The organism is Streptomyces xantholiticus (assembly GCF_014651015.1).
Taxonomy (GTDB): Bacteria; Actinomycetota; Actinomycetes; order Streptomycetales; family Streptomycetaceae; genus Streptomyces; species Streptomyces xantholiticus.
This window is the reverse complement of the sequence record NZ_BMWB01000009.1, coordinates 1-115,343: the sequence shown is the minus strand read 5'-3', so window position 1 is coordinate 115,343 and position 115,343 is coordinate 1. Positions and strand designations below refer to the sequence as shown.

General features: G+C 68.6%; 101 protein-coding genes, 2 tRNA genes and 2 pseudogenes (1 of these 105 running past the window's edge). 64 read left to right on the top strand and 41 right to left on the bottom strand.

Annotation, left to right across the window (positions count from 1 at the left end; genetic code table 11):
- Both IE198_RS16370 and IE198_RS16365 read left to right on the top strand, forming a co-directional pair.
- Positions 1-395, top strand: the 3' portion of a protein-coding gene (locus IE198_RS16370; protein WP_189887134.1) for an ATP-binding protein. Its footprint begins 205 nt before the window's first position; the window shows 395 of its 600 coding nt (coding positions 206-600); its start codon lies beyond the left edge, outside the window; its stop codon occupies positions 393-395.
- Positions 396-652: 257 nt separating this feature from the next.
- Positions 653-1,645 carry a DUF5926 family protein gene (locus IE198_RS16365; RefSeq protein ID WP_189887132.1) on the top strand — a complete coding sequence of 331 codons (993 nt, stop codon included), beginning with the start codon at positions 653-655 and terminating at the stop codon, positions 1,643-1,645.
- Positions 1,646-2,665: 1,020 nt separating this feature from the next.
- Here IE198_RS16365 and IE198_RS16360 read toward each other — a convergent pair.
- Entirely contained in the window at positions 2,666-3,442 is a 777-nt protein-coding gene (locus tag IE198_RS16360) for a bifunctional DNA primase/polymerase (protein ID WP_189887130.1), read from the bottom strand.
- 512 nt (positions 3,443-3,954) lie between these two features.
- Here IE198_RS16360 and IE198_RS16355 point away from each other — a divergent pair.
- Complete coding sequence (locus tag IE198_RS16355) at positions 3,955-5,493, top strand: PP2C family protein-serine/threonine phosphatase (protein ID WP_189887128.1); 1,539 nt, start codon at positions 3,955-3,957, stop codon at positions 5,491-5,493.
- A gap of 121 nt (positions 5,494-5,614) precedes the next feature.
- On the top strand, positions 5,615-7,105 hold the full coding sequence (locus IE198_RS16350) for an aminopeptidase P family protein (RefSeq protein WP_189887126.1): 1,491 nt from the start codon (positions 5,615-5,617) through the stop codon (positions 7,103-7,105).
- A 26-nt stretch (positions 7,106-7,131) separates the two neighbouring features.
- Here IE198_RS16350 and IE198_RS16345 read toward each other — a convergent pair whose 3' ends face one another.
- Positions 7,132-7,593, bottom strand: a complete 462-nt coding sequence (locus tag IE198_RS16345; protein WP_189887124.1) for an ATP-binding protein — start codon at positions 7,591-7,593, stop codon at positions 7,132-7,134.
- Between the two features lie 192 nt (positions 7,594-7,785).
- On the opposite strand from IE198_RS16345, the gene IE198_RS16340 reads away from it, so the two are divergent.
- The 9 genes from IE198_RS16340 to IE198_RS16300 all read left to right on the top strand — a co-directional run bounded on the left by IE198_RS16340 (position 7,786) and on the right by IE198_RS16300 (position 17,412).
- Positions 7,786-8,568 (top strand): hypothetical protein, encoded by a 783-nt coding sequence (locus tag IE198_RS16340; protein ID WP_189887122.1) that lies wholly within the window; start codon positions 7,786-7,788, stop codon positions 8,566-8,568.
- A 94-nt stretch (positions 8,569-8,662) separates the two neighbouring features.
- Positions 8,663-9,397 (top strand): YcnI family copper-binding membrane protein, encoded by a 735-nt coding sequence (locus tag IE198_RS16335; protein WP_189887120.1) that lies wholly within the window; start codon positions 8,663-8,665, stop codon positions 9,395-9,397.
- Between the two features lie 37 nt (positions 9,398-9,434).
- Positions 9,435-10,133 (top strand): SCO family protein, encoded by a 699-nt coding sequence (locus tag IE198_RS16330; protein ID WP_189887118.1) that lies wholly within the window; start codon positions 9,435-9,437, stop codon positions 10,131-10,133.
- A complete protein-coding gene (locus IE198_RS16325; protein WP_189887116.1) occupies positions 10,130-10,582 on the top strand; it encodes a copper chaperone PCu(A)C in 453 nt (150 codons plus the stop codon). The genes IE198_RS16330 and IE198_RS16325 overlap by 4 nt, the downstream gene beginning before the upstream one ends.
- 22 nt (positions 10,583-10,604) lie before the next feature.
- Complete coding sequence (locus IE198_RS16320; protein ID WP_189887114.1) at positions 10,605-12,509, top strand: copper resistance CopC/CopD family protein; 1,905 nt, start codon at positions 10,605-10,607, stop codon at positions 12,507-12,509.
- A 6-nt stretch (positions 12,510-12,515) separates the two neighbouring features.
- Positions 12,516-13,784, top strand: a complete 1,269-nt coding sequence (efeB, locus tag IE198_RS16315) for an iron uptake transporter deferrochelatase/peroxidase subunit (protein ID WP_189887113.1) — start codon at positions 12,516-12,518, stop codon at positions 13,782-13,784.
- 32 nt (positions 13,785-13,816) lie between these two features.
- On the top strand, positions 13,817-14,752 hold the full coding sequence (pheA, locus tag IE198_RS16310) for a prephenate dehydratase (protein ID WP_189887111.1): 936 nt from the start codon (positions 13,817-13,819) through the stop codon (positions 14,750-14,752).
- 573 nt (positions 14,753-15,325) lie between these two features.
- Entirely contained in the window at positions 15,326-16,603 is a 1,278-nt protein-coding gene (gene serS / locus IE198_RS16305; RefSeq protein WP_189887109.1) for a serine--tRNA ligase, read from the top strand.
- Positions 16,600-17,412 carry an HAD family hydrolase gene (locus IE198_RS16300; RefSeq protein WP_189887107.1) on the top strand — a complete coding sequence of 271 codons (813 nt, stop codon included), beginning with the start codon at positions 16,600-16,602 and terminating at the stop codon, positions 17,410-17,412. The genes serS and IE198_RS16300 overlap by 4 nt, the downstream gene beginning before the upstream one ends.
- Before the next feature lie 255 nt (positions 17,413-17,667).
- Here IE198_RS16300 and IE198_RS16295 read toward each other — a convergent pair whose 3' ends face one another.
- From IE198_RS16295 to IE198_RS16275, 5 genes are all read right to left on the bottom strand, one after another.
- Positions 17,668-18,357 carry a hypothetical protein gene (locus tag IE198_RS16295; protein WP_189887105.1) on the bottom strand — a complete coding sequence of 230 codons (690 nt, stop codon included), beginning with the start codon at positions 18,355-18,357 and terminating at the stop codon, positions 17,668-17,670.
- A gap of 271 nt (positions 18,358-18,628) precedes the next feature.
- Positions 18,629-19,348 (bottom strand): ABC transporter permease, encoded by a 720-nt coding sequence (locus IE198_RS16290; RefSeq protein WP_189887103.1) that lies wholly within the window; start codon positions 19,346-19,348, stop codon positions 18,629-18,631.
- 17 nt (positions 19,349-19,365) lie between these two features.
- Complete coding sequence (locus tag IE198_RS16285; RefSeq protein ID WP_189887101.1) at positions 19,366-20,277, bottom strand: ABC transporter ATP-binding protein; 912 nt, start codon at positions 20,275-20,277, stop codon at positions 19,366-19,368.
- Entirely contained in the window at positions 20,274-21,182 is a 909-nt protein-coding gene (locus IE198_RS16280) for an ABC transporter permease (protein WP_189887099.1), read from the bottom strand. The genes IE198_RS16285 and IE198_RS16280 overlap by 4 nt, the downstream gene beginning before the upstream one ends.
- Positions 21,179-22,141 carry an ABC transporter ATP-binding protein gene (locus tag IE198_RS16275; RefSeq protein WP_189887280.1) on the bottom strand — a complete coding sequence of 321 codons (963 nt, stop codon included), beginning with the start codon at positions 22,139-22,141 and terminating at the stop codon, positions 21,179-21,181. Before IE198_RS16275 ends, IE198_RS16280 begins: the two co-directional genes overlap by 4 nt.
- A 257-nt stretch (positions 22,142-22,398) precedes the next feature.
- Between IE198_RS16275 and IE198_RS16270 the strand changes: the two genes are divergently transcribed.
- The 3 genes from IE198_RS16270 to IE198_RS16260 all read left to right on the top strand — a co-directional run bounded on the left by IE198_RS16270 (position 22,399) and on the right by IE198_RS16260 (position 25,856).
- Positions 22,399-24,174, top strand: coding sequence for an SDR family oxidoreductase (locus IE198_RS16270; protein ID WP_268246482.1), 1,776 nt, complete (start codon positions 22,399-22,401; stop codon positions 24,172-24,174).
- Between the two features lie 34 nt (positions 24,175-24,208).
- On the top strand, positions 24,209-25,150 hold the full coding sequence (locus IE198_RS16265) for a MerR family transcriptional regulator (protein ID WP_189887095.1): 942 nt from the start codon (positions 24,209-24,211) through the stop codon (positions 25,148-25,150).
- 127 nt (positions 25,151-25,277) lie between these two features.
- Entirely contained in the window at positions 25,278-25,856 is a 579-nt protein-coding gene (locus IE198_RS16260) for an RNA 2'-phosphotransferase (RefSeq protein WP_189887093.1), read from the top strand.
- 23 nt (positions 25,857-25,879) lie between these two features.
- On the opposite strand, the gene IE198_RS16255 is transcribed toward IE198_RS16260, so the two are convergent.
- On the bottom strand, positions 25,880-26,779 hold the full coding sequence (locus IE198_RS16255; protein ID WP_189887091.1) for an LLM class flavin-dependent oxidoreductase: 900 nt from the start codon (positions 26,777-26,779) through the stop codon (positions 25,880-25,882).
- A gap of 122 nt (positions 26,780-26,901) precedes the next feature.
- On the opposite strand from IE198_RS16255, the gene IE198_RS16250 reads away from it, so the two are divergent.
- On the top strand, positions 26,902-27,744 hold the full coding sequence (locus tag IE198_RS16250; RefSeq protein WP_229833988.1) for a Cof-type HAD-IIB family hydrolase: 843 nt from the start codon (positions 26,902-26,904) through the stop codon (positions 27,742-27,744).
- A gap of 30 nt (positions 27,745-27,774) precedes the next feature.
- Here the strand turns inward: IE198_RS16250 and IE198_RS16245 are convergent, their stop codons facing one another.
- The 5 genes from IE198_RS16245 to hisC all read right to left on the bottom strand — a co-directional run bounded on the left by IE198_RS16245 (position 27,775) and on the right by hisC (position 36,888).
- Positions 27,775-28,821 carry a M23 family metallopeptidase gene (locus tag IE198_RS16245; protein ID WP_189887087.1) on the bottom strand — a complete coding sequence of 349 codons (1,047 nt, stop codon included), beginning with the start codon at positions 28,819-28,821 and terminating at the stop codon, positions 27,775-27,777.
- A 489-nt stretch (positions 28,822-29,310) separates the two neighbouring features.
- Positions 29,311-32,931, bottom strand: coding sequence for a thiol reductant ABC exporter subunit CydD (gene cydD, locus IE198_RS16240; protein ID WP_189887085.1), 3,621 nt, complete (start codon positions 32,929-32,931; stop codon positions 29,311-29,313).
- Between the two features lie 15 nt (positions 32,932-32,946).
- On the bottom strand, positions 32,947-33,948 hold the full coding sequence (gene cydB / locus IE198_RS16235) for a cytochrome d ubiquinol oxidase subunit II (RefSeq protein WP_189887084.1): 1,002 nt from the start codon (positions 33,946-33,948) through the stop codon (positions 32,947-32,949).
- Positions 33,949-33,971: 23 nt separating this feature from the next.
- Entirely contained in the window at positions 33,972-35,480 is a 1,509-nt protein-coding gene (locus tag IE198_RS16230) for a cytochrome ubiquinol oxidase subunit I (protein WP_189887082.1), read from the bottom strand.
- A 328-nt stretch (positions 35,481-35,808) separates the two neighbouring features.
- On the bottom strand, positions 35,809-36,888 hold the full coding sequence (gene hisC, locus IE198_RS16225; RefSeq protein WP_189887080.1) for a histidinol-phosphate transaminase: 1,080 nt from the start codon (positions 36,886-36,888) through the stop codon (positions 35,809-35,811).
- 431 nt (positions 36,889-37,319) lie between these two features.
- Between hisC and IE198_RS16220 the strand changes: the two genes are divergently transcribed.
- The 3 genes from IE198_RS16220 to IE198_RS16210 all read left to right on the top strand — a co-directional run bounded on the left by IE198_RS16220 (position 37,320) and on the right by IE198_RS16210 (position 40,724).
- Complete coding sequence (locus IE198_RS16220; protein WP_189887078.1) at positions 37,320-38,432, top strand: LacI family DNA-binding transcriptional regulator; 1,113 nt, start codon at positions 37,320-37,322, stop codon at positions 38,430-38,432.
- Between the two features lie 217 nt (positions 38,433-38,649).
- Complete coding sequence (locus IE198_RS16215) at positions 38,650-39,747, top strand: metallophosphoesterase (protein WP_268246481.1); 1,098 nt, start codon at positions 38,650-38,652, stop codon at positions 39,745-39,747.
- A gap of 146 nt (positions 39,748-39,893) precedes the next feature.
- Positions 39,894-40,724 carry a hypothetical protein gene (locus IE198_RS16210; RefSeq protein ID WP_189887075.1) on the top strand — a complete coding sequence of 277 codons (831 nt, stop codon included), beginning with the start codon at positions 39,894-39,896 and terminating at the stop codon, positions 40,722-40,724.
- Positions 40,725-40,973: 249 nt separating this feature from the next.
- Here the strand turns inward: IE198_RS16210 and IE198_RS16205 are convergent, their stop codons facing one another.
- Both IE198_RS16205 and thiC read right to left on the bottom strand, forming a co-directional pair.
- Complete coding sequence (locus IE198_RS16205) at positions 40,974-41,672, bottom strand: DUF2637 domain-containing protein (protein ID WP_229833987.1); 699 nt, start codon at positions 41,670-41,672, stop codon at positions 40,974-40,976.
- Between the two features lie 631 nt (positions 41,673-42,303).
- Entirely contained in the window at positions 42,304-44,097 is a 1,794-nt protein-coding gene (gene thiC, locus IE198_RS16200; RefSeq protein ID WP_189887071.1) for a phosphomethylpyrimidine synthase ThiC, read from the bottom strand.
- Positions 44,098-44,294: 197 nt separating this feature from the next.
- Between thiC and IE198_RS16195 the strand changes: the two genes are divergently transcribed.
- Entirely contained in the window at positions 44,295-45,623 is a 1,329-nt protein-coding gene (locus tag IE198_RS16195) for a YibE/F family protein (RefSeq protein WP_189887069.1), read from the top strand.
- Between the two features lie 22 nt (positions 45,624-45,645).
- Here IE198_RS16195 and IE198_RS36340 read toward each other — a convergent pair.
- The 3 genes and pseudogenes from IE198_RS36340 to IE198_RS16175 form a co-directional block, all read right to left on the bottom strand.
- Positions 45,646-45,806: pseudogene (locus tag IE198_RS36340) on the bottom strand (SsgA family sporulation/cell division regulator); the annotation flags it as partial.
- A gap of 552 nt (positions 45,807-46,358) precedes the next feature.
- The gene (locus tag IE198_RS16180) at positions 46,359-46,571 is read right to left on the bottom strand and encodes a DUF5326 family protein (protein ID WP_189887278.1); all 213 of its coding nucleotides are present in this window, start codon (positions 46,569-46,571) and stop codon (positions 46,359-46,361) included.
- 128 nt (positions 46,572-46,699) lie between these two features.
- Positions 46,700-47,017: a cupin domain-containing protein gene (locus tag IE198_RS16175; RefSeq protein ID WP_189887067.1), complete on the bottom strand. Its 318-nt coding sequence runs from the start codon at positions 47,015-47,017 to the stop codon at positions 46,700-46,702.
- A gap of 50 nt (positions 47,018-47,067) precedes the next feature.
- On the opposite strand from IE198_RS16175, the gene IE198_RS16170 reads away from it, so the two are divergent.
- From IE198_RS16170 to IE198_RS16155, 4 genes are all read left to right on the top strand, one after another.
- Positions 47,068-47,445 (top strand): phage holin family protein, encoded by a 378-nt coding sequence (locus tag IE198_RS16170; protein WP_189887064.1) that lies wholly within the window; start codon positions 47,068-47,070, stop codon positions 47,443-47,445.
- Between the two features lie 17 nt (positions 47,446-47,462).
- A complete protein-coding gene (locus IE198_RS16165; protein WP_189887063.1) occupies positions 47,463-48,599 on the top strand; it encodes a cystathionine gamma-lyase in 1,137 nt (378 codons plus the stop codon).
- Between the two features lie 237 nt (positions 48,600-48,836).
- Complete coding sequence (locus IE198_RS16160) at positions 48,837-49,727, top strand: LysR family transcriptional regulator (RefSeq protein ID WP_189887061.1); 891 nt, start codon at positions 48,837-48,839, stop codon at positions 49,725-49,727.
- A gap of 62 nt (positions 49,728-49,789) precedes the next feature.
- Complete coding sequence (locus IE198_RS16155; protein ID WP_189887059.1) at positions 49,790-50,269, top strand: NUDIX domain-containing protein; 480 nt, start codon at positions 49,790-49,792, stop codon at positions 50,267-50,269.
- Between the two features lie 15 nt (positions 50,270-50,284).
- On the opposite strand, the gene IE198_RS16150 is transcribed toward IE198_RS16155, so the two are convergent.
- Positions 50,285-50,926, bottom strand: coding sequence for an HAD family hydrolase (locus IE198_RS16150; RefSeq protein WP_189887057.1), 642 nt, complete (start codon positions 50,924-50,926; stop codon positions 50,285-50,287).
- A gap of 77 nt (positions 50,927-51,003) precedes the next feature.
- Between IE198_RS16150 and IE198_RS16145 the strand changes: the two genes are divergently transcribed.
- From IE198_RS16145 to IE198_RS16135, 3 genes are all read left to right on the top strand, one after another.
- Entirely contained in the window at positions 51,004-51,549 is a 546-nt protein-coding gene (locus IE198_RS16145) for a DUF2269 domain-containing protein (protein ID WP_189887055.1), read from the top strand.
- Between the two features lie 4 nt (positions 51,550-51,553).
- Entirely contained in the window at positions 51,554-52,408 is an 855-nt protein-coding gene (locus tag IE198_RS16140) for a GNAT family N-acetyltransferase (RefSeq protein WP_189887053.1), read from the top strand.
- A gap of 123 nt (positions 52,409-52,531) precedes the next feature.
- Positions 52,532-52,999, top strand: coding sequence for a MarR family winged helix-turn-helix transcriptional regulator (locus tag IE198_RS16135; RefSeq protein ID WP_189887050.1), 468 nt, complete (start codon positions 52,532-52,534; stop codon positions 52,997-52,999).
- Positions 53,000-53,091: 92 nt separating this feature from the next.
- Here the strand turns inward: IE198_RS16135 and IE198_RS16130 are convergent, their stop codons facing one another.
- Positions 53,092-54,474 carry a serine hydrolase domain-containing protein gene (locus IE198_RS16130; RefSeq protein WP_189887048.1) on the bottom strand — a complete coding sequence of 461 codons (1,383 nt, stop codon included), beginning with the start codon at positions 54,472-54,474 and terminating at the stop codon, positions 53,092-53,094.
- A gap of 71 nt (positions 54,475-54,545) precedes the next feature.
- Positions 54,546-56,024 (bottom strand): replicative DNA helicase, encoded by a 1,479-nt coding sequence (gene dnaB / locus IE198_RS16125; RefSeq protein ID WP_189887046.1) that lies wholly within the window; start codon positions 56,022-56,024, stop codon positions 54,546-54,548.
- A 437-nt stretch (positions 56,025-56,461) separates the two neighbouring features.
- On the opposite strand from dnaB, the gene IE198_RS16120 reads away from it, so the two are divergent.
- A complete protein-coding gene (locus IE198_RS16120) occupies positions 56,462-57,799 on the top strand; it encodes an MATE family efflux transporter (RefSeq protein WP_189887045.1) in 1,338 nt (445 codons plus the stop codon).
- A gap of 94 nt (positions 57,800-57,893) precedes the next feature.
- Here the strand turns inward: IE198_RS16120 and rplI are convergent, their stop codons facing one another.
- The 4 genes from rplI to rpsF all read right to left on the bottom strand — a co-directional run bounded on the left by rplI (position 57,894) and on the right by rpsF (position 59,585).
- A complete protein-coding gene (gene rplI, locus IE198_RS16115) occupies positions 57,894-58,340 on the bottom strand; it encodes a 50S ribosomal protein L9 (protein ID WP_005315027.1) in 447 nt (148 codons plus the stop codon).
- 18 nt (positions 58,341-58,358) lie between these two features.
- On the bottom strand, positions 58,359-58,595 hold the full coding sequence (gene rpsR / locus IE198_RS16110) for a 30S ribosomal protein S18 (RefSeq protein ID WP_005315025.1): 237 nt from the start codon (positions 58,593-58,595) through the stop codon (positions 58,359-58,361).
- A gap of 43 nt (positions 58,596-58,638) precedes the next feature.
- Positions 58,639-59,220, bottom strand: a complete 582-nt coding sequence (locus tag IE198_RS16105) for a single-stranded DNA-binding protein (protein WP_189887043.1) — start codon at positions 59,218-59,220, stop codon at positions 58,639-58,641.
- Between the two features lie 74 nt (positions 59,221-59,294).
- Positions 59,295-59,585 carry a 30S ribosomal protein S6 gene (gene rpsF, locus IE198_RS16100; protein ID WP_004950685.1) on the bottom strand — a complete coding sequence of 97 codons (291 nt, stop codon included), beginning with the start codon at positions 59,583-59,585 and terminating at the stop codon, positions 59,295-59,297.
- A gap of 270 nt (positions 59,586-59,855) precedes the next feature.
- On the opposite strand from rpsF, the gene IE198_RS16095 reads away from it, so the two are divergent.
- The 3 genes from IE198_RS16095 (at position 59,856) to IE198_RS16085 (ending at position 62,571) form a co-directional block, all read left to right on the top strand.
- On the top strand, positions 59,856-60,170 hold the full coding sequence (locus tag IE198_RS16095) for a hypothetical protein (protein WP_189887041.1): 315 nt from the start codon (positions 59,856-59,858) through the stop codon (positions 60,168-60,170).
- A 161-nt stretch (positions 60,171-60,331) separates the two neighbouring features.
- Positions 60,332-61,450, top strand: a complete 1,119-nt coding sequence (locus IE198_RS16090; protein WP_189887039.1) for a lipid II:glycine glycyltransferase FemX — start codon at positions 60,332-60,334, stop codon at positions 61,448-61,450.
- An 89-nt stretch (positions 61,451-61,539) separates the two neighbouring features.
- The gene (locus IE198_RS16085; RefSeq protein ID WP_189887276.1) at positions 61,540-62,571 is read left to right on the top strand and encodes an alanine racemase; all 1,032 of its coding nucleotides are present in this window, start codon (positions 61,540-61,542) and stop codon (positions 62,569-62,571) included.
- Positions 62,572-62,677: 106 nt separating this feature from the next.
- Here the strand turns inward: IE198_RS16085 and IE198_RS16080 are convergent, their stop codons facing one another.
- Both IE198_RS16080 and IE198_RS16075 read right to left on the bottom strand, forming a co-directional pair.
- Complete coding sequence (locus tag IE198_RS16080; protein WP_189887036.1) at positions 62,678-64,219, bottom strand: glycosyltransferase family 87 protein; 1,542 nt, start codon at positions 64,217-64,219, stop codon at positions 62,678-62,680.
- Positions 64,220-64,377: 158 nt separating this feature from the next.
- Positions 64,378-67,041: a transglycosylase domain-containing protein gene (locus IE198_RS16075; protein ID WP_189887034.1), complete on the bottom strand. Its 2,664-nt coding sequence runs from the start codon at positions 67,039-67,041 to the stop codon at positions 64,378-64,380.
- 359 nt (positions 67,042-67,400) lie between these two features.
- Here IE198_RS16075 and IE198_RS16070 point away from each other — a divergent pair, with 359 nt between their 5' ends.
- The 4 genes from IE198_RS16070 (at position 67,401) to IE198_RS16055 (ending at position 71,228) form a co-directional block, all read left to right on the top strand.
- Positions 67,401-68,117 carry a PadR family transcriptional regulator gene (locus tag IE198_RS16070; RefSeq protein ID WP_189887032.1) on the top strand — a complete coding sequence of 239 codons (717 nt, stop codon included), beginning with the start codon at positions 67,401-67,403 and terminating at the stop codon, positions 68,115-68,117.
- Between the two features lie 59 nt (positions 68,118-68,176).
- Entirely contained in the window at positions 68,177-69,259 is a 1,083-nt protein-coding gene (locus IE198_RS16065) for an inositol-3-phosphate synthase (RefSeq protein WP_189887030.1), read from the top strand.
- A gap of 76 nt (positions 69,260-69,335) precedes the next feature.
- Complete coding sequence (locus tag IE198_RS16060) at positions 69,336-70,604, top strand: MFS transporter (protein ID WP_189887028.1); 1,269 nt, start codon at positions 69,336-69,338, stop codon at positions 70,602-70,604.
- Positions 70,605-70,652: 48 nt separating this feature from the next.
- A complete protein-coding gene (locus IE198_RS16055; RefSeq protein ID WP_189887026.1) occupies positions 70,653-71,228 on the top strand; it encodes an LppU/SCO3897 family protein in 576 nt (191 codons plus the stop codon).
- Between the two features lie 81 nt (positions 71,229-71,309).
- Here IE198_RS16055 and IE198_RS16050 read toward each other — a convergent pair whose 3' ends face one another.
- Positions 71,310-72,776 (bottom strand): CCA tRNA nucleotidyltransferase, encoded by a 1,467-nt coding sequence (locus tag IE198_RS16050; protein ID WP_189887024.1) that lies wholly within the window; start codon positions 72,774-72,776, stop codon positions 71,310-71,312.
- A 186-nt stretch (positions 72,777-72,962) separates the two neighbouring features.
- Between IE198_RS16050 and IE198_RS16045 the strand changes: the two genes are divergently transcribed.
- The 7 genes from IE198_RS16045 to trxA all read left to right on the top strand — a co-directional run bounded on the left by IE198_RS16045 (position 72,963) and on the right by trxA (position 82,527).
- Positions 72,963-75,293, top strand: coding sequence for a DUF6049 family protein (locus IE198_RS16045; protein WP_189887022.1), 2,331 nt, complete (start codon positions 72,963-72,965; stop codon positions 75,291-75,293).
- Between the two features lie 45 nt (positions 75,294-75,338).
- Positions 75,339-77,483, top strand: coding sequence for a murein biosynthesis integral membrane protein MurJ (murJ, locus tag IE198_RS16040; protein ID WP_189887021.1), 2,145 nt, complete (start codon positions 75,339-75,341; stop codon positions 77,481-77,483).
- Between the two features lie 148 nt (positions 77,484-77,631).
- On the top strand, positions 77,632-79,389 hold the full coding sequence (locus IE198_RS16035) for a protein kinase family protein (RefSeq protein WP_189887019.1): 1,758 nt from the start codon (positions 77,632-77,634) through the stop codon (positions 79,387-79,389).
- A 36-nt stretch (positions 79,390-79,425) separates the two neighbouring features.
- Complete coding sequence (gene sigM, locus IE198_RS16030; RefSeq protein ID WP_189887017.1) at positions 79,426-80,130, top strand: RNA polymerase sigma factor SigM; 705 nt, start codon at positions 79,426-79,428, stop codon at positions 80,128-80,130.
- On the top strand, positions 80,127-81,035 hold the full coding sequence (locus IE198_RS16025) for an RsmA family anti-sigma factor (RefSeq protein ID WP_189887015.1): 909 nt from the start codon (positions 80,127-80,129) through the stop codon (positions 81,033-81,035). The genes sigM and IE198_RS16025 overlap by 4 nt, the downstream gene beginning before the upstream one ends.
- Before the next feature lie 134 nt (positions 81,036-81,169).
- Positions 81,170-82,144 (top strand): thioredoxin-disulfide reductase, encoded by a 975-nt coding sequence (gene trxB, locus IE198_RS16020; protein ID WP_189887013.1) that lies wholly within the window; start codon positions 81,170-81,172, stop codon positions 82,142-82,144.
- A gap of 50 nt (positions 82,145-82,194) precedes the next feature.
- The gene (gene trxA, locus IE198_RS16015; protein WP_100108089.1) at positions 82,195-82,527 is read left to right on the top strand and encodes a thioredoxin; all 333 of its coding nucleotides are present in this window, start codon (positions 82,195-82,197) and stop codon (positions 82,525-82,527) included.
- A 74-nt stretch (positions 82,528-82,601) separates the two neighbouring features.
- On the opposite strand, the gene IE198_RS16010 is transcribed toward trxA, so the two are convergent.
- The 9 genes from IE198_RS16010 to rpmH form a co-directional block, all read right to left on the bottom strand.
- Positions 82,602-83,219: a GNAT family N-acetyltransferase gene (locus IE198_RS16010; protein ID WP_189887011.1), complete on the bottom strand. Its 618-nt coding sequence runs from the start codon at positions 83,217-83,219 to the stop codon at positions 82,602-82,604.
- A gap of 307 nt (positions 83,220-83,526) precedes the next feature.
- Positions 83,527-84,615, bottom strand: coding sequence for a ParB/RepB/Spo0J family partition protein (locus IE198_RS16005; RefSeq protein WP_189887010.1), 1,089 nt, complete (start codon positions 84,613-84,615; stop codon positions 83,527-83,529).
- On the bottom strand, positions 84,612-85,685 hold the full coding sequence (locus IE198_RS16000; protein ID WP_189887274.1) for a ParA family protein: 1,074 nt from the start codon (positions 85,683-85,685) through the stop codon (positions 84,612-84,614). Before IE198_RS16000 ends, IE198_RS16005 begins: the two co-directional genes overlap by 4 nt.
- Positions 85,686-85,918: 233 nt before the next feature.
- Complete coding sequence (rsmG, locus tag IE198_RS15995; RefSeq protein ID WP_100108093.1) at positions 85,919-86,635, bottom strand: 16S rRNA (guanine(527)-N(7))-methyltransferase RsmG; 717 nt, start codon at positions 86,633-86,635, stop codon at positions 85,919-85,921.
- 112 nt (positions 86,636-86,747) lie between these two features.
- A complete protein-coding gene (locus IE198_RS15990; RefSeq protein WP_189887008.1) occupies positions 86,748-87,260 on the bottom strand; it encodes a Jag family protein in 513 nt (170 codons plus the stop codon).
- Positions 87,261-87,274: 14 nt separating this feature from the next.
- Positions 87,275-88,570, bottom strand: coding sequence for a membrane protein insertase YidC (yidC, locus tag IE198_RS15985; RefSeq protein WP_189887006.1), 1,296 nt, complete (start codon positions 88,568-88,570; stop codon positions 87,275-87,277).
- A 3-nt stretch (positions 88,571-88,573) separates the two neighbouring features.
- Positions 88,574-88,936 (bottom strand): membrane protein insertion efficiency factor YidD, encoded by a 363-nt coding sequence (gene yidD, locus IE198_RS15980; RefSeq protein WP_189887004.1) that lies wholly within the window; start codon positions 88,934-88,936, stop codon positions 88,574-88,576.
- Positions 88,933-89,304, bottom strand: a complete 372-nt coding sequence (gene rnpA / locus IE198_RS15975) for a ribonuclease P protein component (protein WP_100108097.1) — start codon at positions 89,302-89,304, stop codon at positions 88,933-88,935. The genes yidD and rnpA overlap by 4 nt, the downstream gene beginning before the upstream one ends.
- An 18-nt stretch (positions 89,305-89,322) precedes the next feature.
- Complete coding sequence (rpmH, locus tag IE198_RS15970; RefSeq protein WP_100108098.1) at positions 89,323-89,460, bottom strand: 50S ribosomal protein L34; 138 nt, start codon at positions 89,458-89,460, stop codon at positions 89,323-89,325.
- A gap of 360 nt (positions 89,461-89,820) precedes the next feature.
- Here rpmH and dnaA point away from each other — a divergent pair, with 360 nt between their 5' ends.
- From dnaA to IE198_RS15915, 11 genes are all read left to right on the top strand, one after another.
- Complete coding sequence (gene dnaA / locus IE198_RS15965; RefSeq protein ID WP_189887002.1) at positions 89,821-91,575, top strand: chromosomal replication initiator protein DnaA; 1,755 nt, start codon at positions 89,821-89,823, stop codon at positions 91,573-91,575.
- An 825-nt stretch (positions 91,576-92,400) separates the two neighbouring features.
- On the top strand, positions 92,401-93,531 hold the full coding sequence (gene dnaN / locus IE198_RS15960) for a DNA polymerase III subunit beta (protein WP_189887000.1): 1,131 nt from the start codon (positions 92,401-92,403) through the stop codon (positions 93,529-93,531).
- 101 nt (positions 93,532-93,632) lie between these two features.
- On the top strand, positions 93,633-94,511 hold the full coding sequence (gnd, locus tag IE198_RS15955; RefSeq protein WP_189886998.1) for a phosphogluconate dehydrogenase (NAD(+)-dependent, decarboxylating): 879 nt from the start codon (positions 93,633-93,635) through the stop codon (positions 94,509-94,511).
- 56 nt (positions 94,512-94,567) lie between these two features.
- Positions 94,568-95,695, top strand: coding sequence for a DNA replication/repair protein RecF (gene recF, locus IE198_RS15950; protein WP_189886996.1), 1,128 nt, complete (start codon positions 94,568-94,570; stop codon positions 95,693-95,695).
- Positions 95,692-96,252, top strand: a complete 561-nt coding sequence (locus tag IE198_RS15945; RefSeq protein WP_189886994.1) for a DciA family protein — start codon at positions 95,692-95,694, stop codon at positions 96,250-96,252. The genes recF and IE198_RS15945 overlap by 4 nt, the downstream gene beginning before the upstream one ends.
- 287 nt (positions 96,253-96,539) lie before the next feature.
- Entirely contained in the window at positions 96,540-98,609 is a 2,070-nt protein-coding gene (gene gyrB, locus IE198_RS15940; protein ID WP_308426813.1) for a DNA topoisomerase (ATP-hydrolyzing) subunit B, read from the top strand.
- Positions 98,610-98,650: 41 nt separating this feature from the next.
- Positions 98,651-101,269, top strand: coding sequence for a DNA gyrase subunit A (gene gyrA / locus IE198_RS15935; RefSeq protein ID WP_189886990.1), 2,619 nt, complete (start codon positions 98,651-98,653; stop codon positions 101,267-101,269).
- 87 nt (positions 101,270-101,356) lie between these two features.
- Positions 101,357-101,926 carry a DUF3566 domain-containing protein gene (locus IE198_RS15930; protein WP_189887272.1) on the top strand — a complete coding sequence of 190 codons (570 nt, stop codon included), beginning with the start codon at positions 101,357-101,359 and terminating at the stop codon, positions 101,924-101,926.
- 82 nt (positions 101,927-102,008) lie between these two features.
- A tRNA-Ile gene (locus IE198_RS15925) sits at positions 102,009-102,082 on the top strand.
- A gap of 178 nt (positions 102,083-102,260) precedes the next feature.
- Positions 102,261-102,395, top strand: a complete 135-nt coding sequence (locus IE198_RS35225; RefSeq protein ID WP_003958712.1) for a DLW-39 family protein — start codon at positions 102,261-102,263, stop codon at positions 102,393-102,395.
- Positions 102,396-102,664: 269 nt separating this feature from the next.
- On the top strand, positions 102,665-104,086 hold the full coding sequence (locus IE198_RS15915; RefSeq protein ID WP_189886988.1) for a hypothetical protein: 1,422 nt from the start codon (positions 102,665-102,667) through the stop codon (positions 104,084-104,086).
- A 27-nt stretch (positions 104,087-104,113) separates the two neighbouring features.
- On the opposite strand, the gene IE198_RS15910 is transcribed toward IE198_RS15915, so the two are convergent.
- Positions 104,114-105,424, bottom strand: coding sequence for a serine/threonine-protein kinase (locus IE198_RS15910; protein ID WP_189886986.1), 1,311 nt, complete (start codon positions 105,422-105,424; stop codon positions 104,114-104,116).
- A 49-nt stretch (positions 105,425-105,473) separates the two neighbouring features.
- Positions 105,474-106,022 (bottom strand): helix-turn-helix domain-containing protein, encoded by a 549-nt coding sequence (locus IE198_RS15905; protein ID WP_189886984.1) that lies wholly within the window; start codon positions 106,020-106,022, stop codon positions 105,474-105,476.
- A 190-nt stretch (positions 106,023-106,212) separates the two neighbouring features.
- On the opposite strand from IE198_RS15905, the gene IE198_RS15900 reads away from it, so the two are divergent.
- A tRNA-Ala gene (locus tag IE198_RS15900) sits at positions 106,213-106,285 on the top strand.
- A gap of 444 nt (positions 106,286-106,729) precedes the next feature.
- Positions 106,730-107,134, top strand: a pseudogene (locus IE198_RS15895) (DUF6344 domain-containing protein); the annotation flags it as partial.
- A 625-nt stretch (positions 107,135-107,759) separates the two neighbouring features.
- Here IE198_RS15895 and IE198_RS15890 read toward each other — a convergent pair.
- Positions 107,760-108,440, bottom strand: a complete 681-nt coding sequence (locus IE198_RS15890; RefSeq protein ID WP_189886982.1) for a DUF5324 family protein — start codon at positions 108,438-108,440, stop codon at positions 107,760-107,762.
- Positions 108,441-108,716: 276 nt separating this feature from the next.
- Between IE198_RS15890 and IE198_RS15885 the strand changes: the two genes are divergently transcribed.
- Both IE198_RS15885 and IE198_RS15880 read left to right on the top strand, forming a co-directional pair.
- The gene (locus tag IE198_RS15885; protein ID WP_189886980.1) at positions 108,717-109,244 is read left to right on the top strand and encodes a peptidylprolyl isomerase; all 528 of its coding nucleotides are present in this window, start codon (positions 108,717-108,719) and stop codon (positions 109,242-109,244) included.
- A gap of 124 nt (positions 109,245-109,368) precedes the next feature.
- Complete coding sequence (locus IE198_RS15880) at positions 109,369-110,268, top strand: rhomboid family intramembrane serine protease (RefSeq protein ID WP_189886978.1); 900 nt, start codon at positions 109,369-109,371, stop codon at positions 110,266-110,268.
- Between the two features lie 274 nt (positions 110,269-110,542).
- Here the strand turns inward: IE198_RS15880 and crgA are convergent, their stop codons facing one another.
- A complete protein-coding gene (gene crgA, locus IE198_RS15875) occupies positions 110,543-110,797 on the bottom strand; it encodes a cell division protein CrgA (protein WP_189886977.1) in 255 nt (84 codons plus the stop codon).
- A 140-nt stretch (positions 110,798-110,937) separates the two neighbouring features.
- On the opposite strand from crgA, the gene IE198_RS15870 reads away from it, so the two are divergent.
- The 6 genes from IE198_RS15870 to IE198_RS15845 are packed head-to-tail and all read left to right on the top strand — an operon-like array spanning position 110,938 to position 115,281.
- Positions 110,938-111,705 (top strand): DUF881 domain-containing protein, encoded by a 768-nt coding sequence (locus IE198_RS15870; protein ID WP_189886975.1) that lies wholly within the window; start codon positions 110,938-110,940, stop codon positions 111,703-111,705.
- Positions 111,706-111,735: 30 nt separating this feature from the next.
- On the top strand, positions 111,736-112,446 hold the full coding sequence (locus IE198_RS15865) for a class E sortase (protein WP_189887270.1): 711 nt from the start codon (positions 111,736-111,738) through the stop codon (positions 112,444-112,446).
- Positions 112,447-112,502: 56 nt separating this feature from the next.
- Positions 112,503-112,679, top strand: a complete 177-nt coding sequence (locus IE198_RS15860; protein WP_189886973.1) for a hypothetical protein — start codon at positions 112,503-112,505, stop codon at positions 112,677-112,679.
- Positions 112,676-113,314, top strand: a complete 639-nt coding sequence (locus tag IE198_RS15855; RefSeq protein WP_189886971.1) for an aminodeoxychorismate/anthranilate synthase component II — start codon at positions 112,676-112,678, stop codon at positions 113,312-113,314. Before IE198_RS15860 ends, IE198_RS15855 begins: the two co-directional genes overlap by 4 nt.
- Positions 113,311-114,537 (top strand): class E sortase, encoded by a 1,227-nt coding sequence (locus IE198_RS15850; RefSeq protein WP_373299877.1) that lies wholly within the window; start codon positions 113,311-113,313, stop codon positions 114,535-114,537. The genes IE198_RS15855 and IE198_RS15850 overlap by 4 nt, the downstream gene beginning before the upstream one ends.
- Positions 114,538-114,588: 51 nt before the next feature.
- Positions 114,589-115,281 carry a class E sortase gene (locus IE198_RS15845; RefSeq protein WP_189886969.1) on the top strand — a complete coding sequence of 231 codons (693 nt, stop codon included), beginning with the start codon at positions 114,589-114,591 and terminating at the stop codon, positions 115,279-115,281.
- The last annotated feature ends 62 nt before the right edge of the window (positions 115,282-115,343 follow it).

The window sequence follows — 115,343 nt, the reverse complement described above, 5'->3', positions numbered from 1 at the left end:
TGTCGGAGTCGGTCGTCGACGATGCAGTACTGATCCTTTCCGAGCTGCTCAGCAACGCGTGCAGGCATGGCAGACCGCTGGGACACGGGGACGCGGGCGACGGTGACGTAAGGGCCGCGTGGCATGTCGACAAGGCCGGGCGGCTCACGGTCGAGGTGACGGATGGAGGTGGTCCGACCCGCCCTGTTCCGGCCACGCCCTCGGTCACCGCACGAGGCGGCCGCGGGCTCAACATCATCACAGCGCTGGCGCAGGAGTGGGGCGTACGCGACAGCGCAACCGGTGAGGTCACGGTGTGGGTGATCGTCACGGAAGGACATCGACGCGAGGATTTCGTCACGCGTGTGGCGGGCCCGTCGTTCGATTTCGCGAACGCTTTCGACGATCTCGACTGAGGCGGACGTCAGGGCAGACCGCCCCCGCCCCGGATACGGGCTGCGCCCCGTGGACGGACCGCGATGACGGAAGCGAGCCGCACGGAACGCGACCTGCGGACGAAACAGGGGACCCCGCGCGGACTGCGACGCGCGTACGGATCCGCCGGTCGCGCCGACTCGAAAGGCGCCTTGGGCCCACTGCTCCCCCACGGCGCCGACGGACGGCTAGGCTCGCGCCCGACACAGCACCGCCGCAACCGGGAGAAAGCCACACCATGGCCAAGAAGCGCCCCCAGACGAAGGCGACGAAGCCTCAGCACAAGACCGGGGCCCGCGCCGCAGGCGTCAATGAGCCGGTTCCGGTCGTGGGAGCCCGCGAGCCCTGCCCCTGCGGCTCCGGGCGCCGCTACAAGGCCTGTCACGGCCGGGCCGCCTCGCACGCGGTGACCGTGCTGGTCCAGCGCCCCTTCGAGGGGCTCCCGGGCGAGTGCGACTGGGTGGCCCTGCGCGAGCTGGTACCCGCCGCGACCGTCGAACTCACCCTGAAGGACGGTCTTCCCGAGGGCGTGCCCTCCGTGACGCTCGCGACCGTGCTGCCGATGGCATGGCCCGCACTGCGCCGCGAAGACGGTTCGGTCCTGCTCGGGCTGCAGAACGACACCCCCTCCGGTGACCTCAGCCGTGATCTCGCGGGCACCCTGCAGCGGGCCCTGACCGCCGCTCCGGGCTCCCCGGTCACCACCGGTTCCGCCGCGGCCGACGGCGTACGGCTCCAGGACCTGCTCGATACGGACGCCGCTTTCGAGCCGACCGTCCACTCCGGATTCGAGTTCTGGATTCCGGGTTCCGCAGAGCAGGCGGCCCCCGATGTGGCCGCGTCGCTCGAGCGTGCCAACGCGGCAGCCATCCCGACCGTGAAGCTCGAGAGCGTCGACGCCGCCTACTGGTGCGAAACCCCGGAGAAGAACCACCTGCGCTGGGTCATGCCGCACCCGGAGGAGCGGCTGCTCGACGCTCTGGCCAGGCTGCACGCCGCGGGCAGCTCGTCGCTCGGCGAGGGGACGCGGCTGGTCGGCTCCTTCCGCGCGCACGGGCTGATGGTCCCGGTGTGGGACCTGCCGACCACGATGGGTGCGGAGGACTGCGAGAAGCCCGCCGCCGAGTTCGCCGAGCGACTGGCCGCCGCACTGGAGAACGACGCTCCGCTGACCGCGGAGGAGCGCCGGGCCCGCGGCGGTCTCACCAACCGCCAGGTGACTCTCAGCTGAGAGTGGCGCTTACCGCCGGGCGTCGGGTGACACCAGTCACAACTCGCTCAATCGGAAGGTAAATCCCTGTCCGAATACGAGAGATCGAATTTGCGAACCGCAGATCTCTTGTTACCGTTCTAGAAGCCCGGTCGCTGGTGCATCCCCCGTCGCCAGCGATCGGGCGTTTCCATTTTTCCGGCGGCCCATCCGTCGCCCAACAACCCCCGCGCTCCTACGAGTTCCTGCTGGGCGCGGCAACAGTGGCCTGTCACCCGTCCCGGCGTGGGCGGCGAACTCGACCACTGCCCAGTAGGCGGAAGCGGCGCCGCGCGAGGGCTCATGAGGAGTTTCACAAGTACGCCGCTCATCGCCCGCATCGACGTTGCAGTTGATCTGCACAGTACGTCCGCCGGGGGCCATCAGAGTGAGTACGGCCGTCAATTTCTCGCCGGTCGCATTGCGGTAATAGGTACGCGCCCAGGTCAGGCCGCCCCGTGTGAGTACACAGGTCTGCGCATCGATGCCGCCGGAGAGGCGAGTTCCGGCCTGCAGCGGGAGGTTTTCCGCGCGGCGGGGTCGGCAACCCCTTCGCCGTCTCGTCCGCCGACCCGTACGGCACTGTTGGCCGCGGCTCGCTCGTCCTGAGCACCGGGTGTATCCGCCGGGTCCGCTTCGCCGTCTTTGGCGGCGGCGTCGTATCCCGGCAGCGGACCGGCCCCGTGTTCTCCACCCAGGCCTTCGCCTGGTCGGCAAGGGCCGTCTTCGACCGGTCACCGGCTTCGGCGCTCGGGCATGTCCCGCCGACGCGACGAGCGGCACCAGGGTGGCGGTGACCACCACGGCAGCGGCCCGATCACGCGGAGATTCATCGGCCACCTGCCGGCTTCTGGGAATTCCTCACGACGGCCCGAGATATCGGCGGAGTGCGGGACGCACGGCGGGCCGCACGCCCATTTCCGCGACAACTCGGCACCGCTGCTACCCGTACGAGTGACGGGCCCGATGACGAAGCCGGACCGGCTGCAACAAGACGGCCGTTCAGTAGGTGAGCCGGCTGCCGTCCCCCGACTCCGGCGGGTGCAGCCCGCTCCCGGATGCGCCGCTCGCGCTCGCCTCGACGAGAGCGTCGACGACCGCCTCCACGTCCGGCAGCCAGGGCGCCGCGGAACCGGGCAGTGGCGCCCGCTCCCACCACACCTGTCCCCAGCCGGTCTGCGAGGGCGGCAGCACCAGATAGCCGCCGCTGCCGTGGAAGCGCAGGGAGCTCGGCACGCAGTCCTTGACGAAGAGCAGTTCGCCGAGTTGTTCCAGGGTGTACGGGGCCACCAGCAGCGACCACCGGGTGGGGGTGGCGACGACCGGTCCCAGTCGCATGTCCATCCGGTCCAGTACCGACAGCGCACGGGCGGCGGCCACCGCGGGCAGGCTCACGGCGCACGGCGCACGGCCTGCGTCGGATCCTTCAGCCGCCCTGGTGGGGCCTCCGGTGGCCAGCACGATGGGGGCGGTGGGCCGGTTGGTCCACCACCAGCGGATCATGCGCTCATCGGTGGTCGCTGCGAGGATGCCTGGATCGAAGGGGTGCGCGCCGGGGACGACGCACTCGGGATCGGGGCAGGCGCACCCGCGGGGCCCGCGGGCCCCGCGGTCTCTGCCGTGGTCCGCCGGCCGGTCACCGCCTGCCGCTTTCAGTCCCACACCGGGAAGCACGGGCCATTGCCACTCGACTGCGCATGTCAGCGCCGCTTCGAGCTGAACAGGCCCCTTCTTGCGCCGGTACCGGAGCCTGCGTCGCCTTCCGAGGATCTCGCGCATGAGCGCTCGTTCCTTTCCGTTGAACGCCGGGGTCCACATCACATCAGGTGTGTCGCTCTTCACTGTGCGTACAAGTGCGCGTACTGATCGGCGCTTCATCGCCCCTTGCCTGTGGCATGGGCGCCCCCTGTTCCGCCGACGACAGCATCGTCGCCCGGGGGCCGAAACGTGGGCCGTGGTCCATTAAACGCGTGGCGAGGGGTGGCGCGCGCCTGGCGCTTGCTGTCCCGCTGTAGTTCTTCCCCGCCACTCGGGGATGAGGCGTGGCCTGCGTCTGTTAGGACGCCCGGGCCCACCGCCAGGTTCCGGGGCGCTTTCAACTGCCCCTGATCCATCACCGTTTACGTACCCGGCACGCTTGCAATGACGCTTCCCCCGAGGGCCTTCGCCCTTGGGAGACCCCCTGCCGAACGCCTTCAGTCGACACCGATCCACTGCCATCACATGCATTTTTCAGCCAAGTTAACCGGCGCTCGCACCACCTCCCAGACACCATCAATCCCACCGGGACAGTGCTGGACATCACCTTATGTGTGCGTGTAGATGTGGATGCATTGATAGCGGCGCAGAATGACATGGGGGTTTGCGATGCTATTGAGCAAAACGCACCTGCCGGAAAGCCGGCTGCCATGAGCGCCCCTCACCTGCCGAAAGTGGCTGGAATCGACTCAACAGTTCCTGCACCCGCGCACAATTCCGCACCCATGCCCGCTGCCTCCCCCGCGCTCCCCGCGGCCGGTGCGGTGCTTCAGGACCGGCTGGCCGGCTGGGTATCCGATCTCACCACGCTCCATGAACTCACTGAACGTCTGATCAGGACCGGCACGCTGGACGACGCCCTCGACGAACTGCTCGGCGCGGGCGCCGCACTCGTCGGCGCCCGTCGCGGTCTCGTCGTTCTCGAACCGGCCCACGACACCGCGCGCGACAGCCCACTCGAGGACGACCGCGGCCCGGGCCTCGCCAAAGGGCTGGGCCTGAGCCGCTCGGACCTCGGCCACATCGAGACGGTGCCGCGCGGCGCGACGGCGTACGGCCGCATCCTGGACGGCCACCACAGCGGCCGGTCCGGCGTCCCCGGGCCCGTCGCCCACCCCGACCTTTTCGCCGACGACTCGCTCGACCCCCTCCACCGCGAAGTCGCACTCCGCCTCGGCTACGCGGCCAGTTACACGGTGCCGCTGGCGACCCAGGAGTCGGGCACCCTCGGCGCGGCCGTGTGGCTCTACGACGAACCGGCCACGCCCGTCGAGCGCCAGTGCCATCTGGTCGGCCTCTACATGCGCTACGCGGCAGAGCATCTGACCCGTCTGCTCGAGCTGGAGCAGGCCCGCACCACCGTCGCGACCGTCGCGGAGGAACTGCTGCCCAGCCGGCTGCCGCGGGTGCCCGGCGTCCAATTCGCGGCCCGGCACCACACGGGCCGGCAGGGCGGCGGCGACTGGTACGACGCGCTGCCGCTGCCGGAGGGAGCTCTGGGCCTCGCGGTCGGCTCGGTCAGCGGCTGCGGCCCGAGCGCGCTCGCCGCAATGGGCCGCCTCCGGGCGTCCCTGCGGGCGTACGCGGTGATGGAGGGCGAGGACCCGGTGGCCGTCCTGTCCGATCTGGAGCTGCTGCTGCGCCTCACCGAGCCCGCACGCACCGCGACCGCGCTCTTCGCGTACGCCGAACCCGCCGAACGGAAGATCGTGCTGGCCGGTGCCGGCCACGCGCCGCCGCTGGTGATCGGCGAGCAGCGGACCGAGTTCGTCGAGACCTCCCTGTCCGCTCCGCTCGGGATGCTCGCCTGCTGGGAGGCGCCGAGCGTCGAGCTGTGCCCCCGGCCTGGAGAAACGGTGCTGCTGTACACGGACGGGCTCCTGCGGCGCAGCGGCGATCCCATGGACCGCGCCTTCGCCAGGCTCCATTCGGCGGCGGCGAGCGTTCCGCATGCCCTGCGCTCCAGCCCTGCCGCGATCGCCGACCATGTGCTGCGCACGATGCTTCCCGAGGGCCCGGAGACCGCCGGCGGCGGGGAGGACATCGTCCTGCTCGCTGCCCGTTTCGACTGATTCCTCACCACCCCTGCGGGCCGTCAGCCGGTCACACATACGATGGAGAGGTCCCTTGCGCCGAACCCGGCAGAGGGGCCCGAGTCGTAACGGTCAAGGCCGACAGGCCCAGGAGGCAGATGTGGCTGAGGAGCTCACCCCGGCGGAATCCGAACTTGCTGCGGACGCGGCAGGCACGGAGGGCGAGGAGCGGCCGATCAAGCAGCGCAAGAACGGCCTGTACCCGGGCGTGTCCGACGAGCTGGCCGAGAACATGAGCTCCGGCTGGGCCGACACCGAGCTGCACGGTCTCGAGCCGATCCCGCAGGCGGATCGGACCGCCGCCAGGCGGGCCGCGCTCTCGGCACGCTTCCCCGGCGAGCGCCTGGTGATTCCCGCGGGCAATCTGAAGACCCGCTCGAACGACACCGAGTACAGCTTCCGCGCCGCCACCGAGTACGTGTACCTGACCGGCGACCAGACCGAGGACGGCGTCCTGGTGCTGGAGCCCCACGGCGAGGGCCACACCGCCACCATCCACCTGCTGCCGCGCTCCAACCGGGAGAACGGCGAGTTCTGGCTCTCGGGCCAGGGCGAGCTGTGGGTGGGCCGCCGCCACTCCCTCGCGGAGGCCGAGCAACTGCTGGGCCTTCCCGCGGAGGACGTGCGCGAGCTGACCGGCAAGCTGACCGAGGCCACCGGCCCAGTGCGGGTGGTCCGCGGTCACGACGCCGCCATCGAGGCCGCGCTGACCGACAAGGTCACCGCCGAGCGCGACGAGGAGCTGCGCGTCTTCCTCTCCGAGGCCCGTGCAGTGAAGGACGACTTCGAGATCGGCGAGCTGCAGAAGGCGTGCGACTCCACGGCGCGCGGCTTCGAGGACATCGTCAAGGTCCTCGACAAGGCCGAGGCCACCAGCGAGCGCTATATCGAGGGCACGTTCTTCCTGCGCGCCCGCGTCGAGGGCAACGACATCGGCTACGGCTCCATCTGCGCCGCAGGCCCGCACGCCACCACCCTCCACTGGGTGCGCAACGACGGCCCGGTCCGCTCCGGCGACCTGCTGCTGCTGGACGCCGGCGTGGAGACCCACACCCTCTACACCGCGGACATCACCCGCACCCTGCCCATCAGCGGCCGCTACACCGAGCTCCAGCGCAAGATCTACGACGCCGTGTACGAGGCCCAGGAGGCGGGCATCGCGGCCGTGAAGCCGGGTGCCAAGTACCGCGACTTCCACGACGCCGCGCAGCGCGTGCTCACCGAGAAGCTCGTGGAGTGGGGCCTGGTCGAGGGCCCGGTGGAGCGGGTGATCGAGCTCGGTCTGCAGCGCCGCTGGACGCTGCACGGGACCGGCCACATGCTCGGCATGGACGTCCACGACTGCGCCGCCGCGCGCACCGAGGCGTACGTCGACGGCACGCTGGAGCCCGGCATGTGCCTCACCGTCGAGCCCGGTCTGTACTTCCAGGCCGACGATCTCACCGTGCCCGAGGAGTACCGCGGCATCGGCGTCCGCATCGAGGACGACATCCTCGTCACCGAGGACGGCAACCGGAACCTCTCGTCGGCGCTACCGCGCCAGGCCGACGAGGTCGAGGCGTGGATGGCCTCGCTCAAGCAGGGCGAGTAGTCGACTTCCGGGGGAGGGGCCGCGGCTCACGACACGTCGAGCAGCGTGCCCTCCCGCCATTTGAGGACCTTGTCGAAGCTGACCACGGCGCCGCGTCCGGGCCTGTTGCGTACGTGGACGTGGTCGGCGAACTGCTCGATCAGGCACAGCCCCCGGCCACTCTCCGCGGTGACGGGTGAAGGAGCGGCGGCGTGGCCCCGCAGGACGCCGCGGCTCGCCGGGAAGCCCGGGCCGGAATCCGCCACCTCGATACGGCACTTCTCGCCGTCCAGGTAGGCCGTCACGCAATACGCCCTGGACGCTTCGTCGGTGTCGCGGTCGCCGCCGTGCTCGACCGCGTTCGCACACGCCTCGGTCAGTGCGACCGACAGGTCGTAGGAGATGTCCGGATCGACGCCCGCGGTCTCCATCGTGCCCAGCAGCAGACGCCGGGCGAGCGGCACGCTCGCAGCCTCACGCCGCAAATGGAGGGACCACCAGATGCTCATGCTCCAGCCTCCTGGCCGCGGCTCGACATACCGATACGTATTGCCCCACGGCACGCTCCGTAAGCACACCGTCGCCGCGACGGCCCTCGTTCGGCGGATGCGCGGTCCACGCCCGCCGATGTATGTCGGAAAAGGGGATCTTCCGGACCTGCCGTACAGGCGCCGGCACCGCAGTGCGATGATGAGCCGGCCATGTCGTCCATACGCCACGCACGCGCCGGAGCCGGTCTACGGCTGCTGAGGGCCGCGGTGTTCACCGCGGTCTGCGTCGCGCTGTCCGGGACGGGACATGTGCTGGCCGCCTGTCGGGCCGTCCCCCTGTGGACCCTGGCGCTCGGCTTCGCCGGGGTCTTCGTCCTGGTCACGCCGTTTGCGGGCAGGGAGCGTTCACTGCCGGCCATCGCCGGAATGCTCACCGTCGGTCAGCTGGGTCTGCACATGCTCTTCGCCGCCGGCCAGGCGCAGCTGCGCCTGGCACCGACGGCGGACGACACTCTGATCAGAATGGCCGCGAAGCTCGTGTGCGGCGCGGGCGCCTCCTCGCTGAGTCCCGCCGACGCCCGCCGCATCGTCACCCTGGCCGGCATCGACCCCGACGCGCACGCGGCGCATGCGCACACCGCGGACGCCCTGGCCGCTCCGGAGCTGCTGCCGTCCCTGCCCATGATGCTCGGGCACCTGCTGGCCGCGATCGCGACCGGGCTGCTGCTGCGACGCGGCGACGCGGCGCTGCTGCGACTGATCCGGCTCTCCGCCGAGTCGGCCCACGAGGCCGCCCGGAGCGCGTGGCTGCACCCGCTGCGCGCCGCGCTCGTCCTCGTACGTGCCCTGCGTGCCGGGCTTCCCGGGGCGTCGGGTGCCGGCGCGCATCCCGTACCGGCTGCGGACGGGCCTCCTCCGCCCTGCGCGGGCCGGGAACTTCAGCACACGGTGATCAGGCGCGGGCCGCCGCCCGTATTCGTCCTCAGCGCCTGACGCGGCCCACTCGACGGGAGTGGTGCCGCGATGCCCGCGCGCACCCGTGCGCCGACGGCACACCACACCACTTCCCACCGTGGAGCTTTCTGTCATGAACGTTTCCCGTATCGCCGCCGCGTCCGCCGTCGCTGCCGCTTCCATGCTGTTGTTCTGCGGCGCCGCATCGGCACACGTCGGCGTCCAGCCGCAGGGCGAGGCGGCCAAGGGCGGCTACGCGGTCGTCAACGTCAAGGTGCCCAACGAGCGCGACAATGCCTCCACCGTCAGGGTCGAGATCAACATGCCGGCCGAGCACCCGCTGTCGTCCGTGATGCCGCAGGCGGTACCGGGCTGGAAGGTCAAGGTCGACAAGTCCGAGCTGGACAAGCCGCTCGAGGTGCACGGCAAGCAGATCACCGAAGCGGTCACCAAGGTCACCTGGACCGCTGACGGCACCAAGATCGGGCCGGGCGAGTTCCAGCAGTTCCCGCTCTCGCTGGGCCGGCTGCCCGAGGATGCCGACCAGCTGGTCTTCAAGGCCATCCAGACGTACGACAACAAGGAGGTCGTGCGCTGGATCGAGGAGCCCAAGGAGGGCGGCGAGGAACCCGAGTCGCCTGCCCCGGTCCTCAAGCTGTCGGCCGCGGCCGACGACCACCACGGCGCGACCGCGACCGGTGCCAAGGACGACGCCAACGCCGCCGGCCACGAGGATGAGGCGGCGTCCCGGGCGGCCTCCGGTGACGGCAGCGACTCCACAGCCCGCATCCTGGGTGCGGTCGGCATCCTCGTCGGTGCCGCGGGCGTGGTCTTCGGCGTACTCGCCGGCCGCCGTCGCTCGGCCTGACCCGGCCCGTTCCGAACCCGTTGTGAAAGAGAAACCGATGCAGAACCCCAAGAGCGACGGGGAGCCCCGCCGCAGCCGACGGACGCCGCTGATCGCGGCGCTCGCCGTCACGGCCGCGTTCGCGGTCGCGGCGGGTGTCGCCGTCACCCAGAACGACGGCGCCACCGGCAGCCCCGTCGGTCAGGTCTCCGCGGAGCCGAAGACCAAGGCCGCGACCGTGCTCACCCAGCCGTACACGAAGCCCGACCTCGTGCTGACCGACACCAGCGGCAAGAAGTACGACCTGAGGGAGGAGACCAGGGGCAGGCCCACGCTGATCTACTTCGGCTACACGCACTGCCCCGACGTCTGCCCCCTGACGATGAGCAACCTCGCCGTCGCCAAGAAGCAGCTGCCCAAGGCCGACCAGGAGAAGCTCCAGGTCGTCTTCGTCACCACCGACCCCGAGCGGGACACCCCCGCCGAGCTCGGCAAGTGGCTGCCCAGCGCGGGCGACCCGTCCTTCGTCGGGCTGAGCGGCGACTTCCCGACCATCCAGGCGGGAGCGCGCCAGATCGGCATCGGCATCGACGCTCCGAAGAAGGAGAAGGACGGCACCGTCGTGTCCATGCACGGCGCTCAGGTAGTCGCCTTCTCCCCGAAGACGGACCAGGGCTACGTCATCTACGGCGAGGACACCACGGCCGACGAATGGGCCGCGGACCTGCCGAAACTGATCAACGGCGAGAAGCCGTGACCCGCCGCACCCCGCTCGCCGTCGTCACCGCGCTCGCGCTCGGCGCCGGCCTGGCGTCGGCGGGCTGCTCGGCCGACAGCGGGCCCGAGTTGAAGGTCAGCGGCGCGTTCATGCCCCAGCCGGTCGGCGACATGGCCGCCGGCTTCCTGACCGTCGAGAACGACGGCGACGGCGCGGACAGGCTCACCTCGGTCACCAGCACGATCGCCGACGACGTCACGATCCACGAGACGAAGAACCAGAAGATGCAGGAGGTGACGTCCTTCGACATCCCGGCCGGCGGCGAGCTCGACCTCGAACGCGGTGGCAACCACATCATGTTCATGACACTCAAACGCCGGCCGAAGCAGGGCGACACGGTCTCCATCGAGCTGCACTTCGAGAAGTCGGACCCGATCAAGGTGGAGCTTCCCGTGAGGGAGACCACCCACAACCCGCAGAAGCACTGAGCACCCAGGGACTGATCACCTGATGACAGCCACCGCCCCGCGCTTCGGCCCGTCCTGCCCGGTCCGGGTGCTGCTCTCCGTGACCGTGCTCGTGGGCACGCTCCTCGGCGCGCTGCTGGCCGGCGCGAGCCCCGCGTCGGCGCACGCCGCGCTCACCGGAAGCAATCCGAAGGACGGGGCGGTGGTGGCCACCGCGCCCAAGGAGGTCACCCTCACCTTCTCCGAACAGATCGCCATGGGCGACGACTCGATCCGGGTTCTCGAGCCCAGCGGCAAACGGGCCGACACCGCCGAGGTCCGCGACCTCGGCACCGGGGGCACCGTCGTCTACGGCGTGGCACTTCACTCCGGTCTGCCCGACGGCACGTACACCGTCGCCTGGCAGGCCGTCTCCGCGGACAGCCACCCCGTCTCCGGAGCGTTCACCTTCTCCATCGGCGCGCCCTCGAAGACAGAGGTCGCGCTGCCCGAGGAGGAGGCCGGCGGCGGAGTCGTCGGCTTCCTGTACGACGTCGCGCGCTACGCCGCGTACGGCGGCTTCGTGCTCCTCGCCGGCGGCGCGGCCTTCGTGCTGCTGTGCTGGCAGCGGGGCGCCACCGTCCGTCCCGTGCAGCGCCTGGTCGTCCAGGGCTGGGTGGCCATGACCGCGTCCACCCTCGCGATGCTTCTGCTGCGCGGCCCGTACACCGGCTCCGGCAAGCTCGCGGACGTGCTCGACCTCGGGGCGCTGCCGGCCGTCCTCGAATCCAAGACGGGCGCGGCGCTGGTGTCGCGGCTGCTGCTGCTCGGTGCGGCCGCGCTCTTCGTGGCGGTCCTCTTCGGCGCGTATGCGAAGCGGGAGGACGAGACCGAGAAGAAGGACCTGACCTTCGGACTGGCCATCGGCGGAACGGTCGTCGCGGCCGGTATCGCCGCGACGTGGGCGCTGTCGGAGCACGCCTCGACCGGTGTCCAGTCGGCCGTCGCGATGCCCGTCGACGTACTGCACCTGCTGGCCGTCGCGGTCTGGCTCGGCGGACTCGCCACCCTGCTGAGCGTCCTCCACCGGTCGGCGCCGATCGACCGCCGGGCGGTACAGCGGTTCTCCACCGCCGCCTTCGCCAGCGTCGTGGTGCTGGCCGCGACGGGGCTGTACCAGTCGTGGCGGCAGGTCGGCTCGTGGTCGGCGCTGACCGGCACCCGGTACGGGCAACTGCTGCTGATCAAGGTGGCGCTGGTCGCCGTCATGGTCGGCGTGGCATGGGTCTCGCGACGCTGGACCGGACAGCTCTCCGAGGTCACGGAGATCGCCCCGGAGAGGGAGAAGGAGACGACCGCCGGCTCCGGCGAAAGTGCCGATGCCTCCACCGACCCGAAGCGGGCGGCGCAACTCGCCCGGCAGAGGGCCGCCGTGGCGACGGCGGAGCGGAAGCGGAACCGGGACGCGGACAACGAGCGTTCCGGACTGCGGCGTTCCGTAGTGGCGGAGACGGCTGTCGCCGTGATCCTGCTGGCCGTGACCACGATGCTCACCTCCACCGAGCCGGGCCGCACGGAGGAGGCGGCCGCCGAGGCGGGCAACTCCCAGGCCGCCGCCCGCCCGGCCGGCCCGACGGAGATCGAGCTGCCCTTCGACACCGGCGGCGAGAAGGGAAAGGGAACGGTACGGCTCAGCCTGGACCCGGCGCTCTCCGGCGGCAACGACATGCACCTGTGGACCGAGTCACCGGACGGCAAGCCGCTGGACGCCCCGGAGGTGAAGGTCTCGTTCACCCTGAAGGCGAAGCAGATCGGCCCGCTCCCCATCACCCCCGACCGCCTCACCGCGGGACACTGGACCGCGAGCGCCGTCCAGATCCCGATGCCGGGCGACTGGACGGTCAAGGTGACCGTGCGGACTTCGGACATCGACCAGACCACCATCGACAAGAACATCAAGATCGGCTGATCCGGCGTGACACCTGTAACACCCGAGACCTCCGCGGAAGGCGCACCCGAGGACGGCATCTCCAGGCGACGGCTGCTCGGCACCGCGGGCGCCGTCGGCGCGACGAGTCTGGTGCTGGGCGCCGCGGGCGGTGCAGCGTCCTATGCGGCGGCCGAGGAGAAGCCGACGGCGCTGGCCACCGTCGGGTCCACCGGCATCGCGTTCCACGACCGTCCGCACCAGGCCGGCATCACGGAACCGCAGCAGGCTCACGGCCATCTCGTCGCCTTCGACCTCGCCCCGGGCGCCGGACGCAAGGAGGCGGCGGCGCTGATGCGGCGCTGGTCGGTGCTGGCGGGCGAGCTCATGGCGGGCAGGCCGGCGGGCGACGGCGACACGGGCGTGGCGCTCGATGCCGGGCCCTCCTCGCTGACCGTCACCTTCGGGTTCGGCCGTTCCTTCTTCGACCGCACGTCCCTGGTGGCGCAGCGCCCGCCCGGCCTCGACCCGCTGCCGTCGTTCTCCTCCGACCGACTGGACGTCAAGCGGTCGGGCGGTGACCTGTGGGTGCAGATCGGCGCGAACGACGCGCTGGTCGCCTTCCACGCCTTGCGGGCGATCCAGAAGGCGGCGGGCGCAGCGGCCGGGGTGCGCTGGCAGATGAACGGTTTCAACCGCTCACCCGGCGCGACCGCCCGGCCGATGACCGCGCGGAACCTGATGGGTCAGGTCGACGGCACCGGCAATCCGAAGCCGTCGGAACCGGACTTCGACCAGCGTGTCTTCGTACCGTCGGGCGGCGACCACCCATGGCTCGCGGGCGGGTCCTACGCGGTCGTGCGCCGCATCCGGATGCTGCTCGACGACTGGGAGAAGCTCCCCCTGCACACGCAGGAGAAGGTCATCGGACGGCGGAAGTCCGACGGCGCCCCCCTGACCGGTGGCACAGAGACGACCGAGCTCGCGCTCGACGCGACCGGGCCGGACGGAAAGCTCGTCGTCCCCGACAACGCGCACGCCCGTATCTCCGCACCGGAGCAGAACGGCGGCGCCGCGATGCTGCGGCGGCCCTTCTCCTTCCACGACGGGATCGGCCCGGACGGGACCCCCGACGCAGGTCTGCTGTTCATCTGCTGGCAGGCCGATCCGCTGCGCGGCTTCGTGCCGGTGCAGCGCAAGCTGGACCGGGGGGACGCCCTGTCCCCTTTCATCCGGCACGAGGCGAGCGGGCTCTTCGCGGTACCGGGCGGACCGGGGAAGGGCGAGTACGTGGGGCAGCGTCTGCTGGAAGCATGATGGACGGCTCCCGAGCGCATTAGGGTGACGGTATGTCGGCCACGCGCTTCACCTATCTCGGTCCTGAGGGCACCTTCACCGAAGCCGCCCTGCGCAGTCTCCCGGAAGCCGCGACCCGGGAGCTCGTCCCGATGGTCTCCGTGCCGGCGGCGCTCGACGCCGTACGGGGCGGGGAGGCCGCGGCCGCTCTCGTACCGATCGAGAACTCGGTGGAGGGCGGCGTCACCGCCACGCTCGACGAGCTGGCCTCCGGCGAGCCGCTGATGATATACCGCGAGGTGCTGCTCCCGATCGCCTTCGCGCTGCTGGTGCGCCCGGGGACCACGCTCTCCGAGGTGAAGACGGTGACCGGCCATCCGGTCGCGCAGCCGCAGGTGCGGAACTGGCTGCGCAAGAACCTGCCGGACGCCGTGTGGGAGTCGGCCGCCTCGAACGCCGACGGGGCCAGGCTCGTACAGGAAGGGCGCTACGACGCGGCCTTCGCGGGAGAGTTCGCGGCGACCACCTACGGGCTGACTCCCCTGGTCACCGAGATCCACGACGCGGAGAACGCGGAGACCCGCTTCGTCCTGGTGGGCAGGCCCGCCAGGCCCTCGGCGCCGACGGGGGCGGACAAGACCTCCGTCGTCATCTGGCTGGGCGACGACCATCCGGGCGCCCTGCTGGAGCTGCTGCAGGAGTTCGCGGTGCGCGGGGTCAACCTGATGCTGATCCAGTCCCGGCCGACGGGCGCCGGTATCGGCAACTACTGCTTCGCCGTCGACGCGGAAGGACACATCGCGGACCGGCGCGTGGGCGAAGCTCTGATGGGCCTGAAGCGGATCTGTCCAAGGGTGCGCTTCCTCGGTTCGTACCCGCGGGCCGGTGTCGCGGTGAAGGAGGTCCGGCCACTGCGGGCGGGGACCTCGGACGCAGAGTTCACGGCGGCTTCGGACTGGCTGGCGCGCTGCCAGGACGGGCGCGCCTGACGTCCGGTCGTCGCGGGACGGTTGCCCGGCCGGTCCTACCTGCAGATTTTCGTTGTCCACAGAACTTGTCCACAGGATCGCTTCTCGACCTGGGGACAAGTCGACAACAGAACGGCACAGGGTCGACAAATCACCTCGGCCATCCCACTTCCGTCCACAGAACGGAAGGTGGACGCCGTCACCCACATTCCATTGATCAACTCCTTGGAGCGAGGAATTCCCACTCGAATGAGTGCGTGTGACCGGTTTGACGGGGGAATTCCAGAGCCTGGGAACGACTTCGGGAATGATCACTTCCGGAATCCACAGATCACCCACACAGCCTGTGGATAACTTTCCGGCACGGCGCATCCCTGTGGACAAGCCGGCGCCAGCCCCCGCCGCGGACGGGCGCCGCCATCGATCAGGAGGTAGCCGCCCCGCTCCTCCGGAGAAAGCGATCATGACAGTTCGACGGTGGCGGATTCGGGTTTTCTGTCACGACTGCCGGCGCTGCCATCATTTGACAAACACCGCAATTGGGACAAAGTGATACGCCAGCGGAATTCGAAGCAGCACCGGTAGCCTGGTGGGGTGATTGACCTTCGCCTGCTTCGTGAGGACCCAGACCGTGTTCGCGCCTCCCAGCGCGCCCGTGGAGAGGACGTCGACCTCGTCGACGCCCTGCTCTCCGCCGACGAGCGGCGAAGGTCCTCGGGCCTGCGCTTCGACGAGCTGCGCTCCGAACAGAAGTCGCTCGGCAAACTGATCCCCAAGGCCACACCGGAAGAGCGGGCCGAGCTGCTGGGGAAGGCCGAGCAGCTGAAGACCGACGTCAAGGCGGCGGAGGCCGAGCAGAACGACGCCGAAGAAGAAACCCGCCGACTGCTGCTGCAGCTCGGCAACCTCGTCCACGAGGACGTCCCGGTCGGCGGCGAGGAGGACTTCGTCGTCCTCGAGACGCACGGCACGATCCGCGACTTCGGCGCGGAGGGCTTCACCCCCAAGGACCACCTCGAGCTCGGCGAGGCGCTGGGCGCCATCGACGTCGAGCGCGGCGCCAAGGTGTCGGGCTCGCGCTTCTACTACCTCACCGGCGTCGGCGCGCTCCTCGAGCTCGCCCTGGTCAACGCGGCCATCGCGCAGGCCACCGAGGCCGGCTTCGTCCCGATGCTGACCCCGGCGCTGGTCCGCCCGCGTGCCATGGAGGGCACCGGCTTTCTCGGCCAGGCCGCGGAGAACGTGTACCACTTGGAGAAGGACGACTACTACCTGGTCGGCACCTCCGAGGTCCCGCTCGCCGCGTACCACATGGACGAGATCATCGACGCCGACAAGCTGCCGCTGCGGTACGCGGGCTTCTCGCCCTGCTTCCGCCGCGAGGCCGGCACGTACGGCAAGGACACCCGCGGCATCTTCCGCGTCCACCAGTTCGACAAGGTCGAGATGTTCTCGTACGTCGCGCCGGAGGACGCGCAGGCCGAGCACAAGCGGCTGCTGGAGTGGGAGAAGCAGTGGCTGACCGGCCTGGAGCTGCCGTTCCAGGTGATCGATGTGGCGACCGGAGACCTGGGCGCGTCGGCATCGCGGAAGTTCGACTGCGAGGCGTGGATCCCGACCCAGGGCAAGTACCGCGAGCTGACCTCCGCCTCGAACTGCGACGGTTTCCAGGCCCGCCGCCTGGCCGTGCGCATGCGCGACGGCAAGAAGGTGCAGCCGCTGGCGACGCTGAACGGCACCCTGTGCGCCGTGCCGCGCACCATCGTGGCCATCCTGGAGAACCACCAGCTGGCGGACGGTTCCGTACGGGTTCCCGAGGTGCTCCGTCCCTACCTGGGCGGCCGGGAGCTGCTGGAGCCGATCTCCAAGTGAGCACCGCCCCCTTTCCGTACAAGCTCGTCGCCACAGATCTCGACGGAACGCTGCTCCGTGACGACGACACGGTCTCGGAGCGCACGCGCGAAGCGCTCGCGGCGGTCACCGCGGCGGGCGCCGCGCACATCATCGTCACCGGGCGGGCCGTGCCGTGGACCCGGCACATCCTGGACGACCTGGGGTACGACGGTCTCGCGGTCTGCGGGCAGGGGGCGCAGGTCTACCACGCGGGTGAGCACCGGCTGCTGACGTCCGTGACGCTCGACCGGCAGCTGGCGGGGCTCGCCCTGTCCAAGATCGAGGCGGAGGTCGGCCCGCTGCTGCTCGCCGCGAGCCGCGACGGCCTCGAGGGCGATGTGCTCGTCGGTTCCGGCTACCGGGTGCAGGAAGGTCCGCTGCCGTACGTGCCGATGCACGACCCGGCCGACCTGTGGGCCGCCCCGCTCAACAAGGTCTACATCCAGCACCCGACGCTCGGCGACGACGAACTGGCGAAGGCGGCCAGGGCGACGGTCGGCAGTCTGGTGGACGTGGTCATGGCCGGCGCGGGCGTCGTGGAGATCCTGCCGCTGGGCCTGAGCAAGGCCACCGGCCTGTCGCTGGCCGCCCGGCGGCTGGGTCTGCGGGCGTCGGACACGATCGCCTTCGGCGACATGCCCAACGACATCCCGATGTTCGGATGGGCCGCGCACGGTGTGGCGATGGCGAACGCGCACGACGAGCTGAAGGCCGTGGCCCACGAGATCACCGCGTCGAACGACAACGACGGCATCGCGGTGGTGCTGGAGCATCTGCTCGCCGGCTGAAGTGCCGGGAGGGGGCGGCCCGCGCGGATGCGCGCTCGAAGCGGCCGCCCCCTGGGCGGCCGCCCGGCGGCCGTGCGGAGTGTGATGACTACTCCGCTGCCTGCCGGGTGCCGCCTCGACGGAAGCACGACGGGACGGGACTCGAACTCCTGGTCATCGCCGCGCTCCTCTCCCGGTCGGTGGCGCCGATCGCACTGATGTGCTGTCCCGGCTCCACAACTGTGCCGGGCCGGTCGGTCCTGCGCCACCGATTAATCAGCGGTGCCTGCGACGACGAAGATCCCGCAACTGACGGGCGAGGTCGTCCATCCGGGCGTCCATCCGGGCCATGTCGTCGGACAGCTCGCACAGCCGGTTGCTCATCGCGGCGACGACCCGGTTGGTGGCGTCGAGCCGGTGGTCGAGGCGGTCGAGCCGCTCCGACATCCGGTTGAGCACCGGACCCAGTTCCTGCAGGGCCGTGCCGACACCGGCCAGGCAGTGCTCGACGGCGGTGACCCGCCGGTCGAGCGAGGCGTAGCCCTCACGCAAGGACTCCTCGGCGTCGAGGAGGTGGGTGCGGACGCGGCGCGCGACGTCACTGTCGCGCAGCAGCATCGCGATGTTGAGCACCGTCCGGCGGGTGAAGAGAGTGAGGCTGGAGCGGCGCTGTGGATAACCTGTCTCACCCTCGTATGAGAGTGACATGTTGTCACTCTGATATTCGCGCAGTTCAGAGCCGCGCAGCACCTGCATCCCGTTCTCGGTGAGCTCCTCGCGGTGCCGCGAGGTCACCTGCCTGATCACCGCTGTGGATACTTCGAAGTACCGCGCGACGCCCTCTGTGGACACATGAATGCTGTCGGGCAGCAGCGCGAGAGCCTTCACCTTGTCGAGCGCCTCGACCCGGCCCGCGTGCTCGACGCGCATCGCGCGCGACTCGAGCAGGACCATTTCCGTCGGCATGGGAATGTCTTCCGTTCGTGAAACCGTCAGGGACAGCCCTCTCCCCGGGCACAGGGGCGGAGGTCGGCTCACGGTGCAACCCACTCAATGACCGGCCCGGGCGAGAACCTCGCCTCGGCACCGGCAATCCCCGACTTCACGAACCCTCGACGTCACGAACTCCAGTTGCCTCCACGCACGGTGCCCAACGAGCCGATAACCGTACAGTTACGCGATATGCCTCGGCCCCTGCCGGTCGGGGGCAGGGGCCGAGGCGGGAGGAGACTTCCGGTCACTCCTCGCCGGCGAGCTTGAGGACGCGCAGTTTCTGACCCGCGTACCAGGTCGCGGCCACCGTGACGCCCGCCAGCAGCGCGACCGCGGTCGGCAGGCCCACGTCGGAGCCGATCAGCCCTTCGCCGCCGATCTTCTCTGCGAGCGACAGCGACCACTGCTGGACGCTGAGGGTGCGGGCGCCGGGCACGAGGCTGCCGAACAGCGTCTCCCACACCAGGGCGTAGACGAGTCCGATGACCACGGCGTGCCGACTGACCGTGCCGAGCAGCAGGAAGAGCGCGCTGTAGGCGATCGAGGCTACGAGTGCGGCGACGGTGAACGCGACGGCGATCTGCTGGCCGTTGCCGTTCAGGATGAAACCGGCGATGAAGGTGGGCACTGCGGAGAAGGCCATCGTCACGGCGATCGCGACGATCAGCTTGGTGAAGATGATCGTCGGCCGTTTCACCGGCTTGGCCAGCAGATAGACGATCGAGCCGTCGTCGATCTCCGGACCGATCGAGCCGGTGCCCGCGATGACTCCGATCAGCGGCACCATCGTGGCGACGGCGAACCCGCCGAGGACATCGGCCGCGACCTGGTCGTCGGCGCCGTTGAAGCCCCGCACGGCGGCCGCGATCAGCAGCAGCAGCCCGGGGAGCACGAACAGGATCGCGGCGCGGCGCCTGCCGAGGACGGCCCTATAGGTGAGCCTGGCGACTGTGGGGTCGTACATGTGCGTCACAGCTCCTTTCAGGCCGCTACGAGGTAGGAGAAGACCGACTCGAGGGACTCGTCGGAGGGAGAGACCGTGAGCAGCCGGATGGAGTGCTCGCGGGCGACCTTCGGCAGCAGTTCGGTGAACCGGCCGAAGTCGACGGCCTGGATGCGCAGCGCCCCCTCGGCCCGGTCGACCTCGATCCCGGCGGTCGACGGATCGGCGATCAGGGCCGCGGCGAGCGCCCGGTCGTCGCTGGACCGTACGAGATACCGGTGCGGCCGGTCGGTCATCAGCCGGCGGATACGGCGGAAGTCACCGCTGGCCGCGTGGCGTCCGGCGACGATCACCTCGATGTGGGAGGCGAGTTGCTCGACCTCCTCCAGGATGTGGGAGGAGAACAGCACGGTGCGGCCTTCGGCGCCCATCCGCCGCAGCAGGTCCATCAACTGCATCCGCTGGCGCGGGTCCATGCCGTTGAACGGTTCGTCCAGCAACAGCACGGACGGCTCGTGCACCAGGGCGGAGGCCATCTTCACGCGCTGGCGCATGCCCTTGCTGTACGTGGAGATCTTGCGGTCCTGCGCGTACTCCATCTCGACCGTCGCGAGCGCCTTCTGTGCCTCCTTGGCGCCCAGACCATGGAGTTCGGCGTTGGCGACGACGAACTCACGGCCGGTGAGGAAGTCGTACATCGCCTCCCGCTCGGGGACGACGCCGATCTGCCGGTACACCGACTCGTTGCGCCAGATCGTCGCCCCGTCGAGGGTGACGGTGCCGCCCGAGGGAGCGAGGAAGCCACCCATCATGTTGATGAGGGTCGACTTTCCCGCGCCGTTGGGGCCCAGCAGCCCCGTGACGCCCGGGCCGATGGTCATCGTCACGTCATTGACGGCGACGACGTTGCCGAACCACCGCGAGGTGTTGTCAATGCTGATCGTGGTCACAGCCCGACCTTTCGGTAGCGGCGCATGAGGACGCCGTACGAACCGGCGACCAGCGCGAGGACGACGAGCAGATAGACCACCCCGGCACCGGTGCCGGGGCCCTCGCCGCCGGGGAAGGCGGAGGTGGCGCCGAGGAAGGCGGTCTGCACCCCGTCGATGACCGTCACCGGTGAGAACAGGCCCAGCCACTGGATGGCACCGGACGATCCGGTCTCCCAGGCGATGGCCTGGACGGTGGAGACCGCGCCGTAGGTGATGGTCATGGTCGCGATGACCGCGGCGACGCCGAAGCCGCGGCGCGGGGTGAACGCGGCGAGCACGAGCCCGATTCCGCCGAAGAGGACGGACAGCAGCGCCACGGAGACCATGCCCTGTGCGAAGCCCTTCGTCTGGTCGGCGAAGTCGAACTTCGCCAGCAGTGCGCCGAGATAGAGGATCACCAGCGGCGTCGCCGTGAGCAGGAAGACGGCCGACGCCATGGCCGCGAACTTGGCGAGGACGTAGTCGACGCGTTCGATGGGCCGTGAGAAGTACAGCGGCACGGACTTGAACCGCAGGTCGCGGGAGACCGACTGCGGCGCCTGCGCCGCCAGGAAGAGGGTGATCAGCGCCTGCATGACGATCGCGTACCGCGTGTATTCGAGTGGAAGGTCGGTCATGTTGGGCGTGGCGACGGCCACCGCCACGATGATCGCCGCGACCAGACACATGACGCCGAGCAGGATCATCGGCAGCACCTTGGACTTGGCCGAGCGGCCGAGACCGAAGGCGCCGCGCAGGGACTGCGAGTAGAGGGAGCGGCGCGCGTACGCGCGGCCGAGGCGCGGGCCGTCGTAGTGGCGGTATCCGATGTTGTGGATCCGCGTCGCCTCGGGCGTCCGACCGCCGTGTGTGTGGGTGCTCATCGGGCCTGCACCTCCATGGCCTGGACGGCCTCAGGGCGGAAGACCTCCGCGATGTGGTGGCGTCGCTGTTCCATCCGTACGAGGCCGATGCCGAGGTCGGCGACGGCGTCGCGGACGACGTCGTACGTCTCCTCGCCGGTAGCCTCCAGCAGCAGGATGTGGCCGGCGCCCGGCAGACCGTCCTCCGTGCGCTCGTGCACCTGCAGCCCGGCGGCGACAAGGGCCGCCCGGAGTGCGGCCGTGCCGTCGGGATGGGTGTCGGAGTCGGTGACCTCGACCGCGAGTGTGGTGGTGGTCTGGGTGAAGTCCTTGGTGGAGCTGGAGCGCAGAAGCGTTCCGCCGTCGATGACGACGACGTGGTCGCAGGTGCGCTCGAGTTCGCCGAGGAGGTGCGAGGTGACCAGGACCGAGATGCCGAAGTCGGTGTGGACGCGCCGGATCAGGCCCAGCATCTCGTCGCGGCCGACCGGGTCGAGACCGTTGGTCGGCTCGTCGAGGAGGACCAGCTGCGGGTCGTGGACCAGGGCCTGGGCGAGCTTGACGCGCTGCTTCATGCCGGTCGAGTAGCCGCCGATGGGGCGGTAGCGCTCCTCGTAGAGGCCGACGTGGCGCAGGGTGTCGGCGGTGCGTTCCCTTGCGGCGGTCGGTGGCAGGCCGGACATGCGCGCCATATGGACGACGAACTCGGTGGCCGAGACGTCGGGCGGCAGGCAGTCGTGCTCGGGCATGTAGCCGACCCGCTCACGGATCTCGCCGCCTTTGGTGGCGACGTCGAGGCCGAGCACGGCGGCGCGGCCCTCCGTGGCGGGGGACAGTCCCAGCAGAATCTTGATCAACGTGGACTTGCCGGCTCCGTTGGCGCCCACCAGGCCGGTCACACCGGGGCCGATGTCCAACGAGAGCCGGTCAAGCGCGGTCACCCGGGGGAACCGCTTGCTCAGGCTTTCGGTCGCGATCACAGTCACGTTTCGAAGGTAGTGGCGCGCGACACAGCTGACGTCAGCCTCGCGGCTGGACCCGTCTCCGACTCAAGAGGTACGCGCCCGTAGGGGCTGTGCGACCGAAGTGGAGTGCGGCACTCAGGGAGACGGGTCCAGGTCCTGCGGTGATGCGTCGTGCACACCCCTTGACCCGGCCGCCGGTCATTGTCACATTCATCGATGTGAGGTTACGACTCGTGTCGCACAGGGGACGGACGGTGGATGGACCGGTGAGCGTGCGAGGACTGTCGGGGGCGCGGGAGCGCCGGCTCCGCACGGGCAGGATCGAGTTGTGCGTCGCGGAACTGGGCGACGCCGAACGGCCGACCGTGATCCTGGTCCACGGCTATCCGGACAGCAAGGAGGTCTGGTCCGAGGTCGCGGCCCGCCTGGCCGAGCGCTTCCACGTGGTGCTGTACGACGTCCGGGGCCACGGCCGCTCCACCGCGCCGAAGCCGCTGCGCGGGGGTTTCACGCTGGAGAAGCTGACGGACGACTTCCTGGCCGTTGCCGACGCGGTGAGCCCGGACCGGCCCGTGCACCTGGTGGGGCACGACTGGGGGTCCGTGCAGTCCTGGGAGTTCGTCACCGTCGGCCGCACCGAGGGCCGCATCGCCTCCTTCACGTCCGTGTCGGGCCCGTCCCTTGACCACTTCGGGCACTGGATCAAGCGCCGGATGAGCCGCCCCACCCCGCGCAGGGTGGGACAGCTGCTCGACCAGGGCGCCAAGTCCTGGTACGTGTACATGCTCCACACGCCGGTGCTGCCCGAGCTGGCCTGGCGCGGCCCGCTGGGCAAGCTCTGGCCGAAGATGCTGGAGCGGCTCGAGAAGGTACCGACCGGTGACTACCCGACGGCCTCCCTGCCGCAGGACGCGACCCACGGCGCCTGGCTCTACCGGGACAACGTCCGGGCGCGGCTGCATCACCCGCGTACCGATGCGCATGCCCACGCGCCGGTCCAGCTGATCACCCCGACCGGGGACGCGTTCCTGTCGGAACGGCTCCATGACGACCTCGGCGAGTGGGTGCCGCGGCTGACCCGGCGCACGCTGGACGCCAAGCACTGGGTGCCCCGTACACGTCCCGACCAACTCGCCTGGTGGATCACCGACTTCGTCGAAGCCCAGGAGAACGGGTCACACCGTCCGGCCGGGACGGCGGCGAAGGCCGCCACCGGCCCGTACGCGGAACGGTTCGGCGGCCGGCTCGTCCTGGTGACCGGTGCGGCGAGCGGCATCGGACGCGCCACGGCACTCGCCTTCGCAGAGGCGGGAGCGCGGGTCGTGGCCGTGGACCGCGACGCGCAGGGCGCGGCGAGGACGGCGGAGGCCGCCCGGCACGCCGGCGCCTCGGCCGCCTGGGCCGAAGTGGTGGACGTCAGCGACGAGCAGGCCATGGAGAAGCTGGCGGAGAAGGTCACCGCCGGGTACGGGACCGTCGACGTGCTGGTCAACAATGCCGGTATCGGTCTCTCCGGCCCCTTCCTGGACACCGCCTCCGACGACTGGAAGCAGGTGCTGGACGTCAACCTGTGGGGCGTGATCCACGGCTGCCGGATCTTCGGCGGTCTGATGGCCGAGCGCCGCCAGGGCGGTCACATCGTCAACGTCGCCTCTGCCGCCGCCTACTTGCCGACCAGGAGCCTGCCCGCGTACAGCACCTCGAAGGCCGCGGTGCTGATGCTCAGCGAATGCCTGCGCGCCGAGCTGGCCGGCCGGGACATCGGCGTCACCGCGATCTGCCCGGGCATCGTCAAAACCAACATCACCGCCACCGCACGCTTCGCCGGGGTGGACGAGATGGAGGAGAAGCGGCGCCGGAAGAAGTCCGCCCGGCTGTACGGGCTGCGCAACTACCCTCCGGAGAAGGTCGCGGAGGCGATCCTGCGGGCAGTGGCGCGCAACCAGGCGGTCGTGCCGGTCACTCCCGAGGCCCGTGGTGCTCGTGTCCTGTCGCGCCTCGCTCCCGGTGTGCTGCGTGCCCTCGCCAGAATCGGGCCGAGGCTGTGAGCCCTGCGGCAGAGGGTTGTTGAGGGAGCGGAACGTGCCGGAGCAGCCTGCAGCCGAATACCGGATCGAGGACCTGGCCCACCGCAGCGGCGCCACGGTCCGGACGATCCGCGCCTATCAGGACCGCGGACTGCTCCCGAGACCAGAGCGACGGGGACGTTCCAACGTCTACGGCTCCGCCCACCTCACCCGGCTTCACCGGATCGCGGACCTGCTCGACCGTGGCTACACCCTGGCGTCCATCAAGGAGCTTCTGGAGGCCTGGGACACGGGTCGCGGCCTCGGCGGGGTGCTCGGGCTGGTGGCGGAGGTGCAGGGACCGTGGACCGACGAGGAGGCCGACAGGATCTCCCGTCGGGAACTGGAGCGCAGATTCGGCGGTACGCCCGACGAGGACGCTCTCGCCGAGGCGGTGGAGCTCGGCGTACTGGAACCTGTCCCCGGCAAGCAGGACGAGTTCGTCGTACCGAGTCCCCAAGCGCTGGCGGTGGCCGCCGAGTTGCACGCGGCCGGTGTTCCACTGGCCGAAATCATCAGGCATCTCAGGGAGGTTAGGCAGCAGGTCGAGCACATCGCCTCCCGTTTCCTCGAGTTCACGGCGGAGCACGTCTTCGCCCGCTTTCTGGAGAACGGGCCGCCGACCGACGCCGATGCGGCCGAGGCGGCGACACTCGTACGGCGTCTGCGCCCTCTCGCGCAGCAGACGATCGACGCGGAACTGGCGCGTGCCATGCGGGCGTTCGCCACGCTGCAGCTTCAGCGCCACCTCATTCCGGAGGGTAGGGCGCAAGTGGTCGAGGGCCGCGCCACGGTGTCCCTGCCGCATGAGACAAGGCAGGCCGTGGCCCGTCTGGTTGGCATGGACAACGTCGCTGCATTCGTCCACGCCGCCACACAACGCGAGCTGTACAGCAGAACATTGGAGTCCTTGACGGCAAACCACAGGAAACAGGGCATACTTGACCAAAGCGACTGATTCGCAAGGCCCTTGTCCACAGAAACGCCAATTCCTCTGTGGATAAGTCAAGTTGACTGTGGATCAAACATCCGGACCGAAATTTTATAAGTGGCGTCGCCGACATCCGGCCAGGCACGCTGGCCGCATGAACGCAGGATCCGACAGCAGGGCCCCCGACGAGAGACGCACAGTCAGGGTGTCGAAGTACCTCTCCAAACATCTGCGCCACCAACCGGACCGGATCGGCATCACCCTCGACGAGAACGGCTGGGTGGAGATCGACGAGCTGATGCGCGCGGCGGCCGAGCACGGCTTCCGCTTCACCCGCGCCGAACTCGACCACGTCGTGGCGGTCAACGACAAGCGGCGCTTCACGATCGACGGCGGACGCATCCGTGCCAACCAGGGCCACACCGTCGACGTCGATCTCGGCCTGCCCCCGGCGGAACCGCCCGATTACCTGTACCACGGGACCGTCGCAGACAGCCTCGACGCCATCCGGGCCGAAGGCCTGCGGCCGATGGCCCGCCACGACGTCCATCTGTCGCCCGACCGGGAGACGGCGACTCGCGTCGGCGCCCGCCGTGGCCGCCCCGTCGTCCTTCCCGTGCACGCGGGCGCGATGCACCGGGCCGGCCTCGTCTTCCGGGTCAGCGCCAACGGCGTCTGGCTCACCGCTTCCGTACCGCCGGAGTTCATCCGCTTCCCGGACCGGCACGCCTGAAGGGCGGGCCGCCTTCGGACCCGTCAGCCGCCCAGTTGTGCCAGGGCCTCGGTCGCGATCCGCTCGAAGACCGCCTGATCGGCGGCGAAGTCGGAGTCCGGGATCGGTGCATGGATGGCGATCTCGGTGAATCCGAGCTCGAAGTGCCGGCCGGCGAAGTCCACGAACGCGTCCAGCGACTCGAGGGGACGGCCCCGGTCGGGGGTGAAGCCGGTGAGCAGCACCTTGTCCAGCTCGGACACCTCACGGCCAGTGTCGGCACAAACCTTCGCCAGCTTGTCGATCTGGCCTCGGATGGCCTCGAGGGACTGCTCCGGGCTGCCCGTCTCGAACAGCTTCGGGTCCCCTGTGGTCACCCAGGCCTGCCCGTACCGCGCCGCCAGCTTCAGTCCCCGCGGGCCGGTCGCCGCGACGGCGAACGGCAACCGGGGCCGCTGCACACACCCCGGGATGTTCCGCGCCTGATCCGCCGAGTAGAAGTCCCCCTCGTGGGTCACGGAGTCCTCGGTCAGCAGCCGGTCGAGCAGCGGCACGAACTCGGCGAAGCGGTCGGCCCGTTCCCGCGGTGTCCACGCCTCCTGACCCAGCGCGGTGGCGTCGAAGCCCGTGCCGCCGGCGCCGATGCCCAGAGTGAAGCGACCGCCGGAGATGTCGTCCAGCGAGATCAGGTCCTTGGCCAGCGTCACCGGATGCCGGAAGTTCGGCGAGGTGACCAGCGTGCCGAGCCGCAGCCGCTCGGTCGCCGCGGCAGCGGCGGTCAGCGTCGGAACGGCGCCGTACCAGGGGCCGTCGCGAAAGGTCCGCCACGACAAGTGGTCGTACGTGTACGCGGTGTGGAAACCGAGCTGCTCGGCGCGCAGCCACTCGTCGCGGCCACCGCTGCGCCAGGGGCGGACGGGGAGTATCACAGTGCTCAGACGCATGCCCTCGAGAGTACGTGGCGGGACCTCGCCGAGTCGCCCACTCAGATGTGCGCCCTCTCGCACGCCCGTGCACCCCAGTACGGGAGAATGGATCTGTGACCTCAGCTACCGATCCCCGCCGCATGCCCACCACCACACCCCGGCTGATCGCCACCGACCTCGACGGCACTCTGCTGCGGGACGACAAATCGGTCTCCGACCGGACGATCGCCGCACTCGCCGCAGCAGAGGCGGTCGGGATCGAGGTCTTCTTCGTCACCGGCAGGCCGGCCCGCTGGATGGACGTCGTCAGCGACCACGTCCACGGCCACGGCCTCGCGATCTGCGCGAACGGCGCCGCAGTGGTCGACCTGCACGCCGGCGGCAAGCTGCTGGAGGTCCGCGACCTGTCGCGATCGACCGCCATGGACGTCGTACGGACGCTGCGCGCCACCGCCCCCGGCACCTCGTTCGCGGTCGAGCTCACCACAGGCATCCACTACGAACCCGCCTATCCGCCCTTCCACCTCGACCCCGGGGCCACCGTCGCCTCGGCCGAGAAGCTGCTCCACGAGGAACAGCCGGGCGAGGGCGCCCCGGTGATCAAGCTGCTGGCTCACCACCCCGAGCTGACGCCCGACGGCTTCCTCACCCTCGCCCGTACGGCGGCGGGCGAGCTCGCTTCCTTCACCCGTTCCAGTCCGACGTCCCTACTGGAGGTCAGCGGTCTGGGGGTGAGCAAGGCCAGCACCCTCGCACTGTGCTGTGCGCAGCGCGGGATCTCCGCCGACGAGGTGGTGGCCTTCGGCGACATGCCGAACGACGTGGAGATGCTGACCTGGGCCGGCACGTCCTACGCCATGGGCAACGCGCACCCCGATGTGATCGCCGCCGCTTCCGGACGGACGGTCGCCAACAACGAGGACGGTGTCGCGGTGGTCATCGAGCAGATCGTCGCCCGGCGCGCGGAGCAGCAGAAGGCCTGACGCAGGGCAGCGGGCTCCAGGGCCCCGGGGTCAGAGGTACACGCCGCGCTCGCGCAGCCAGGACACCGGGTCCACCCCCGAGCCCAGATACGGCGTGAGCCGCACCTCGAAGTGCAGGTGCGGTCCCGTCGAGTTGCCCGTCGTGCCCGCCTGGCCGATCCACTGGCCGGTGGCCACCTGCTCGCCCTGGTCGACGGTGACGCCTGCCAGGTGGGCGTACTGCGAGTAGTAGCCGTTGGGGTGCTGCACCAGGACCTGCATGCCGAAGCCTCCGCCGCAGGAGACCGAGGTGACCCGGCCCGCCCCGACGGACCGCACGGGAGCACCGATGCCCACGGCGAAGTCCTGGCCCGTGTGGCGGTGCGCCCACATCTCCCCCGCACTGTCGAATCCGGCGGACAGGCTGTAGTCCTTCACGGGCGCCACCCACTCGAGGCCCTTCGGCGGGCCGCCCGGCTGCTTCAGACGCACGGCCCCCGCGCACTTGCCCGCTGCCGCGCTGCTGTCCGCCTCGGCCTGCAGTTTCCACTGCGCCGTCTCCAGCTTGGTCTCGATGCCCCGCTTGACGGCCGCCAGTCGCGTGCTGCGTGCGGCGAGGTCCTGCCAGGCGGCGTCGGCGTCCGCCTCTGCCGCGGCGAGCTCCCGCTCGGCCGCCCGCTCCTGGTCCAGCAGCCGGCTCACGGCCTTCTCGGCCCGTTCGGCGACACGGTAGCCGCGCAGCAGCGCGTCCGGGTCGTCCGCGAGCAGCAGCCGACCGGTGAGGGCGAGCGAACCGCCGGTGCGGTACTGCTCGCGCGCGACGCCGCCGAGGGTGTCGTGGACGGCGTCGAGGCGTTCCCGTTGCTGCGTCAGTCTGTCCTGGAGCCGACCGGCCGTGACCCGTTGCCGGTCGGCGGCGCGCCGGCCCTTCTCGTACTGCTCCGTCGCCTTGGCCGCCTCCGCGTAGAGCCGCGCCACCTCGACACCGGTCGGAGGCGCCGGGCCGTCGTTCGCCACGGCGGTGGGGGCCGGTGTGCCGAGGAGCGCGCACAGCATCACCGGGACGATCAGCATCCGGTCGCGGTGTTTCAAGCACATTCACGGATCGTCACCCAGGAACCGCCGGATCGCAGGGACCGATGCGGTGTCGTACGGCCGACTGGCCCAGTCACAGCCGCAACTCGGGCGACCACGAGCGAGGCCTCCCGTCCGGATCAGGCCGTACGAGGTGCCGGCCGGCGCGGGCCGGGTAGTACGGGGCGGGATCAGTCGTACCGTACGAGGATCGGGGGCGGCCCTCGGCGGGCCCCTCCCGCGTCACCATGGTGCGGTCGCTGACGGCAGCGTCGGACTGCCTGCCGGCGGGCTGCGCAGCGGGCCTGCGGAACCTCATCCGGCGGGCCGAACCGCTCGGCGGGCGTGCGGCGGATGCGGTCGAGGGTCGCGTGCAGTTCGAGCCCGTGCCGCCCCGGGTGCATGGCCTCCAGCAGCTGCGGTGACCTCGGCGGACAGGCCAGGAAGTGTGCGGGCCGCCCGAGCCGCGGCGTCGAGCAGGCCCTCCGATTCCCGCGAGGTCACGCCCCGGGGCTAGCGGGTCCCATGTGACAGGGACGGTCGGGTGCCGATCCCGTCCGTGGCCCGTTCACGCTCCAGCATCGTCCGGAACGGGCCCTCGACAACGGCGAGATCGTCGTACGGTCCGCGCTGCACGACCTGCCCCGCCGACAGGACGACGACCTCGTCGACCGCCTCCAGGCCGCGCAACCGGTGGGTGATGAGGACGGTCGCGGGAGCCTCGCCGGCTGCTGTGCCGGTGCCCGTTGCCGCCTGCCGCCCGGTCGCCGCCAGCAGGTCGGCGGTGAGCGCGTCAGCCGTCGCCAGGTCGAGGTGCTCGGCGGGCTCGTCCAGCACGAGCACCGGGAACCCGGCCAGCAGCGCGCGTGCCAGAGCCAGCCTCTGCCGCTGACCGCCGGACAACTGGGCGCCGTGCTCGCCGACGAGGGTGTCGAGCCCGTCGGGCAGGGCGTCGACCCATTCCAGCAGCCGTGCGTCGTCCAGCGCCCGCCTCAGCTCCTCCTCGGTCGCGTCCGTGCGCGCCAGCCGTAGGTTCTCCCGTACCGAACTGTCGAAGAGGTGGGCGTCCTGGGCGCACAGTCCCACGTACCGCCGCACCGCGTCGCTCTCCATGGAGGCCGCGTCGACACCGCCGATGGTGTACGTCCCCGCGCCGGCGTCCAGGAAGCGGAGCAGCACCTGCGCGAGTGTCGTCTTGCCCGAGCCGGAGACACCGACGACGGCGAACCGCTTGCCTGCGGTCAGGTTCAGGTCGAAACCGCTCAGCGCGTCCCGCTCCTGATCCACGTAGCGGGCGCCGACCCCGCGCAGCACCAGCGGGAAGGCGGTGTGGGGCGGGGTGGCCGGCCGTTCCGGCTCCCGGACGGGGACAGGCGCGTCGAGGACCTCGTGCACCCGCTCGGCGCTGCGCGACACACGTCGCCGGTACTGCACGGCGACGGGCAGGGCGGTCACGGCCTCGAAGGCGGCGAGGGGCGTGAGCACGACGACCGCCAGGCAGACGCCGTCGAGACGTCCCCCCGACACCGCCCGAACGCCGACCACCGCGGCACACACCACGGTCAGCCCGCAGACGAGGGCCGAGAAGCCGGCGCCGAGCGCCGTGGCGGCGGCTTGCCGTGCGGCGATGCGGGTCAGCGTCCGGTCCGCGTCACGTATCGAGTCGAGGCGCCGGGGGAGCGCACCGGCGACGGTCAGTTCGGCCTTTCCGCGCAGCAGGTCGACGACCCTGGTGGCCAAGGAGCCGCGCGCCGGGGCCAGTTGCTCTTCCGCACGCCGGGCGAACATACCGCTGATCAGCGGTACGCCGACTCCCGCCAGAAGCAGGCCGACGGCCAGGACCGCACCGGCCTCGGGCAGCAGCCAGGCCGTGAAGCCGACGGATCCGGCGCCGACGAGAACAGCCGTGGCGGCGGGCAGCATCCAGCGCAGCCAGTAGTCCTGAAGGGCGTCCACATCGGCGACGAGCCGGGACAGCAGGTCACCGCGCCGGGTCCTGCCGAGTCCGGCCGGGGCGATGCGTTCGAGCCTGGCGTACACCGCGACCCGCAGCTCGGCGAGCATCCGCAGGACGGCGTCGTGGGAGACGAGGCGCTCCGCGTACCGGAACACCGCCCGTCCGATGCCGAAGGCCCTGGTCGCCGTCACGGCCACCATCAGATGGAGTACCGGCGGCTGTTCGGACGCACGGGAAATGAGCCAACCGGAGACGGCCATGAGCCCGACGGCGGAGCCGAGGGCCAGACTGCTCAGCAGAAGGGCCAGAGCGAGCCGTCCGCGCAGATGACGGGCGGCCCCACGCACCCGCACCAGCGGTGACCGGCCCTTCCGGATCCGGACCGGCGCCTGTGGTGCGGCAGCCCAGGGTGCCTCCGTACCGGCCTCCGTACCTGTCCGTGCCGCCGCCGGGGCCCGCGTCCCGGCCGTGCCTGCCGGTGCCACGGGGTCTGCGGTTGACGCGGCTGCCTCTGCCGTACGGGAGAGGGTGACCACCCGGTCCGCCACCGCCAGGAGTGCCGGGCGGTGCACGACCAGCAGCACCGTCCGTCCCCGTGCCAGCCTGCCCACCGCCTCGACGATGCCCTCTTCCGTGGCCCCGTCCAGCGCGGCCGTCGGCTCGTCGAGCAGCAGCAGCGGCCGGTCCGCCAGGAACGCCCGTGCCAGCGCGAGCCGTTGCCGCTGACCTGCCGAGAGACCGGCGCCGTCCTCCCCGATCGGAGTTTCCGGCCCCAGGGGGAGCTCGGAGACGAACTCGTACGCCCCCGCCTCCCGAAGCGCTGCCAGGACCGCCGCGTCGTCAGCGTCCGGCCGCGCGAGCCGCACGTTCTCGGCGATCGTCCCGGAGAAGAGATACGGCCGCTGGGGGACCCAGGCGATCTGCTCCCGCCACCGTTCCATGTCCAGGTCGGCGAGATCCGTCCCGCCGATTCGCACCCGCCCCTCCACCGGGTCCACGAAGCCGAGCAGGACGTCGAGCAACGTGGACTTGCCGACGCCGCTCTCCCCCACGAGTGCGACGGTCTCGCCGGGCTCCACCACCAGCGAGGCGGCGTCCAGCGACGCTTCACTGCGCCGCTTGTGGCGGACGGTGACCGCGTCGACCTCCAGCCGGAGCGTGCCCGGGACGGGGGACCCGCCCGAGCGTCGGGGTGCGGTCTCGAGTACCTCGAAGATCTCCTCCGCCGCGGAGAGCCCCTCGGCGGCGGCGTGGAACTGGGCACCCACCTGCCGGATCGGCAGATAGGCCTCGGGGGCGAGGATCAGGATGACGAGCCCCGTGTACAGATCCAGATCGCCGTGGACCAGACGCATACCGATACCGACGGCGACCAGGGCCACCGACAGCGTGGACAGCAGCTCCAGCGCGAACGACGAAAGGAACGCGATCCGCAGCGTGCGCAGGGTCGCCTGCCGGTACTGGGTGGTGATGGTGCGGATCGACTCGGCCTGCGCCTTCGCCCGGCCGAACACCTTCAGCGTCGGCAGCCCGGCGACCACGTCGAGGAAGTGACCGGAGAGCCGGGACAGCAGCCGCCACTGGCGGTCCATGGTCGTCCGCGTGGCCCAGCCGATCAGCACCATGAAGAGCGGAATCAAGGGCAGGGTCACCACGATGACCGCGGCCGAGACCCAGTCCTCGGTGACGATCCGCGCCAGCACCGCGACGGGCACCACGACCGCGAGGCCGAGCTGGGGCAGATAGCGCGAGAAGTAGTCGTCCAGCGCGTCGACGCCGCGGGTGGCCAGGGCGACGAGCGAACCGGTGCCTTCCCCAGCGCTTTGAGCAGGGGAGGGCCCATGCGCGCTCAGCCGGCCCGGACCGAGCTCGGCGGCCCGGTTCAGCAACCTGCGCCGAAGCTCGGACTTCACCGCGGCGCTGGCCCGGTGCGCGGCCAGCTCGGTCAGCCAGGAGACGGCCGCCCTGCCGACCGCCACCGCGGCCAGCAGGGTCAGGGGGGCAGCGAGGTCGGCGACCGGCAGCCCCCGCTGGAACGCCCCCACCACCACCTCGGCGATGAGCATCGCCTGCGCGATGACCAAGGCCGCTCCGACGACCCCGAGCACCACCACCGCTGCCAGGAAACCGCGGGTGGCGCGTGCGTACCGCAGCAGGCGCGGATCGATCGGTTTCACGTGAAACATCCCCCGCTAGTGGGCGTCGGCTATGTGCTGGGTGCCGATCCGCTTGCGGAAGACCCAGTACGTCCACCCCTGGTAGAGCATGACCAGCGGTGCCGCGATCGCCGCGCACCAGGTCATGATCTTCAGCGTGTACGGGCTCGACGAGGCATTGGTGACCGTCAGGCTCCAGTCCCCGTCGAGCGTGGACGGCATGACGTTCGGGAAGAGCGCCAGGAAGAGCATTGCCACCGCGGTGGCGATGGTGACTCCCGAGAGGCCGAACGACCAGCCTTCCCGGCCCGCCTTGACGGCCCCGACGGCACCGGTCAGCGCCAGCACCGCGACGACCAGCGCCACCAGGCTCTTGCCGTCACCGCGCGACGCCTGGGTCCACAGCAGGAACCCGAGCGCCGGGACGAGGGCGAACAGCCCCAGCTTCACCGCCATCGCCCTGGCCCGGGTCCTGATGTCTCCCAGCGTCTTGAGTGCCGCGAAGACCGCCCCGTGGAAGGTGAACAGCGCGAGCGTGACCAGTCCGCCGAGCAGTGCGTACGGGTTGAGCAGATCGACCAGGCCGCCGACGTACTCCTTGTTCTCGTCGATCTTCACGCCGCGCACGATGTTGCCGAAGGCCACGCCCCACAGGAAGGCCGGCAGCAGCGAGGTCCAGAAGATCGCGTGCTCCCAGTTGGTCTGCCAGCGCTCCTCCTCCCGCTTGTGCCGGTACTCGAACGCGACTCCGCGGATGATCAGACAGACCAGGATGAGCAGCAGCGGGAGGTAGAAGCCCGAGAAGAGCGTGGCGTACCACTCGGGGAAGGCGGCGAACGTCGCCCCGCCCGCGGTGAGCAGCCACACCTCATTGCCGTCCCAGACCGGCCCGATGGTGTTGATCAGCACGCGGCGCTCGGTGCGGTCCCTCGCCAGCAGCTTGGTGAGGACGCCGATTCCGAAGTCGAAGCCCTCGAGAAAGAAGTAGCCGATCCACAGGACGGCGATGAGTACGAACCAGACGTTGTGGAGTTCCATGCCTCAGCAGCTCCTCAGCGGCCTCAGTAGGAGAAGGCCATCGGCCGGTCGGCGTCACGGTCGTCGCCGCCGATCTTGGTGGGCGGGTTGAGGTCGGCCTCGGTCAGTTCGGGCGGCCCTGCCTTGACGTACTTCAGGAGCAGCCTGACCTCGATCACGGCGAGCACCGCGTAGAGCAGGGTGAAGACGCCCATCGATATGAGGACCTCGCCCTGCGAGACTCCGGGGGAGACGGCGTCGCGGGTGCGGAGCACGCCGTAGACGACCCACGGCTGCCTGCCCATCTCGGTGAAGATCCAGCCCCAGGAGTTGGCGATCAGCGGGAAGGCCATCGTCCACAGGGCGATCAGCCAGTACCACCTGCCCAGCCGGGGACTGAGCGCCTTGCTCCTGAAGAGCACCAGATTCGGCACCTCGTCCTCGCCCGTCCGCAGTGCGCGGGGCAGCAGGAACTTTCTCCTGGTCAGCCAGAGTCCGATCATCCCGATGGTCAGCGACGCCATGCCGAAGCCGATCATCCAGCGGAAGCCCCAGTAGGCGACGGGGATGTTCGGGCGATAGTCGCCGGGACCGTGTTCCTCCTGGAGCTGCTCGTTCACGTCGTTGATGCCGGGCACGTACGAGTCGAAGTCGCTGTGTGCCAGGAAGGAGAGCAGGCCGGGAATCTCGACGGCGACCTTGTTGTGTCCCTTGTCCACGTCTCCGTAGGCGAAGACGGAGAACGGTGCGGGCGCCTCGCCGTCCCACAGCGCCTCGGCGGCCGCCATCTTCATGGGCTGCTGCTCGTACATCACCTTGCCGAGCAGATCGCCACTGACGGCGGTCATCAGCCCGGCGACGGCGACGGTGACCAGGCCCACTCGCAGCGAACTGCGCATCACCGGCACATGCTTCCGGCGTGCCAGATGGAAGGCCGAGATGCCCGCCATGAAGGCGCCGCCGACCAGGAAGGCTGCCGTCATGGTGTGGAAGAACTGGGTGAGCGCCGTGTTCTGGGTCAGCACGAGCCAGAAGTCGGTGAGCTCCGCCCGGCCCCGCTCCTCGTTGATCCGGTAGCCGACCGGGTGCTGCATCCAGGAGTTGGCCGCCAGGATGAAGTACGCCGACAGGATGGTGCCGATCGAGACCATCCAGATGCAGGCCAGGTGGATTTTCTGCGGCAGCTTGTCCCAGCCGAAGATCCACAGCCCGATGAAGGTGGACTCGAAGAAGAAGGCGATCAGCGCCTCGAAGGCGAGCGGTGCACCGAAGATGTCACCGACGAAGCGGGAGTAGTCGGACCAGTTCATGCCGAACTGGAACTCCTGCACGATGCCCGTGACCACACCCATGGCGATGTTGATCAGAAAGAGCTTGCCCCAGAACTTCGTTGCCTTGAGGTACTTCTCCTTGCCCGTCCGCACCCAGGCGGTCTGCAGGCCGGCGGTGAGCGCGGCGAGCGAGATCGTGAGGGGCACGAAGAGGAAGTGGTAGACGGTGGTGATGCCGAACTGCCATCGCGCCAAGGTCTCGGGCGCCAGAGCGAGGTCCACGTCGTCTCTCCTTACGTCGCCGCCGTCGAGCGGCAGCCGGCCCCTCCTTTTCCACTGATTGCTGGAGGAACCGGAGCGTGCTTGTGAACGCGTTCACATTCACAAGCATTATGGCGCATACAGAATCCGCACCTTCTATCGGGGGGTCACTCTTGGGTGGACCCTCGGGCAGGGATCGACGGTGCCCACCGCCGTTCGGTGAGCATCCGCGCCGGGCGACCCAGCTCAGGGGCGAGCGGATCGAACCGGCCGGAGGCCAAACGGCCCAAGGCCTCTCGTTCGGATCAAGCCTGATCCGAACGAGAGGCCCCAGGACTCGCCGGCCCTGTCAGAAGCTCTTGCGGAACGTCTCCGAGGTGTGCAGAAACACATCGTTCGCCTCGCACTCGCCGATGGTCACCCGCACCCCCTCGCCCGCGAACGGCCGGACGACGACACCGGCCTTCTCGCACGCCGCAGCGAAGTCGAGCGTGCGCTCACCGAGCCGCAGCCAGACGAAGTTCGCCTGCGTCTCGGGCACCGTCCAGCCCTGCTCGACGAGAGCGTGGTGCACCCGGGCGCGCTCGGTGACCAGGGAGCCGACCCGGCCGAGCAGTTCGTCCTCGGCGCGCAGCGACGCCACCGCCGCGTCCTGCGCGAGCTGCGTCACCCCGAAGGGCACCGCCGTCTTGCGGAGTGCAGCGGCCACCGGCTCGTGGGCGACCGCGAAGCCGACCCGCAGACCCGCCAGACCGTACGCCTTGGAGAAAGTGCGCAGCACCGCCACGTTCGGCCGGTCCCGGTAGATCTCGAGACCGTCGGGGACGTCGGCGTCACGGATGAACTCCCGGTACGCCTCGTCCAGCACCACCAGCACGTCGGAGGGCACTCGGTCCAGGAACCTCTCCAGCTCCCCGCGGCGCACCACGGTGCCGGTCGGATTGTTGGGGTTGCAGACGAAGATCAGCCGCGTCCGTTCCGTGATCGCGTCCGCCATGGCGTCGAGGTCGTGCACCTCACCGTCGGTCAGCGGAACCTGCACGGGCTTCGCGCCGCTGATCTGCGTGATGATCGGGTACGCCTCGAAGGAGCGCCAGGCGTAGATCACCTCGTCGCCGGGGCCGGAGGTCGACTGCAGCAGCGACTGCGCCACACCCACGGAACCGGTGCCGGTTGCCAGATGGGTCACCGGCACCCCGAACCGGTTCGCCAGCTCGTTCATCAGTCCGGTGCAGGCCATGTCGGGGTAGCGGTTGAAGTTCTGCGCCGCCGCCATGGCGCTCTCCATCACGCCGGGCAGCGGCGGATAGGGGTTCTCGTTGGAGGACAGCTTGTAGGCGACCGGGCCGCCGGCCGCCGCGGGCTTGCCCGGCTTGTATGTGGGGATGCCGTCCAGCTCGGCGCGCAGCTTGGGGCTCGTCTCGCTCACCGCAGGTCCTCCTCGAGGGTCCGTGCACATCGTTGTCGCTCAACCAATACTGCTCACCTTATGAGGATTCGCCGCTGCTGCGAATGGCCGGATCAGAGGAACGCCTGCCGGCCCTGAGAGGAAGCCTGCCGAGGACGCGACCCGAAGGGATCCGTGGGGAATCCTGGGTGGGGGGGCGCTGGGGGCCATGGCGCGCGCCGGTGGCTCGCGCCGTGGCGCGCATCCCCCGTAGTGATGAGTTGAGACCTCTTCGAGACATGGGGCCTTCGCCAGGCCTTAGCAGCCCAGCACCCGACTCTCCATGGCTGCATACGTCAACTCCCTTATTTTACAAGGCAATTGACTGTAAATGATCATGCAGAAACGTGACTGTCAACGCATGCATATGCGACCGGCCGGATCACCGGCGCGAGCCCTACTATCGGCTCGCCATGACAGCAGCAGGGAAGCACCAGGTGAGCCGGACGGACACATCCCGCCGGGGCGGTAGGCAGGGTCGGGCAGGCATCAGAGACGTGGCTGCCGCGGCCGGGGTCTCCATCACAACCGTCTCCGACGCCCTCAACGGCAAGGGCCGGCTTCCGGACGCCACCCGCCGACACGTCCGCGAGGTCGCAGACCGGCTGGGCTACCGCCCGTCCGCCGCGGCCCGCACCCTCCGTACCGGAAAGTCGGGCTTGATCGGCCTGACGGTGACGACATACGGGGATGAACCTTTCACCTTCACGGAGTTCGCGTACTTCGCCGAGATGGCCAGAGCCGCCACCTCGGCCGCGCTCGCGCGCGGCTACGCGCTGGTCATCCTGCCCGCGACCTCCAGACACGACGTCTGGTCGAACGTCGCGCTCGACGGCACCGTCGTCATCGACCCATCCGACCACGACCCGGTCGTCACCGAACTCGTGCGCCAGGGGCTGCCTGTCGTTTCCGACGGGCGCCCCGCCGGCACCCTGCCGGTCACCGCCTGGGTGGACAACGACCACGAAGCCGCCGTACTCGATCTGCTCGACCATCTCGCCGCCGCCGGCGCCCGCAGGATCGGTCTGCTCACCGGCACCACCACCGACACCTACACCCGGCTCTCGACCACCGCCTACCTCAACTGGTGCGAGCGCGTCGGCCAGGACCCCGTCTACGAGTCCTACCCCGCGCACGACCCGTGCGCCGGCGCCGTCGCCGCCGACCGGCTACTGGCCCGGCCCGACCGGCCGGACGCGGTGTACGGGCTCTTCGACCCCAACGGCACCGACCTGCTCGCCGCCGCCCGCCGGTACGGCCTGCGGGTCCCCGACGATCTGCTGCTGGTGTGCTGCAGCGAGTCGACCGTCTACGCCACGACCGAGCCCCCCATCACCACGCTCTCGCTGAAGCCGCGCAGGATCGGTACTGCCGTGGTCCAGTTACTGATCGACGCGATCGAGGGAATCGACGAGGACCGGCCGATCGAGCAGGTGATACCCACGGAACTGATCGTCAGGACGTCGTCCCAGCGTCGCCCCCCGCGGACGACTGTGAGCGCGCCACGGTCTCCCTCGCAGCACTAGGGGCATGTCCGACGGATCAGGGCCGGACACGCCCGGGCCGTTCCACCCGAAGGTCCGTACCTTCCCAATTGGGGCGAAACGGCCGGCGAAGCAGGGATGCTCGAGGATTCATCACCCCTGGTGCGTCACACACCGCCTGGCTCATTCCTATGATGGGCGAACGACACCGCGGACCACCCCGACCAGGCTGGGCCGAGAGGTGAACGGCGGCGCGACGGTGGTGGAGGGGTCGATGACTCAGGGGGCCGGTCAAGGACCCGTGGTGCGGACGGCAACGTTGCGCGATTTCCGTGTCCCGCCGTACGCGCAGGTTCCCGTGCAGTCCCACGCGGCGGACCCGATCCATTCGGGCCATCCCGGGAACGCCTTCCCCGAGGGTGAACCCCCGGAGGGCTACACGCCCACCGCACGCGACCTCCCCGTCATCCGCCGAGACGGCCCCGGCGACACGGTCCAGGTCCATGTCGACCCCGACGAGGCTCCCGCTCCGGACGGGCTCGGCCCGCTGTACGTCGTCGGCGACGTCCACGGCTATCTCGACGAACTCGTCGCGGCACTGGCCGAACAAGGCCTCATCGACGCCGAAGGACACTGGGCGGCGGACAACGCCCGGCTGTGGTTCCTTGGGGACTTCACCGACCGCGGTCCGGACGGCATCGGCGTGATCGACCTCGTCATGCGCCTCTCGGCCGAGGCCGCCGCGGCCGGCGGCTACTGCAAGGCCCTGATGGGCAACCACGAACTGCTGCTGCTCGGTGCCAAACGGTTCGGGGACAAGCCCGTCAACTCCGGTGCCGGCACAGCCACCTTTCAGGCGGCCTGGCTTCTCAACGGCGGCCAGAAGGCCGACATGGACCGGCTGCAGGAGGTTCATCTGCAGTGGATGGCCAGGCTCGACGCGATCGTCGAGGAGGACAGCCATCTGCTGCTGCACTCCGACACGACCGCCTATCTCGAGTACGGATCCACCATCGCGGACGTCAACGACACCGTGCACGCGATCCTCACGCGCAATGACGCGGACGAGTGCTGGGACCTCTTCCGAAAGTTCACCAAGCGCTTCGCCTTCCGCGACGACGGCGGCCCGCAGGCGGTGCGCGAGCTGCTCGGGGCCTATGGCGGCCGGCGCATCGTGCACGGCCACAGTCCCATTCCGTATCTGCTGGGCGAGGTGGGCACCGAGGACGGCGAGGACGGCGAGCGCCCCGTGGTCGAATGTCCGCACGTGTACGCGGACGGGCTCGCGATCGCCATGGACGGCGGCGTGACCATGGCCGGAAAGCTTCTTGTCCAGCAACTCCCGTTGCCGCGCTGAGCCGACTTGCGGCAGGTGATTTACGGAAACCCCCTGTCACGCTGTGCCGTAACCGCTCTACCATCGGCTTATCCGTAGCAGACTCTCCTCCGTCTTCGCTCAACTGCCCAGCTTGTAAGGGCAGTCGGCGGGCGGAGCATCGGGGGATGCACATGAACAGCGCTCCGAACCTGCTGAACGAGGACCGCGCCGAGTACCAGCGAGTCCTCGACGAAGCACTGCGCAACGCCCGTGAACGGCCTGACCTCGCCACCGTGGGACTACGTCTCAACGCCGAGCAGCTGCGCACCATGGCACTGAACGCGACGGCACTGATAACCGCCTCGGCCGCCGCCGAGTACGAGCACTATGTGAAAGTGCGCCGGGAAATGCGCACCCCCACGACAGCCGCCTCGGTGCGCGGCTCCGTGTCGGCCCCCGCGGTCGGCGACACCTCGCAGGGCGGCGGCGCCGGCTTCGCCGCCGTCATCGCCGTGCTCGCCCCCGTCCTCGCCGGGACGGCCGCGGCGATCTTCCTTCTCGTCGGCTACATCCTCAAAATGCTCAGCGCCACCCCGTCCTTCGCCGACGCCCTGCTGACGGCCGGGTGGTTCTTCGGTGCGCTCACGGCAGCCGCCACCCTGGTCGCGGCGGTGGGGCTGCTGCTGACGGCTCTGCGCAACGGGGCCGCCCAGGTGGCCGAAGAAGCGCCCGCCGGAGAGCTGCCGGACGAGGTGGCACGGGCGAAGGAAGCGTGGCGGCACGCACTGCTGGAGCGCGGAATTCTGCCCTTCCTGCGGGCAGCACTGGCCGACCCCAGCGCCGACCCGGCGTCCCCGGGGCCACCGCGACCGGTGAGCCGTATGCCGAAGATCGGATACAGCGGACCGGAGTTCTCCAGTCCTGCGGACGGGGCAGCCTCGGGGCAGCGCCCCACCTTCACCAGCCCGGACTTCACGAGCCCGGACTTCGGCGGCCCCGAGCACCGGCCGGACTGATCACCGGTCGGTGGCCACGGTCATGTGGCTGTCTCATGCCGGAGGCGCCGATGTGGACATGGGGCGGGTGATCTGCTCGATGCGGCGTGGGAACGGCTGAGCCGACCGCTGCCCGCCTGCCACAACGACAGCGTCCCCCGGAGCTTGTCCGGGGGACGCTGTGACGACAGAAGATCAGCCCGCTGACGGTCGTCCGGTGGGACTGCCCTGTGAACCGGCCGGGCGGGCGCAGGTTGTCCAGCGGGCTCGTCAGCCGGGCGTCGAGGGCACGAACGGTGTGGACGGAACACGGACACGATGGCGCGCGGAGGGGCGGCGGGGTGGCCGGGCCAGGGTGACGAGCCGGACGAGCTGCTGAAAGCAGGCAAGAGCCGCGAGGGCAGGTAGCGCGGCCGCAGCGGCGTCGGTGAGAGACCCGGCTGATTCAATGACGCACAGCCAGGTCGCGATGGCCGAGAAGAAGAGTACGACGACCCAGGATTGCACCGCCCGGCGATGATGGAGCGAGGCGCGCAGGATGCAGAGAGACGCAACCATCCAGGGTCCATAGACCAGAACCGGCCACCAGCTCATCAGGCCCTGGGACGTTCGTGACGCGGCAATGTGCCGTAGTGGGTCCAGGGCGACCATGCCTCCGAAGATGCTCACTCCGGAGACGATGATGGCGGCCAGCACGGCAATGGAGACGCTGACTGTCTGCAGCAGGGTGAACCTGGTCCTCCGCGACGGTACCCGTCGGCGATGCCCCGGCGCGGGGCGTACACGGGGAAGTTCGGCGGTGACGCTGTTCCGGTCCGCGAGTGCGTTGCCGTCCCCCGACTCAAGGGCGCTGCCGTAGCCGGAGAAGGCCGTGGCCATTTCCGGCCCGGCCGAGGGCTGCAGCAATTGCTGCAGTTCCGCTGTCGGGTCCCACGTCCCGTCAAGGATCTCCAGGCCGAGAGGAGCCATCGGCTCATGGGTACTCAGCAAGTTCTTCGGGGAGGCGGCATACGGGTCCTCCCACCTGCCATAGCCGCCCATTTCCGGGTGGGAAACCGCTGCACCGAATGAGCCGTACTCGTCATACATGAAGGCTTCGCCCCGTCCGTTCGTCGCCGCGTACAGTCGGCGACACGTGCGCTGTGCTCGACAGTCGGTGGTAATCGGCCTGGATCCGGCCGATCAACGCCAGAAAGTCGTTCAGCAGGGAGGAAGCCTGCGTCAGGTCGATTCGATCCTCTTCATGGTGGAGCGTCGCGTTACCCTCCGCCACGCCCTCCGCAGAGCGGGGATCCAACGCCCACGCGCCCATTGGGACCGCCCCCGTGCCGGCCGTACGTCGGGCCCCGGCCTCGGGAGGAAGCTGTGCTCTCGTCATATTCCTAACAACGAGCGATCCAATAGCCCTGATGCGTGACATTCGAGTGAAACGTTTACGCTACATGGGTGAGGACCGGTCATCCCATCCACTATTGCGAAAAGATGCCAAGAGCCCCGGCCGCTGTCGCGAAACCGCCCATCGGGGCAGGCACAGCACCCTTGACCAAGGCGGTGCCCCCTGGCCGATCGAACCACGGGGGCACTGCCAAAAACGTCACAGTCAGTCCGCAAGCGGCAAATACACCCGGTTGCCACCCGCCGCGAACTCCCGCGACTTCTCCAGCATCCCCGCCTCGACCTCCTCGGCCGAGGCCGAGGGAAGCAGGTCCGGGGCGAACTGCTCCGTGATGCTCCTACTGATCTTCATCGAACAGAACTTCGGCCCGCACATCGAGCAGAAGTGCGCGGTCTTGGCCGGCTCGGCCGGCAGCGTCTCGTCATGGAACTCCCTTGCCGTATCGGGGTCGAGGGCCAAATTGAACTGGTCCTCCCACCGGAACTCGAAGCGCGCGTCGGACAGCGCGTCGTCCCATTCCTGCGCGCCCGGATGCCCCTTGGCGAGGTCCGCCGCATGCGCGGCGATCTTGTAAGTGATGACGCCCGTCTTCACGTCGTCACGATCCGGAAGGCCCAGGTGCTCCTTGGGAGTCACGTAGCAGAGCATGGCCGTGCCCCACCACGCGATCATGGCCGCCCCGATACCGGAGGTGATGTGGTCGTAGGCCGGGGCCACATCGGTGGTCAGCGGGCCGAGCGTGTAGAACGGGGCCTCCTCGCAGATCTCCTGCTGGAGGTCGATGTTCTCCTTGATCTTGTGCATGGGGACGTGACCGGGGCCTTCGATCATCGTCTGCACATTGAAACGCTTGGCTGTCGAGTTGAGTTCCCCGAGCGTCTTCAACTCGGCGAACTGCGCCTCGTCGTTGGCGTCCGCGATCGAACCGGGCCGCAGGCCGTCGCCCAGGGAGTACGTCACGTCGTACGCGGCGAGAATCTCGCAGAGCTCCTCGAAGTTCTCGTAGAGGAACGACTCCTTGTGGTGCGCGAGGCACCACGCCGCCATGATCGAGCCGCCGCGCGAGACGATGCCGGTCTTGCGGCGAGCCGTCAACGGCACATAGCGCAGCAGCACTCCGGCGTGGACGGTCATGTAGTCAACGCCCTGCTCGGCCTGCTCGATGACCGTGTCCTTGTAGATCTCCCACGTCAGCTCCTCGGCCTTGCCGTCGACCTTCTCCAGCGCCTGGTAGAGCGGCACGGTGCCGATCGGCACGGGGGAATTGCGCAGCACCCACTCGCGCGTGGTGTGGATGTTGCGGCCCGTGGACAGGTCCATGACCGTGTCGGCGCCCCAGCGGGTCGCCCAGGTCATCTTCTCGACCTCCTCCTCGATGGAGGAGGTGACCGCGGAGTTCCCGATGTTGGCGTTGACCTTCACCAGGAACCGCTTGCCGATGATCATCGGCTCGATCTCCGGGTGGTTGACGTTGGCCGGCAGGACCGCGCGCCCCGCCGCGATCTCCTCCCGCACCACCTCGGGCGAGACGTTCTCACGGAGGGCGACGTACTCCATCTCCGGCGTGATCTCGCCCCGGCGGGCGTACGCGAGCTGCGTCACCGCCTGCCCGTCCCGGCCCCGCCGCGGCTGCCGCGAACGGCCCGGGAAGACGGCATCGAGATTGCGCAGCCCCCCGCGCGGCGACGTGTGCTTGATCCCGTCGTCCTCCGGGCGGACCGGCCTTCCCGCGTACTCCTCGGTGTCGCCGCGGCCGATGATCCAGTTCTCCCGCAGCGGCGGCAGACCCCGGCGTACGTCCGTCTCGACGTTCGGATCCGTGTACGGCCCCGACGTGTCGTAGAGCGTCACGTCCTTGCCGTTGGTGAGGTGCACCTTGCGGACCGGCACGCGGAGGTCGGGGCGCGAGCCCGCGAGGTATCCCTTGTGCCAGCCGATGGACTTCCCTGCCTCGTCGTTCTGGCTCGAGGCAGGCGTGCGTGCGTCCGATACGGTCATGAGACCTACTCCCTACGCCGGCATTACCCGGTAACAGGTTCGGCGGTCGGCGCAGCTGTCCCGTACGGAGGTACGAAGGTCAGCGCCCTCTCAGCCCGGTGCTCCGAGCTCCCGCGTGTGCAAAGGTGCCACCACGCTAGCGTCATGTCTGGCGTGCTGAACAGAGGCCCCCCTGCGACTCTTGCGATGATCGGTCCGTGACCTCATCGCCGCAGCCCCCAGAACCGCACGGCCAGGCCCACAGTCATGTGCACAGTCATGGGCCCGCCGCGCCAGTCTCCCAGCACCTTCGCAGGGTCATCGCCGCCGTCCTCATCCCCTTCGCGACGGCCGTCCTCGTCGGGCTCGTCGTGCTGTGGCCCGGGGGCGCACCCGGCCATGAGCGCACCGGCGTCGGCTTCGACCGGCAGACCGAGCAGGGCAAGGTGGTGGCTCTGGAGAAGGTCGACTGCAAGGACGTCAACGCCGCTCAGGTCCCTCCGACCGGCGACACCACCACCCCTGAGGGGCGCGAGGCGGTCAACTCGCAGCAGGGCGAGTGCGGCAGGGCGACCGTGGAAGTGACCACCGGCAAGGACAAGGGCCGTACCTTCGTAGAGATCGTGCAGCCGGACGCGCCACGGCAGTTGAAGGAGGGCCAGGGCGTCGTGGTCGCCTACGCCCCCGACGCCCCCCGCGACCTCCAGTACTCGGTAACGGATGTCGACCGGGGAGTCCCGATGGCGCTGCTGGCCGGGCTCTTCGCGCTCGTCGTGGTTCTCGTCGGCCGGATGCGCGGTGTGATGGCCCTGATCTCTCTCGCCATCTCGTTCGCCATCCTGACGCTCTTCATCCTGCCCGCCATCCTTCAGGGGTCGAATCCGCTGGTCGTTGCGGTGGTCGGGGCGAGCGCCATCATGCTGATCGCGCTCTACATGTGCCACGGGGTGACCGCGCGGACCTCCGTCGCGGTGCTCGGAACCCTGATCTCACTGCTGCTGATCGGGCTGCTCGGCTCGCTGTTCATCGACTGGGCCAGCCTCAGCGGGAACACCGACGACAACACCGGTCTGATCCACGGCCTGTATCCGGAGATCGATATGAGCGGTCTGCTGCTCGCCGGTATCATCATCGGCTCGCTCGGCGTGCTCGACGACGTGACGGTGACGCAGACATCCGCCGTGTGGGAACTGCACCAGGCGGATCCGGACATGGGCCCGCGCGCCCTCTACCGCTCCGCCATCCGCATCGGCCGCGACCACATCGCGTCCGTCGTCAACACGCTCGTACTCGCCTATGCGGGCGCCGCGTTGCCTCTGCTGCTGCTCTTCTCCATCGCGCAGTCCAGTGTGGGAACCGTCGCCAACAGCGAGCTGGTCGCGGAGGAGATCGTACGGACGCTCGTCGGCTCGATCGGCCTGGTCGCCTCGGTGCCGGTGACGACGGCGCTCGCCACCCTGGTGGTCTCCGCCGACCGCTCTGGTCCCTCGGCCGAGCAGAACGGCTCGCCGGCCCGCACAGGCAGGGGACGACGGCGCAAGCGGTGAGGCGTCACGACGCTCGGACGCGTCAGCCGGCGTTCTCCTCGGCGAGAATGCGCCCGAGCGCCTCCTCCGGCTCGAAGTCACCGAGCGCGAGCTCCTGCCCCACGGGCACCGGTTTGTCCGTTCGGTCGAGGAAGGCGACAAGCGGTGCCGCCCTGCCCGGAAGAGTGCCGGTCGCGTCGCGCCAGTGGTCGAGGGACTCCTCGAGGGTGCTGCGACGATTCTGCGACGTCCTACCGGCAATCAGCCGCTCCACCGCGTCCCCGAGCAGGTACAGGCCGTCCCGGCGCCTCAGGTAGTCGTCGTGGGTCAGGGTGCGCAGCCGATGGTAGGCGGGTCGGCAGGGGAACTCCGGCCTGTCGGCGCGAGCACCTTGCCGGAGCCCCGTCGGGATGCGCGCCTGCGGCTTCGAGCAGCCGCAGTGCCCGCTGGACGGAGCCGATCAGGGTCGGTGCAGGAGCGGCTTTCATTGCCCCGGCCACCGGTCACCCCCAGGCGTGGTGACGGGCAGCGCGCCCGCCCGCGGGGGCCGCCCCAGCAGACGCCGCAGCCCCGAGCCCTGGAACGGCAATTCAGCACCGGGTCGCGCGAAAGGCCTGGTGAGAGCAGTCCCGCTCCGGACATTTCCCGACGGGCGGCAGCGGTGAACCACACCAATGGCAGCACCGGTCGGAACGTGGGAGAGCCCGGCCGGTCCCCCGACCGGGCTGACGAACGGCTCTGCGGCCGCCCGTACCGCTACCAGTCACTGCGCGAACCGGAAGAGGCCATGAACTTCCTGACCACGAAAACCAGTCCGCCGACGAGGGCGACGAAGATCAGCAGCTTGAAGAGCAGGCCGATCACGAACGCGGCGACGCTCGCGATGAGTCCGCCGAAAACGACCAGCGCGATCAGCGGAACCGCGACCCACTTCACCCACCACGGCATCCCTGCGAATATCTCCCGCACAGCCATCGTCCCTACCTCGTCTCTCCGGATTGCCTGCCTTTGATGCTAGGCGGCGGAAAGCGCCGAAAGCGTGCCGCGAGCCCCTGAACTCCCCTGACCGACCCCCTAGGGACAGCCGGGGCCGGCCATCAGCTCTCAGGCGGAGAGAAGACCACCATGACCCGCAGGTCCTCGCTGATGTGATGGAACTTGTGCGGCACCCCCGCCGGCACGTACACCACGCTGCCCCGCGCGACCTGCGTGGTCTCCATGCCCACAGTGATCGCCGCCCGGCCGCTCACCACGAAGTAGACCTCGTCCTGTTTGTGGGGGAGCTGGGGGTCGACATCACCGGCATCCAGCGCGTACAGACCGACCGACATGTTCCGTTCGCGCAGGAACTGCAGATACGCCCCGTCGTTGGCGGCACGCTCCGCCTCCAGCTCGTCCAGTCGGAATGCCTTCATCGCGGTCCCGCCCCTGCATTGGTCCGATCACGTCTGCCACGATCAGACACATGATGAATTTCCTAGTCAAGACGATCGCCAACGCAGGTGCCCTGTGGGTGGCCGTGTGGTTGCTGCAGGACATAACCCTGACCGGTGACAGCACTGGTAAGAAGGCATGGACGCTGGTCCTGGTCGCGCTGCTCTTCGGTCTGGTGAACTTTGTCGTCAAGCCCGTGGTCAAGCTGCTCACCCTGCCGCTGTTCATCCTCACCCTGGGCCTGATCACCCTGGTGGTCAACGCTCTGATGCTGCTGCTCACCTCGTGGCTCGCCGACAAGCTCGACCTGAGCTTCCACGTCGAGGGCTTCTGGACAGCGGTTCTCGGCGGTCTGATCATCTCCGTCGTCTCCTGGGCGCTGAACCTCGTCCTGCCCGACAAGGACTGAGCCGAGGAGCGAGTGACATGACCGCTACCCCCCAAGGGGACGGCACCACGGCGGTACGGGCCGGTCTGCCGGAACCGGTGAAGTACGAGCCGACCCTGCCCGGCCCCGTCTTCGCCGCCCACTTCCACCTGCCTGGTGAGCCGACAGGCCCATACACCTACGGCCGCGACGAGAACCCGACCTGGACGCATCTGGAGCGTGCCATCGGTGAACTCGAGGCACCAGGGGAGACGGTGGAGACCGTCACCTTCGCCTCGGGCATGGCCGCGATCTCCGCCGTACTGATGTCCCAGCTGAAGGCGGGAGACGCCGTCGTCATGCCCGACGACGGGTACCAGGCCCTACCGCTGGTGCATGAGCAGCTGCGGGCCTTCGGCATCGAGGTCCGCACGGCGCCCACCGCCGGCGACGCACAGGCGGCTCTGCTCGACGGAGCCCGGCTGCTGTGGATCGAGACTCCCTCGAACCCCGGGCTCGACGTGTGCGACGTGCGGCGGCTGGCCGACGCGGCCCGTGCGGCAGGCGCCCTCGTGGCTGTCGACAACACCCTGGCCACCCCGCTCGGACAGCGGCCCCTCGAGCTGGGCGCCGACTTCTCCGTGGCCAGTGACACCAAGGGCATGACCGGGCACGGTGACATCCTGCTCGGACACGTGACCTGCCGTGACCCGCGGCTCGCGGCCGGAGTGCGGCGCTGGCGAAAGATCGTCGGGGCCATTCCCGGTCCGATGGAGGCCTGGCTCGCACACCGGTCGCTCGCCACGCTGCAGTTGCGCGCCGACCGGCAGAGCGCGAACGCCTTGGCCGTCGCCCAGGCGCTGAGCGGCCGCGCCGAGGTCAGCGGCCTGCGGCATCCAGGGTTGCCGACCGATCCTTCACACAGGATCGCGGCGGGGCAGATGCGGCGCTTCGGCTGCGTGGTGTCCTTCTGTCTGCCCGACCGTGCCCACGCGGAGCGCTTCCTGGAAGGGCTTCGGCTGGTCGAGGGCGCGACCAGCTTCGGCGGGGTGCGCTCCACGGCCGAACGCCGCGGCCGCTGGGGCGGCGACGCGGTCCCGGAGGGCTTCATCCGCTTCTCGGCCGGTGCCGAGGACGGCGAGGACCTGGTGGCCGACGTGCTGCGGGCGCTGGACGAGGCCGTACCTCCCGGGTGAAACGCACAGCCGCCCGGCACAGCAGCTCATGTACGACCACCGGCTCCGTCGCGTATGAGGGCGGTCCGAGCCTCCCCCCTCATGGCTCGGACCGCCCTGGTTCCTGCGCGCCAAGAACCATGCCGACAAGGCTAATTGACTCAGCGTCAGTGTCCAATCACGCTAGCGACAGAGACCTATCGACATATTTATAGTTGGCGGGGTTCGGGGGGCAACGTCGGATCAGGAAGGCATGGCATGGATCTGGCCCTTCTACGCACATTCGTCACAGTGCACCGGGCCGGGTCCTTCACGCGCGCAGCCGCGCTGCTCGGCCTCTCCCAACCCGCGGTCACCGGTCAGATCCGCACACTGGAGCGTCAGCTGGGCAAGCCGCTCTTCCTGCGCCAGGCGCGCGGCGTCACCCCCACCACCATCGGCGACGAACTCGCCCACCGGGCGGCGCCCCATCTGGACGCCCTCCTCGAGATAGCCGAAGCCCGGCTCGACAGCGACGCGGGAACCCGCACACTCCACCTCGCCGGCCCGCCCGAATTCACCTCGGCCCGCGCCCTTCCCGCGCTCACTCCTCTGATCGACCAGGGGCTCGCCTTACGCGCCTCGTTCGGGAACGCGGAGAAAACCCTGGACGGGCTCGCGGCAGGCCACCACGACCTCGCCATCGCCACCGCCCGGCCACGGGGCCGACTGCTCACCGCCACGGCGCTCTGCGACGAGGAGCACGTCCTCGTCGCAGCTCCCAGGTGGGCGGCACACCTGGGGCCCGCCGTGCTGCGCAGGAGCCATGTCGTCCTCGAGCAACTCCCGGTGGTGGAGGTCCATGAAAGCCTGCCGTTCGTCTCGCGTTACTGGCACGCCGTCTTCGACTCGCGGCCGGCCGCGGCAGGCACCGTCATCGCGCCCGACCTGAGAGCCGTCCTGGAGACCACGGCCTCCGGTGCCGGGCTCGCTGTACTGCCGCGCTACCTGTGCGAGGAGGCACTGGAACAGGGTCGGATCGTCGCTCTCCTCGACCCTCCCGTGCCCCCTCTGCGCACCTACTTCCTCGTCATACGCACAGGTACGCTCGCTCACCCGCACATCGCCCGGGCCCATGAAGGGCTTTTGCGCGCCGCAGCCGACTGGTGACGGACACGGCACAGAACACCGGCATGCGTTTCAGAAGCCCGGACATGGGCCACTCTCTTGCCATGACCGAACGACCAGTGGTCAAGCGCACCGCCCGCGCCATCCTGCTCGACGGCGACGACCTCGTGCTGATCAAGCGCACCAAGCCCGGGATGGACCCTTACTGGCTCACCCCCGGCGGCGGGGTCGAGCCGGAGGACGCCACCGTCGTCGACGCCCTCCACCGGGAGGTGGACGAGGAACTCGGAGCCAAGATCACCGATGTGGTGCCGTGCTTCGTCGACACCGTCGAGCACATCGCGGACGGCGGCGTGACGGGGGTGAAGGTGCAGCACTTCTTCGTATGCCGGCTGGAGTCCATGGACACCGCTCTACGCCACGGCCCCGAGATCGACGAGCCCTGCGGCGAGTACGAGATCGTCCGCGTACCGTTCAGCCGCGTCGGGATCGCCGCCGTACACCTGGTGCCGCTGTCGCTGCGCCACTACCTGGACGGCAACATCGAAGGCGTAAGGGCCATGCACGCTCCTGACCTGGGCTGAATAAACGGGGCCGAACTACCCGAGGGGGCGAACCAGTTCATAGGCCTCACGGAGATCACTTCCCGCATAGGTGTGCGTCGCCAGGTCGGCGAGATGGTGATCGGCGTTCACGGCGACGGCGGTGGGCACCGCCGCGAAGATCGCGGCGTCCGACAGGGAATCGCCGTAGGCGATGCAGGCGTCCAGGGCCACGCCGAACTCCGTGCAGAGCCGGCCGGCGATCTCCACCTTGGCGGCCGCGCTGAGGATGCCCGTCGGATCAACCGGCCGGGTGAAGGGAATCTCCGGAAAGCGCGATCCGTGGGCGGCGTGGGCGCCCCAGTCCAGCAATCGCTCCACGAAGAACGACGGCGAGAGGGAGATGACTGCGCAGTAGTCGCCGCCTGCGCGGATCTCGCTCCACACCTCCTGGATGCCCAGCAGCCAGGGAGCGGTCTCGAACGCCGCCGTGACATGGGCGTCGGTGAGGTCCGTCCACAGGGCGTGCACCCGCACCGCGTACTCCGGCGGACCGATCCGGCCCGCAACCAGATCTCGCTCCACCTCACCGATCTCGTCCAGCAGCCCGAGCTGACGGGAGATCTCCACCGTCGCCGCCGAGCCATGGATCAGGGTGCCGTCCAGGTCGAAAATGTGAAGCCGAGGGCGTCTGCTCATGTACGCCGAGGTTAGTACCCGCGATTACTCCCGTCGTCAGACGCAGCGGGACCCCGTCCGCAGGCACCGTGTTTCACGTGAAACCACTCAAGCGTCCCGTTCGCAGGGCCACCCTCGTTGTCCATGTCACCGCGTCGGCCGCCTGGCTGGGTCTCACTCTCGGCCTGCTCGCGCTGGCGCTCACCGCGTACGCCACGGAATCGGCTTCCGCGATCGAGGCCTCGTATCGGTCGATGAAGGTCTTCACGGACTGGCTGGTGCTGCCGCTGGCACTGCTCACCCTGACCAGCGGCCTCGTGCTGTCGCTGGGTACGAAATGGGCTCTCGCTCTGCACCGTTGGGTCTTCGTCAAGTTCTGGGTGACCCTTGCCACCACCACGGCGTCCGTCCTGATACTCCGGCCGGGAGTCAGCAGGGCCGCCGACATCGTCGCCTCCGGCGGGATGGTGGCCGAGCCTCGCGACCTGCTGATGGGGCCCGCGGTGTCCTTGACCGCCTATGTGTTCATGACCGCCATCTCCGTCCTGAAGCCATGGGGGCTCACACGACGCGGTCGGCGGATACGTGGATCGGCTGGTTCACCAAAAGCGGTGGACGACCGATCATTGCGTCAGACAGCCTGACCCCATGCAGACACCCCTCTCCGAACTCCCCATCAGGCGTCTGACCATGGACGACCTGGTGGCCTGCGCCGATCTCTCAGAGGACCGCGGCTGGCCCCGCGAGGAGCACAAGTGGGGTCTGCTTCTCGCGGCAGGTACCGGTTACGGGATCGACGACCCCGACGGCAAGGGCCTGGTCACCGCCTGCGTGCTCACCCGCTACGGCACCGGCCTCGCAGCCATCGGCATGGTGCTCGTGGCGGAGCGCCATGCTCGGCAGGGCGTCGGACGCCGCCTGATGAAGCATGTGCTCGCGGAGACCGGGAGCCTTCCGGTCACCCTCCATGCCACCCCCTACGGCAGGCCTCTCTATGAAGAACTGGGCTTCGCCACCACCGGTCGCGCCGAGATGGTCCGCGGCCGCTTCATCCCTTCCGGGCCGCAGCCAAGGGTCAGGACGCGCCCGGCGACGGCGGAGGACCTGTCGGCGATGCTCCGACTCGACAACGAGGTCTTCGGCCTCGACCGCACCCATATGATCACGCGGCTCCCCGCCTTCGCCGACCAGCTACGAGTCGCGGAGGAGAAGGGAGTGCTGACCGGGTACGCGGCGGCATGGCCGAACATGGACACCCATGTCGTCGGTCCGCTGATCGCCCGCGACACCGAGACGGCGAAGGCCTTGATCGCCTCGCTGGCCGAGGGCACGGACCGGCCGCTGCGCACGGACATCGATGTACGCCACGAAGAGTTGCTCGCCTGGGTGAAGGAGCGGGGTTTGACGTCGATCGCCTTCAACGCCGTGATGACCTTCGGGGTCGACGGACTGCCCGGCGACTGGACGCGCCGTTTCGCGCCTCTGACGGTTGCGGCGGGCTAGCGGCTCGCCGAGCACCTTCCATTTCGGCCGCTCAAGAGCTTATGGCTTATTGATTGCATACGCGGTCTATTGCGGTCATGGCCTATCCTTGTGTAAGCCGCTCCGACACCGAGGAGGAGACACATGACCGCGAGCGACCCCGCCCTCACCGCCCTCGCGCAGGGCTGGTGCGCGCTCTCGCTGCTCCACGGCCGGATCGAGTCCCACATCGAGCGGGCCCTGGAGGCGAGGCACAACCTCAGCGCCCGCGAATACTCGCTCCTCGACGTTCTCAGCCGCCAGCACAGCGGTGAGGGCGGCCACCTCCAGATGAAGCAGGTCGCCGACGCCGTCGTTCTCAGCCAGAGCGCCACCACCCGCCTCGTCACCCGCCTCGAGGACCGCGGCCTTCTCTCCCGCTACCTCTGCCCGACCGACCGCCGCGGCATCTACACCGACGTGAGCGACGCAGGCCTCCAGTTGCTCTCGGAGGCACGACCCACCAACGACACCGCGCTGCGTGAGGCCCTCGACGAGGCAGCCAGGAACCCCGAGCTCGCTCCACTGGTCAGGGCCGTGGAAGAGCTCAAAGTTCCCGCCCGCACCCCGTAGGCCACCGAGGTCGGCGGCCTACGCGGATCGCTGCCGCAACACGGGCATCCAGCAGCCGATGCGTCCCGTTTCACGTGAAACACGGCTTGGGGCTAAAACCGGAACCCTTGCCATCCGGCGGGGTCCACGCCTCCGGGCACGGCATCCATGGGCCCATAGGGCTCTCTGGTGAAGACGAACGAGCCCAGATCGAGATGGCTCACCGAGCCGTCGTCCCGGCGCACGACGCGCAGCGTCTCGCCCGCGTAGTAGCCGTCCAGACCGATCCATGCCTCCTTCCCATGGGCGCGGAACCGGGAGCGGCGCCCCCCGCCGCGCAGTGGCTCCAGCTCCAGGCCCCCTTCGGAGACCAGACGCAGGCCGTAGGTGTAGGTCCCCCAGTACCAGGGGCCGGTCAGCGCCAACAGCACCTGATCGACCTCGGGCAGCGGTCGCCAAGGCTCAGGGATCCGCGGCTCGGCGTCCGCCACGATGTGCACGAGGTCGGCTGCGACCGTCGCCGTCAGCGGGCCGGAGGTCGCATTGGCCAGCGCCACGGCGGCAACGCCGTCCTCCACGCTCACCCACAGCGCGGCGAGGAACCCCGGCAAGGAGCCCGAGTGCCCGACGAGGGTGCGTCCCTGGCTCCGCAGGATCTGGAGCCCCAGCCCGTAGTTGCCGTTCCACTCCCCCGTCTCCGGCGGTACTGAGGGCGTCCGCATCTCCCGCACGGACTCGGCACCGAGCACCAGGTCATGCCCCGTGGCGAGGAAGGCGGCGAACCGGCAGAGGTCGGCAGCGGTGGACCAGAGTTGACCGGCGGGGGCCATCAGTCCGAGGTCCTCAGCCGGTTCGGGAAGCATCACGTCGGCCCACGGGTGGACCGCCCAGCCCCCCGCACGCGGCGCCCGCGGCTGCGTGGTCGTCCGCGACAACCCGAGCGGCTCGAGGATCTCCCGGCGCAGCGCCTCCTCCCATGACACCCCGCGGGCCGCCTCGACCAGAGAACCGAGCAGGGTGTAACCAGGGTTGGAGTAATGGTGCCGCCGGCCCGCAGGGTGCATCCCCGCCCCGTCCCCGAGTACGTCGGGAAGCTCCGGACGCATCGATCCGGGCGTCCGCTCCCACCAGGGCGCCGGTGCCTCGGCGCTCAAGCCGGCGCTGTGGCCCAGCAGCTGAGCGACGGTCACTTCGCCGGCCCCGGTGCCGGGCAGATGCTTCTCCAGCGCATCGTCCAGGTCGATCAGCCCCTCGTCCCGCAGCCGCATCACGAGAACCGCGGTGAACGTCTTGGTGATGGAACCGATGCGGTACTGAGTGTCGGCGTCCGGCGCGTGCCCGTCCACAGAGGTACGGGAACCCGTCCACACCAGCTGCCCGTCGCGCTGTACGGCGGCCGCAAAGGACGGCGCACGGCCTTCGCTCTGGGCGACGGCGATGCGATGCAGCAGAGCCCGCCGCGTGCTGGGAAGCAGTTCTTCCAAGGATGAGGTCATGGGAGCAGGTCTATCGGTGCCGGTTCCCCACGTCGACCGCATAACCGGGACACGCGGGCCGTGCCCCGCTATCAGGTCTGCGCCATGTCCACGAACCGGGAGTAGTGGCCCTGGAACGCCACGGTGATCGTCGCGGTGGGACCGTTACGGTGCTTGGCCACGATCAGATCCGCTTCGCCCGCGCGTGGTGATTCCTTCTCGTAGGCGTCCTCACGGTGCAACAGGATCACCATGTCCGCGTCCTGCTCGATCGAGCCCGACTCACGCAGGTCCGAAACCATCGGCTTCTTGTCCGTGCGCTGCTCGGGGCCACGGTTCAGCTGGGACAGCGCGATCACCGGAACCTCGAGCTCCTTCGCCAGCAGCTTGAGATTCCGGGACATGTCGGAGACCTCCTGCTGACGGCTCTCGGCCCGCTTGGAACCGCCGGACTGCATCAGCTGCAGATAGTCGATGACCACCAGTTTGAGGTCGTTGCGCTGCTTCAGACGCCGACACTTCGCCCTGATCTCCATCATGGAAAGGTTCGGGGAGTCGTCGATGTACAGCGGGGCCTGTGAGACATCCGGCATCCGGCGGGCAAGCCGCGTCCAGTCCTCGTCCGTCATCGTGCCGGACCGCATGTGGTGCAGCGCCACCCGTGCCTCGGCGGACAGAAGCCTCATGGCGATCTCGTTGCGGCCCATCTCCAGGGAGAAGATCACGCTGGGCAGGTTGTTCTTGATGGAGGCTGCGCGCGCGAAGTCCAGCGCCAGCGTCGACTTACCCATCGCAGGACGGGCGGCGATCACGATCATCTGGCCGGGGTGCAGGCCGTTGGTCAGCGAGTCGAAGTCCGTGAAGCCCGTCGGCACACCGGTCATCTCGCCGCTGCGGGAACCGATCGCCTCGATCTCGTCGAGTGCGCCTTCCATGATGTCGCCGAGCGGCAGATAGTCCTCGCTCGTGCGCTGCTCGGTGACGGCGTAGATCTCGGCCTGCGCTGAGTTGACGATCTCGTCGACGTCACCGTCGGCGGCATAACCCATCTGCGTGATCTTGGTACCGGCTTCGACAAGCCGGCGCAGTACCGCGCGCTCATGGACGATCTCGGCGTAGTACGAGGCATTGGCCGCGGTCGGCACCGACTGGACGAGGGTGTGCAGATACGGGGCTCCGCCGACCCGGGTGATCTCACCTCGCTTGACCAACTCGGCCGCGACCGTGATGGGGTCGGCCGGCTCGCCCTTGGCGTACAGGTCGAGGATGGCCTGGTAGACCGTTTCATGAGCCGGCCGGTAGAAGTCGTGGCCCTTGATGATCTCCACCACGTCGGCGATGGCGTCCTTGGAGAGCAGCATGCCGCCGAGTACGGACTGCTCGGCGTCCAGATCCTGAGGCGGAACGCGCTCGAACCCTGGAGAACCCCCGTCCCAGCCGCCGCCGTCCCTGCCCCGGTCGTGCTGGTCCTCGCGGCCGCGTCCTTCGTGGCGCCGTTGACGGGAGGCGGGGAGACGGTCTCCCGGACTGTCGGCCGCCCACGGGTCGTCCAAAGGTTCGGAAATGCTCACCCGGGCCACCTCCTCCCGTCCGCTCCACGGACCTACGCGGTGGCACTCTTTCTACGCCACGACACTGACAAAACGCGTCGCCCGACTCCGCTTGCAGCGGGGGTTTCCGCACCTCGGGCGACGGTCCACGGTAGGCCCGGCGGCACCGTCAGCCAATCTGGTTATCCACAGGGGGTGTGGACCAAGGACCAGATGCTGTGGAGAACTCTCCGCAACCTGTGCACGGACCGGGGGACAGCACTGTGGAAAAGTTTCCGCGGGTCAAACAACACCCCGCCTGAGCTGCTGTTTCAGCATCCACCGCCTGTGGGGGAGAAAAACTTTCCCAGCCGGACCAAGATCAGAACAAACGGCACACGGACGAGCGGCCCAGGCACCCCTCAGTAAGGAGTGCAGGCGGATTGCATCTCTTACCTGTGGAAGATTACATTGGCGCCATGACACAGGCACCGACAGAGCCGAAGGAACAGCGCCGGCTGCACGACCGGGAGATCATCGCGCTCGCCGTGCCCGCCTTCGGAGCGCTCGTCGCCGAGCCGTTGTTCGTGATGGTCGACAGCGCCATCATCGGCCATCTCGGTACTCCACAACTGGCCGGCCTCGGTGTCGCTGCAGCCCTGTTGATGACCGCGGTGAGCGTCTTCGTCTTCCTGGCCTATGCCACCACGGCCGCCGTCGCGCGACGGGTTGGTGCGGGCGACCTCCAAGCCGCCATCCGGCAAGGGATGGACGGCATCTGGCTGGCCCTGGGACTCGGCATCGCTGTCATCGGCGTCACCCTGCCGACGGCCCCATGGCTGGTGGAACTGTTCGGCGCCTCCGAGACGGCCGCACCCCATGCGATCACCTATCTGCGCGTCTCCAGTCTTGGCATTCCCGCCATGCTGATCGTGCTGGCCGCCACCGGAGTCCTTCGCGGCCTCCAGGACACGCGCACTCCTCTGTATGTCGCCATCGGCGGCTTCGCCGCCAACGCCGGCCTGAACGCCGGCCTGGTCTACGGGGCGGACCTCGGTATCGCCGGCTCCGCCTGGGGCACCGTGATCGCCCAGTGCGGCATGGCGGCCGCCTATCTCGTCGTCGTGGTCCGGGGAGCGCGGAAGCACGGCTCCTCGCTGAGGCCCGACGCCGCCGGGATACGGGCCAGCGCCCAGGCGGGCTTGCCGCTCCTGGTGCGCACGCTCTCCCTGCGAGCTGTCCTGCTGATCGCCACAGCCGTCGCGGCCCGCCTGGGCGACGCGGACATCGCCGCTCATCAGATCGTGCTCTCCCTGTGGAGCCTGATGGCCTTTGCGCTGGACGCCATCGCCATCGCCGGTCAGGCCATCATCGGCCGGTACCTGGGCGCCGACGACGCCATGGGGGCCCAACAGGCATGTCGGCGCATGGTGCAGTGGGGTGTGGCGTCGGGCGTGGTGCTCGGAATCCTCGTCGTGGCCTCCCGGCCGCTTGTCACCCCACTGTTCACGGGCGATCCGGCTGTTCAGGACACGCTGATTCCCGTGCTGCTGGTCGTCGCGGTCTCCCAGCCGATCGCGGGGGTGGTCTTTGTACTGGACGGCGTGCTGATGGGCGCGGGAGACGGGCCGTATCTGGCGGTCGCCATGCTGCTGACCCTGGCGGTCTTCGCGCCTGTCGCGCTCCTGGTCCCCGCTCTCGGTGGCGGTCTGACCGCTCTGTGGTGGGCGATGACCTTGATGATGACCGTCCGGCTGCTGACGCTCTGGTGGCGTGCGCGTTCAGGGCGATGGATCGTCACGGGAGCCACCCGCTGAGCGTCGTTTCACGTGAAACGGCCCTTCCACCGCACGCGGAAGGGCCGCACCCCGAGGGGTGCGGCCCTTCGTGCTGCTCTACCGAGCACAGCGCTTACGCGGCGACGACCTCGACGCCGAGCTGCGCGGCGACCTCGGGGTGCAGACGCACGGACACCTGGTGCGAGCCCAGGGTCTTGATCGGCGAACCGAGCTCGACGCGACGCTTGTCGACCTCCGGGCCACCGGCGGCCTTGATCGCCGAGGCGATGTCGGCCGGGGTGACGGAGCCGAAGAGGCGGCCGGCGTCGCCGGAGCGAACGGCAAGGCGCACCTTGACGGCCTCGAGCTGGCCCTTGATCGAGTTGGCCTGCTCGATGGTCGCAATCTCGTGGATCTTGCGGGCGCGGCGGATCTGCGCCACGTCCTTCTCGCCACCCTTGGTCCAGCGGATCGCGAAACCACGCGGGACCAGGTAGTTGCGGGCGTATCCGTCCTTGACGTCGACGACATCGCCGGCGGCGCCGAGGCCAGAGACCTCGTGGGTAAGGATGATCTTCATGTTTCTGTCACCCTCCCCTTATCGCGCGGTGGACGTGTAGGGCAGCAGCGCCATCTCACGGCTGTTCTTGACGGCCGTGGCGACGTCACGCTGGTGCTGCGTGCAGTTGCCGGTCACGCGGCGGGCACGGATCTTGCCACGGTCGGAAATGAACTTCCGCAGCATGTTCGTGTCCTTGTAGTCCACGTACGCGGTCTTGTCCTTGCAGAACGCGCAGACCTTCTTCTTAGGCTTGCGCACAGGCGGCTTCGCCATGGTGTATCTCCTGTGTGATCAAGAAGTGGGGGTACGGGCCGCCCTAGAAGGGCGGCTCGTCCGAGTAGCCGCCGCCGGAACCGCCGGAGCTTCCGCCCCAGCCGCCCCCGCCCTGCTGGCCGCCGCCGGCCGGAGCTCCGGTGGCCCAGGGGTCGCCGGCGGGTGCTCCGCCGCCCTGCTGCTGACCGCCGCCGGGGCCGCCGCCCCAGCTGCCGCCCTGCTGGCCGCCGCCGCCCCCGTAGCCACCCTGGCCACCGCGGCCGGTGGTCTTGGTGACCTTGGCCGTGGCGTTCTTGAGGCTGGGGCCGACTTCCTCGACGTCCAGCTCGAAGACCGTGCGCTTGACGCCCTCGCGGTCGTCGTAGGACCGCTGCTTCAGTCGGCCCTGCACGACGACGCGCATGCCCTTCTGAAGCGACTCGGCGACGTTCTCCGCCGCCTGACGCCAGACCGAGCAGGTGAGGAAGAGGCTTTCGCCGTCCTTCCACTCATTGGTCTGACGGTCGAAGGTGCGGGGAGTGGACGCGACGCGGAACTTCGCGACCGCCGCACCGGACGGGGTGAAGCGCAGCTCGGGGTCGTCGACGAGATTGCCGACGACCGTGATGACGGTCTCGCCTGCCATGGGTGAACCTCTCGGCGGGGATTGCTTCTGGCTGCTTGCTGCTACTCGAACCCGATGACCTCTGAGCTAGGCGCTCAGTGGGTCTCGGGACGGAGGACCTTGGTCCGGAGGACCGACTCGTTCAGGTTCATCTGGCGGTCGAGCTCCTTGACGACCGCAGGCTCGGCCTGCAGGTCGATGACCGAGTAGATGCCCTCGGGCTTCTTCTTGATCTCGTAAGCGAGACGACGACGGCCCCAGGTGTCGACCTTCTCCACCTTTCCGTTGCCCTCACGGACGACGGAGAGGAAGTTCTCGATCAGCGGGGAGACAGCGCGCTCCTCGAGATCGGGGTCGAGGATGACCATCACCTCGTAGTGACGCATGTGGAACCCACCTCCTTTGGACTCAGCGGCCACGGTCGATCCGTGGCAGGAGGGTCGTGATGCGTGAGCAACGGTATCGGCCGCCACTGACAATCCCCCTCGTCGAGTGGAGATCGCATCGTGGCCTGGGCAGACACCGGTGCAGACCGTACACAGTACCCGCACCCAGGCTTCCGGTTGAAATCCGGTGACCGATGGCCCCAATCTGTACACATCGGGTGCGCGCGGCGCTACCATGCGCCGCCTTCCGGCTCAGCCAGGAGGTGCCTCATGGCACAGGCAATGCGACGTCAGTCTCCCGCTTCTCTCCTCAACACGGACGGAAAGCCCCATCCGCGCCAGGACACGCTGATGGCGGTGACCCTGGTGCTCGGCGCTGTCGCGTTCAGCACGGCGATGTTCCATCACCTGCATCTACTGAGTTCGTGGGCCGGGCTCATCGGAATCGTCACCGGGGCGTACGGGCAGTTCATCTCGGCGACGACGCGTGAGCGGTTCCTGCTGATCATCGGTCTCGGCGCATCTGCCGTGGGGTTCTTCCTCGGTATGGCCCACGGCGGCCTCTTCGGCGGAGTCCTCGGCTGAGACGGGAGCCGGCCGCACACGGAAGCGGCGAGCAGGAGCGGGCCGATCGGCGGCCCGCTCCTGCCCACAGCCATTCGGGGCCCTGCCTCAGCGCAGTAGGCTTCGCCGCGAGAGCCGGAGCCCCTGACCCATGGGGACACACCTGCCGAGGAGCGCCCCGCATGAGCCTGACCCTGAGGACCATCAGTCGTGAGCAGCATCTGGCCTACATCCAGGGCCTGCCCTCGGCGAGTCACTGCCAGGTCCCGGCGTGGGCGGACGTGAAGACGGAGTGGCGCTCGGAGAACCTCGGCTGGTTCGACAAGAGTGGTGCACTCGTCGGCGTGGGCCTGGTCCTCTACCGCCAGCTGCCCAAGATCAAGCGGTATCTCGCGTACCTGCCCGAGGGCCCGGTGATCAACTGGTACGCCCCGAACCTGGACGACTGGCTGCAGCCGATGCTGGCGCACCTCAAGAACCAGGGCGCCTTCTCCGTGAAGATGGGCCCGCCCGTCGTCATCCGCCGCTGGGACGCACCGGCGATCAAGGCCGGGATCCAGGACCCCGACGTGAAGCGCCTGCGGGACGTGGAGGCGACGCACATCGAACCGCGCGCCTTCGAGGTGGCGGACAGGCTGCGCAAGATGGGCTGGCAGCAGGGCGAGGATGGTGGGGCCGGCTTCGGTGACGTGCAGCCGCGCTACGTCTATCAGGTGCCGTTGGCGAACCGCTCGCTCGACGACGTCCTCAAGGGCTTCAACCAGCTGTGGCGCCGCAACATCAAGAAGGCCGAAAAGGCCGGCGTCGAGGTCGTCCAGGGCCGCTACGAGGACCTCGAGGAGTGGCAGCGTCTGTATGAGATCACTGCCGAGCGGGACCGCTTCCGGCCGCGTCCGCTGTCGTACTTCCAGCGCATGTGGACGGTGCTGAACAGCGAGGACCCGAACCGCATGCGCCTCTACTTCGCGCGGCACAACGGGGTCAATCTGTCGGCGGCGACGATGCTGGTCGTCGGTGGCCACGTCTGGTACTCCTACGGCGCTTCGGACAACATCGGGCGCGAGGTCCGGCCCTCGAACGCGATGCAGTGGCGGATGCTTCGCGACGCGTACGCCATGGGCGCGACGGTCTACGACCTGCGGGGCATCAGCGACTCGCTCGACGAGACCGACCACCTCTTCGGTCTCATCCAGTTCAAGGTCGGCACCGGTGGAGAGGCCGTCGAGTACGTCGGTGAGTGGGACTTCCCGCTCAACAAGCTGCTCCACAAGGCGCTGGACATCTACATGTCGCGTCGCTGACGACGTCGCGGACGACTCCGTAGTCTCGTCACTCACTCTCATACATGTCTCTGATACACCGCAGCCACCAGAAAGGTTCCGGGCCGGCCATGGCGCTCTCCCTCTACGTCGACACCGCTCGCTGGCGGGCGCACCAGAAGTCGGTGATCGACCAGTTCCCCGGTCTCGTCCCGGTCTGCAAGGGCAATGGCTACGGCTTCGGCCACGAACGGCTGTCGGAGGAGGCTGCGCGCTTCGGTGCCGACATGCTGGCCGTGGGCACCACGTACGAGGCCGCGCGGATCAAGGACTGGTTCGGTGGGGACCTGCTGGTGCTCACGCCGTTCCGGCGCGGTGAGGAGCCGGTGCCGCTGCCGGACCGGGTGGTCCGCTCGGTGTCCTCGGTCGACGGAGTGCACGCGCTGGTGGGCGCACGGGTCGTCATCGAATGCATGAGTTCGATGAAGCGGCACGGCATCGCCGAGCAGGACCTCGGCCACCTGCACGCGGCCATCGAGGACGTACGGCTGGAGGGCTTCGCCCTGCACCTTCCGCTGGACCGCACGGACGGTTCCGACGCGGTCGAGGAGGTCATCGGCTGGATGGACCGGCTGCGTGCGGCCAGGCTGCCGCTGCACACGATGTTCGTGAGCCATCTGCGCGCCCCGGAGCAGGCCAGGCTGCAGCAGCAGTTCCCGCAGACCCGGTTCCGCGCCCGTATCGGCACCCGACTGTGGCTCGGCGACCACGAGTCGACCGAGTACCGCGGGGCCGTTCTCGACGTCACCCGTGTGGCCAAGGGAGATCGTTTCGGCTACCGCCAGCAGAAGGTGGCGTCCGACGGCTGGCTCGTGGTCGTGGCGGGCGGTACGTCCCACGGCGTGGGCCTGGAGGCCCCGAAAGCACTGCACGGAGTGATGCCACGCGCCAAGGGCGTGGCACGGGCGGGCCTGGCGACGGTCAACCGCAATCTGTCGCCGTTCGTGTGGGCGGGCAAGCAGCGCTGGTTCGCCGAGCCGCCCCACATGCAGGTCTCGATCCTCTTCGTGCCCGCCGACGCCCAGGAGCCGAAGGTCGGGGACGAACTGGTCGCGCACCTGCGGCACACGACGACCCAGTTCGACCGTCTGGTGGACCGCTAGGGCCTCTCGTGGGGTCTGACCTGATCCCGACGAAGGACCGTTTGACTGTGGGGCGGGCGCCGGACCGGAGAGGGCCCGGGGGAGCGCCCTCGAAGAGCGTCCGGACTCAGGCCGACGGTCGCGGCCCTGTCTCCCCGCCGCCGGCCAGGGAGGCGCCCCACTCCACGCGCGGCCCTTCCTCGGCGTGTGCGGCATGGCGCGGCGGATACGCCGCCGCCCCCAGGACGAACACGTCGGGCGCGCCGTCGAGTACGCCGCCACCGGGGTCGTCCGAGCCGTCCTGGCGTACACCGTCGCGTTCCGGCATGAGGGCGTCGCGCACGATCACGGCGCAGAGATACAGCGTCCCGAGCAGATGCAGCGCGATGGCCAGTTGGTAGCCCTCGGCCGGCAGTCCCTGGTGCTTGGGGCTGGTCGTGTACGCCAGGTACATCCAGATCCCGAGGTAGTACATGACTTCGCACGCCTGCCAGACCAGGAAGTCACGCCAGCGCGGGCGGGCCAGGGCGGCCAGCGGAATCAGCCACAGCACGTACTGCGGCGAGTAGACCTTGTTCGTGAGGATGAACGCGGCCACGACCAGGAAGGCGACCTGGGCGAAGCGGGGGCGGCGGGGAGCCCGCAGAATGAGCAGGCCGATGCCGGCGCAGGCGAGGAGCATCAGCAGGGTGGCGTAGGTGTTGACCTTCTCGACATCGATCGAGTCGCCGGTACGCTGCGTGATGATCAGCCAGAACGAGCCGAAGTCGATCTGCCGTTCCTGGCTGAAGGAATAGAACTTCTTCCAACCCTCCGGTGCGAGCAGCATCACCGGCAGATTGACGGCGAGCCAGGCCGCGGCCGCGGCGATCGTCGCCACGGTGAATTCGCGCCATTTACCGGCCCGCCAGCACAGGACCAGCAGAGGACCGAGCAGCAGCACGGGGTAGAGCTTGGCGGCGGTCGCCAGTCCGATGAGGACGCCGAACGCGAGCGGCCTGCCGCGTGACCACATCAGCATCGCAGCCGCGGTCAGCGCCACCGCGAGCAGATCCCAGTTGATGGTGGCGGTGAGCGCGAAGGCCGGTGCCAGGGCGACGAGCAGGGCGTCCCAAGGGCGCCGGCGATGGGTGCGGGCGGCACAGACGGCGATGACCGCGGCACAGATCATCAACATGCCCGCGTTGATCATCCAGTACAGCTGCTGCTGGTTCTGGCCCGAGCTGCCGCCCACATGGCTGATCCAGGAAGCGACCTGCATGAAGACGCCGGTCAGCACGGGGTACTCGAGGTACTCCATGTCGCCGGGGAGCCGGTCGAAGTAGGCGATCAGGCCCTCGGAGAAGCCACGGCCCACGAACAGGTGGGGGATGTCCGAGTAGCAGGCATGGGTGTACTGCGAGCTCGTCCCCCTGAACCAGGCCCAGTTGTAGCAGGGCAGCTTCTGCACCATGCCGAGCGCGAACATGCCGATGGCGACGAGCGCCACCACATGCACCGGCGTGAACCGGCTGTTGCCGCTGCGCACTGCCCAGCGTCCGGCCGGGCCGCCGATCAGCTCGCTGCCGGCCGTGGCGACCCGGTCACGCCGTGTGGGACGTACCTCGGACGGGGCGGGGCGTGCGTCGGACCGTTCCTCGTACACGCTCGTCTCTTCTGCGCTGGGCATGGTGCACATCCTGCCGTACGGGGTGGGGGATACGGCGAGGGCCGCCGCCCCGGTGATCGGCGCAATCGTTGCGCGCCTTCCCGGGTGCGGCGGCCCTCGTGGGCGGTGCGGGCGAGCGCCGTCAGACGTCGGCCGTCAGCGGCACTCGTACGTCACTCTCAGCCGTCCGAGCCCCCGAAGAGGCCACCGCCGGAGTTGCCGTTCCCGCCGGTGTTGCCGTTTCCACCGGTGTCCGTGCCGCCGTCACTGTCGGGTGTTGTCGACGGGCTGGTCGTCACGCCGCCGTTGTCGCCGCCCTGATCGGTGCCGGTGCTGGTACCACCGTCGACGCCGCAGGTCCAGTCCTCCCACGGGTTGCAGGACTCCGAAGGCCGCCCCGGAGTCTTCGACGGGGACTGGGACGGGGACTCCGAGGGGCTCGAGGACGGGGATTCGGAGGGAGAGCTGCTCGGGGTCGGCTTGGGACTGACCGCGCCGCCACCGAAGACCGCCTCGCCGTCGATGGGCTCCGGCTCGGGGAACTCCATGATCTTCGTGCCCTTGAGGGCGTTCGACATGTAGTCCTGCCAGATCTCGGACGGGAACGACGCACCGTGGATCTTGTTCTGGTCACCGGTGCCGTACATCTCGAGGAACTCGCGCTTCTTGTTCTTCTCGTTGTCGTCCAGGCGGTACATGTCGATCGCCGTCGACAGCTGCGGCGTGTAGCCGACGAACCATGCCGACTTGTTGCCGTCGGTCGTACCGGTCTTGCCGGCGACCTGACGTCCGGGGAGCCGGGCGTTCTTACCGGTGCCCTCCTCGTCGTCGACGACATCCCTGAGCACATCGGTCACGTTGTTGGCGACGTTCTCGTCGAAGGCCTGCTCGGCCTGCTCCTCGTGTTCGTAGACCTTCACCCCCTCGTGCTCGACGAACTTCACCGAGTACGGCTCACGCTGCTCGCCCTCGGCGGCGAAGGTCCCGTAGGCACCGGCCATACGGATGGCACTCGGTTCGGAGATGCCGAGCGAGAAGGACGGCACGTTCGACTTGGCCAGGCTGGACTCGAGCAGCCCCGCGTCGATGGCCGCCTCCCTGACCTGCGGGATGCCGATGTCCATACCGAGCTGCACATAGGGGGAGTTGGCAGAGTGGATCATGGCTTCGCGGAGGCTGATGTTGCCGTAGTTCTCCTGACCGTCGTTGGTCTGGAGCCACTCCTTGCCTTCCTCGTTCTGCCAGACGGAACCGTCCCAGTTCCTGATCTTGAGCTTGTTCTTGCCGTTGTACCGGCTCTTGTCGGGATCGACGATTCGGCGGGTGTCGGCCCCCTGCTCCGCACCGAGCTCGGGGTCTCGGACACCGTCACGCATGGCAGCAGCGAGCACGAACGGCTTGAACGTCGAGCCGACCTGTGCGCCCGTCGCGTCGGCGTTGTTGGTGAAGTGCTTCGTCGCATCCTCACCGCCGTAGATCGCGACGATCTGTCCCGTCCGGGGATCGACCGAAGCACCACCGAACTGCACGTGGGTGTCCGTCTTGGGACGCTTCTTCGGGTCGATGTTCTCGTCGATGACCTTCTTGACGGCCTTCTCGAGCTCGGCGACCTTCTTCTTGTCGAAGGTCGTGTGGATCTCGTAGCCGCCCTTGGTGAGGTCCTCGGCAGTGATTCCCTCGGTGTTCTTGTTGACGAAGTTGGCCTTGGCCAGGTCGACCAGATAACCGATCTGACCGCTGAGCTGCGCGTTCTTACGGGGCTTCTGCACTGTGGGGAGCTCGGTGTACGTCTGGCGTTCCGCGGGTTTCAGGTGCCCGTCCTTGACCATCTCGTCGAGGATCCAGCCCCAGCGCTTCCTCAGCCGCTCGGTGTTGGCCTCCTTGGTCGCCGTCGAGTCGATGGCGGTGGCGCCGGCCGGGTCGTAGTAGGTAGCGCCCTTGAGGAGGGAGGCCAGGACGGCGCACTCGCTCGCGTTCAGTTGCTTGGCGTCCTTGTTGAAGTACGTGCGGGCGGCCGCCTGGATGCCGTAGGCGCCACGTCCGTAAAAGGAAGTGTTGAGGTAGCCCGCCATGATCTCGGACTTCTCCATCTCCGAGTCGATCTTCATGGAGATGAACAGCTCTTTGAACTTACGGCTGAGCGTCTGGTCCTGGTTGTTCAGCCGCGCGTTCTTCACGTACTGCTGGGTGATGGTCGAGCCACCCTGGGTCTGCTCGCCCCGGGCCATGTTGAACAGCGCCCGACCGATGCCCATCGGGTCGATGCCCGAGTCCTTGCGGAAGGTCTTGTTCTCCGCCGAGATGACGGCGTTCTGCATGTCCCCGGGGATCTGGTCGATGCCGATGATCTGCCGGTTGACCTCACCACCGGTCGCGACCATCTGCGAGCCGTCGCCCCAGTAGTAGACGTTGTTCTGCGCGCCGGCGATCTTGGCCGGCTCGGGGACGCCGACCATGGCGTAGGCGATCGTCCCCGCCGCCATCAGACTGGCGAGGAACCCCAGGAACAGACCGGTGACGAGCTTCCACGATGGCACCCAGCGACGCCATCCGTACTTGTCATGGCGGGGGTAGTCGATCAGCCGCTTCTTGCCCGGTACGCCGCGCCGGCCGGCAACCTCGTGCCCGTCGGCGCCGCGGCGGCCGCCGGCCCGTTGCGCGGCACGCCGGGCCGCGGCGCGGCCGCCATAGGGGCGCTCCTCGCCATGGGAAACGGAGGGAGAGGCCGATGCGGCGCCCCGCAGTGGGGCGCCTCGACGGCCGGAAGGCTGCTGGGCGGCGCGTCTGGCCGCGGCTCGCCCGCCACCCTGTGGCTGCGGCGGTTTGCGACGGTGCTCGCTCATCGAACGACTACTCCTCGGGCAGGCGAGACGCCTGGAAGCGGCAGTTGAGTTCCGGTCCCCCCGAAATGGACACGGACAGGCCCTGCGAAGGACCTATCCGCTGTGCATCCACGGCGATGACGCCTGGGGACGTCACATGGTTCCCGGTGGTCTGCATCCGCACAGACTACGCACGGCCAAAACCCTCCTAGGCCTGAAGTTCACCCCAAATCAGGCAACTCGCCCCCTACGAATTGACGATGTGACGCCGCTCACGATGACCCCTCTTGTCGCAGCAGTCGCGTCGTTCTATCGTGCTGATGTATCGAATCGATACATCAGCACGACATAAGTAACCGGGCCAGGCGAAGGAGGCGACTGTGAGCAGGCGCTCCGGCATCCTCGAGTTCGCCGTTCTCGGTCTCCTCCGTGAAGCCCCGATGCACGGTTACGAGCTGCGCAAACGGCTCAACACGTCACTGGGAATCTTCCGGGCCTTCAGCTACGGGACCCTGTATCCCTGCCTCAAGACGCTGGTCGCCAACGGCTGGTTGATCGAGGAACCGGGGAACGCTCCCGAGGACGCCCTCGCCGCCTCTCTCGCGGGCCGACGAGCCAAGATCGTCTACCGGTTGACGGCGGAAGGTAAGGAGCACTTCGAGGAGCTGCTCTCCCACACCGGACCGGACACATGGGAGGACGAGCACTTCGCGGCACGCTTCGCCTTCTTCGGCCAGACGGAGCGCGAGGTAAGGATGCGGGTGCTCGAGGGCCGCCGCAGCCGGCTGGAGGAGCGCCTGGAGAAGATGCGCGCCTCGCTGGCCCGCACCCGCGAGCGCCTCGACGACTACACCCTCGAGCTGCAGCGCCACGGCATGGAATCCGTGGAGCGTGAAGTGCGCTGGCTGAACGAGCTCATCGAGAGCGAGCGGGCAGGGCGGGATCAGCGACGGCCCTCCCCCGAGAGCACCGCTCAGCAGGACAACACATCTGGAGCGACGGGCGGCCTGCCCCGGCACAGGGATGACGAGCCTTCTGGAGGGACACCTCCCGGCGGCTCCACCCCGCCGGATCCGTCCGACGACACCGCCAAGTGAGGCCCTGCGCACCGCAGGGTTTCATCCGGAATACCGAGATCACACAGGGAGCAACCGGAATGGGTTCGGTTCGCGTAGCCATCGTCGGCGTGGGCAACTGCGCCGCCTCGCTGGTGCAGGGCGTCGAGTACTACAAGGACGCCGACCCGGCCGGCAAGGTGCCGGGTCTGATGCACGTGCAGTTCGGCGAGTACCACGTGCGTGACGTGGAGTTCGTGGCCGCCTTCGACGTGGACGCCAAGAAGGTCGGCCTCGACCTGTCGGACGCCATCGGCGCCAGCGAGAACAACACCATCAAGATCTGCGACGTGCCGAACACCGGCGTCACCGTTCAGCGTGGCCACACCCTCGACGGTCTCGGCAAGTACTACCGCCAGACCATCGAGGAGTCCGCCGAGGCCCCGGTCGACATCGTCCAGATCCTCAAGGACAAGCAGGTCGACGTCCTGGTCTGCTACCTGCCCGTCGGTTCCGAGGAAGCTGCGAAGTACTACGCGCAGTGCGCCATCGACGCCAAGGTCGCGTTCGTCAACGCTCTTCCGGTCTTCATCGCCGGCACCAAGGAGTGGGCGGACAAGTTCACCGAGGCCGGTGTCCCGATCGTCGGCGACGACATCAAGTCCCAGGTCGGTGCCACCATCACGCACCGCGTCATGGCGAAGCTCTTCGAGGACCGGGGTGTCATCCTGGACCGCACGATGCAGCTGAACGTCGGCGGCAACATGGACTTCAAGAACATGCTCGAGCGTGAGCGCCTGGAGTCCAAGAAGATCTCGAAGACGCAGGCCGTCACCTCGCAGATCCCCGACCGTGACCTGGGCGAGAAGAACGTCCACATCGGCCCGTCGGACTACGTGGCCTGGCTGGACGACCGCAAGTGGGCCTATGTGCGCCTCGAGGGCCGTGCCTTCGGTGACGTCCCGCTGAACCTGGAGTACAAGCTCGAGGTCTGGGACTCCCCGAACTCGGCGGGTGTCATCATTGACGCCCTGCGCGCCGCGAAGATCGCCAAGGACCGCGGCATCGGCGGCCCGATCCTCTCCGCGTCCTCGTACTTCATGAAGTCCCCGCCGGTGCAGTACTTCGACGACGTGGCTCGCGAGAGCGTCGAGAAGTTCATCAAGGGCGAGGTCGAGCGCTAAGCGTTTCCACCTGCCGTCGCGGAGGGTCCCCGGGTCGTTCCCCCGGGGACCCTCCGCGTGTGTGACCCTTACTCGCATGCCCGTCGTACGTGATCTGCGCGTACTCCTGCGCCTGCCGGACTTCCGCCGACTGCTGACCGTGCGGTTGCTCTCCCAGGCGGCCGACGGCGTCTACCAGGTCGCCCTCGCCACATACGTGGTCTTCTCTCCGGAGAAGCAGACGTCCCCGGCAGCGATCGCCTCCGCCATGGCCGTGCTGCTCCTCCCTTACTCCTTCGTCGGCCCGTTCGCCGGGGTCCTGCTGGACCGCTGGCAACGCCGCCAGATCTTCCTCTACGGGAATCTGCTGCGCGCCCTGCTCGCCGGCTGCACTGCCCTTCTCATCCTTGCCTCCGTCCCGGACTGGCTCTTCTATGCCTCTGCGTTGTCCGTGACCGCCGTCAACCGTTTCGTCCTGGCCGGACTCTCGGCAGCCCTGCCGCGTGTCGTCGACTCCGACCGTCTCGTCATGGCCAACTCCCTCTCACCGACGGCGGGAACGCTGGCCGCGACCGCCGGCGGCGGACTGGCCTTCCTGATGCGGCTGGTCGCCTCCGACTCGGACGCCGCGGTCGTCCTGCTCGGAGCAGTGCTCTATCTCTGTTCGGCGCTCGCATCGCTGCGCATGGGCCGCGAACTCCTCGGGCCGGACCCGGACATGCTGCAACCCCGCCTGGGTGCCGCGCTCGCCTCCACCGCACGAGGACTGCTGGACGGGCTACGGCACCTGGGCCGGCGCCTGGACGCGGCCCATGCGCTCGCCGCGATGACGATGCTGCGTTTCTGCTACGGGGCGCTGACGGTCATGGTGCTCATGCTGTGCCGCTACTCATGGTCCACCGACGAGTCGGACGGACTCGCCCTGCTGGGCCTCGCCCTCGCCTTCTCAGGGGCCGGCTTCTTCGCAGCGGCCGTGGTGTCCCCCTGGGCGATCGGAAGACTCGGCCGGTACGGATGGATGGTGGCCTGCGCGGCAGCCGCCGCCGTCCTGCTACCGGCCCTGGCGTTGCCCTTCACCCCAGAGCCGATACTTGCCGCCGCATTCATGCTCGGGCTCATCACCCAGGGCTCGAAGATCGCAACGGACACCGTGGTGCAGACGTCCGTGGACGACGCCTTCCGTGGCAGGGTCTTCTCCCTTTACGACGTGCTGTTCAACGTCGCCTTCGTCGGAGCAGCGGCGATCGCCGCTCTCATGCTCCCTCCTGACGGCCGGTCGGTTCCGCTGGTCGTCATGGTGGCGGTGATCTACGCAATAGTGGCCGCCACCCTGGCCCGTTGGAGCCATGTCGGCCGAGTGCTATAGCGTGCGCGCGTCAAACATTCGAGCACACATTCACGGGGGAACCTCCGCATGACATATCCGCCGCAGCAGGGACAGGGCCCTTACGGGCAGCCGGGCCCGTACGGTCAGCCGCCCCAACAGCCCCAGCCGGGGTACGGATACCCCCAGCAGCAGCCGCCCCAGCCGCAGCCGGGATACGGCTACCCGCAGCAGGCACAGCCGCAGCCCGGGTACGGCCATCCGCAGCAGCCGCAGGCGGCTCAGCAGCAGTGGGGCGCGCCGCCACCGCCGCCCCCGGCACCCACGCGCAGCCGCCTCAGCCTCAAGATGAAGTTCCAGATAGTCGTAGGCGTCCTGGCAGCGATCGCATTCGCCGTGTTCTGGTTCATGGGCCAGGACGACGCGGACACCGCCAAGGTCGGCGACTGCCTCAAGAACAGCGGCAATGACATCAACCCCGATCTGCAGGTGGTCGACTGCGGGGGCTCCGAGGCGGCCTTCAAGGTGGTCTCCGTGCACGCCGACACCACGGACTCGGCGATCTGCGAAGGCAAGGCCGACATCGGCTACTACGAGCAGACCAGCGGAGGCAGGCGCAGTTCGGGCAAGTCGTTCGTGCTCTGCCTCAACGAGATCAAGAAGTAGCTTGCCCGTCGGGGGGGGGGGGTNNCCCGACCACGACGAATCGGCGCGATGTTTCACGTGAAACATCGCGCCGATTCGCGCTCAGGACTGACTCGCCCACCACTCCTTGAGCGCCGACACCGCTGCGTCGCGCTCCATCGGCCCGTTCTCCAGGCGCAGCTCGAGGAGGAAGGCGTACGCCTTGCCGATCACCGGACCCGGACCGATCCCCAGGACCTCCTGGATCTCATTGCCGTTCAGGTCCGGCCTGATCGCGTCGAGCTCCTCCTGCTCCTTGAGCTGTGCGATGCGCTCCTCGAGACCGTCGTAGGCGCGGGAGAGAGTTCCGGCCTTGCGCTTGTTCCGCGTGGTGCAGTCCGACCGCGTCAACTTGTGCAGTCGGTCCAGCAACGGCCCCGCATCGCGCACGTAACGTCGAACCGCGGAATCGGTCCACTCGCCGGTTCCATAGCCGTGGAAGCGCAGATGCAGCTCCACAAGCCGCGAGACGTCCTTGACCGTTTCGTTCGAGTACTTGAGCGCCATCATCCGCTTCTTGGTCATCTTGGCGCCCACCACCTCGTGGTGATGGAAAGAGACCCGGCCGTCCGGCTCGAACCGCCGCGTCCGGGGCTTGCCGATGTCATGCAGCAGGGCGGCCAGCCGCAGCACCAGGTCGGGCCCGTCCTCCTCCAGGGCGATGGCCTGATCCAGCACCGTGAGCGAGTGCTCGTAGACGTCCTTGTGGCGGTGGTGCTCGTCACTCTCCAACCGAAGCGCCGGAAGCTCGGGCAGCACATACGCGGCAAGACCGGTATCGACGAGGAGCGCAAGCCCCTTACGGGGGTGCGCGGACAGAAGCAGCTTGTTCAGTTCATCGCGCACGCGCTCGGCCGACACGATCTCGATACGACCTGCCATGGCCTTCATGGCCGACACCACCTCGGGCGCCACCTCGAAGTCGAGCTGTGCGGCAAAACGCGCTGCCCGCATCATGCGCAGCGGATCGTCGGAGAAGGACTCCTCCGGAGTGCCGGGCGTACGCAGGACTCGCAGGGCGAGGTGCTCCAGGCCGCCGTGCGGATCGATGAACTCCTTCTCCGGCAGCGCCACCGCCATTGCGTTGACCGTGAAGTCGCGACGGACGAGGTCCTCCTCGATGGAGTCTCCGTAGGAAACTTCCGGCTTGCGCGACGTCCGGTCGTACGCCTCCGAGCGGTAGGTGGTCACCTCGATCTGGAAGCGCTGCACGGAGTCGCCGACGGGTCCGTTCTTCTGAGCACCGACCGTACCGAAGGCGATACCGACGTCCCACACGGAATCCGCCCATGGACGGACGATCTTCAACACATCCTCGGGCCGGGCGTCCGTCGTGAAGTCGAGATCATTGCCGAGCCGACCGAGCAGCGCATCGCGGACCGAGCCCCCGACCAGTGCAAGACCGAATCCGGCATCCTGGAAACGGCGAGCCAGGTCGTCGGCGACGGGTGAGACCCGCAGCAGTTCGCTCACCGCGCGGCGTTGCACCTGGCTCAGGGCAGTGGGGTTGTCTTCATTGGCGTTCGGCACAACAGAAAAGGGTACGTGCCCGGGCCGACCGGGTCGTCCCCGTTTCCGGGCAGGCAGGGTAGGCACCGGCTCCCGATCTTGTGGAGTACTCCGCGGCACTTGGACACAGCGGGCCTCGTTACCATGCGTGGACGCAAGAAGCGGAGAACCACCAGAGGCAGCAGACGACGAGGGACGGACGAGCGCGTGGCCGAGGCGGCAGACTTCCAGGGGATGCGCATTTCTCCTGCGCGCCGGTGGCTGCGTCGCACAGCCTCCCTGATCACCGGCGTGCCACTCGTGGCCGGACTGCTGTGCGGTCCCGCCGCGCAATCGGCGTACGCCGCTGAGGAACCCACCGGATCGCGGACCGTGGATGTGTCTCTGGACACACTGACACCCGAAGCACCGGGGGAGAAAGACAAGATCACCGTCTCCGGAACGGTGGTCAACAAGGGGCGGGAGACCGTCACCGATGCTCACGTCGATCTCCGGGTGGGTCCGGAGCTGATCGGCCGTACCGCCATCGACGAGGCCGCGGGGAGAACCGGCTTCACCTACGGGGTCGATGCCCCGACGGTCGACGACAAGTACAGCGTCGAGCTCCCGAAGCTGGTCTCGGGTGTCTCTTACGACTTCACGCTCTCGGTACCGGCCGATGAACTCGACCTCAACGACGACGGCGGCGTCTATCAGCTGGGAGTCTCTCTCGCGGGACAGACGCCGAACCAGTCCTACGAGCGGGTGCTGGGCATCGAGCGGATTTTCCTGCCCTGGCAGCCGGAGGACGTGGAGAAGAAGACGCGCCTCACCTATCTCTGGCCGCTGATCTCCTCGACCCATCTCACCTCGGAGACCGGTTCGGACGAACAGCAGACTCCCGTCTTCGAGGACGAGGCACTGGCCGCCGAGCTCGCCCCCGGCGGACGGCTCGACCAGCTCGTCTCCCTCGGCAGGGACCTGCCGGTGACCTGGGTCATCGACCCGGACCTCCTGGCCACCGTGGACGCCATGACACGGAACTACCGGGTGAAGGCCGGCGACTCCACGGTCGCCGGCAAGAACCAGGCCGTGGCCAAGCGATGGCTGAGCGCCGTGGAGTCCGCCGTGCAGGGCGAGAAAGTGGTCGCTCTTCCCTTCGCGGACCCGGATCTCGCCTCGCTGGCGCACAAGGGGAAGTCTGTCTCCGGCTCGCTCAGCCATCTGCAGCCGGCCACAGAGGTGGCAGAGGTCACAGTGGAGACGATTCTCCACGTGAAGCCATCCCTCGATTTCGCCTGGCCGGTGGAGGGCGCGATCGACTCCTCGATCGTCGATGTGGCCACTTCGGCCGGAGCGCACAAGGTGATCGCCCGTAGCGACAGCCTCCAGGACAACCTCTCCTACACGCCAACCGCGGCCCGTCCGATCGGTGGCGGCACGACGGCCGTGGTCGCCGACACCCGCCTGTCGACCGCCTTCCAGGGCGACATGACCCGCGCCGGCGAGTCCACGCTCGCCGTGCAGAAGTTCCTCTCCCAGTCGCTGGCCCTGACCCTCCAGCAACCGGAGAACCAGCGGAGCATCGTCGTGGCCCCGCAGCGCGTGCCCACGATCGCCCAGGCCCAGTCCATGGCCCGCGCATTGCGCGCCCTGGAGCCCCAGCGCTGGACACAACCGCTGGACCTGGTCGCCGCGGGCTCCGCCAAGCCGGACGCCGACGCGAACACCAAGGTGCCCAGCGCCTCCCAGTACCCTGCCGGGCTGCGCAAGCAGGAGCTGCCTGTCCAGGCCTTCAAGGACATCAGGGAGACGCAGAACACCCTCGACAAGTTCAAGGTCATTCTCACCTTCGCGGACCGGGTGGAGGCACCGTTCGGGCGAGCCGTCGACCGTGAGTTGTCGGCGGCCTGGCGGGGCAAGCCGGTGGCCGCACAGCAGTACCGGGACGGGGTCCAGTCGTATCTGCAGAGCCTGACCGAAGAGGTCCAACTGATCGAGAAGTCGGCCGTGACTCTGTCAGGGCGCAGTGCGACCATCCCTGTCACGGTGCAGAACCAGCTGGTCCAGGGAATCGACGACCTTGTGCTCCGGCTGAAGTCCAACAACCCCAACCGTCTCCACCTCGACGGGGACAGGAACAAGGGGGTGGCGGAGCAGCCGATCAAGGTCGAGGGCGGCCACAGCCAGTCGGTGAAGTTCCCGGCCGCCGCCAACGCCAACGGCCAGGTTCAGATGACCGCGCAGCTCTACACCGAGGACGGCACTCCCTATGGCCGGCCGATGTCGTTCACGGTGAAGGTCTCGGAGGTCACTCCGACCGTCATGCTCGTCCTCGCCGGCGGTGTGCTCCTGCTCGTCCTCGCCGGCGTCAGGATGTACACACAGCGCAAGCGCGCCGCTGCCGCGGAGGAGGCCGGCCCCGGGAGGGATCAGGACACCTCGGACACGGAGAGTGACGTCGAGGGTGCGGATGCTGAGCAGCCGAGTGACCTCGCACCTGACACCGGACCGGAAAGCGGCAACCCGTCGGGCGCTGGTGAGAAGGTGGACCGTTGAGCGATGTCGTGGCCGGTCGGCCGGGGACGATGAGGTGGGGTAGTCATGAACGCGCCGTACGACGGTGACCGCGGTCAGGTCGCGGGCGGTGACCAGGCAGGCTCGTTCCCGCCGCAGCAGCCCTCGTCCGACCCGTATGCGCAGGACCCCTATGTCCAGGACGCCTACGCCCACGACCCCTTCCAGGCCCAGGACCCGTCCGCCCAGGACCCGGTGGACAAGGCGCTCTACGACCGCTCCGCGCACCCTCCGCCGCCCCCGGGCACCTATCCGGAACCGCAGCCGCTCTATCAGCAGCCCGCGGCACCCCCGTACGCCCCCGACCCCCGCATCTGGGCGCAGACCCCGCCGCCGGAGCCCGAGGGCCCGTCCCGTCACCTGCCGTACGGCGACGACGCACGGACCACACAGTTCACCGGAGTGGACGACCTGGTCTCCCGTGCCGGCGAGGACAAGCCGGAGCCCGACGCATTCGCGCACCTCTTCAGGGACCAGCAGTCCTCGGTGCCCTCTCCCGCTCCCGAGCCCATGCCCGCCGCCCCGGCGCCCAAGAAGCCGCCGGGCCGTGCCACGAGCCTGTTGAAGTCCAGCGCCGTGATGGCTGCGGGAACCCTGGTTTCCCGGCTCACGGGCTTCGTGCGCAGCCTCGTGATCACCGCTGCCCTCGGTGCCGCGCTCCTCGGTGACACGTTCACCGTCGCGTACACGCTGCCGACGATGATCTACATCCTCACGGTCGGCGGTGGTCTCAACTCCGTCTTCGTCCCGCAGCTGGTCCGCGCGATGAAGAACGACGACGACGGTGGCGAGGCCTACGCCAACCGTCTGCTCACACTGGTGATGGTGGCGCTCGGCGCGATCGTCGCCGTGGCGATCTTCGCGGCGCCGTTGCTGGTCCGGCTGATGTCGGACACGATCGCGACCGACCAGGCCGCCAACGGCGTCGCGGTCACGTTCGCCCGCTACTGCCTTCCCACGATCTTCTTCATGGGCATCCATGTGGTCATGGGGCAGATCCTCAACGCCCGCGGCAAGTTCGGCGCGATGATGTGGACCCCGGTCCTGAACAACATCGTCATGATCACCACGTTCGGGCTCTTCATCTGGGTGTACGGCACCTCCGCCGAGTCCCAGATGGGCGTGCAGACGATCCCGCCGGAAGGTGTCCGGCTGCTCGGCGTCGGAACGCTGCTCGGCCTGGTCGTCCAGGCGCTGGCGATGATCCCGTACCTGCGTGAGACCGGCTTCCGCTTCCGCCCCCGGTTCGACTGGAAGGGCCACGGGCTCGGCAAGACCGTGAAGCTGGCGAAGTGGACCGTGCTCTTCGTCCTCGCGAACCAGGCAGGTGTGCTGGTCGTCACTCAGCTCGCCACAGCGGCCGGAGCGGCGTCCGGCAAACAGGGTGCGGGCTTCATCGCCTACACCAACGCCCAGCTGATCTGGGGCATGCCGCAGGCCATCATCACCGTCTCCGTGATGGCTGCGCTGCTGCCCCGCATCTCCCGCGCGGCCCACGACAACGACCCCGGCGCCGTGCGTGACGACATTTCCCAGGGCCTGCGCAACTCCGCCGTGGCCATCGTCCCGGTCTCCTTCGCGTTCCTCGCCCTCGGTGTGCCGATGTCCACCCTGCTGTTCGCCTCCACGGGCCTCGAGGCGGCCCGGAGCATGGGCTTCATCCTGATGGCCTTCGGTCTCGGTCTGATTCCGTACTCCGTGCAGTACGTGGTGCTGCGCGGCTTCTACGCCTACGAGGACACGCGGACGCCCTTCTACAACACGGTCATCGTCGCCGTCGTCAACGCCAGTGCCTCCGCCCTTTGTTACGTACTGCTGCCCGCCCAGTGGGCAGTCGTCGGCATGGCCGCCTCGTACGGCCTCGCCTACGCCGTGGGTGTGGGTGTCGCCTGGCGGAGGCTCAAGAACCGCCTGGGCGGCGACCTGGACGGCGGCCACGTCATGCGCACCTACGCCCGGCTCTCCATGGCCTCCGTGCCCGCAGCGGCGGCCGGTGGAGCCGTCGCCTACGGCGTGCTCAGGGGACTCGGCAGCGGTGCCGGCGGCTCCCTGGTCGCGCTGGTGGCAGGCGGCGTCGCGCTCCTGGGCATCTTCTTCGTAGCGGCCAAGCGCATGCGCATCGAGGAACTCAACGCCATGGTGGGCATGGTGCGTGGCCGTCTCGGCCGCTAGGCCTGCTGGAACGACGCTCAGCAGGCGGCATCGAGCGAGTCCGCACAACCATCGTCGGACCCCGCGTGTCGTGCATAGCGTCGGACTGTGGGCACAATTGGCATGGCTGTTTGGACATGGCGCAACGGATGGGGAGGCAGGAACGACGGTGGCGGAACGTAGCACGGCTGCCGTCGACGTGGCCGACAACGGCGGGGACGAACCGCTGACCGCCAAGGCGGGCAAGGCCACGACCGACGGGGCGGCGGAATCCCAGACGACAAAGTCCCCTGCGGCGGACTCCCTGAGCCCGGCGCAGGAGGAGACGCCGGACACGGACGGTGAGAAGCAGGGCGGCGAGCCGTCCTACTCCACGCCCGAACTGCACAGTGGCCACAAGCTCGCCAGACGCTACCGGCTCGAGGAGTGCGTCACCCGTCTGGACGGTTTCAGCAGTTGGCGTGCGGTCGACGAGAAACTGCGGCGCGCTGTTGGCGTGCACATCCTTCCGTCAGACCACCCCCGGGCACGTTCCGTCCTGGCAGCGGCCCGTTCCTCGGCCCTGCTCGGCGACCCCCGGTTCGTCCAGGTGCTGGACGCCGTCGAGGAGAACGACCTTGTCTACGTCGTGCACGAATGGCTCCCCGACGCTGTCGAGCTGACCGCTCTGCTGGCGTCCGGACCGTTCGAGCCGCACGACGCCTATCAGCTCGTCGACCAGGTCTCCCAGGCCATGGCCGCCGCCCACCGCGAGGGACTCGCCCATCTGAGGCTCACCCCAGGGGCCGTACTGCGGACCTCGACGGGCCAGTACCGGATCCGCGGCCTGGCCGTGAACGCCGCTCTGCGCGGCATCTCCACCGACGGACCTCAGCGCACCGACACCGAGGCGATCGGTGCCCTCCTGTACGCCGCTCTGACCCAGCGCTGGCCCTACGAGAACGACGCGTACGGCCTCACCGGCCTGCCCAAGGGAGTCGGCCTGGTCGCGCCCGACCAGGTTCGCGCCGGCGTCCATCGGGGCCTTTCCGAGCTCGCCATGCGGGCGCTGATCAACGACGGCGCCACTGCATCGCGCCAGGAACCGCCGTGCACCACGCCCGACGAACTGGCCAAGGCCGTCGCCGCGATGCCGCGCATCCGGCCACCGGAGCCGTCGTTCACCGCCCCTCCCGAGTACCAGCGCTCCACCTACCAGCCGATCAACCACGGGCGGCCGACAGCCAGGCCGGGTTCACCCCTGGCCGCCCAGGCAGCACCCACGCCGCCCCCGCCCCTGCAGACCCGTTCGGGCAAGGCCCTCAAGTGGGCTGTCTCCGCGCTGCTCATCGCGGCGTTGGGTCTCGGCAGCTGGCAGATCGCCGACAAGCTGCTGGACGACCGCAACACCACGGACGAGCCCAAGAAGTCGGAGACCGCCGCCCCAGGGGGGACCGGCGACCGGCCCAAGGCACCCGTGCCACTGGCGATCCAGGGCGCGCAGGAGTACGCACCTGACGGCAGGCCGCAGAATGCCGCCAAGGTAGGTGCCTCCTACGACGACGACACCGCGAGCGACTGGCGCACCGGTTACTTCGTGGACGGGCCGGAGCTGGTTCCTGCCGTCAAGGAGGGTGTGGGCATCGTCTACGACCTCGGGTCCGAGAAGGAGATCTCGGGTGCTTCCATAGCGTTGCGCTACGGCGGCAACCACACCACCATGGCTCTCTACGCGGTCGACTCCCTGTCGCCGTCCGGCTCCGTCAACTCGATGGAGCGGATCGCCACCGGGCAGACCAACGGATCCAATCTCACACTGACGGCCCAGAAGGCGACCAAGAGCCGGTTTGTGCTGCTGTGGATGACCGCGATGCCCTACTCCCCCCGAGACGGGTACAACGGCGCCGGACACAAGCAGGGCATCGCGGACGTGAAGTTCACCGGCTGACGGTCACGCACCGACGAACGGGGAGGGGGCTCACCGTTGGACAATGCGACGCTCGGCGATGCCTGCGACCAGGATCTTCTGGCGCGCCATGTCGACGGTGACCCCGACGCCTTCGGTGAGCTCGTCCGGCGCCACCGCGACAGACTGTGGGCAGTCGCCCTGCGCACCCTGGGAGACCGCGAGGAAGCTGCCGACGCGGTCCAGGACGCCCTTGTCTCGGCCTTCCGGGCGGCCCACACCTTCCGTGGGCAGTCCGCCGTCACCACATGGCTGCACCGCATCACCGTCAACGCCTGCCTGGACCGGGCCCGGAAGGCCGCCTCCCGCAGGACCTCACCCGTCGACGACACGGAGCGCCTGGAGCAGCTCCTGGAGCCCCATGAGTCGGCGGAGGCCCCGGCCGAGCGTCACGACCTCCATCGCGAGCTGCTGGCGGCCCTGGCGAAGCTCCCGGTGGACCAGCGCGCCGCGCTCGTGCTCGTCGACATGCAGGGGTACCCGGTCGCCGAAGCCGCGCGTGTACTCGAAGTGCCGACCGGAACGGTGAAGAGCCGCTGCGCCCGGGGCCGGGCCCGTCTCCTTCCGATGCTCACGCATCTGCGTGGTCAGGCCGGGGATAACACCGACGTCGGCATGGGAAGGAACCGGACGCCGGGGACATCCGTCCCACCGGCGTCGGGACCAAAAGAGACAGGGCCGGGTGACCCTGCTGCAGTGAAGGGCGGAGGTGGGCGCGCGTGACTTCCTCGACCGACTCGACTCGGCACCCGGACGTCTCGGAGATCTCCGACCTCACCGAAGGCCTTCTCCCGGCCTCCCGTACGTACGAGCTGCGCCGGCACCTCGAGGACTGTGCACTCTGCTCGGACGTGCAGACATCCCTCGAGGAGATCCGTGGGCTGCTCGGCACTCTGCCCGGGCCTCCCCGCATGCCGGCCGAGATCGCCGGTCGTATCGATGCCGCCCTGGCCGCGGAGGCTCTTCTCGACTCCACCGGCCGAGGGGAAGCGGACCATGTTTCACGTGAAACAGCGCCACCCCCTCATACGGCGGAGTCGCCGCCTCCACCGGACCGTCCCACAGGGCACCCTCGAGCTGCGAGCGGTCCGGGGCGGAAGGGCAGGGCACGCAGGCGAAGCGCTACGGTCCTCGGTGCCGTTCTCGGCGCCGCCGCCCTGGGCGTGGGTGTGATGTTCCTCCAGTCGGTGCAGACAGGCTCCAGCAATGACGCCGAATCAGCCAGGAAGGACGCGAGTGTGAGCGCTGCGGCACGCGACGGCGCGCAGTTCTCCGGTACCGACCTTGACGGCCGTGTCCGCTCGCTGCTGGCCGCCGGACCGACACAGGAGGCCGAGCCCAGGATCGAAAGGGCGCCTTCTCTCGAGAGCGGTCCCACGACCGTCGCTCCCAAGAGCAGCCCGGGTGCGGCTGTGCCCAGCTGCATCCGGCAAGGAACGGGTAGGACCGATACACCGATCGTCGTCGAGCGGGGTACTTACGAAGGCGCGACCGCCTACCTCGTTCTCATGGCGCACCCCAAGGACAGCACTCAGGTCCAGGCGTATGTCATTGCCGCGGCGTGCGTGGATCACCCGGCCGGTTCCACGGGCGAGCTGCTTTTCACGCGGTCCTTCCCTCGCCCCTGAGATCCTGCGAGACATCGCCGGTGCCGCTCCGGCTCCACGGGAATGCACGCCCCGTAGGATCCGTTGGGTGGGGTGAGAGTCCATGAACCCGCCCCGTAGGCAGTAGGCAGTCTGCAGAGACGAGGAAGAAACCCGTGAGCGACGTCCGTAACGTGATCATCATCGGCTCCGGGCCCGCGGGCTATACAGCCGCGCTCTACACCGCGCGGGCATCGCTGCAGCCGCTGGTGTTCGAGGGCGCTGTCACCGCCGGCGGTGCGCTGATGAACACGACCGATGTGGAGAACTTCCCGGGCTTCCGTGACGGCATCATGGGGCCTGACCTCATGGACAACATGCGCGCCCAGGCGGAGCGCTTCGGCGCCGAGCTCGTCCCCGACGACATTGTGTCCGTCGACCTCACTGGGGACATCAAGACCGTGACCGACACCGCCGGCACCGTCTACCGCGCCAAGGCCGTGATCGTCACCACCGGCTCCCAGCACCGTAAGCTCGGCCTGCCCAGTGAGGACGCGCTCTCCGGCCGCGGGGTCTCCTGGTGCGCCACCTGTGACGGCTTCTTCTTCAAGGACCAGGACATCGCCGTCGTCGGCGGTGGCGACACGGCGATGGAGGAAGCCACTTTCCTCTCCCGCTTCGCCAAGTCCGTCACCATCATCCACCGCCGCGACACCCTGCGTGCCTCCAAGGCGATGCAGGAGCGTGCCTTCGCCGACCCGAAGATCTCCTTCGCCTGGGACAGCGAGGTCGCGGCGATCCACGGCGATCAGAAGCTTTCGGGACTGACGCTGAACAACACGAAGACGGCTGAGAAGTCCCCGCTTGCGGTGACGGGCCTGTTCATCGCGGTGGGCCACGACCCCCGGACCGAGCTGTTCAAGGGTCAGCTCGAGCTGGACGGCGAGGGCTACCTCAAGGTCGATGCCCCCTCGACCCGCACCAATGTCACTGGAGTCTTCGCCGCTGGTGACGTGGTCGACCACACCTACCGTCAGGCCATCACCGCCGCCGGCACCGGCTGCGCCGCGGCCCTGGACGCTGAGCGCTATCTCGCCGCCCTCTCGGACAGCGAAAAGGCGGCCGAGCCGGAGAAGACCCCCGTGGTCTGACCCCCTGGAAACCACTCCCCTCACACCCCGCAGAAAGTTAGGAGGCCGCCGTGGCCGGCGCCCTGAAGAACGTGACCGATGACTCCTTCGAGGAGGACGTCCTCAAGAGCGACAAGCCCGTACTGGTGGACTTCTGGGCCGCCTGGTGCGGCCCTTGCCGCCAGATCGCGCCGTCCCTCGAGGCCATCGCGGCCGAGCACGGCGACAAGATCCAGGTTGTGAAGCTCAACATCGACGAGAACCCGGCCACGGCGGCCAAGTACGGCGTCATGTCGATCCCGACTCTGAACGTCTACCAGAACGGTGAGGTCGCCAAGACCATCGTCGGCGCCAAGCCGAAGGCCGCGATCGTGCGCGACCTCGAGAGCTTCATCGGCGAGTAAGCACCACGCCGCTGTTTCACGTGAAACACGAATGGGCCCGTCCCCTTGGGGACGGGCCCATTCGTACTCAGTGGTCAGAGCGGTCGCAGCGCGGGCTCCTTCTGCACAGCTCCCAGGAGACGGTCCAGAGCAAGCTCCACGTCTTCTTTCCAGGAGAGCGTCGTCCGCAGCTCCAAGCGCAAGCGTGGATACGTGGGATGCGGCCGCACGGTCTTGAAGCCGACCGCGAGAAGGTGGTCGGCCGGCAGCACGCAGGCCGGTTCCTTCCACCGTGCGTCGCCGAAGGCCTCGATGGCCCGGAACCCGCGACGCAGCAGGTCCTTGGCGACGGTCTGCACGATGACCCTGCCCAGCCCTTGCCCCTGATAGCCCGGCATGATCCAGGCAGTCATCAATTGCACCGCGTCCGCAGCCACGGGACTCGTGGGGAATGCCATCGAACGGGGCACATAGGCAGGCGGGGCATAGAGAACGAAGCCGACGGGCACGTCGTCGACGTAGACCACCCGACCGCAGGAGCCCCACTCGAGGAGCACGGCCGAGATCCAGGCCTCCTTCTCGAGTTCGGGGGTCCCGGCCTTTACCGCGGCTTCACCGCTGACCGGGTCGAGTTCCCAGAAGACACACGCACGACAGCGCTTGGGAAGGTCCGAAAGGTTGTCCAGCGTGAGCGGTACGAGCCGACGCCCCATGAAGGCTGTTCCTCACTTCCTTCGTCTGCCGCACTGCGAGCGATTGCCAGCGCGCTCCTCTCGAGGAGCAGGCTGCTGACGAAGCCGCCCACCGCCCCGAGCCCCAGGCCTGCTGTCACCAGTTGGCCGCAGCTCACCGATCGCATGGCCGTCGCCTTCTCTCCGAAGTGGCTCAAGGGTGGATGCGTCATACCAGAACGCATCGTATCCACCCAGCCCTGGCACGGATAGCGCACCAAGGCAAAGGGCGGGTTGTGTCCCGATACCCGGAACACAACCCGCCCTTTTACAAGCCGAGCGGATGAGATCAGAGGGCCTCGTCCTCGGCAGGGTCCTCGCCGAGGCCCTTCTCGAGAACACGTCCCTCGCCGGGTGCCAGGGTGCCGAGAATTCGCTCGAGATCATCTATCGAGGCGAACTCGACAACGATCTTCCCCTTCTTCTGACCGAGGTCGACCTTCACCCGCGTCTCGAAGCGGTCGGAGAGCCGAGAGGCAAGATCCGACAGCGCCGGAGACAGTCGTGCGCCGGCCCGGGGCCCTTTCTGCTTGGGCGCGCTTTTCGGGTTCGAGTTCAGCAGCGTCACGATCTCCTCGACAGCGCGGACCGACAGGCCCTCCGCGACGATCCGATGCGCCAACCGATCCTGCTCGTCCGAGTCGTCCACCGAGAGCAGAGCACGAGCGTGACCGGCGGAGAGCACGCCTGCGGCAACCCGACGCTGGACCGGCGGGGAAAGCCGCAGCAGCCGAAGCGTGTTGGACACCTGTGGACGCGAACGGCCGATCCGATCGGCCAGCTGGTCGTGGGTACAGTTGAAGTCCTTCAGCAGCTGGTCGTAGGCGGCCGCCTCTTCCAACGGGTTCAACTGGGCCCGGTGCAGGTTCTCCAGGAGAGCGTCCAGCAGCAACTTCTCGTCGTCGGTGTCCCGAACGATCGCGGGGATCCGCTCGAGTCCTGCCTCTCGGCAAGCGCGCCAGCGGCGCTCACCCATGATGAGTTCGTAGCGGTCCTGGCCCAGCTGGCGTACGACGACAGGCTGGAGGAGCCCCACTTCCTTGATGGAGGTGACGAGCTCCGCGAGGGCGTCCTCATCGAACACCTCGCGCGGCTGACGCGGGTTCGGAGTGATCGCGTCGAGCGGCACCTCGGCGAAGTGGACGCCGGCAGGGGCGCTTGGCTGTACTGCGGCAGCCTCTCCCTCGAATGCGGGAACGGCCGCCTCGGGAGCCACCGACGCGGAGGGCAGGGTGGCGACCTTGGCCGCCGCCACCCCGCGTTCCGCAGTCAGCACGGGAGACGGCGAGGCTGCCTGGGAATCCGGCTGCTTCTCCTGGGGAGCGGCAGGAATCAGCGCACCGAGCCCACGCCCCAATCCTCTACGTCGCTCGCTCACTGGATCCCCTCCGACAAGTTCTGCTGGCTGTTCTGGCCCATCTGGGCGTGCTGCGGGTCATAGCGCACACCGACCCCACGCAGAGCGATCTCACGGGCAGCCTCGAGATAAGAGAGGGAGCCACTGGACCCTGGATCGTAGGTCAGTACGGTCTGCCCATAGCTCGGCGCCTCCGAGATACGTACCGACCGCGGAATGCTGGTGCGCAGCACCTCCTCACCGAAGTGGCTGCGCACCTCCTCCGCGACCTGTGAGGCGAGCCTGGTCCTGCCGTCGTACATGGTGAGCAGGATGGTCGAGACATGCAGCGTGGGATTGAGGTGTCCGCGCACCAGGTCCACGTTACGCAGCAGCTGCCCGAGCCCTTCCAGCGCGTAGTACTCGCACTGGATCGGGATCAGTACCTCAGCGCCGGCCACGAGGGCATTGACCGTCAACAGACCGAGCGAGGGGGGACAGTCGATGAGGATGTAGTCCAGCGGCTGCTCGTAGGCCTGGATCGCCCGCTGCAGTCTGCTCTCCCGCGCCACCAGCGACACCAGCTCGATCTCCGCACCGGCGAGATCGATGGTGGCGGGGGCGCAGAAGAGTCCTTCGACATCCGGGACCGGCTGGACCACTTCGGAGAGAGGCTTGCTCTCCACCAGGACGTCGTAGATCGAGGGAACTTCCGCATGGTGATCGATCCCCAGAGCCGTCGAGGCGTTGCCCTGCGGATCCAGGTCGATCACCAGCACACGTGCGCCGTGCAACGCGAGCGAAGCGGCGAGGTTGACCGTGGTGGTGGTCTTTCCCACACCGCCCTTCTGGTTGGCGACGACCATGACGCGTGTCTGCTCAGGCCGGGGCAGCCCCTCACCGGCACGCCCCAGTGCCTCCACGGCCAGCTGAGCAGCGCGGCCAATGGGGGTGTCATCCATGGGGGGCGGTGTTTCACGTGAAACATCCTCCCCCGCGGACTCGGTACGGGGACCGGGGACCGGATCGGTCATCGGTCCCGCGATGTTGGCGTCGGACCGCAAGGATTCACTCTCCTCGACATCAGGCTCGCAATGAACAGAGCCTGCCATGCTTTCGGGGTCGTGAACCAGCGAGGCCCGGGGTTCTGTGGACGAATCCACACCTGTGGACAATTCCGTAGCCCGCAAGAGGGGCTTGCGGCCCTTCGACGGGGCGGCCGCACGGCCGCGGCTGATGATTCCCTGCAGCAGTGAGCGACGTTTCACGTGAAACACGATGCCCAAGCCGCACGACCAGACCGGGACGACACTCCGAAATCAGTACGTATGGCTACGTGTATGGCTCAGCGGCGACGGCGCGTACGACTCGTCCGAGCCGCCTTGGCCCGCTTTGCGGCGAACCTCACACCACCAGGGCTCTCCCCGACCTCGACCCGCACAACAGTGGACAGCGGATCGACGATCCCTTCTCCGACCTGAAGTACCGAGGTCTCCACAACACCCAACTTGCTCAGGGCAGCCCTGGCTCCTTGGATCTCCTCCTCTGCCGTATCGCCCTTGAGCGCCAGCATTTCGCCGTAGGGACGGAGCAGAGGGACACCCCAGCCGGCCAACCGGTCCAGCGGGGCCACCGCTCTCGCGGTCACCACATGCACCGGAGGCAGCTTCCCGAGGACCTCTTCAGCTCGTCCTCGCACCACTGTCACGTGGTCCAGGCCCAGCAGTTCCACCACTTCCTGAAGGAAGTTCGTCCGGCGGAGCAGCGGCTCCAACAGCGTGATCTTCAGGTCGGGCCGCACCAGGGCCAGCGGAATACCGGGAAGCCCGGCACCAGAGCCGACGTCGCAGACCGTGACCCCCTCCGGCACGACTTCGGAGAGAACGGCACAGTTCAGCAGATGCCGCTCCCACAGTCGCGGCACTTCGCGAGGACCGATCAGACCGCGCTTGACCCCGGCGTCCGCGAGCAGTTCCGCGTACCGCACGGCCGCTGGAAAGTACTCGCCGAATACCTTCCGTGCCGCCTCCGGCGCCTGGGGAAGCTGTGCTGCCTCCGTCACGAGGACCGTCCTTCCGTACCCCACTACCGCTATGTGGACTGTGGTGGCTGATTAACAGGCTGACAAAGATCGGCCCCGCCTGCGAACAGACGGGGCCGACAGAACAAAACGGTCAGGCAGGGAGCACGACGACGAAGCGCTGAGGCTCCTCGCCTTCGGACTCGCTGCGCAGACCCGCCGCCGCGACGGCGTCGTGAACGACCTTGCGCTCGAAGGGCGTCATGGGGTCGAGCTTCACCGGCTCGCCGGAGCTCTTCACCTCAGCCGCCGCCTTGGCGCCGAGCTCGGCGAGCTCGGTGCGCTTCTTCGCCCGGAAACCCGCGATGTCGAGCATCAGTCGGCTACGGTCGCCGGTTTCCCTGTGCACGGCAAGGCGCGTCAGCTCCTGCAGTGCCTCGAGCACCTCGCCGTCCCGACCCACGAGCTTCTGCAGGTCCCGGCTGGCCGTGTCGCTGATGATCGAGACCGCGGCCCGGTCGGCCTCGACATCCATGTCGATGTCGCCGTCGAGATCGGCGATGTCCAGCAGACCCTCGAGGTAATCGGCCGCGATCTCCCCTTCCTGCTCGAGGCGGGTCAGGGTGTCGTCACCCTCTGCGGCAGCGGAGATGGTGCCTTCCGTCACGGATGGACTCCTTCTTACTTCTTGGACGACGGGTGCTTGGGCCGCTGCGGACCCTTGCGCTGTCCCGCCTTGGGCTGGCGTGCGGAACCGGTGGTGCCACCGCTGGTGTTCGGCTTCGCATCACCCTGCGACGAGCCTGCACGAGCGCGGCCGGTGGCGTGCTTGTCCTTCTGCAGAGACGTCTTCGACGCGGAGCCGGTGTCCTCGGAGCTCTTGGCCGCACCGGTCTGGGTCGTACCGGCCTGGCGCTTCGCCTTGGTCTGACGCTTGGGCTGCTGGCGCTTCTGCGCGGCGCCTCCCTCGGTATCAGCCATGGCGGACTCGCTCTTGATCACCGTGCCGTCCGCCTGAGCGGCCAGGCCGGCCTTGGCGAGACCGGAGATGAACCGGCGCTCGTTGTCGTTGCGGTCCGCGCCCTTGGCCACGATCGCCTGGACGACGGTGCGCTTGCGCCGCGAGCGGACCTCGTTGTGAGCCGTGACGCTCTTGAGCAGACGCTGCAGGTACTGGTCCTGGGCCTTGCTGCCCGGCGTCGGGTTCTGGTTGATCACGTACATCTGCTGACCCATGGTCCAGACGTTGGTGGTCAGCCAGTAGACGAGAACACCGACGGGGAAGTTGATGCCCATCACGGCGAAGATGACCGGGAAGATGTACATCAGCATCTTCTGCTGCTGCATGTACGGGGTCTTGACCGTGAGGTCGACGTTCTTCTGCATCAGCTGGCGCTGCGTGTAGAACTGCGACGCCGACATCAGGATGATCATGATGGCAGTGACAATGCGCACGTCGGTCAGCGAGGCATTGAGCGCCTCCACCTTCGACGGGTCGTCCATGAACTTGGCGGCGATCGGGGCACCGAAGATATGGGCCTGTCGGGCGCTGTCGACCAGGCTCTGGTTGAGAACGCCGATCTCGTCACCCGAGGCGATCTTGCTGAGCACGTGGTACAGCGCAAAGAAGAACGGCGACTGCGCGAGGATCGGAAGGCACGAGGAGAGCGGGTTGGTACCCGTCTCCTTGTACAGCTTCATCATCTCTTCGGACTGACGCTGTTTGTCGTTCTTGTAGCGCTCCTGGATCGCCTTCATCTTCGGCTGGAGCGCCTGCATGTTCCGGGTCGACTTGATCTGCTTCACGAAGAGCGGGATCAGACAGATCCGGATCAGGATCACCAGCGACACGATGGACAGTCCCCAGGCCCATCCCGTGTCAGGGCCGAAGATCGCCCCGTAGAGACTGTGGAACTGGACGATGATCCACGAGACAGGCGTGGTGATAAAACTGAACAGACTGGCAATCGTGTCCACTAATCAGGCTCCTTGAGCATTGGACGAGGTCTCTGCGGCCGGGTCCTGGGATCCGGAGGAAGATCCCGAGGCAGGCAGATCAGCGGCGGAGTCCCCGCCCTTGCTGTCGCCGCGCAAGGCGTTGCGCAGCATTTCGTGCCACCGTGGGCGCTTGCGCTCGGGCACGTAGTCCACGCCGCCCGGCGACCACGGGTTGCACCGCAGGATGCGCCAGGCGGTCAGCACCGTGCCCTTGATCGCGCCGTGCCGGTCGATGGCTGTGTATCCGTAGTGGGAACACGACGGGTAGTACCTGCAGACGGGCCCCAGCAGCGGGCTGATCGTCCACTGATAGATCTTGATCAGAGCCAGCAGCGGGTACTTCATCGCGCGCCCCCTCCCAGCAGCCGCTGAAGAGCGGCGTCCAGGTCTCGGGCCAGCTGAGCATGTTCGGCGTCGCCCGCGCCGGGCAGCGCCCGTACGACCACCAGGCTACCGGGGGGCAGCTCGGAGAGCCGATCGCGCATGAGGTGGCGCAGTCTCCGCTTGACCTTGTTCCGGACGACGGCACCGCCCACAGCCTTGCTCACGACGAAACCCGCACACGTCGGGGAGGCGCTCTCCCCAGGCGCGTGCGGGTCCGTTGTGCCACTGCGAAGGTGGACGACGAGTAGCGGACGACCTGCCCTGCGTCCTCGTCGTACCGCGGTCGCGAAGTCCTCGCGCCGCCTCAGCCGATTCTCGGTAGGCAGCACGTCATGACCTGTACGCGATCAGGCGGACAGGTTGGCGCGACCCTTGGCGCGGCGGTTCGCCAGGATGGCGCGGCCGGCACGGGTACGCATGCGCAGACGGAAACCGTGGGTCTTCGCGCGACGACGGTTGTTCGGCTGGAAGGTGCGCTTGCTCACTCGGGGGCTCCAGAAATGATTCGTAGATGGCGGGACATCGCCTGGCTGTCACCGTGCGCCCACGAGTAGCTCGCGTATACGCCCGAGTGCACCGCTTCACGACCACAGATCGTGATCTTTGCCCATCGGAGGCAGGCGGCAGCAGCCATCGACAACTCGACCTGGTCACGGTACGCGGGGCTACGCCATCCGGTCAAACCAGGCCGATGCCGTGGTCCACTGTGCACAGGCTGTGGACAACAACTTGAACCACCCGGGTCGCCCTGACTACCGTGACTGAACTCCGAATCTTTTCCTGCCTGTCTTCCCATCCCGTCCCGAGAACCACACATTCGTGGGACCTGCGAGAGAGCGTGCCTTGTGGCTGACGTACCTGCCGATCTTGCCGCAGTGTGGCCACGAGTGCTCGAGCAGCTCCTCGACGAGGGCCAGCAGGGCGTCGAGCCGAAGGACAAACAGTGGATCGAGCGCTGCCAGCCGCTCGCCCTGGTCGCCGACACCGCCCTGCTCGCCGTCCCCAACGAATGGGGCAAGCGGGTCCTCGAAGGCCGGCTGGCGCCGCTCATCAGCGAGACGCTGAGCCGTGAGTGCGGCCGCCCGATCCGGATCGCGATCACCGTCGACGACTCCGTCGGTGACGGTCCCGCCCCGCAGGCGCCCCCGGCCCAGCAGCAGCCGCCCCGGTACCCCGGCCCGCAGCACGACGAGCCCAGGCCGGGCGACCCCTATGACACGTACGGGCGCCGGTCCGTCTCCGACGACGGTCTGCCGACGGCAAGGCCCGCCTATCCCGAGTACCAGCAGCGCCCCGAGCCCGGCGCCTGGCCGCGTACTCAGGAAGACCTGTCGTGGCAGCAGCCGCGCCTTGGCGGCTTCCAGGAGCGGGACCCCTATGCCTCGGCCCCGCAGCAGCAGCCACGGCACGACTACCGGTCTCCGCAGCCGTCGGAGCGCCGGCTCTACGAATCCCGCCCGGAGCGTCATCCCCTGCCCGAGCCGCAGGCCCCGCACCGCGGCGGCCCCTCGGGAGCACCCGGTCCGCTGGGTGCTCAGCCCGCACCGGCACCGGGGCCCGGCGAGCCGCACGCGCGTCTCAACCCCAAGTACCTCTTCGACACCTTCGTCATCGGCGCGTCCAACCGGTTCGCCCACGCAGCGGCCGTGGCGGTGGCCGAGGCTCCGGCCAAGGCGTACAACCCTCTCTTCATCTATGGGGAGTCGGGCCTCGGCAAGACCCACCTGCTGCACGCGATCGGGCACTACGCGCGGAGTCTCTACCCGGGCACCCGGGTGCGATACGTGAGCTCGGAGGAGTTCACCAACGAGTTCATCAACTCGATCCGGGACGGCAAGGGCGACACCTTCCGCAAGCGCTACCGCGATGTGGACATCCTGCTCGTCGACGACATCCAGTTCCTGGCGAGCAAGGAGTCGACGCAGGAGGAGTTCTTCCACACGTTCAACACCCTCCACAACGCCAACAAGCAGATCGTCCTGTCCTCGGACCGCCCGCCCAAGCAGCTCATGACGCTGGAGGACCGGCTCCGCAACCGGTTCGAGTGGGGTCTGACCACGGACGTGCAGCCGCCGGAGCTGGAGACGCGCATCGCGATCCTCCGGAAGAAGGCCGTCCAGGAGCAGCTCAACGCACCTCCGGAGGTCCTGGAGTTCATCGCGTCCCGCATCTCGCGCAACATCCGGGAACTCGAGGGTGCGCTGATCCGCGTGACGGCGTTCGCCTCGCTCAACCGGCAGCCCGTGGATCTGGGGCTCACCGAGATCGTCCTGAAGGACCTGATCCCCGGTGGGGAGGACGCCGCGCCGGAGATCACCGCGAGCGCCATCATGGCGGCCACCGCGGACTACTTCGGGCTCACGGTGGAGGACCTCTGCGGTTCGTCCCGCAGCCGCGTCCTGGTGACGGCGAGGCAGATCGCCATGTATCTGTGCCGGGAGCTGACCGACCTCTCGCTACCGAAGATCGGCGCGCAGTTCGGCGGCCGTGACCATACGACGGTGATGCACGCGGACCGGAAGATCCGCGCACTGATGGCGGAGCGGCGGTCCATCTACAACCAGGTCACCGAGCTCACCAACCGCATCAAGAACGGCTGACGAACAAGCCGCCACGGCACCTGAGGGCGCTCCGGGACCTGTCCGGGAGCGCCCTCGGCCGTTCCCGGACCGTTCACCGACGCCGGACGTGTTCGATTTCGGGTGGCCGTCGAGCCGTTCTCCACAGATGTGGGGACAGTCTTGCTTCCACAGCCTGGGGACCAGGAAGTTGTCCAGATCCGGTCCACAGCCGCACCGGTCGGCAGGTCGTCCTGCCAGGTCAGTACCTTGGGGATTTGTGGTCAACCGAGCTCCACAGCCTGTGGACGCGGAATCCGTCCACAGGCTGTGCTCAACGTTGTCCACCGGCGGCCCACAGGCAGCGGCCCGTTGCCCACAGCTTCTCCACACCCCTGTCCACTGTTCGGCAACGAAACACGGCCGCTCACCGCGTCGAGTGAAAGCCGTCACACCAACGAGCTCGATTGGCCTGTGGGGAACGTGGGTAAAGCTGGGGACGGCACTGGGGAGAAGTGCTTCCTGGCTGTGCATCGGGTGTGCAGAACTTTCGGGTGTCCACAGAAACGCCTGGTTGTCCACCGCTCCCGCCCACAGGGTCAGTGGACAAAAAACTGGCTCTGACCTGCGTAGACAGCGTTATCCACGGTTTCCACAGGCCCTACTACTACTCCCACTCAGAGTTAGCTGGGAATTCGCTTCGAAGAGGGCCCTGTGCACAACTCGAGCCCGGACCGCCGGTGCCGATCGCAGTGACTTGACCCCGAGCCGCACCGACCGTCGGCGCCGTGCGTCAGACTGGTCCTCGGCATCAAGCCGACGACGAAGGCCAGCAGGGCGAGCCAGCAACAGCAGGAGGCGGTTCGGGTGAAGATCCGGGTGGAGCGCGATGTACTCGCGGAGGCGGTGGCCTGGGTGGCCCGTAGCCTCCCGGCCCGCCCGCCGGCGCCCGTTCTTGCGGGCCTTCTCCTGAAGGCGGAGGACGGCGCGGTCAGCTTCTCGAGCTTCGACTACGAGGTCTCGGCGCGCGTCTCGGTGGAGGCCGAGGTGGACGAGGACGGCACCGTCCTGGTCTCCGGCCGCCTTCTTGCCGACATCTGCCGCGCCCTCCCCAACCGCCCGGTGGAGATTTCCACAGACGGTGTACGGGCGACCGTGGTCTGCGGCTCCTCGCGATTCACACTCCACACCCTGCCTGTGGAGGAGTACCCGGCTCTGCCGCAGATGCCGACCGCGACCGGTACCGTGCCCGGTGAGGTGTTCGCCTCCGCCGCGGCCCAGGTCGCCATTGCCGCCGGCCGCGACGACACCCTCCCCGTCCTGACCGGTGTGCGGATCGAGATCGAGGGCGACACCGTCACCCTGGCGTCCACCGACCGCTACCGCTTCGCTGTCCGCGAGTTCCTGTGGAAGCCCGAGAGCCCGGACGCCTCAGCTGTCGCTCTGGTCCCCGCCAAGACGCTTCTGGACACTGCCAAGGCGCTGACCAGCGGGGACACGGTCACCCTGGCACTGTCCGGCTCCGGTGCCGGTGAGGGTCTGATCGGTTTCGAGGGGGCCGGCCGCCGGACCACCACCCGGCTGCTCGAGGGCGACCTGCCCAAGTACCGCACCCTGTTCCCGACCGAGTTCAACTCGGTGGCCGTCATCGAGACCGCGCCGTTCGTCGAGGCCGTCAAGCGTGTGGCCCTCGTCGCCGAGCGGAACACCCCGGTGCGGCTGACCTTCGAGCAGGGCGTGCTGATCCTCGAGGCCGGTTCCAGCGACGACGCACAGGCTGTGGAGCGGGTCGACGCGCAGTTGGAGGGCGACGACATCTCGATCGCCTTCAACCCGACGTTCCTGCTGGACGGTCTGAGCGCGATCGACTCGCCCGTCGCCCAGCTGTCGTTCACCACCTCGACCAAGCCGGCGCTGCTGAGCGGCAAGCCGGCCGTGGACGCGGAGGCGGACGAGGCGTACAAGTACCTGATCATGCCGGTGCGTCTGAGCGGCTGATCAGCGGCTTTTGAGCGCACGACCCCACAGGTGTGCACCCGTGTCCGGGCGTAGGCTCGGACGCGGGTAGGTACTGCACACAACGATTGAGGAATCATCTGATGGAGCTCGGTCTCGTCGGTCTGGGCAAGATGGGCGGCAACATGCGCGAGCGCATCCGCCGCGCCGGCCACACCGTCATCGGGTACGACCGCAACCCGGACCTCGCCGATGTCCACAGCCTTGAGGAGCTTGTGGGCAAGCTCAAGGGCCCGCGGGTCGTCTGGGTCATGGTCCCGGCGGGTGCCGCGACGCAGTCCACGATCGACGAGCTGGCAGAGCTGCTCTCCCCGGGCGACGTGGTCGTCGACGGCGGCAACTCCCGCTGGACCGACGACGAGAAGCACGCCGTCGAGCTGGGCCTCAAGGACATCGGCTTCGTCGACTGCGGCGTCTCCGGCGGTGTGTGGGGCCTGGAGAACGGCTATGCACTGATGTACGGCGGCGACGCGGAGAACGTCGCCAAGGTCCAGCCGATCTTCGACGCCCTCAAGCCGGAGGGCGAGTTCGGCTCCGTCCACGCCGGCAAGGTGGGCGCCGGGCACTTCGCGAAGATGGTCCACAACGGCATCGAGTACGCGATGATGCAGGCCTACGCCGAGGGCTGGGAGCTCCTGGAGAAGGTCGACTCGGTCACCGATGTGCGCGAGGTCTTCCGTTCCTGGCAGGAGGGCACGGTCATCCGTTCCTGGCTGCTCGACCTCGCCGTCAACGCGCTGGACGAGGACGAGCACCTGGAGCAGCTGCGCGGTTATGCAGAGGACTCCGGCGAGGGCCGGTGGACGGTGGAAGCCGCCATCGACAACGCCGTACCGCTGCCCGCGATCACGGCGTCGTTGTTCGCCCGTTTCGCGTCCCGCCAGGACGACTCCCCGCAGATGAAGATGATCGCGGCGCTGCGCAACCAGTTCGGCGGTCACGCGGTGGAGAGCAAGAAGTAGTCCACAGGCTGTGCACCATGGTGCACGGTCATGCCGGGGGAAGGTCGGCGCACACCATGCACGTCACGCATCTGTCGCTGGCCGACTTCCGCTCGTACGCCCGGGTCGAGGTCCCTCTCGAACCGGGCGTCACCGCTTTCGTGGGGCCCAACGGTCAGGGCAAGACCAATCTCGTCGAGGCAGTGGGCTACCTCGCCACCCTGGCCAGCCACCGGGTGTCCTCTGACGCGCCACTGGTGCGGATGGGCGCCGACCGGGCCGTGATCCGGGCGGCCGTCACCCAGGGGGAGCGCTCGCAGCTGGTCGAGCTCGAGCTGAACCCCGGCAAGGCGAACCGTGCGCGGATCAACAGGTCCTCGCAGGTCAGGCCGCGTGATGTGCTGGGGATAGTGCGCACGGTGCTCTTTGCCCCGGAGGACCTCGCCCTGGTGAAGGGCGACCCCGGCGAACGCCGGCGCTTCCTCGACGAACTCGTGACGGCGCGTTCGCCGCGGATGTCAGGTGTGCGCTCGGACTACGAGCGGGTCCTCAGACAGCGCAACACGCTGCTCAAGTCGGCCGCGATGGCCCGGCGCCACGGCGGGCCCGGCATGGACCTGTCGACCCTCGACGTATGGGACCAGCATCTGGCGCGGGCGGGTGCCGAGATGACGGCCCAACGGCTGGATCTGATCGCCACCCTGCAGCCGCTGGCCGACAAGGCGTACGAGGCACTCGCGCCGGGAGGCGGACCGGTTCTGCTGGAGTACCGTTCCTCCGCCGGTCCGGTGGGCGAGGGGAACAGCCGCGAGGCGCTGTACGAGCAGCTGACGGCAGCGCTGGCCGAGGTGCGCAAGCAGGAGATCGAGCGGGGAGTGACGCTGGTCGGCCCGCACCGGGACGAGCTGGTCCTGAAGCTGGGGCAGCTGCCCGCCAAGGGGTACGCGAGCCACGGCGAATCATGGTCGTACGCGCTGGCGCTGCGGCTGGCCTCCTACGACCTGCTGCGGGCCGAGGGGAACGAACCCGTACTCGTCCTCGACGACGTCTTCGCCGAGCTCGACGCCCGGCGCAGGGAACGCCTGGCCGAGCTGGTGGCGCCCGGTGAGCAGGTGCTGGTCACCGCGGCCGTCGAGGGCGACGTGCCCGGAGTGCTGGCGGGTGCACGGTACGAGGTCTTCGGCGGATCGGTGGAGCGCGTATGACCGGCGACGGGGCGGAGCGGCCGGCCGAGCCGGAGCGGCCGGGGGTACCCGAGGCGTCGGGCGTGGACCTGGCGCGGGTGGCGTTGCGCGCCGCGAAGGAGCAGGCCAAGGCCCGCGGCGCGGCGGCACAGCAGAAGAAGCAGGCCCGACGTGGGGGTGGGCTGCGCTCCGGGGCGAGGGCGGACGGACGTGATCCGCTGCCGCTGGGAGCGGCGATCAACCGGCTGATCACCGAGCGGGGCTGGGAGACACCTGCCGCCGTGGGCGGAGTGATGGGGCGCTGGCCGCAGATCGTGGGCGAGGATCTGGCCAACCACTGCGTTCCGCTGCGCTACGACGAGGCCCCGGACGAGCGGGTGCTCACCGTGCAGTGCGACTCGACGGCGTGGGCGACGCAGCTGCGTCTGCTGGCTCCCCGGCTGGTGGCCCGGCTCAACGAGGACCTGGGCCACGGAACCGTCCGTGCGATCAAGGTGCTGGGCCCGGGAGGCCCGCAGCGCAGGTTCGGGCCTCTTCGGGCACCGGGCAGCACCGGTCCGGGCGACACCTACGGCTGAGCGCCGACCGCCTTCAGCTCTGCCCTGCGGGTGAGGTGTCCCTCACGGTAGCGAGAGGTTGACAGGCCGAAGCGCTCAAAGCCGGTGTGAGCCTCTTGGAGCCCCTTCCCGGATATGGGGAGTCGGGCGGTGATGGTTCAGGGCGCCACAGGCGGACTCAGCTACCGGCAAACCCCCATGAGTGTCAGCGGTACCGGTAGACTGGTCGGCAGTCCCGCTTCTGTCGCGGGACACCTCGATTAGATGCCGAACGACGCAGCCGCTCCCGCCAGCCCGGAGAACGGCTTGTGCTGTGCCAGAAAGGGCGCTTCGTGGCCGATTCCGGCAACCCCAACGAGAACACCCCGTCCACTGCTGCCGGTGGGAACGGCGAGGTCACCGCCTCGTACGACGCCAGCGCGATCACCGTCCTCGAGGGTCTGGACGCGGTCCGCAAGCGCCCCGGCATGTACATCGGCTCGACCGGTGAGCGTGGACTCCACCACCTCGTCCAAGAGGTCGTCGACAACTCCGTCGACGAGGCCATGGCCGGCCACGCCGACACGATCGACGTCACGATCCTGGCCGACGGCGGCGTGCGCGTCGTCGACAACGGCCGTGGCATCCCGGTGGGCATCCACCCCGTCGAGAAGAAGCCGGCCGTCGAGGTCGTGCTCACCGTGCTGCACGCGGGCGGCAAGTTCGGCGGCGGCGGCTATGCCGTCTCCGGCGGTCTGCACGGCGTCGGTGTCTCCGTGGTGAACGCGCTGTCCTACAAGCTCGCCGTCGAGATCAGGACAGACGGCTACCGCTGGACGCAGGAGTACAAGTCGGGCGTCCCCACCGCGCCGCTGGAGCGCCACGAGGCCACCACCGAGACCGGCACCACGGTCACGTTCTGGGCGGACGGCGACGTCTTCGAGACCACGGACTACTCCTTCGAGACGCTCTCGCGCCGCTTCCAGGAGATGGCGTTCCTCAACAAGGGCCTGACCCTGACGCTGACCGACGAGCGCGAATCGGCCAAGGCCACCGCCGGCGCGGAGACGGGCGTGGAGCCGGAGGACATCGAGGAGCCGGCCCGTACGGTCAAGTACCACTACGAGGGCGGCATCGTCGACTTCGTGAAGTACCTGAACTCCCGCAAGGGCGAGCTGATCCACCCCACGGTCATCGACATCGAGGCCGAAGACAGGGAGCGGATGCTCTCCGTCGAGATCGCGATGCAGTGGAACTCGCAGTACACCGAGGGTGTGTACTCCTTCGCGAACACCATCCACACGCATGAGGGCGGTACGCACGAAGAGGGCTTCCGCTCCGCTCTGACGGGACTGGTGAACCGGTACGCGCGGGACAAGAAGCTGCTGCGGGAGAAGGACGACAACCTCTCCGGCGAGGACATCCGCGAGGGTCTGACCGCGATCATCTCGATCAAGCTGGGTGAGCCGCAGTTCGAGGGGCAGACGAAGACCAAGCTGGGCAACACGGAGGCGAAGACCTTCGTGCAGAAGGTCGTTCACGAGACCCTCACCGACTGGTTCGACCGCAATCCGAACGAGGCCGCGGACATCATCCGCAAGGGCATCCAGGCGCAGACGGCACGCGTCGCCGCCCGCAAGGCGAGGGACCTCACCCGCCGCAAGGGGCTGCTGGAGTCGGCGTCGCTGCCGGGCAAGCTGAGCGACTGCCAGTCCAACGACCCGACGAAGTGCGAGATCTTCATCGTCGAGGGTGACTCCGCGGGCGGCTCGGCCAAGTCCGGCCGCAACCCGATGTACCAGGCGATCCTGCCGATCCGCGGCAAGATCCTGAACGTCGAGAAGGCGCGGATCGACAAGATCCTCCAGAACACCGAGGTGCAGGCGCTGATTTCGGCCTTCGGCACCGGTGTCCACGAGGACTTCGACATCGAGAAGCTCCGCTATCACAAGATCATCCTGATGGCGGACGCCGATGTCGACGGCCAGCACATCAACACCCTGCTGCTGACGTTCCTGTTCCGCTTCATGCGGCCGCTCGTCGAGGCGGGCCATGTCTTCCTCTCCCGCCCGCCGCTCTACAAGATCAAGTGGGGCCGGGACGACTTCGAGTACGCCTACTCGGACCGCGAGCGTGATGCCCTGGTCGAGTTGGGCAAGCGGTCCGGCAAGCGCATCAGGGAAGACTCCATCCAGCGCTTCAAGGGCCTCGGCGAGATGAACGCGGAGGAGCTGCGCGTCACCACGATGGACCAGGACCACCGGGTGCTCGGCCAGGTCACGCTCGACGACGCGGCGCAGGCCGACGACCTCTTCTCGGTGCTGATGGGCGAAGACGTGGAGGCGCGGCGCTCGTTCATCCAGCGCAACGCCAAGGACGTCCGCTTCCTCGACATCTGAGTCGGTCTCAGCTGACCGCACGAAAGGACTGAAGACCAGCAATGGCCGACGAGAACATCCCTGCCGCCGGCGGGGACACCCCCACTCCCGTGACCACCGAAGAAGAGGGCCTGAACCTGCGCATCGAGCCCGTCGGGCTCGAGACCGAGATGCAGCGCTCGTATCTCGACTACGCGATGTCCGTCATCGTCTCGCGTGCGCTGCCGGACGTACGGGACGGCCTCAAGCCCGTCCACCGCCGCGTGCTGTACGCGATGTACGACGGCGGCTACCGGCCCGAGAAGGGCTTCTACAAGTGCGCCCGCGTCGTCGGCGACGTCATGGGCACGTACCACCCGCACGGCGACTCGTCGATCTACGACGCTCTGGTCCGCCTCGCCCAGCCGTGGTCGATGCGGATGCCGCTGGTGGACTCCAACGGCAACTTCGGCTCTCCGGGCAACGACCCGGCCGCGGCCATGCGGTACACCGAGTGCAAGATGATGCCGCTGTCCATGGAGATGCTCCGGGACATCGACGAGGAGACCGTCGACTTCCAGGACAACTACGACGGCCGCAACCAGGAGCCGACGGTCCTGCCGGCCCGCTTCCCGAACCTGCTGATCAACGGCAGCGCGGGAATCGCGGTCGGCATGGCCACCAACATCCCGCCGCACAACCTGCGCGAGGTCGCGGCCGGTGCCCAGTGGGCGCTGGAGCACCCGGACGCCCCGCACGAGGAACTGCTCGAGGCGCTCATCGAGCGGATCAAGGGCCCCGACTTCCCGACCGGTGCGCTGGTGGTGGGCCGCAAGGGCATCGAGGAGGCGTACCGCACCGGTCGCGGCTCCATCACGATGCGCGCGGTGGTCGAGGTCGAGGAGATCCAGAACCGCCAGTGCCTGGTGGTCACGGAACTGCCGTACCAGACGAACCCCGACAACCTCGCCCAGAAGATTGCCGACCTGGTCAAGGACGGCAAGGTCGGCGGCATCGCCGACGTCCGTGACGAGACGAGCTCGCGCACCGGTCAGCGTCTGGTGATCGTGCTGAAGCGCGACGCCGTCGCCAAGGTCGTGCTGAACAACCTGTACAAGCACACCGACCTGCAGACGAACTTCGGCGCCAACATGCTGGCGCTCGTCGACGGCGTGCCGCGGACACTGTCGCTGGACGCGTTCATCCGCCACTGGGTGACGCACCAGGTCGAGGTCATCGTCCGCCGTACCAAGTTCCGCCTGCGCAAGGCGGAGGAGCGGGCGCACATCCTGCGCGGCCTGCTCAAGGCGCTGGACGCGATCGACGAGGTCATCGCGCTGATCCGGCGCAGCGACACGGTCGAGACGGCGCGGGAAGGCCTGATGGGCCTCCTTGAGATCGACGAGATCCAGGCCAACGCCATCCTCGAGATGCAGCTGCGCCGGCTGGCCGCCCTGGAGCGCCAGAAGATCGTGCAGGAGCACGACGAACTGCAGTCGAAGATCAACGAGTACAACGCGATCCTCGCCTCGCCGGAGAAGCAGCGCGGCATCGTCAGCGAGGAACTGTCCGCGATGGTCGAGAAGTACGGTGACGACCGCCGCTCCAAGCTGGTGCCCTTCGACGGCGACATGTCCATCGAGGACCTGATCGCCGAAGAGGACATCGTCGTCACGATCACCCGTGGCGGCTATGTGAAGCGCACCAAGACCGACGACTACCGCTCGCAGAAGCGCGGCGGCAAGGGCGTGCGCGGCACGAAGCTGAAGGAAGACGACATCGTCGACCACTTCTTCGTCTCCACGACCCACCACTGGCTGCTCTTCTTCACGAACAAGGGCCGGGTCTACCGGGCCAAGGCGTACGAGCTGCCGGACGCCGGCCGTGACGCCCGTGGCCAGCACGTCGCCAACCTGCTGGCCTTCCAGCCGGACGAGCAGATCGCGGAGATCCTCGCGATCCGCGACTACGAGGCCGCGCCGTACCTGGTGCTCGCCACCAAGGCCGGCCTGGTGAAGAAGACGTCCCTCAAGGACTACGACTCCCCGCGCTCCGGCGGCGTCATCGCGATCAACCTCCGTGAGACGGAGAGCGGTGACGACGACGAACTGATCGGTGCTGAGCTGGTGTCGGCGGAGGACGATCTGCTGCTCATCAGCAAGAAGGCACAGTCAATCCGCTTCACCGCCACCGACGAGGCGCTGCGACCGATGGGACGTGCGACTTCCGGTGTGAAGGGGATGAGTTTCCGAGAGGGTGACGAACTGCTCTCGATGAATGTCGTCAGGCCCGGTACGTTCGTGTTCACTGCCACCGACGGCGGGTACGCGAAGAGGACCGCTGTCGACGAGTACCGCGTCCAGGGTCGCGGCGGCCTGGGTATCAAGGCCGCCAAGATCGTGGAAGACCGTGGGTCGCTCGTGGGGGCGCTGGTTGTCGAGGAGTCCGACGAGATCCTTGCCATCACCCTCGGGGGCGGTGTGATTCGTACGCGAGTCAACGAAGTCAGGGAGACGGGCCGTGACACCATGGGCGTCCAACTGATCAACCTGGGCAAGCGCGATGCCGTCGTCGGCATCGCTCGCAACGCCGAGGCCGGTCGCGAGGCCGAAGAGGTCGAAGGGACCGAGGAGGCCGGCGCTGAGACGGCCGAGGCGGCAGCCGAGGGCACACAGTCCTCGGCCGGGGAGCACGAGGAGTAGATCGTGAGTGGAGCCACGGGCGCCGGATCGACCGGATCCGGAGAGAACGGTGCCCGTGGCCCTGCCGCGGACTCCCAGGGGGCCACAGTGACGGACACCCGGGGGCAGCAGCCCCCGTACCAGATGTTTGGCGGCGAGCAGCCTGCCCCGCAGCAGGTCGGCCAGCCGTACCACCCACCGCAGGCGTACGCGGCGCCAGGCGGGTCACAGGGCGGACAGCAGCGGGCGGGCCAGGATTCGGGCGCGGCGGTGCGCCGGCCCCGCACAGGGGCGCGTACGACGCCGCGTACGCGCAAGGCACGGCTTCGGGTGGCCAAGGCCGACCCGTGGTCGGTGATGAAGGTCAGCTTCCTGCTCTCCATCGCGCTGGGTATCTGCACCGTGGTGGCCGCCGCGGTGCTCTGGATGGTCATGGACGCGATGGGCGTCTTCTCGACCGTCGGCGGAACGATCAGCGAGGCCACCGGCTCGAACGAGAGCAACGGCTTCGATCTCCAGTCATTCCTTTCGCTGCCGCGCGTGCTCATCTTCACCTCGGTCATCGCGGTGATCGACGTGGTGCTGGCCACAGCACTGGCGACGCTCGGAGCCTTCATCTACAACCTCTCCGCCGGTTTCGTGGGCGGAGTCGAGCTCACGCTCGCCGAGGACGAGTAGCGCGGCGGAGCACTCCACGGAATCCGATTTTGGCGCTGCACCGCGTGTGCGCTAATCTTCAGAGGTCAGCGCGCAGCGCGGAGGGGCTATAGCTCAGTTGGTTAGAGCGCATCCCTGATAAGGATGAGGCCACAGGTTCAAATCCTGTTAGCCCCACAGTGACGACAGGCCCGGCAGGAGAATCTCCCGCCGGGCCTGTTGCTTTGCCGGCCACCGGAGTTGGGGCGGGGCATGGGGCGGCTGCGCATCGGCATAGGTCACCGATCGGTATCGGTCGGTGTGTATAGTCGGGCGCCAGAAGTCCTCATACGTCAAGGAAAGACGAGGTCGCGCGGTGAAGAAGCTCCTCCTGGTCGCACTGGCCGCCATCGGCGGGCTCCTCGTGTACCGCCAGATCCAGGCGGATCGCGCCGAGCAGGATCTGTGGACGGAGGCGACCGACTCCGTGCCCGCAGGTTCGGGTGTGTGAGACGCAGCGTTTCTTGGACATGGGCCCCGGTCGCGGAAGCGGCCGGGGCTCTGTGCTGTCCCGGACAGGAAAGCGGTTCACCTGAGCGAACCTTTCGGTTGCTAGTGCAAATCCGTGGATTTCGGGTGCACGCCTGAAGTCGGCGCCGCACCGCGGGGGACAAGGGGGATGATTCGCCCGCGCGCGCAGACAGCGGAGGGGCGGTCGGGGCAGGATGGCACCGGCCCGTCCGGCTACCCGGCGGACTCATCGACCACAAGGAGAAGCGCGTGAAGAGGCAGCGCGGCAGGGGCCGGGGGGCGCTGGCCGGGATTGCGGCGATGTGCGCGGTGACCGCGCTGCCGGGGCAGTCGTGGGCGGTGGGCGAACCCAGCCCGTACGTCTTCGACAGTGAGGCGAAGCCGGTCAAGGGCACCGAGGCCAACATCAACGGCCCCGAGCTGACGGCCGGATCGACGTACAAGGACTCGATCAAGCCGGGTGAGAAGCGCTATTACCGCATCGACCTGGACGACAAGTCCAACGCCTATGTCTCGGCGGTGGCCGTTCCCGAGCCGGGCACCAAGGTCGATTACATGGACAAGCTCGAGGTGAGCATCGAGGACGGCTCCGGAACGGCGTGCAGCGACGGCACCGCCGAGTTCGGTTCCGCGTCCTATGCGCGGCCGGTGGCCGACCTCGCGAGCCGTAGGATCGAGAAGGACGGCAACAGCTGCCAGGAAGCAGGTGCGTACTACGTGCTCCTGGAGAGGTCCGGTGACGGGGCGGCCGGCCCCGAGCCCTGGGACGTGGAACTCCGTTTCGTCTCCGAGCCGGGCCTGAAGGCCGCGGCACCCACACAGGCGCCGGAGAACTGGCCCTCCGCCTCACCGGCGGCACCGGCCGACGGACCGCAGAAGCGTCACGGCGGCACCAGCTTCCACGACTCCACGGGCCTCAGCCAGGGCGAATGGCAGGACTCGATCAAGCCCGGAGAGACCCTGTTCTACCGGGTGCCGGTCGACTGGGGGCAGCAGCTCTTCGCCGGTGCCGACCTCGCCAACAGTCCGGCCGCCGACGACGCCCAGAGCGTCAGCAACGCCCTGGTGCTCGCTCTGTACAACCCGGCGAGGGGCTTTGTCGGCGACGACTCGAGCATGTACTACGACGGCAAGCAGAAGACGGTCTCGCTGGACCCGCTGCCACCGGTGGCGTACGAGAACCGCTATGCCTCCGACGACTCGGCCGCCGCCATGAGATTCGCCGGCTGGTACTACCTCTCGGTCACGCTCAGCCCGGAGATCGCGGAGTCGTTCGGCAAGAACCCGGTCCCGCTGACGCTGCGGGTGAACCTCAAGGGTGAGCCGGAGGCGGCGCCCGCCTACGCGGGGCCGGCCGACGAGTTCCGGGTCGACGAGGACGATTACGAGGCGGCGGAGAGCGGCAAGAGCGCCGAGGCCGCGGCGCAGAGCGACACGATGATGCTCGTTGCCGCCGGAGGCATCGGCACGGGGACCGTTCTGGTGCTCGGACTCGGCGCCTGGACGCTGCTGGCCCGGCGCCGTACGCCACAGGAAACGGAACCGGCGGCCGTCTTGCTGCCGGGCCAGGCCGGGCCGCAGGGACCCGTACAGGCCGCTGCTCCGGGATACGGCCAGGCGCCCGGCCAGAGCCACGGGTACGGGCAGTACGGGCCGCCGCCGGGGCAGTAACCGCCTGCCGGCGGGCGCGGCGAGGGATCAGACCTGGGTCAGAGCCCAGATCCCCACGGCGAAGCACAGCACAGCGACGAGCAGCACCGGGACCGCGACCTTCGAGGGCGGTCCCGGCCGCTTTCGAGCGCCCGGGTGTGGAACCTGAGGGCCCTGAGCGGTGTAAGCACTGGTAGAAGGCCCGCCGTACGACGGCGGCGTCTGCTGGGTCTGCTGGATCTGCTGGGGGGAGACGGCATGCGAGGCGACAGGAGCGGCCGCGGGCGCCGAGGGGTGGACCTGCGGCGGGCTCGGAGTGGAGTCGGCCGGGACCGGCATCGGGGACGGAGGCTGCGGCTGGGCCGTGTGCGGTGGCCGGGCGGGCGGCTGCTGAGGTGGCGGGGCGAGATGGAAGCTACCCGTCTCCGACGGGAAGGAGGGCTGCTGCGGTGCCTGGGCAGAAGCCTGGTGGGACGCCGATTCCGGGCCGTTCGGGCCGAAGCCGGCGGGAAGCGGGCCGATTTGGTCGAAGATCTCGACGGCCTCCTCGCCCGGCGCCGGTTCGGGAAGCATCTCCACGGCGGCCGTGAGAGCCTTGCGCGCCCCTGTGGCGCTGCGGAACCGCGCCTGCGGGTCGGGCTGCAGCAGCCCCGCGAGCACCTGCCAGAGCGGCTCCGGGATTCCCTGGGGGGCGCTCGGCGTGCCGTACTGGGCGAAGTGCTCGACCAGGGCTTGGGAGTCCGGCTTTCTGCCCTGGAGCAGATAGAGGCCGACCAGACCCACCGCGAAGAGATCGGCGGTGAAGTCCGGCTCCGCACCGAGCATCTGCTCCGGTGCGAAGTAACCGGGCGTGCCGATCACGTAGTTGGTCTCGGTCAGCCGGGGCTCGCCCTTGCGCATGGAGATTCCGAAGTCGGAGACCCGCAGGTGCGGTCTCCCCTTCCCCGTCGCCTCCATCAGGATGTTGGCCGGTTTGATGTCGCGGTGCACGACCCCCTCCGCGTGCACCGCGGCAAGTCCGGACAGCAGCTGATCCAGCAAGGTGCACACGAACCGCGCCGGCAGCGGCCCGTAATCACCGATGACATGGCCCAGGGAGCCGCCGCTCACCAGGTCCATGGTGAACAGCACCTTGTCGTCGTCCGCGGCCCAGCTGGCCGGGGCGAGGACATGAGGATGGTCGATCCGCAGCGCCTGCTCACGCACGAAGCGGAGCAGGGTGTGTGCATCGCTCTGCTGCAGAACCTTCGCCGCCACATACCGGCGACGACGGTGGTCCCAGGCGCGCCATACCGCGCCGACCCCACCTCGTCCGATCGGGTCGATCAGCTCGTACCGACCAGCGAAGACCTCACCCATTGTGCTGCGCCAGCTCCCCGGTTCCTTGTTGTGGCGACTGTCCGCCCGTTCAGCTCTGGTGCGACTCGAAGTGGGAGACCGCGTCAGCAGTGCGCCCTGCGCCGTACACCCGGAGGAACTCTGCCAGCTCCGGATGGGTCGGGGCGAGGGAGTCCGCCGCATCGATGATGTCTCCGGCAGCCGCGACCGAACGCAGCAGGGACTGGATCTCGCGCACCACGCGGCGGACCGTCGGCGCCCCCGAGCCGCCGGTCGACTGGTTGGTGCTGGTGAGGACGGAGCCACCCTGCGACTTCTTGATCTCGTCCATCCGGGCAGTCGCCTCCACGGCGCTCACACTGCCGTCGGCCACCTGACCGGCCAACTCCTGCAGCGCCTGCACGCGTTGGACCACCGCAGGGTTTCCGATCTTGGCGCGCTGTCCGCTCATCAGCTGCGACAGCATGGGAGCGGAGAGCCCGAGGACGCCCGCGAGCCGGGCCTGATTGAGCCCCAGGTCATCGATGAGACGACGGAAGAGAGCGCCGAGCGGCTCCCCGTACCAGCTGCGCTGCAGTTCCCTGGCTCTTGCTGTCGTTTCCTGCTGCGCTGCGTCCATGTGCGTCTCCCCATCGCTTCCCCAAGCGGCTTCGCTGTCGCGAACCTAGTGGTGCATCCTACGGAGCGTGGTCGGTGACGGGGAGTCCCAGCCGGCACCCCAATCTTTTTGCAGGATCATGGGGGTGACCCGGTACTCTGTTCCACGGCGGTTGCCGGGGCGTCGTTCTCCTCGGGCGTTCCGCTGTTCCGGGGCCTTAGCTCAGTTGGTAGAGCGCTGTCTTTGCATGGCAGATGTCAGGGGTTCGACTCCCCTAGGCTCCACATCAGGAGAGGTCCCTCGCCCGCAGAAGCCGGGCGGGGGACCTTTTCGTGTTCATATGACCGGCCCCTGGCCCTCCTAGCGGCGTCCACCGGATCTGTCGAATCGGCCGCCGCTGCTTCCGTTCCCCTCGGCATTGCGCCATGGAGGGGTTTCAGGTTCTTGTCGAGGCGGCGGGCCGGCACTGTCATGGCTCGTAGAGGCAACCCGGCCAGAACCGTTTCGCATGTGCTGACCTGCGCGGTCGTGGAGGCACGCCGAGAACGGAGAAGCCCTGGAGGGGCGCCGGTGGGCGCGCAAGTCGGGGCTGCGGGACGGCCGGCTGGACCATCTGGGTGGTGTTCATCAGAAGAACTGCGCAGTGGCGGCGTCGCTCCCCCACTTCTCGAGATGCGTACAGATCATGAGGAAGGTATGTAAAGCGCTCAACCCGAAAGTGAGGGGTCATGGCCGCCTTCAAGGTCAGGAATCTGTGGACCGCGTTCATCACCGCGTTCTTTGCTCTGCTTGCCTCGGTGGGGCTCACCACCGGCACCGCTGCCGCCTCGGCCCAGCCGGCCGCGCAGTCGGCGGACGAGCCGGTCGACACCACCCGCCCGAAGGCGCGGCGCGCGACCGTGCCGGCCCAGAGCAGGCGAACGGCCACACGGCCGACGCCGCCAACGGCACGAGACCGGTCGCTGCCGCCGACGATGAAGCAGCGCATCGGCGCCGAGGCCCACGGCTCGTCGCCCTCCGTGCGACACCTGCCGGCTCTCGACCCGAGCGGCGCCGCGCCGGCCAGGACCCTTGCAGCCTCCCTGGGCGCGGGAGCTTCCGCCGGTGCGTCCTCAGGCTCCGCCGCCGCTCCTGCCACCGGCGCGTCCCCCGTGGATCCGGTGGCCACCGTTTCCGATGGTGGCTCGTCGGCCGGCACTGCGGCAGGCTCTACCGCGGACGCCCCGGTGAGCTCTTCCGCAGCCGCCCCGTCCGACTCCCGGACCCACGCTCCCGCTGAATCTCCGGCGACCCCCTCCGAGGCGCCCACGGCCACCTCCCCGGCCGTCCCCCCGGCCGCCGTCTCGGCAGGTTCGCCGGACGCGGTCTTGGCCGTCTCCCCGGCCGCCGTCTCGGCAGGTTCGCCGGACGCGGTCTTGGCCGTCTCCCCGGCCGCCGTCTCCGCAGGTTCGCCGGACGCCGCCCCCGACGGTTCCGTGGTGGTCGTTCCGGACGCCGCCCCCGACGGCTCTGTGGTCGTCGTTCCGGACGCCGCCCCCGACGGCCACGCCCCCGAAGGCTCGGCGGTCGTCGTTCCGGCCGACTTCCGGACCGCCGGTGTCGTGTCGCTGGACGCCCGCCCGGCGCAGGACGCCCGCCTCGAGCAGGAACTCCGCGCCGAGCAGGAGATCCGGGCCGCGCTCACCGCGCTCGTCGCAGCATGAGGCGCCGGGAGCTTTCTCCACTCCCGGCGCCCGAAGTCCGAAGGACGACGGACCGTCAGCGACGGTCGTCGCGATCCCCGGTTTCTGCCTCGTCCTGCTTCGCTTGCCCCTCACGGTCCAGCCCGGTCTGTGAACTGCCGTCGACCGACGTCAGCGGGGCACGGTCGGAAACTTCCGTCGCGGCGGGTGGTTCCACCAGCCAGTCGGGATTGGCCTGCTTGTCCCACCACTTCCATGCGGCGAAAGCTCCGCCGGCCAGTGCGCCCAGGACCGCGAGGCCCTTGGCGAGGCGTCCGGCCCGTGACCGTCGCTCGTGCTTCCTCACAAGCTTCCGGATCTCCTTGGCCGTCACCTGACCGCGTAGCCCGGCCAGAGCGGCAGCAGAACGGGCCGCAGCCTGCTCACGAACGGGCTGAGCAGCGGCCATCGCGTGCTCGACGCGAGGGACTGTGTAGTCGGCCGCCTGACGGGCGGCCCTCCTGGCCTGCACCGCGGCGCGGCGCGCGGCCACATCGACTTTCGGCGGCACGTGCGGTGCGACACGGCTTCCGTACTGAACACGGGCCGCAGTGACGGCTTGGGAAACCTTCGGCGCGAGCCGTACGCGGGCCTCGTGCGCATAATGCGCGGCCTGGTCCTTGGCCGTGCCGGCGTAAGGCGCCACCACGTCCGCGGCGTGCAGCACGCTGTCCTTCGCCGTACCGGTCGCGGCGCGCACGCTGTCCATGCGGGTCACGGGATCCTCCTCCTCGGTGGCGTACTGAGGGTGACCGGAGTTTGTCCCCGGTTGGGGCTCTGTTCCGCCTATCCACCCGGTTCGAAATCATGCCCGTTGAACGCCGCCCCGGCATGTGGGGCGGGCATCCGGGTCATGTCGGGAGCATGTGGACGACGATGCCACTGTTCGGCACAGAAGGCGCCGGGCCTACGACGACCCGCTGCATTTCTCCGTACGACGCTCCTTCCGTGCGAGGATCGTGAGCCGTCAGAGACGACTTACGGAAGGCACATCGTGGCCGAGCAGCTTTACGCCACCCTGAAGACCAACCAAGGCGACATCGAGATCCGGCTCCTGCCGAACCATGCGCCCAAGACGGTCAAGAACTTCGTCGAACTCGCACAGGGTGAGCGCGAGTGGACCCACCCGGGGACCGGCAAGAAGTCCACGGACAGGCTCTACGACGGCACGGTCTTCCACCGCGTGATCAGCGGCTTCATGATCCAGGGCGGCGACCCCCTGGGCAACGGTACGGGCGGCCCGGGCTACGAGTTCGGGGACGAGTTCCACCCGGAGCTGGCCTTCGACAAGCCGTACCTGCTGGCCATGGCCAACGCCGGCCCGGGTACCAATGGTTCGCAGTTCTTCATCACCGTGTCGCCGACCGCCTGGCTGACGCGCAAGCACACCATTTTCGGTGAGGTCAGCAGCGAGGCGGGCAAGAAGGTCGTCGACGCGATCGTGAGCACCAAGACCAACCCGCGCACCGACCGTCCGCTCAATGACGTCGTGATCGAGTCGGTCGTCGTCGAGACGCGCTGAGCGCCTCGTCGTCGAGACGCTCTGCAGCACGTCGTCGCCGGGTTCCCAGGGGAACCTTTTCGCCCCGTCCGTCCGTAAGGATGGGCGGGGCGACGTCGCGAGCCCAGATTGATGAGGTGACCTCATGGACCAGGCGCCAGGCAGTCCACAGGAGCCGCAGGGCACCCACGGCCTGCCCAACTGCTACCGGCATCCGGGCCGTGGGACGGGGATCAGCTGTACCCGCTGCGAGCGCCCGATCTGCACGGACTGCATGGTCGACGCGTCAGTCGGTTTCCACTGCCCGGAGTGCGTCCGCACGGGGGCCGGTACGGGACACGCACCGGGCGCCAACAGGCCGCGCACCATCGCGGGCGGCGCCATTGCGGCGGACCCGCGGCTGGTGACCAAGGTCATTCTGGCGATCAACATCGTCATGTTCGGCCTGGCGCTCGGGCTGAGGGAAGAGTTCGTCCACCGGTTCACGATGATCGGCCTGGCCTACGACCCACGCCTGACGGAAGTCGTCGGGGTGGCGGACGGCGAGTGGTACCGCCTGGCCACGGCGATGTTCCTGCATGAGGAGATCTGGCACATCTTCTTCAACATGCTGCTGCTGTGGTGGCTGGGCGGCCCGTTGGAGGAGGCGCTGGGTCGGGTCCGCTATCTGGCGCTCTACCTGATCTCCGGGCTGGCCGGCAGCGCTCTGACCTATCTGCTCGAAGTGCCGCCACAGGGCTCCCTCGGGGCCTCCGGTGCGATCTACGGTCTGCTCGGCGCCACCGTGGTGCTGATGCGCCGGCTCAACCACGACCTGCGGCCCATCGCCGTGCTCATCGGGATCAACCTGGTCATCACGTTCTTCTGGCAGGGCATCGCCTGGCAGGCGCACATCGGCGGCCTGGTCGCAGGGGCCGTGATGGCCTACGGCCTCGTCCACGCCCCGCAGGGCAAGCGGCGCACCGCCGTGCAGTTCGCCACCTGCGCGCTCGTGCTGCTTGCCGCCGTCGGCGCGGTCGTCATCAGGACCGCCTCCATCACCTGACCGTGAGGCGACGACGGAGGAGCTTTCCCCAGAGTTGTCCACAGCGTGTGGCGGATCTTGTGCATCCCGTGGGGAACAAGCGTGCCCCTCGCCGCTGACCTGGGATTTTCCAGGAGCGGCAAGGGGCGGATCGCTTCACCGGCATGGGTGACGCAGTCACATCGGCGTCAACGGCCCGAGAGTTATCCACAGATCGTCTGACCTTTTCCCCGGCCTGTGGAAAACGGTGTGGACAACCCGCGGCCGGAGCTTCAGGGAGCCGACGGCGCGGCAGTCACTTCCACTGGGTGGAGACGCCGAAGCCCGCGGCGATGAAACCGAAGCCGGCGACGATGTTCCAGTTGCCGAAGCTCTTGATCGGCAGGTCGCCCTCGGTCACATAGAAGAGGACGATCCAGGCGAGTCCGATCAGGAACAGCGCGAGCATCACCGGCGCGACCCAGCTGCGGTTGGTCAGCTTTATGGTCGCCGCCTTCGCGGCCGGCGGCGGCGTGAAGTCGGCCTTCTTGCGGATACGTGACTTCGGCACGAGGGACTCTCCTGTCGATGCGCTGCGTGACCGCGCAGGGAACTGTGGCTGGCGCCGGGGATGGAGCCAGGGGGGCCACTGCTGCCCCCGGGCGTCCGTTAGCGTAGTGCTTCCGCGGTGCCGAAGGAGATAAGGGTACGTTGAGCAATTCTGCCGACTCCCCACAAGGCCCTGTTCGCCGATTCGTCCGGCGACCGGTCCGGCTGCTGACGGCTGCCGTTTTCGCCCTCGCGGGACTGATCTTCGTGACCAGCTTCAACACCGCCAAGGGTACCGATCTGCGCACGGACGACTCCCTACTGAAGCTGGCCGACCTGATCAAGCAGCGCAGCGACAAGAACGGCGAGCTGGAGGAGTCCACCTCGGCCGTGCGCAGCGACGTGGACGCCCTGGCGCAGCGCGACGACGGTTCCACGCAGGCCGAGGACGCGAAGCTGAAGGCGCTGCAGAGGTCCGCCGGGACCGACCCGCTCAAGGGCAGTGCCCTGACGGTGACGCTCAACGACGCCCCGCCGGACGCCCGGGCCGCGCCCGGCTACCCCGAGCCGCAGGCCAACGACCTGGTCATCCACCAGCAGGACCTCCAGGCCGTCGTCAACGCGCTGTGGCAGGGCGGCGCCGAGGGCATCCGGGTCATGGACCAGCGGCTGATCTCCACCAGCGCCGTACGGTGCGTGGGCAACACGCTCATCCTTCAGGGCCGTGTCTACTCACCGCCCTACAAGGTCACCGCTGTCGGTGACCAGGAGAAGCTCAAGAAGGCCCTCGCCGAATCCCCCGCGATCCAGAACTACCAGCTGTACGTCGAGGCGTACGGGCTCGGGTGGCAGGTCGACGAGAACGAGACGGTGACTCTTCCGGGCTACTCGGGCACAGTGGATCTGCACTACGCGAAGCCTGTCCTGTAAGGCCTGTGGCGCTTGGGGGAGCCGGTGAAGATGTCGCCGCGTGCGCTGCTGAGGACCTTCAGCGAACTGTGCATCACCATCGGCACACTGATCGTGCTGTTCGTCGTCCATCTGCTTTTCTGGACCGGGATCAGGGCGCAGAGCGCCACCGACCGCGAGATCGACCGGCTGGAGGCCGGCTGGGCGGCAGAGCCGCTGGAGCCGCCGGCGCCCTCTCGCGGTGGAGGCCCTCCGCCGGCGGCGCCGGTGGAATACGAGCCGGGTCAGCCGTTCGCGGTCATGTACATCCCTCGATTCGGCGAGGCCTGGGACTGGCCCGTCCTCCAGGGCACCGGGACCGACACGCTCAAGAAGGGCCTGGGGCACTACGCCTCCACCGCCGTCCTCGGTGCCAAGGGCAACTTCGCGGTCGCCGGGCACCGCCGCACCCACGGGGATCCCTTCAAGGACTTCCCGAAGCTGCGCCCCGGTGACGAAGTGGTGCTCACGGACGGGACGACATGGTTCACCTACCGCATCGCGAGCAAGCCGTACCGGACCGTCCCGAGCGATGTCGGCGTCATCGAGCCGATGCCCCGGCCGCTGAAGGACGAGGCAGCCGCTTTCGACGAGCCGGGGCGCTATCTGACGCTCACCACATGCGAGCCGGAGTGGGGCAGCAGCCACCGGCTTGTCGTCTGGGCGTACCTCGACGCGACGCAGTCTGTGACCGACGGCAAACCGCCGGGTCTGCACAGCTGACCCACGCGCCCGTGCGGCCCTTTAGTCTGGTGCCGTACCGAACGGAAAGGGACGGCATGTACGGCTGGATCTGGCGGCATCTGCCTGGCAACGTGTGGGTGCGGGCGGCCCTCTCGCTCCTGCTCGTCCTTGCGGTCGTCTACGTGCTGTTCCAGTACGTCTTCCCGTGGGCGGAGCCATTGCTCCCCTTCGGTGACGTGACGGTCGACGGAGAGGGAGGTGCGGCTCGATGAGCGCACGCATTCTCGTCGTCGACAACTACGACAGCTTCGTCTTCAACCTCGTCCAGTACCTGTACCAGCTCGGTGCGCAGTGCGAGGTCGTGCGCAACGACGAAGTCGCCCTGGAGCACGCTCAGGACGGCTTCGACGGCGTGCTGCTTTCCCCCGGCCCCGGCGCTCCCGAGGAGGCCGGTGTCTGCATCGACATGGTGCGGCACTGCGCCGCCACCGGCGTACCCGTGTTCGGCGTCTGCCTGGGCATGCAGTCGATGACCGTGGCCTACGGCGGCGTCGTGGACCGGGCGCCGGAACTGCTGCACGGCAAGACCTCGCCGGTCATCCACGAAGGCACGGGCGTCTTCGCCGGCCTGCCGTCGCCCTTCACCGCGACCCGCTACCACTCGCTCGCGGCCGAGCCGGCGCGGTTCCCGCAGGAGCTGGAAGTTACGGCGCGCACGGCGGACGGCATCATCATGGGGCTGCGCCACCGTGAACTGCCGGTGGAGGGTGTGCAGTTCCATCCCGAGTCGGTTCTGACCGAGCACGGCCATCGGATGCTCGCCAACTGGCTGGAGCAGTGCGGCGACGCCGGGGCGGTCGGGCGTTCGGCAGGGCTCGCACCGGTGGTGGGCAAGGCTCTGGCGTGAGTGCCGTGCGCCCCGGGCACGAGCACGAGCACGAGTACGAACCCCGTTACGGGTTCGAGTCGGAGAGCCAGGGCGAGCCGCCGTACGACCCGTTGACGGATCCGGTCCCTCCCGGCGGGCACGGCTCGCCGTGGTTCCGGACGACGAACATTCCGGCGGCCGACGAGGCACAGCAGCAGTCGCCTCCGGCGACGTACGGACAGCAGCAGGAATGGTCGGGCGGGCAGTACCCCGTGCACCCCCCGGAGGAACACGGACGCGACTGGTACGCGAACGAGCAGGCGGCCGTGCCCGCAGAGGCCGCGCCGGAGCCGGAGCAGGTACGTGCCCCGGTGTCCGATCCGATCGTCGTGTCCGACGACGAGACGGTGGCCCTGCGGACCTCCGACACCCGCCGTGCCGCCCAGACACCCCCGGGCCCGGGCCGGGCGGAGCGGCGCCGCGCGGCCAAGGGGCGGGGCCGTAGGCGTGCTGCCGCGCGGCCCGTGGAGTCGTCGGAACCGGGGAGGCCGCTCAGCCGCGTAGAGGCCCGGCGTGCCGCGCGAGCGGCCAAGGACAGTCCGACGGTCATCGCCAGCCGTGCCATCGGTGAACTGTTCATCACCCTCGGCGTCCTGATGCTGCTGTTCGTCACGTACCAGTTGTGGTGGACGAACGTGCTCGCAGGCCAGCAGGCCGACAGGGCGGCCGACCAGATCCAGCAGGACTGGGCGAAGGGCCGCAAGCCCGACGCCTTCGAGCCCGGCCAGGGCTTCGCCATGATGTACATCCCCAAACTGGACGTCGTCGTGCCGATCGCCGAGGGCATCGACAAGCAGAGCGTGCTCGACCGGGGCATGGTCGGCCACTACGGCGAGGGACAGCTCAAGACGGCGATGCCCGAGGACAAGCAGGGCAACTTCGCGGTCGCGGGGCACCGCAACACCCATGGCGAACCGTTCCGGTACATCAACCGCCTCGAGCCGGGGGACCCTATCGTCGTCGAGACACGGGACACCTACTACACGTACGAGATGGCGAGCATCCTTCCGCAGACCCTGCCGTCGAACGTGAGCGTGATCAGTCCCGTACCGGAGCAGTCCGGGTTCACAAAGCCCGGCCGGTACATCACTTTGACGACGTGCACCCCGGAATTCACGAGTACCTATCGAATGATCGTGTGGGGCAAGATGGTCGAGGAACGGCCGCGCAGCAAGGGCAAACCCGACGCACTCGTCGCCTGAGACGCCGAGACACTTCAAGGCCGAGACACTTCAAGACAGGGAAAAGGTGCAGTGGCACGTGCACGAGGCCGGATCACCGGCGCCATCAGTGTCTTCGGAGAGCTGCTGATCACCGCGGGCGTGGTGTTGGGGCTCTTCGTCGTCTACTCGCTGTGGTGGACCAACGTCCTTGCCGACCGTGAAGCCTCCAGGCAGGGCGACCGGATCCGCGAGGACTGGGCGGACGGCGGCCCCGAGAGCTCGGACAAGAAGGACCTGAACCTCCAGGACGGCATCGGCTTCCTCCACGTACCCGCGATGGGCGACGGTGAGGTCCTGGTGAAGAAGGGCACCGACACCGCGGACCTCAACGACGGCATCGCCGGCTACTACACAGAACCGATCAAGGCGGCCCTCCCCTGGGACGACAAGGGCAACTTCACGCTGGCCGCCCACCGGGACGGGCACGGAGCCAAGTTCCACAACATCCACAAGATCGAGAACGGCGATCCGATCGTCTTCGAGACCAAGGACACCTGGTACGTCTACAAGGTCTACCAGACGCTGCCGAAGACCTCGAAGTACAACGTGGACGTCCTGCAGCCGGTCCCCGAGGAATCCGGCAGGACCAAGCCCGGCCGCTACATCACGCTGACCACCTGCACGCCGATCTACACGTCCGACTACCGGTACATCGTGTGGGGCGAGTTGGAGCGCACGGAGAAGGTCGACGCCTCGCGCACCCCGCCGGCGGAGCTCCGCTAGTGTCCTGCGCCGGAGATCCGTCGGCAGAAGCGGGCGAGGGATTCGAGGATTTCTTCGGCGGT

What these genes read in the sequence shown, in the direction of transcription:
- IE198_RS16280 (WP_189887099.1), bottom strand. Translation starts at nt 21,182, where the DNA reads ATGAGCACCCACACACACGGCGGTCGGACGCCCGAGGCGACGCGGATC.
- IE198_RS16320 (WP_189887114.1), top strand. Translation starts at nt 10,605, where the DNA reads ATGACAGCCACCGCCCCGCGCTTCGGCCCGTCCTGCCCGGTCCGGGTG.
- rpsF (WP_004950685.1), bottom strand. Translation starts at nt 59,585, where the DNA reads ATGCGTCACTACGAGGTGATGGTCATCCTCGACCCCGATCTCGAGGAG.
- IE198_RS16130 (WP_189887048.1), bottom strand. Translation starts at nt 54,474, where the DNA reads ATGACCTCATCCTTGGAAGAACTGCTTCCCAGCACGCGGCGGGCTCTG.
- rplI (WP_005315027.1), bottom strand. Translation starts at nt 58,340, where the DNA reads ATGAAGATCATCCTTACCCACGAGGTCTCTGGCCTCGGCGCCGCCGGC.
- IE198_RS16175 (WP_189887067.1), bottom strand. Translation starts at nt 47,017, where the DNA reads ATGAAGGCATTCCGACTGGACGAGCTGGAGGCGGAGCGTGCCGCCAAC.
- IE198_RS16080 (WP_189887036.1), bottom strand. Translation starts at nt 64,219, where the DNA reads ATGCCCAGCGCAGAAGAGACGAGCGTGTACGAGGAACGGTCCGACGCA.
- IE198_RS15910 (WP_189886986.1), bottom strand. Translation starts at nt 105,424, where the DNA reads ATGGGTGAGGTCTTCGCTGGTCGGTACGAGCTGATCGACCCGATCGGA.
- IE198_RS16010 (WP_189887011.1), bottom strand. Translation starts at nt 83,219, where the DNA reads ATGGGGCGTCGGCTCGTACCGCTCACGCTGGACAACCTTTCGGACCTT.
- IE198_RS16340 (WP_189887122.1), top strand. Translation starts at nt 7,786, where the DNA reads ATGTCGTCCATACGCCACGCACGCGCCGGAGCCGGTCTACGGCTGCTG.
- IE198_RS16075 (WP_189887034.1), bottom strand. Translation starts at nt 67,041, where the DNA reads ATGAGCGAGCACCGTCGCAAACCGCCGCAGCCACAGGGTGGCGGGCGA.
- IE198_RS16135 (WP_189887050.1), top strand. Translation starts at nt 52,532, where the DNA reads ATGACCGCGAGCGACCCCGCCCTCACCGCCCTCGCGCAGGGCTGGTGC.
- IE198_RS16330 (WP_189887118.1), top strand. Translation starts at nt 9,435, where the DNA reads ATGCAGAACCCCAAGAGCGACGGGGAGCCCCGCCGCAGCCGACGGACG.
- murJ (WP_189887021.1), top strand. Translation starts at nt 75,339, where the DNA reads ATGAACGCGCCGTACGACGGTGACCGCGGTCAGGTCGCGGGCGGTGAC.
- IE198_RS16290 (WP_189887103.1), bottom strand. Translation starts at nt 19,348, where the DNA reads ATGTACGACCCCACAGTCGCCAGGCTCACCTATAGGGCCGTCCTCGGC.
- IE198_RS16365 (WP_189887132.1), top strand. Translation starts at nt 653, where the DNA reads ATGGCCAAGAAGCGCCCCCAGACGAAGGCGACGAAGCCTCAGCACAAG.
- IE198_RS16085 (WP_189887276.1), top strand. Translation starts at nt 61,540, where the DNA reads ATGGCGCTCTCCCTCTACGTCGACACCGCTCGCTGGCGGGCGCACCAG.
- IE198_RS15865 (WP_189887270.1), top strand. Translation starts at nt 111,736, where the DNA reads ATGTCGCCGCGTGCGCTGCTGAGGACCTTCAGCGAACTGTGCATCACC.
- IE198_RS16250 (WP_229833988.1), top strand. Translation starts at nt 26,902, where the DNA reads ATGCCCACCACCACACCCCGGCTGATCGCCACCGACCTCGACGGCACT.
- IE198_RS16255 (WP_189887091.1), bottom strand. Translation starts at nt 26,779, where the DNA reads ATGCGTCTGAGCACTGTGATACTCCCCGTCCGCCCCTGGCGCAGCGGT.
- pheA (WP_189887111.1), top strand. Translation starts at nt 13,817, where the DNA reads ATGTCGGCCACGCGCTTCACCTATCTCGGTCCTGAGGGCACCTTCACC.
- IE198_RS16335 (WP_189887120.1), top strand. Translation starts at nt 8,663, where the DNA reads ATGAACGTTTCCCGTATCGCCGCCGCGTCCGCCGTCGCTGCCGCTTCC.
- IE198_RS16060 (WP_189887028.1), top strand. Translation starts at nt 69,336, where the DNA reads ATGCCCGTCGTACGTGATCTGCGCGTACTCCTGCGCCTGCCGGACTTC.
- IE198_RS16055 (WP_189887026.1), top strand. Translation starts at nt 70,653, where the DNA reads ATGACATATCCGCCGCAGCAGGGACAGGGCCCTTACGGGCAGCCGGGC.
- IE198_RS15880 (WP_189886978.1), top strand. Translation starts at nt 109,369, where the DNA reads ATGGACCAGGCGCCAGGCAGTCCACAGGAGCCGCAGGGCACCCACGGC.
- IE198_RS16345 (WP_189887124.1), bottom strand. Translation starts at nt 7,593, where the DNA reads ATGAGCATCTGGTGGTCCCTCCATTTGCGGCGTGAGGCTGCGAGCGTG.
- IE198_RS16090 (WP_189887039.1), top strand. Translation starts at nt 60,332, where the DNA reads ATGAGCCTGACCCTGAGGACCATCAGTCGTGAGCAGCATCTGGCCTAC.
- IE198_RS15855 (WP_189886971.1), top strand. Translation starts at nt 112,676, where the DNA reads ATGAGCGCACGCATTCTCGTCGTCGACAACTACGACAGCTTCGTCTTC.
- IE198_RS16205 (WP_229833987.1), bottom strand. Translation starts at nt 41,672, where the DNA reads ATGGCTCCTCTCGGCCTGGAGATCCTTGACGGGACGTGGGACCCGACA.
- IE198_RS16245 (WP_189887087.1), bottom strand. Translation starts at nt 28,821, where the DNA reads ATGTGCTTGAAACACCGCGACCGGATGCTGATCGTCCCGGTGATGCTG.
- IE198_RS16210 (WP_189887075.1), top strand. Translation starts at nt 39,894, where the DNA reads ATGCACATGAACAGCGCTCCGAACCTGCTGAACGAGGACCGCGCCGAG.
- IE198_RS16260 (WP_189887093.1), top strand. Translation starts at nt 25,278, where the DNA reads ATGAACGCAGGATCCGACAGCAGGGCCCCCGACGAGAGACGCACAGTC.
- IE198_RS16120 (WP_189887045.1), top strand. Translation starts at nt 56,462, where the DNA reads ATGACACAGGCACCGACAGAGCCGAAGGAACAGCGCCGGCTGCACGAC.
- IE198_RS16000 (WP_189887274.1), bottom strand. Translation starts at nt 85,685, where the DNA reads ATGGCAGGCTCTGTTCATTGCGAGCCTGATGTCGAGGAGAGTGAATCC.
- thiC (WP_189887071.1), bottom strand. Translation starts at nt 44,097, where the DNA reads ATGACCGTATCGGACGCACGCACGCCTGCCTCGAGCCAGAACGACGAG.
- recF (WP_189886996.1), top strand. Translation starts at nt 94,568, where the DNA reads ATGCACGTCACGCATCTGTCGCTGGCCGACTTCCGCTCGTACGCCCGG.
- IE198_RS16170 (WP_189887064.1), top strand. Translation starts at nt 47,068, where the DNA reads ATGATGAATTTCCTAGTCAAGACGATCGCCAACGCAGGTGCCCTGTGG.
- cydB (WP_189887084.1), bottom strand. Translation starts at nt 33,948, where the DNA reads ATGGAACTCCACAACGTCTGGTTCGTACTCATCGCCGTCCTGTGGATC.
- yidD (WP_189887004.1), bottom strand. Translation starts at nt 88,936, where the DNA reads ATGAAGTACCCGCTGCTGGCTCTGATCAAGATCTATCAGTGGACGATC.
- IE198_RS16095 (WP_189887041.1), top strand. Translation starts at nt 59,856, where the DNA reads ATGGCACAGGCAATGCGACGTCAGTCTCCCGCTTCTCTCCTCAACACG.
- IE198_RS15860 (WP_189886973.1), top strand. Translation starts at nt 112,503, where the DNA reads ATGTACGGCTGGATCTGGCGGCATCTGCCTGGCAACGTGTGGGTGCGG.
- IE198_RS16140 (WP_189887053.1), top strand. Translation starts at nt 51,554, where the DNA reads ATGCAGACACCCCTCTCCGAACTCCCCATCAGGCGTCTGACCATGGAC.
- IE198_RS16165 (WP_189887063.1), top strand. Translation starts at nt 47,463, where the DNA reads ATGACCGCTACCCCCCAAGGGGACGGCACCACGGCGGTACGGGCCGGT.
- IE198_RS16065 (WP_189887030.1), top strand. Translation starts at nt 68,177, where the DNA reads ATGGGTTCGGTTCGCGTAGCCATCGTCGGCGTGGGCAACTGCGCCGCC.
- IE198_RS16295 (WP_189887105.1), bottom strand. Translation starts at nt 18,357, where the DNA reads ATGCCGACGGAAATGGTCCTGCTCGAGTCGCGCGCGATGCGCGTCGAG.
- IE198_RS16360 (WP_189887130.1), bottom strand. Translation starts at nt 3,442, where the DNA reads ATGCGCGAGATCCTCGGAAGGCGACGCAGGCTCCGGTACCGGCGCAAG.
- IE198_RS16150 (WP_189887057.1), bottom strand. Translation starts at nt 50,926, where the DNA reads ATGAGCAGACGCCCTCGGCTTCACATTTTCGACCTGGACGGCACCCTG.
- IE198_RS16220 (WP_189887078.1), top strand. Translation starts at nt 37,320, where the DNA reads ATGACAGCAGCAGGGAAGCACCAGGTGAGCCGGACGGACACATCCCGC.
- rpsR (WP_005315025.1), bottom strand. Translation starts at nt 58,595, where the DNA reads ATGGCGAAGCCGCCTGTGCGCAAGCCTAAGAAGAAGGTCTGCGCGTTC.
- IE198_RS16105 (WP_189887043.1), bottom strand. Translation starts at nt 59,220, where the DNA reads ATGGCAGGCGAGACCGTCATCACGGTCGTCGGCAATCTCGTCGACGAC.
- IE198_RS16155 (WP_189887059.1), top strand. Translation starts at nt 49,790, where the DNA reads ATGACCGAACGACCAGTGGTCAAGCGCACCGCCCGCGCCATCCTGCTC.
- IE198_RS15945 (WP_189886994.1), top strand. Translation starts at nt 95,692, where the DNA reads ATGACCGGCGACGGGGCGGAGCGGCCGGCCGAGCCGGAGCGGCCGGGG.
- IE198_RS16160 (WP_189887061.1), top strand. Translation starts at nt 48,837, where the DNA reads ATGGATCTGGCCCTTCTACGCACATTCGTCACAGTGCACCGGGCCGGG.
- gnd (WP_189886998.1), top strand. Translation starts at nt 93,633, where the DNA reads ATGGAGCTCGGTCTCGTCGGTCTGGGCAAGATGGGCGGCAACATGCGC.
- IE198_RS15905 (WP_189886984.1), bottom strand. Translation starts at nt 106,022, where the DNA reads ATGGACGCAGCGCAGCAGGAAACGACAGCAAGAGCCAGGGAACTGCAG.
- gyrA (WP_189886990.1), top strand. Translation starts at nt 98,651, where the DNA reads ATGGCCGACGAGAACATCCCTGCCGCCGGCGGGGACACCCCCACTCCC.